Annotated in this window: 101 protein-coding genes and 1 tRNA gene (1 of these 102 cut by a window edge); 47 read left to right on the top strand and 55 right to left on the bottom strand. The window is 65.9% G+C overall.

All coding sequences use genetic code 11. The annotated features are described in order from the left end of the window. A partial coding sequence (locus QBJ92_RS05990; protein ID WP_277968778.1) for an alpha/beta fold hydrolase occupies positions 1-553 on the top strand: 553 nt, incomplete at its 5' end. Here QBJ92_RS05990 and QBJ92_RS05985 read toward each other — a convergent pair. The 3 genes from QBJ92_RS05985 to QBJ92_RS05975 all read right to left on the bottom strand — a co-directional run bounded on the left by QBJ92_RS05985 (position 550) and on the right by QBJ92_RS05975 (position 5,842). After that, positions 550-2,511 carry a glycoside hydrolase family 127 protein gene (locus QBJ92_RS05985; protein ID WP_277968777.1) on the bottom strand — a complete coding sequence of 654 codons (1,962 nt, stop codon included), beginning with the start codon at positions 2,509-2,511 and terminating at the stop codon, positions 550-552. The two genes, QBJ92_RS05990 and QBJ92_RS05985, sit on opposite strands and share 4 nt — an antisense overlap. A gap of 68 nt (positions 2,512-2,579) precedes the next feature. Further along, complete coding sequence (locus QBJ92_RS05980; RefSeq protein ID WP_277968776.1) at positions 2,580-3,371, bottom strand: IclR family transcriptional regulator; 792 nt, start codon at positions 3,369-3,371, stop codon at positions 2,580-2,582. Positions 3,372-3,403: 32 nt separating this feature from the next. Then, the gene (locus QBJ92_RS05975) at positions 3,404-5,842 is read right to left on the bottom strand and encodes a glycoside hydrolase family 95 protein (protein WP_277968775.1); all 2,439 of its coding nucleotides are present in this window, start codon (positions 5,840-5,842) and stop codon (positions 3,404-3,406) included. A gap of 170 nt (positions 5,843-6,012) precedes the next feature. Here QBJ92_RS05975 and QBJ92_RS05970 point away from each other — a divergent pair, with 170 nt between their 5' ends. Together QBJ92_RS05970 and QBJ92_RS05965 are read left to right on the top strand one after the other, a co-directional pair. Next, positions 6,013-7,023, top strand: a complete 1,011-nt coding sequence (locus QBJ92_RS05970) for a zinc-binding alcohol dehydrogenase family protein (protein WP_277968774.1) — start codon at positions 6,013-6,015, stop codon at positions 7,021-7,023. A gap of 242 nt (positions 7,024-7,265) precedes the next feature. Continuing rightward, on the top strand, positions 7,266-7,910 hold the full coding sequence (locus QBJ92_RS05965) for a PEPxxWA-CTERM sorting domain-containing protein (RefSeq protein WP_277968773.1): 645 nt from the start codon (positions 7,266-7,268) through the stop codon (positions 7,908-7,910). 318 nt (positions 7,911-8,228) lie between these two features. On the opposite strand, the gene QBJ92_RS05960 is transcribed toward QBJ92_RS05965, so the two are convergent. Further along, entirely contained in the window at positions 8,229-9,173 is a 945-nt protein-coding gene (locus tag QBJ92_RS05960; RefSeq protein ID WP_277968772.1) for a pepsin/retropepsin-like aspartic protease family protein, read from the bottom strand. Between the two features lie 359 nt (positions 9,174-9,532). On the opposite strand from QBJ92_RS05960, the gene QBJ92_RS05955 reads away from it, so the two are divergent. Next, positions 9,533-11,551 (top strand): glycoside hydrolase family 43 protein, encoded by a 2,019-nt coding sequence (locus QBJ92_RS05955; protein ID WP_277968771.1) that lies wholly within the window; start codon positions 9,533-9,535, stop codon positions 11,549-11,551. Positions 11,552-11,566: 15 nt separating this feature from the next. Here the strand turns inward: QBJ92_RS05955 and QBJ92_RS05950 are convergent, their stop codons facing one another. The 3 genes from QBJ92_RS05950 to QBJ92_RS05940 all read right to left on the bottom strand — a co-directional run bounded on the left by QBJ92_RS05950 (position 11,567) and on the right by QBJ92_RS05940 (position 17,701). Beyond that, positions 11,567-12,700: an aspartyl/asparaginyl beta-hydroxylase domain-containing protein gene (locus QBJ92_RS05950; RefSeq protein ID WP_277968770.1), complete on the bottom strand. Its 1,134-nt coding sequence runs from the start codon at positions 12,698-12,700 to the stop codon at positions 11,567-11,569. Between the two features lie 155 nt (positions 12,701-12,855). Beyond that, positions 12,856-14,418, bottom strand: coding sequence for an alpha-N-arabinofuranosidase (locus QBJ92_RS05945; RefSeq protein ID WP_277968769.1), 1,563 nt, complete (start codon positions 14,416-14,418; stop codon positions 12,856-12,858). Between the two features lie 52 nt (positions 14,419-14,470). Continuing rightward, entirely contained in the window at positions 14,471-17,701 is a 3,231-nt protein-coding gene (locus QBJ92_RS05940) for a glycoside hydrolase family 2 TIM barrel-domain containing protein (protein WP_277968768.1), read from the bottom strand. A gap of 488 nt (positions 17,702-18,189) precedes the next feature. On the opposite strand from QBJ92_RS05940, the gene QBJ92_RS05935 reads away from it, so the two are divergent. From QBJ92_RS05935 to QBJ92_RS05905, 7 genes are all read left to right on the top strand, one after another. Next, positions 18,190-18,912, top strand: coding sequence for a FadR/GntR family transcriptional regulator (locus QBJ92_RS05935; protein ID WP_277968767.1), 723 nt, complete (start codon positions 18,190-18,192; stop codon positions 18,910-18,912). Between the two features lie 55 nt (positions 18,913-18,967). Continuing rightward, positions 18,968-20,326: a glycoside hydrolase family 27 protein gene (locus QBJ92_RS05930; RefSeq protein ID WP_277968766.1), complete on the top strand. Its 1,359-nt coding sequence runs from the start codon at positions 18,968-18,970 to the stop codon at positions 20,324-20,326. 86 nt (positions 20,327-20,412) lie between these two features. Continuing rightward, positions 20,413-21,909: a helix-turn-helix transcriptional regulator gene (locus tag QBJ92_RS05925; RefSeq protein WP_277968765.1), complete on the top strand. Its 1,497-nt coding sequence runs from the start codon at positions 20,413-20,415 to the stop codon at positions 21,907-21,909. A gap of 127 nt (positions 21,910-22,036) precedes the next feature. Further along, complete coding sequence (locus tag QBJ92_RS05920; protein WP_277968764.1) at positions 22,037-22,216, top strand: CsbD family protein; 180 nt, start codon at positions 22,037-22,039, stop codon at positions 22,214-22,216. Positions 22,217-22,274: 58 nt separating this feature from the next. Then, positions 22,275-23,186: a hypothetical protein gene (locus tag QBJ92_RS05915; RefSeq protein WP_277968763.1), complete on the top strand. Its 912-nt coding sequence runs from the start codon at positions 22,275-22,277 to the stop codon at positions 23,184-23,186. A 136-nt stretch (positions 23,187-23,322) separates the two neighbouring features. Continuing rightward, the gene (locus tag QBJ92_RS05910; protein WP_277968762.1) at positions 23,323-23,589 is read left to right on the top strand and encodes a CsbD family protein; all 267 of its coding nucleotides are present in this window, start codon (positions 23,323-23,325) and stop codon (positions 23,587-23,589) included. Positions 23,590-23,632: 43 nt separating this feature from the next. Next, positions 23,633-23,776: an entericidin A/B family lipoprotein gene (locus QBJ92_RS05905; protein ID WP_277968761.1), complete on the top strand. Its 144-nt coding sequence runs from the start codon at positions 23,633-23,635 to the stop codon at positions 23,774-23,776. A 49-nt stretch (positions 23,777-23,825) separates the two neighbouring features. On the opposite strand, the gene QBJ92_RS05900 is transcribed toward QBJ92_RS05905, so the two are convergent. From QBJ92_RS05900 to QBJ92_RS05875, 6 genes are read right to left on the bottom strand one after another with little or no spacing between them, the layout of a single operon-like run. Then, positions 23,826-24,695 carry an RDD family protein gene (locus QBJ92_RS05900; RefSeq protein ID WP_277968760.1) on the bottom strand — a complete coding sequence of 290 codons (870 nt, stop codon included), beginning with the start codon at positions 24,693-24,695 and terminating at the stop codon, positions 23,826-23,828. Further along, positions 24,676-25,704 carry a stage II sporulation protein M gene (locus QBJ92_RS05895; protein ID WP_277968759.1) on the bottom strand — a complete coding sequence of 343 codons (1,029 nt, stop codon included), beginning with the start codon at positions 25,702-25,704 and terminating at the stop codon, positions 24,676-24,678. Before QBJ92_RS05895 ends, QBJ92_RS05900 begins: the two co-directional genes overlap by 20 nt. Then, positions 25,701-27,011: a DUF58 domain-containing protein gene (locus QBJ92_RS05890; protein ID WP_277968758.1), complete on the bottom strand. Its 1,311-nt coding sequence runs from the start codon at positions 27,009-27,011 to the stop codon at positions 25,701-25,703. Before QBJ92_RS05890 ends, QBJ92_RS05895 begins: the two co-directional genes overlap by 4 nt. A gap of 31 nt (positions 27,012-27,042) precedes the next feature. Continuing rightward, positions 27,043-28,014, bottom strand: a complete 972-nt coding sequence (locus tag QBJ92_RS05885; RefSeq protein WP_431358371.1) for an AAA family ATPase — start codon at positions 28,012-28,014, stop codon at positions 27,043-27,045. Beyond that, positions 27,996-29,216, bottom strand: a complete 1,221-nt coding sequence (locus tag QBJ92_RS05880) for a hypothetical protein (RefSeq protein ID WP_277968756.1) — start codon at positions 29,214-29,216, stop codon at positions 27,996-27,998. Before QBJ92_RS05880 ends, QBJ92_RS05885 begins: the two co-directional genes overlap by 19 nt. Beyond that, positions 29,213-29,917: a DUF4129 domain-containing protein gene (locus tag QBJ92_RS05875; protein WP_277968755.1), complete on the bottom strand. Its 705-nt coding sequence runs from the start codon at positions 29,915-29,917 to the stop codon at positions 29,213-29,215. Before QBJ92_RS05875 ends, QBJ92_RS05880 begins: the two co-directional genes overlap by 4 nt. Before the next feature lie 160 nt (positions 29,918-30,077). Between QBJ92_RS05875 and QBJ92_RS05870 the strand changes: the two genes are divergently transcribed. The 3 genes from QBJ92_RS05870 (at position 30,078) to QBJ92_RS05860 (ending at position 34,003) form a co-directional block, all read left to right on the top strand. Further along, positions 30,078-30,863: a hypothetical protein gene (locus tag QBJ92_RS05870; RefSeq protein WP_277968754.1), complete on the top strand. Its 786-nt coding sequence runs from the start codon at positions 30,078-30,080 to the stop codon at positions 30,861-30,863. Positions 30,864-30,925: 62 nt separating this feature from the next. After that, a complete protein-coding gene (locus QBJ92_RS05865) occupies positions 30,926-31,411 on the top strand; it encodes a DUF2141 domain-containing protein (protein ID WP_277968753.1) in 486 nt (161 codons plus the stop codon). Between the two features lie 3 nt (positions 31,412-31,414). After that, entirely contained in the window at positions 31,415-34,003 is a 2,589-nt protein-coding gene (locus tag QBJ92_RS05860) for an MMPL family transporter (protein WP_277968752.1), read from the top strand. 75 nt (positions 34,004-34,078) lie between these two features. Here QBJ92_RS05860 and QBJ92_RS05855 read toward each other — a convergent pair whose 3' ends face one another. Both QBJ92_RS05855 and QBJ92_RS05850 read right to left on the bottom strand, forming a co-directional pair. After that, on the bottom strand, positions 34,079-35,095 hold the full coding sequence (locus tag QBJ92_RS05855; protein WP_277968751.1) for an MlaA family lipoprotein: 1,017 nt from the start codon (positions 35,093-35,095) through the stop codon (positions 34,079-34,081). Positions 35,096-35,148: 53 nt separating this feature from the next. Beyond that, positions 35,149-35,754: an ABC transporter substrate-binding protein gene (locus QBJ92_RS05850; RefSeq protein ID WP_277968750.1), complete on the bottom strand. Its 606-nt coding sequence runs from the start codon at positions 35,752-35,754 to the stop codon at positions 35,149-35,151. A 295-nt stretch (positions 35,755-36,049) separates the two neighbouring features. On the opposite strand from QBJ92_RS05850, the gene ispH reads away from it, so the two are divergent. From ispH to QBJ92_RS05835, 3 genes are all read left to right on the top strand, one after another. Further along, positions 36,050-37,009 (top strand): 4-hydroxy-3-methylbut-2-enyl diphosphate reductase, encoded by a 960-nt coding sequence (gene ispH / locus QBJ92_RS05845; protein WP_277968749.1) that lies wholly within the window; start codon positions 36,050-36,052, stop codon positions 37,007-37,009. 8 nt (positions 37,010-37,017) lie between these two features. Beyond that, a complete protein-coding gene (gene hpnH, locus QBJ92_RS05840) occupies positions 37,018-38,163 on the top strand; it encodes an adenosyl-hopene transferase HpnH (protein WP_277968748.1) in 1,146 nt (381 codons plus the stop codon). Positions 38,164-38,236: 73 nt separating this feature from the next. Further along, complete coding sequence (locus tag QBJ92_RS05835; protein ID WP_277968747.1) at positions 38,237-38,554, top strand: hypothetical protein; 318 nt, start codon at positions 38,237-38,239, stop codon at positions 38,552-38,554. A 39-nt stretch (positions 38,555-38,593) separates the two neighbouring features. Here QBJ92_RS05835 and QBJ92_RS05830 read toward each other — a convergent pair whose 3' ends face one another. The 7 genes from QBJ92_RS05830 to hpnA form a co-directional block, all read right to left on the bottom strand. Next, on the bottom strand, positions 38,594-39,352 hold the full coding sequence (locus tag QBJ92_RS05830) for a phosphorylase (protein WP_277968746.1): 759 nt from the start codon (positions 39,350-39,352) through the stop codon (positions 38,594-38,596). After that, positions 39,349-41,409 (bottom strand): terpene cyclase/mutase family protein, encoded by a 2,061-nt coding sequence (locus tag QBJ92_RS05825; RefSeq protein ID WP_277968745.1) that lies wholly within the window; start codon positions 41,407-41,409, stop codon positions 39,349-39,351. The genes QBJ92_RS05830 and QBJ92_RS05825 overlap by 4 nt, the downstream gene beginning before the upstream one ends. Before the next feature lie 10 nt (positions 41,410-41,419). Next, positions 41,420-42,688, bottom strand: coding sequence for a hydroxysqualene dehydroxylase HpnE (gene hpnE, locus QBJ92_RS05820; RefSeq protein ID WP_277968744.1), 1,269 nt, complete (start codon positions 42,686-42,688; stop codon positions 41,420-41,422). Beyond that, positions 42,685-43,524: a presqualene diphosphate synthase HpnD gene (hpnD, locus tag QBJ92_RS05815; RefSeq protein WP_277968743.1), complete on the bottom strand. Its 840-nt coding sequence runs from the start codon at positions 43,522-43,524 to the stop codon at positions 42,685-42,687. Before hpnD ends, hpnE begins: the two co-directional genes overlap by 4 nt. After that, complete coding sequence (gene hpnC / locus QBJ92_RS05810; RefSeq protein ID WP_277968742.1) at positions 43,521-44,360, bottom strand: squalene synthase HpnC; 840 nt, start codon at positions 44,358-44,360, stop codon at positions 43,521-43,523. The genes hpnD and hpnC overlap by 4 nt, the downstream gene beginning before the upstream one ends. Further along, positions 44,357-45,520 (bottom strand): glycosyltransferase, encoded by a 1,164-nt coding sequence (locus QBJ92_RS05805; RefSeq protein WP_277968741.1) that lies wholly within the window; start codon positions 45,518-45,520, stop codon positions 44,357-44,359. The genes hpnC and QBJ92_RS05805 overlap by 4 nt, the downstream gene beginning before the upstream one ends. A 193-nt stretch (positions 45,521-45,713) precedes the next feature. Next, entirely contained in the window at positions 45,714-46,688 is a 975-nt protein-coding gene (gene hpnA, locus QBJ92_RS05800) for a hopanoid-associated sugar epimerase (protein WP_431358372.1), read from the bottom strand. Positions 46,689-46,870: 182 nt separating this feature from the next. Between hpnA and hpnI the strand changes: the two genes are divergently transcribed. The 5 genes from hpnI to QBJ92_RS05775 are packed head-to-tail and all read left to right on the top strand — an operon-like array spanning position 46,871 to position 51,435. Then, positions 46,871-48,049, top strand: coding sequence for a bacteriohopanetetrol glucosamine biosynthesis glycosyltransferase HpnI (gene hpnI / locus QBJ92_RS05795; RefSeq protein WP_277968739.1), 1,179 nt, complete (start codon positions 46,871-46,873; stop codon positions 48,047-48,049). Next, the gene (hpnJ, locus tag QBJ92_RS05790) at positions 48,046-49,491 is read left to right on the top strand and encodes a hopanoid biosynthesis associated radical SAM protein HpnJ (RefSeq protein ID WP_277968738.1); all 1,446 of its coding nucleotides are present in this window, start codon (positions 48,046-48,048) and stop codon (positions 49,489-49,491) included. The genes hpnI and hpnJ overlap by 4 nt, the downstream gene beginning before the upstream one ends. 13 nt (positions 49,492-49,504) lie before the next feature. Then, on the top strand, positions 49,505-49,702 hold the full coding sequence (locus QBJ92_RS05785; RefSeq protein ID WP_277968737.1) for a hypothetical protein: 198 nt from the start codon (positions 49,505-49,507) through the stop codon (positions 49,700-49,702). Then, on the top strand, positions 49,699-50,523 hold the full coding sequence (gene hpnK / locus QBJ92_RS05780; RefSeq protein WP_277968736.1) for a hopanoid biosynthesis-associated protein HpnK: 825 nt from the start codon (positions 49,699-49,701) through the stop codon (positions 50,521-50,523). Before QBJ92_RS05785 ends, hpnK begins: the two co-directional genes overlap by 4 nt. A 15-nt stretch (positions 50,524-50,538) precedes the next feature. Continuing rightward, complete coding sequence (locus tag QBJ92_RS05775; protein ID WP_277968735.1) at positions 50,539-51,435, top strand: ferritin-like domain-containing protein; 897 nt, start codon at positions 50,539-50,541, stop codon at positions 51,433-51,435. Between the two features lie 28 nt (positions 51,436-51,463). Here the strand turns inward: QBJ92_RS05775 and QBJ92_RS05770 are convergent, their stop codons facing one another. Then, positions 51,464-52,861, bottom strand: coding sequence for a methyl-accepting chemotaxis protein (locus QBJ92_RS05770; protein WP_277968734.1), 1,398 nt, complete (start codon positions 52,859-52,861; stop codon positions 51,464-51,466). 248 nt (positions 52,862-53,109) lie between these two features. On the opposite strand from QBJ92_RS05770, the gene QBJ92_RS05765 reads away from it, so the two are divergent. After that, the gene (locus QBJ92_RS05765; RefSeq protein WP_277968733.1) at positions 53,110-54,084 is read left to right on the top strand and encodes a lysylphosphatidylglycerol synthase domain-containing protein; all 975 of its coding nucleotides are present in this window, start codon (positions 53,110-53,112) and stop codon (positions 54,082-54,084) included. A gap of 182 nt (positions 54,085-54,266) precedes the next feature. Here QBJ92_RS05765 and QBJ92_RS05760 read toward each other — a convergent pair whose 3' ends face one another. Further along, complete coding sequence (locus tag QBJ92_RS05760; protein WP_277968732.1) at positions 54,267-54,650, bottom strand: winged helix-turn-helix domain-containing protein; 384 nt, start codon at positions 54,648-54,650, stop codon at positions 54,267-54,269. Beyond that, a complete protein-coding gene (locus QBJ92_RS05755) occupies positions 54,650-54,856 on the bottom strand; it encodes a TOBE domain-containing protein (RefSeq protein WP_277968731.1) in 207 nt (68 codons plus the stop codon). Before QBJ92_RS05755 ends, QBJ92_RS05760 begins: the two co-directional genes overlap by 1 nt. A 97-nt stretch (positions 54,857-54,953) precedes the next feature. On the opposite strand from QBJ92_RS05755, the gene QBJ92_RS05750 reads away from it, so the two are divergent. Continuing rightward, positions 54,954-57,011 carry an NAD(+) synthase gene (locus QBJ92_RS05750; protein WP_277968730.1) on the top strand — a complete coding sequence of 686 codons (2,058 nt, stop codon included), beginning with the start codon at positions 54,954-54,956 and terminating at the stop codon, positions 57,009-57,011. Positions 57,012-57,095: 84 nt separating this feature from the next. On the opposite strand, the gene QBJ92_RS05745 is transcribed toward QBJ92_RS05750, so the two are convergent. Next, a complete protein-coding gene (locus QBJ92_RS05745; RefSeq protein ID WP_277968729.1) occupies positions 57,096-57,428 on the bottom strand; it encodes a DUF6481 family protein in 333 nt (110 codons plus the stop codon). Between the two features lie 36 nt (positions 57,429-57,464). Continuing rightward, a tRNA-Ser gene (locus QBJ92_RS05740) sits at positions 57,465-57,554 on the bottom strand. Between the two features lie 149 nt (positions 57,555-57,703). Here QBJ92_RS05740 and hspQ point away from each other — a divergent pair. The 6 genes from hspQ to QBJ92_RS05710 all read left to right on the top strand — a co-directional run bounded on the left by hspQ (position 57,704) and on the right by QBJ92_RS05710 (position 62,152). Beyond that, positions 57,704-58,084 (top strand): heat shock protein HspQ, encoded by a 381-nt coding sequence (gene hspQ, locus QBJ92_RS05735; RefSeq protein ID WP_277968728.1) that lies wholly within the window; start codon positions 57,704-57,706, stop codon positions 58,082-58,084. Positions 58,085-58,247: 163 nt separating this feature from the next. Further along, on the top strand, positions 58,248-58,598 hold the full coding sequence (gene rplU / locus QBJ92_RS05730; RefSeq protein ID WP_010162753.1) for a 50S ribosomal protein L21: 351 nt from the start codon (positions 58,248-58,250) through the stop codon (positions 58,596-58,598). A 13-nt stretch (positions 58,599-58,611) separates the two neighbouring features. Beyond that, positions 58,612-58,881, top strand: a complete 270-nt coding sequence (rpmA, locus tag QBJ92_RS05725; RefSeq protein WP_277968727.1) for a 50S ribosomal protein L27 — start codon at positions 58,612-58,614, stop codon at positions 58,879-58,881. A gap of 165 nt (positions 58,882-59,046) precedes the next feature. Continuing rightward, a complete protein-coding gene (locus QBJ92_RS05720; protein ID WP_277968726.1) occupies positions 59,047-59,583 on the top strand; it encodes a GNAT family N-acetyltransferase in 537 nt (178 codons plus the stop codon). A 269-nt stretch (positions 59,584-59,852) separates the two neighbouring features. Further along, entirely contained in the window at positions 59,853-60,413 is a 561-nt protein-coding gene (locus QBJ92_RS05715) for a gluconate 2-dehydrogenase subunit 3 family protein (RefSeq protein WP_277968725.1), read from the top strand. 62 nt (positions 60,414-60,475) lie between these two features. After that, positions 60,476-62,152, top strand: a complete 1,677-nt coding sequence (locus tag QBJ92_RS05710) for a GMC oxidoreductase (protein WP_277968724.1) — start codon at positions 60,476-60,478, stop codon at positions 62,150-62,152. 30 nt (positions 62,153-62,182) lie between these two features. Here QBJ92_RS05710 and QBJ92_RS05705 read toward each other — a convergent pair whose 3' ends face one another. Further along, a complete protein-coding gene (locus tag QBJ92_RS05705; protein ID WP_277968723.1) occupies positions 62,183-63,043 on the bottom strand; it encodes a metal-dependent hydrolase in 861 nt (286 codons plus the stop codon). Positions 63,044-63,128: 85 nt separating this feature from the next. On the opposite strand from QBJ92_RS05705, the gene QBJ92_RS05700 reads away from it, so the two are divergent. From QBJ92_RS05700 to lptG, 10 genes are all read left to right on the top strand, one after another. Further along, positions 63,129-63,740 carry a TetR/AcrR family transcriptional regulator gene (locus tag QBJ92_RS05700; protein WP_277968722.1) on the top strand — a complete coding sequence of 204 codons (612 nt, stop codon included), beginning with the start codon at positions 63,129-63,131 and terminating at the stop codon, positions 63,738-63,740. Between the two features lie 17 nt (positions 63,741-63,757). After that, a complete protein-coding gene (obgE, locus tag QBJ92_RS05695; protein WP_277968721.1) occupies positions 63,758-64,804 on the top strand; it encodes a GTPase ObgE in 1,047 nt (348 codons plus the stop codon). 29 nt (positions 64,805-64,833) lie between these two features. Further along, positions 64,834-65,391 carry a Uma2 family endonuclease gene (locus QBJ92_RS05690; RefSeq protein ID WP_277968720.1) on the top strand — a complete coding sequence of 186 codons (558 nt, stop codon included), beginning with the start codon at positions 64,834-64,836 and terminating at the stop codon, positions 65,389-65,391. Between the two features lie 47 nt (positions 65,392-65,438). Next, positions 65,439-66,545: a glutamate 5-kinase gene (gene proB / locus QBJ92_RS05685; protein ID WP_277968719.1), complete on the top strand. Its 1,107-nt coding sequence runs from the start codon at positions 65,439-65,441 to the stop codon at positions 66,543-66,545. After that, the gene (locus tag QBJ92_RS05680) at positions 66,542-67,456 is read left to right on the top strand and encodes an NAD-dependent epimerase/dehydratase family protein (RefSeq protein ID WP_277968718.1); all 915 of its coding nucleotides are present in this window, start codon (positions 66,542-66,544) and stop codon (positions 67,454-67,456) included. Before proB ends, QBJ92_RS05680 begins: the two co-directional genes overlap by 4 nt. 59 nt (positions 67,457-67,515) lie before the next feature. Beyond that, positions 67,516-67,758 carry an acyl carrier protein gene (locus QBJ92_RS05675; protein WP_010185174.1) on the top strand — a complete coding sequence of 81 codons (243 nt, stop codon included), beginning with the start codon at positions 67,516-67,518 and terminating at the stop codon, positions 67,756-67,758. Between the two features lie 7 nt (positions 67,759-67,765). Further along, on the top strand, positions 67,766-69,025 hold the full coding sequence (gene spt, locus QBJ92_RS05670) for a serine palmitoyltransferase (protein WP_277968717.1): 1,260 nt from the start codon (positions 67,766-67,768) through the stop codon (positions 69,023-69,025). A 56-nt stretch (positions 69,026-69,081) separates the two neighbouring features. Continuing rightward, entirely contained in the window at positions 69,082-71,034 is a 1,953-nt protein-coding gene (locus QBJ92_RS05665; RefSeq protein ID WP_277968716.1) for an ATP-binding protein, read from the top strand. 149 nt (positions 71,035-71,183) lie between these two features. After that, a complete protein-coding gene (gene lptF, locus QBJ92_RS05660) occupies positions 71,184-72,377 on the top strand; it encodes an LPS export ABC transporter permease LptF (RefSeq protein ID WP_277968715.1) in 1,194 nt (397 codons plus the stop codon). Beyond that, positions 72,374-73,468, top strand: a complete 1,095-nt coding sequence (lptG, locus tag QBJ92_RS05655; RefSeq protein WP_277968714.1) for an LPS export ABC transporter permease LptG — start codon at positions 72,374-72,376, stop codon at positions 73,466-73,468. Before lptF ends, lptG begins: the two co-directional genes overlap by 4 nt. 6 nt (positions 73,469-73,474) lie before the next feature. Here lptG and QBJ92_RS05650 read toward each other — a convergent pair whose 3' ends face one another. Continuing rightward, positions 73,475-74,584: a fatty acid desaturase family protein gene (locus QBJ92_RS05650; RefSeq protein WP_277968713.1), complete on the bottom strand. Its 1,110-nt coding sequence runs from the start codon at positions 74,582-74,584 to the stop codon at positions 73,475-73,477. 134 nt (positions 74,585-74,718) lie between these two features. On the opposite strand from QBJ92_RS05650, the gene QBJ92_RS05645 reads away from it, so the two are divergent. Further along, the gene (locus QBJ92_RS05645) at positions 74,719-75,876 is read left to right on the top strand and encodes an N-acetyltransferase (RefSeq protein WP_277968712.1); all 1,158 of its coding nucleotides are present in this window, start codon (positions 74,719-74,721) and stop codon (positions 75,874-75,876) included. Positions 75,877-75,932: 56 nt separating this feature from the next. Here the strand turns inward: QBJ92_RS05645 and QBJ92_RS05640 are convergent, their stop codons facing one another. The 7 genes from QBJ92_RS05640 to QBJ92_RS05610 form a co-directional block, all read right to left on the bottom strand. Further along, on the bottom strand, positions 75,933-76,208 hold the full coding sequence (locus QBJ92_RS05640) for a hypothetical protein (RefSeq protein ID WP_277968711.1): 276 nt from the start codon (positions 76,206-76,208) through the stop codon (positions 75,933-75,935). Positions 76,209-76,386: 178 nt separating this feature from the next. After that, the gene (locus tag QBJ92_RS05635) at positions 76,387-77,202 is read right to left on the bottom strand and encodes a transporter (protein ID WP_277968710.1); all 816 of its coding nucleotides are present in this window, start codon (positions 77,200-77,202) and stop codon (positions 76,387-76,389) included. Next, positions 77,199-77,978 carry an exodeoxyribonuclease III gene (xth, locus tag QBJ92_RS05630; protein WP_277968709.1) on the bottom strand — a complete coding sequence of 260 codons (780 nt, stop codon included), beginning with the start codon at positions 77,976-77,978 and terminating at the stop codon, positions 77,199-77,201. Before xth ends, QBJ92_RS05635 begins: the two co-directional genes overlap by 4 nt. Positions 77,979-78,008: 30 nt before the next feature. Continuing rightward, entirely contained in the window at positions 78,009-78,350 is a 342-nt protein-coding gene (erpA, locus tag QBJ92_RS05625) for an iron-sulfur cluster insertion protein ErpA (RefSeq protein WP_277968708.1), read from the bottom strand. Positions 78,351-78,407: 57 nt separating this feature from the next. Then, complete coding sequence (locus QBJ92_RS05620) at positions 78,408-79,619, bottom strand: M23 family metallopeptidase (RefSeq protein ID WP_277968707.1); 1,212 nt, start codon at positions 79,617-79,619, stop codon at positions 78,408-78,410. A gap of 208 nt (positions 79,620-79,827) precedes the next feature. Continuing rightward, on the bottom strand, positions 79,828-80,298 hold the full coding sequence (locus tag QBJ92_RS05615; RefSeq protein ID WP_277968706.1) for a peroxiredoxin: 471 nt from the start codon (positions 80,296-80,298) through the stop codon (positions 79,828-79,830). Further along, complete coding sequence (locus tag QBJ92_RS05610) at positions 80,295-82,964, bottom strand: DUF294 nucleotidyltransferase-like domain-containing protein (protein WP_277968705.1); 2,670 nt, start codon at positions 82,962-82,964, stop codon at positions 80,295-80,297. Before QBJ92_RS05610 ends, QBJ92_RS05615 begins: the two co-directional genes overlap by 4 nt. Positions 82,965-83,046: 82 nt before the next feature. On the opposite strand from QBJ92_RS05610, the gene QBJ92_RS05605 reads away from it, so the two are divergent. After that, positions 83,047-83,268 (top strand): hypothetical protein, encoded by a 222-nt coding sequence (locus QBJ92_RS05605; protein WP_277968704.1) that lies wholly within the window; start codon positions 83,047-83,049, stop codon positions 83,266-83,268. Here the strand turns inward: QBJ92_RS05605 and QBJ92_RS05600 are convergent. Then, positions 83,249-83,893 (bottom strand): sigma-70 family RNA polymerase sigma factor, encoded by a 645-nt coding sequence (locus tag QBJ92_RS05600; protein WP_277968703.1) that lies wholly within the window; start codon positions 83,891-83,893, stop codon positions 83,249-83,251. The two genes, QBJ92_RS05605 and QBJ92_RS05600, sit on opposite strands and share 20 nt — an antisense overlap. A 340-nt stretch (positions 83,894-84,233) precedes the next feature. Further along, positions 84,234-85,040, bottom strand: a complete 807-nt coding sequence (locus tag QBJ92_RS05595; protein WP_277968702.1) for a response regulator — start codon at positions 85,038-85,040, stop codon at positions 84,234-84,236. A 172-nt stretch (positions 85,041-85,212) separates the two neighbouring features. Here QBJ92_RS05595 and QBJ92_RS05590 point away from each other — a divergent pair, with 172 nt between their 5' ends. From QBJ92_RS05590 to QBJ92_RS05580, 3 genes are all read left to right on the top strand, one after another. After that, on the top strand, positions 85,213-85,482 hold the full coding sequence (locus QBJ92_RS05590) for a NepR family anti-sigma factor (RefSeq protein WP_277968701.1): 270 nt from the start codon (positions 85,213-85,215) through the stop codon (positions 85,480-85,482). Between the two features lie 7 nt (positions 85,483-85,489). After that, positions 85,490-87,073 (top strand): sensor histidine kinase, encoded by a 1,584-nt coding sequence (locus QBJ92_RS05585; RefSeq protein ID WP_277968700.1) that lies wholly within the window; start codon positions 85,490-85,492, stop codon positions 87,071-87,073. A gap of 305 nt (positions 87,074-87,378) precedes the next feature. After that, positions 87,379-87,513, top strand: coding sequence for an entericidin A/B family lipoprotein (locus QBJ92_RS05580; RefSeq protein WP_277968699.1), 135 nt, complete (start codon positions 87,379-87,381; stop codon positions 87,511-87,513). Positions 87,514-87,601: 88 nt separating this feature from the next. On the opposite strand, the gene tatC is transcribed toward QBJ92_RS05580, so the two are convergent. The 8 genes from tatC to argS form a co-directional block, all read right to left on the bottom strand. Further along, positions 87,602-88,381, bottom strand: a complete 780-nt coding sequence (gene tatC, locus QBJ92_RS05575; protein ID WP_277968698.1) for a twin-arginine translocase subunit TatC — start codon at positions 88,379-88,381, stop codon at positions 87,602-87,604. Continuing rightward, a complete protein-coding gene (locus tag QBJ92_RS05570) occupies positions 88,378-88,851 on the bottom strand; it encodes a Sec-independent protein translocase subunit TatA/TatB (protein ID WP_277968697.1) in 474 nt (157 codons plus the stop codon). Before QBJ92_RS05570 ends, tatC begins: the two co-directional genes overlap by 4 nt. An 18-nt stretch (positions 88,852-88,869) precedes the next feature. Beyond that, a complete protein-coding gene (locus QBJ92_RS05565; RefSeq protein ID WP_010162721.1) occupies positions 88,870-89,106 on the bottom strand; it encodes a twin-arginine translocase TatA/TatE family subunit in 237 nt (78 codons plus the stop codon). A gap of 27 nt (positions 89,107-89,133) precedes the next feature. Further along, complete coding sequence (scpB, locus tag QBJ92_RS05560; protein ID WP_277968696.1) at positions 89,134-89,709, bottom strand: SMC-Scp complex subunit ScpB; 576 nt, start codon at positions 89,707-89,709, stop codon at positions 89,134-89,136. Further along, on the bottom strand, positions 89,706-90,446 hold the full coding sequence (locus QBJ92_RS05555) for a segregation and condensation protein A (RefSeq protein ID WP_277968695.1): 741 nt from the start codon (positions 90,444-90,446) through the stop codon (positions 89,706-89,708). Before QBJ92_RS05555 ends, scpB begins: the two co-directional genes overlap by 4 nt. 68 nt (positions 90,447-90,514) lie before the next feature. Next, positions 90,515-91,522, bottom strand: a complete 1,008-nt coding sequence (locus QBJ92_RS05550) for a glycoside hydrolase family 3 N-terminal domain-containing protein (RefSeq protein WP_277968694.1) — start codon at positions 91,520-91,522, stop codon at positions 90,515-90,517. A gap of 48 nt (positions 91,523-91,570) precedes the next feature. Next, entirely contained in the window at positions 91,571-92,248 is a 678-nt protein-coding gene (locus QBJ92_RS05545; protein ID WP_277968693.1) for an SPOR domain-containing protein, read from the bottom strand. Next, complete coding sequence (gene argS / locus QBJ92_RS05540; RefSeq protein WP_277968692.1) at positions 92,248-93,972, bottom strand: arginine--tRNA ligase; 1,725 nt, start codon at positions 93,970-93,972, stop codon at positions 92,248-92,250. Before argS ends, QBJ92_RS05545 begins: the two co-directional genes overlap by 1 nt. 169 nt (positions 93,973-94,141) lie before the next feature. On the opposite strand from argS, the gene QBJ92_RS05535 reads away from it, so the two are divergent. Beyond that, positions 94,142-96,064 carry a CocE/NonD family hydrolase gene (locus QBJ92_RS05535; protein WP_277968691.1) on the top strand — a complete coding sequence of 641 codons (1,923 nt, stop codon included), beginning with the start codon at positions 94,142-94,144 and terminating at the stop codon, positions 96,062-96,064. 207 nt (positions 96,065-96,271) lie between these two features. Here the strand turns inward: QBJ92_RS05535 and QBJ92_RS05530 are convergent, their stop codons facing one another. Both QBJ92_RS05530 and QBJ92_RS05525 read right to left on the bottom strand, forming a co-directional pair. After that, positions 96,272-97,420, bottom strand: a complete 1,149-nt coding sequence (locus QBJ92_RS05530; RefSeq protein ID WP_277968690.1) for a DUF1501 domain-containing protein — start codon at positions 97,418-97,420, stop codon at positions 96,272-96,274. Between the two features lie 5 nt (positions 97,421-97,425). Further along, positions 97,426-98,931, bottom strand: coding sequence for a DUF1800 domain-containing protein (locus QBJ92_RS05525; protein WP_277968689.1), 1,506 nt, complete (start codon positions 98,929-98,931; stop codon positions 97,426-97,428). A 205-nt stretch (positions 98,932-99,136) separates the two neighbouring features. Here QBJ92_RS05525 and QBJ92_RS05520 point away from each other — a divergent pair, with 205 nt between their 5' ends. Then, on the top strand, positions 99,137-99,433 hold the full coding sequence (locus QBJ92_RS05520; RefSeq protein WP_277968688.1) for a hypothetical protein: 297 nt from the start codon (positions 99,137-99,139) through the stop codon (positions 99,431-99,433). A gap of 54 nt (positions 99,434-99,487) precedes the next feature. Here QBJ92_RS05520 and QBJ92_RS05515 read toward each other — a convergent pair whose 3' ends face one another. From QBJ92_RS05515 to murB, 7 genes are all read right to left on the bottom strand, one after another. Then, entirely contained in the window at positions 99,488-100,660 is a 1,173-nt protein-coding gene (locus QBJ92_RS05515; protein ID WP_277968687.1) for a deoxyguanosinetriphosphate triphosphohydrolase, read from the bottom strand. Further along, complete coding sequence (locus QBJ92_RS05510) at positions 100,657-102,879, bottom strand: SPOR domain-containing protein (protein ID WP_277968686.1); 2,223 nt, start codon at positions 102,877-102,879, stop codon at positions 100,657-100,659. The genes QBJ92_RS05515 and QBJ92_RS05510 overlap by 4 nt, the downstream gene beginning before the upstream one ends. Positions 102,880-103,033: 154 nt before the next feature. Beyond that, positions 103,034-104,503 (bottom strand): cell division protein FtsZ, encoded by a 1,470-nt coding sequence (ftsZ, locus tag QBJ92_RS05505; RefSeq protein WP_277968685.1) that lies wholly within the window; start codon positions 104,501-104,503, stop codon positions 103,034-103,036. Between the two features lie 115 nt (positions 104,504-104,618). Continuing rightward, on the bottom strand, positions 104,619-105,881 hold the full coding sequence (ftsA, locus tag QBJ92_RS05500) for a cell division protein FtsA (protein WP_277968684.1): 1,263 nt from the start codon (positions 105,879-105,881) through the stop codon (positions 104,619-104,621). 39 nt (positions 105,882-105,920) lie between these two features. Then, complete coding sequence (locus QBJ92_RS05495) at positions 105,921-106,919, bottom strand: cell division protein FtsQ/DivIB (RefSeq protein ID WP_277968683.1); 999 nt, start codon at positions 106,917-106,919, stop codon at positions 105,921-105,923. Further along, the gene (locus QBJ92_RS05490; RefSeq protein ID WP_277968682.1) at positions 106,916-107,860 is read right to left on the bottom strand and encodes a D-alanine--D-alanine ligase; all 945 of its coding nucleotides are present in this window, start codon (positions 107,858-107,860) and stop codon (positions 106,916-106,918) included. Before QBJ92_RS05490 ends, QBJ92_RS05495 begins: the two co-directional genes overlap by 4 nt. Beyond that, positions 107,857-108,539, bottom strand: partial view of a UDP-N-acetylmuramate dehydrogenase gene (gene murB, locus QBJ92_RS05485; RefSeq protein ID WP_277968681.1) — the 3' portion only. Its footprint extends 229 nt past the window's final position; only the last 683 of its 912 coding nucleotides appear in the window; the start codon falls outside the window, past its right edge; its stop codon occupies positions 107,857-107,859. The genes QBJ92_RS05490 and murB overlap by 4 nt, the downstream gene beginning before the upstream one ends.

The raw sequence follows: 108,539 nt of genomic DNA, 5'->3' as shown, positions 1-108,539 counted from the left end.
GCGGTTCGCGCTGACCTATCCCGACCGGGTCGAGCGCATGGTGCTGGTCAACCCGCTCGGCCTCAACGACACGCTGGCGCAGGGCGTGCCCTATACCGATCTCGGCGCGCTCCGGCAGGAAGAAGCCAAGACCAGCGCCACGTCGATCAAGGCGTATCAATTGCGCAATTACTATCACGGCACGTGGCGCCCGGCCTACGACCGCTGGGTCGCGATGCTAGCGGGGCAATATGCGAGCGCCGACGGCGACACCGTGCGCGACGCGCAGGCGCGCCTGTCGGACATGATCGAGACGCAGCCGGTCGCCGCCGAGCTCGGCCGGATCACGGTGCCGGTCACGCTCCTCATCGGCCAGCGCGATCTCACCGCCTTCCGCGCCAACACCGCGCCCCCGGTGCTCCGCGACCGGATCCAGACCGTCCCGCAGGCCGCGGAGGACGCGGTCAAGCGCTTCCCCCACGCCCGGCTGATCCGCATCCCCGACGCGGGCCATGCCCCGCAAGTCGAGGACCCGGCCGGGTTCAACGCAACGTTGCTGGCCGAACTGCGCTAGACCGCGCCGGGCAGGACCTTCCAATAGGTCGCATAGCGATCATGCGCGACGCGGTGATACGGGACCAGCCGCACCGCGCTCTGGTTTCCGGAAGCGATCGTGAATTCGAGCGGCGCTGCGCCGGGACGAACCTTCCCGGCGATCGTGCCGGCATCGCCCGTCAGCATCGGCGGGGTAAACGGCGTGGCATTATACTCGCCATACTTGCGTTCGCTGACGATGATGTCCGCGTCCTTCGCCAGCCCCTTGGTCCCGAACACCCCGGCCAGCACGATCGGCCCATAGGTGAACGCCACCACGTCCGGCGCAGCGGGCGCATGGTCGGTCGCGACCTCCATCGCGAGCCGCAGTTCGACGGTATCCCCATCGCGCCACGTCCGCGCGAGCTTGACGTAGCTGCCCGCCGCATTCGACCGGACGGTCTCCACGCCGTTGACCAGCACGGTCGCGGTCCGGCTCCAGCGCGGATGGCGCAATTGCAGCGTCAGCTCGGTCGGCCGCCGCAGCGACCAACGCAGCGTCGTCGTCGGCGAATCCGGGAAGGTCGTCACCTGCCGCAACACCGCCCCCTTGTCGCGCCACGTCACCGAGGACGGCACGAACAGGTTCACGTACAGCGACCGATCGTCGTGGAAGTAGATCGAGTCGCGATGTTTGACGTGGTTTTCCATGCCGGTGCCGGTGCAGCACCAGAAGGAATCGACCGGCGTGTGGTACAGCTTCATGTACCCGGGCCGCGCGCCCTGAAAATAGGTCACCATCCCCGAATCCGGGTCCTGCGACGCGAGGATGCCGTTGTAGAGCGTCCGCTCGTAATAATCGGCATAGTCGGCCTGCGGGTCCTGCAGGAACAGCGCGCGGGTCAGCTTGAGCATGTTGTGCTGGCAGCACGTCTCCGACCCCTTGGCCGAAAAGACATGCTGCTCGAAGTCCGCCATCGGGAAGAAATGCTCGTTGTCGCCATGCCCGCCGGTCGCGAACGAGCGGGTCAGCGCGACCGTCTTCCAGAAGAAGGCGGCGGCATCGCGATATTGCGGGTTGCCGGTCGCCTCATAGACACGCTGGAAGCCGATGATCTTGGGCACCTGCGTGTTGGCGTGCAGCCCGTCGAGCCGGTCGCGCCCCGCCGCAAGCGGCTCGAGGATCGCCTTGTGCGAGAAGCGCTCGGCCATCTCGCGATAAGAAGCGTTGCCGGTCATCAGATACAGGTCGGCGAACGTCTCGTTCATCCCGCCATGTTCGGTATCGAGCATCGTCTCGAACTGCGCGGGCGTCAGCGGGCGCGTCGCCACCACCGCCCAGTCGGCCATCCGGATCAGGACCGCCTTCGACGCGGTGCTGTCCGCAAGCAACGTCGCATCGCGCAGGCCCGCATAGACCTTGTGCAGCGTGTACCACGGCACGCCGGTGATCTTGTCCCCGCGCAGATGCGCCGCGACCAGCGCCGCGCCATCGGGGAACGCGCAGACCAGCCCCGTCTTGGCGGCATCCTGGCACGCCGCGAGTTCGCCCGCGATATAGTCGATCCGCTGCTTGAACTGCGGCTCGCGGGTCGAGCGATAGGCCAGCGCGCACGCCGACAGATAATGGCCGAGCGTATGCCCATGGCAGTTGATCTCCGCCCACTGCGCCTCGGACTCCCACCCGCCATAGACCGGCGCCTTGGGCTTCAACCCCGCGTTGACGCGGAAGTTGTGGAGCATCCGGTCCGGGCTGAGGCTGAGCAGATACGCAACGGTCTTGCGCTGCGCGTGCAGGAACGGCCCTTCGGACAGCTCGACATCGGCAAGATCGAACGGCTGCAGCGCAGCCTTGGGGCGCGCCCCCGCCGCGACCACCGGCGCGGCGAACAGCGCGGTCGGGCTCCCCGCCGCCAGTCCCGCGAGCAGCCCGCCCGCGCCCGTGCTCGCAAGGAAGCTGCGGCGCGTGTTGCCGCCACGGCGGGTCGTGTTCGTCATGGTACCACTCCTAAAATCGCGCCGCATTCACTGCGGCGTCCTTAACCTTCATGCGCGCCGCACCGCGATCACGCCGACCGATCGCCCCGATATCCGAGCGTATCCGAAATCCGCCCGACCGCCGCATGCAGCATCGCGCGCGCGGCCTCGGCGTCGACCTTCTGCGATCCGTCGATCAATTCCAGGAACGGAATCGTCAGCGCCGCCACGACGGTGCCGTCGAACCCGAACACCGGGCAGCTGATGTCGGTCACGCCATGCGTGATCGGGCTTTGCCGCCGATCATAGCCGCGCGTCCGGATGACTTCCAGTTGCGCCGCCAGCCGCGCGCGGTCGATCGGCTCGGCACGGTCCTGCGCCGCCGCCGCGAGGATCTGGTCGGCGCGCATGTCGCTTGAAAACGCGAGCAGCACCTGCCCCGAACAGCTGTTGAGAATGTCGATCTTCGCGCCGACCCGCAGCGAAAAACCGCGGATCCCGGGTTGCTGCTCGCACGCGATGACCAGCCCCGCCCCCGCGTTCGGCACGACGAGATGGCACGATTGCCCCGCATCCTGCGCCAGCCCCTGCATCTGCGGCAACGCCGCGCGCGTCACGTCCTGCGCGGGCGTCGCGCGATAGGCGACCTCGAGCAGCTTGTAGGTGACGGTGTAGCGATCGGTCCGTGCGGACTTCTTGAGATAGCCCAGCCGCTCCATCACGATGATGATGCGGAACAGCTCCCCGACCGACCGCCCCAGCAACGTCGCCATCTCGCTGACCAGCGCGCCCTCGGGATGCTGGCCGAGCAGCTCGATGACCTCGAACGCCTTTTCGATCGCGGGTGCGGTATAGGTGCCTTGCGGGCCGCTCTGTTTCATCAGTCCCCTATCATGCTCTTGCGCGGGCCGGGTCAGGACCAGCGCCGCGAATACCGACCCGCTGCGGACAGCTTGGCCGTGAAGTCCTCTTTGCCAGCCCGCACCGTCACCGTCGATCCCGCAGGGCCGCGGATCGTCAGCGCTTGCGGCCGACCCTCGCGCCATTGCAGATCGACCCGCAAGTCGCCCCGCGCGCGAAACCCGCTGATCGCGCCGGTCGGCCACGCCCCGGGCAACGCCGGGAGCAGATGCAGCGTATCGCCCCACGACTGAACGAGCATCTCCAGGATTCCCGCGGTCCCGCCGAAATTGCCGTCGATCTGGAACGGCGGATGCGCATCGAACATGTTGGGGTAGGTGCGCTTGGGCCCGAGCAATCCGTTGAGCACGTCATGCGCGTGATCCCCTTCCCCCATGCGCGCCCACAGGCACACCCGCCACGCGGTCGCCCACCCGGTTGAGAGATCGCCGCGCCGTCGCAAGCTGACCTTGGCCGCTTCGATCAGCTCGGGCGTATCGCGCAGGTTGATCTGCCCGCTGGGATACACCGCGTAGAGATGCGAGACGTGGCGATGCTGCGGATCGGGCGCCTGCGCGTCCCAATCCTCGAGCCATTCCTGCAACTGGCCCTGCGCGCCGATCCGGTCGGGCGCGATCTTCGCGCGCGCGGCTTCCACCGTTTCGAGCCAGGCGGCATCCCGCCCCATACGCTTCCCCGCCACGACCGTATTGGCGAACAGGTCGCGGATGATCTGGCGGTCCATCGCCGGACCGACGCACAGCGACGATCCGAACGGATGCAAATTTTCCGGAGACACCGACGGCGAAGTGACGAGGCCGCGCCCCTTGGGATCCTCGATCAGCGTATCGAGGAAGAAACGCGTCGCCCCCACCATCAACGGATACAGCCGTCCCAGCACCGCAGCGCTGCGGTTGTGGTCCCAGTGGCTGAACAGCGTGTTGCACAACCACGCCCCGCCGCACGGCCACAGTCCCCACAACGGCCCGTCGATCGGCGCGGTCGCGCGCCACAGGTCGGTGTTGTGATGCGCCACCCAGCCGCCCGCGCCGTACATCGCCCGCGCGGTGCGCGCGCCCGAAACGGCGAGCTCCTCCGTCATCCGCAACAACGGCTCGACGCACAGCCCGAGTCCGGCGGGATCGGCGGGCCAGTAGTTCATCTCGGTATTGATGTTGATCGTGTATTTGCTCCCCCACGGCGGGGTGGTGCCTTCGTTCCAGATCCCCTGGAGGTTCGCCGGCTGCGTCCCCGGTCGCGACGAGGCGATCAGCAGATAGCGCGCATAGCGCACATACAGCGCGGCAAGCCCCGGATCGCGCCCGCTCTCCCCCGCCGCGATCCGCCGATCGGTCGGCAGCGCGGCGGCGGCGGCGTTGGTGCCGAGGTCGATCGTCATGCCCCCGTACAGCGCGGCATGGTCGGCGACATGCGCGCGCCGCAAGGCCGCATAGGATTTGCCCGCGGCGGCCTTGGCGGCCGACCGCACGATCGCGACCGGGTCCGCGCCCTGGTCTCCCAACCCGACGTAGCTCGTCGCCGCCGCGATCAGCAGGGTGACCTGCCGCGCGCCCCGCACCGACAGGCCGTCGGCCCCGCTCGTAATCCGCCCGTCACCCACCGCGACGACGTGCATCGCATAGCGCAACCCCGCCGGGATCCCGTTGGCGGCTTCGTTCCGCCCGGTGACGAGCATCGCGGTCGCGCCATCGGCCGCGACCGTGACGCCGGGCCGCGCAGGGCCAGCGGTCTCGTGCTGCAACCAGTCGACCGTCGTGGCCGCAGGCGGCGCCGCGCCTTCGACATACTGCTCACGCGGGATCGCCACCGCGTGCGGCGCGCGATGCGTGACATCGAAGTCGAGCGTCCCGCCCTGCGCAGTCAGCCGCACGACGATCACCTGATCGGGGGCCGAGGCGAACACCTCGCGCGTCTGCGCGACACCACCGCCGCCATAGCGCGTCGTGGCGACACCCGAGGCGAGATCGAGGTCACGTCGATAGTCCGCCGGTTGCGCGGCACCCGCGAACGTCACCAGCAGATCGCCCAGCGAACCGTACGGCATTTGCGACAGCGGCTTCGCCATCATCTTCGCCGACGCGAGATCGGTCGCTTCCTTATACCGCCCCTCCGCAAGCAACGCGCGGACGCGCGGCAACGCGGCCAAAGCGTCCGGGTTGTTCGGGTCATAAGGCGACCCCGCCCACAAGGTGTCACTGTTGAGCTGGAGTCGTTCCTGCGCGACGCGGCCGAACACCATCGCGCCGAGCCGTCCGTTGCCCACCGGCAACGCCTCGGTCCACGCCTGCGCCGGCTGACGATACCACAATTGATGGTCGGTGGCGGGCGCGGTCGTTTCCGCCGCCGACAGCGTGGGAAGCGCGCCCAGCGCAATCCCGCTGACCAGCGTTTCGCGACGCGTCAGCCCCTTCATCCCGTTGCGACGACGCATCCTCTTCTCCTCGGCTTCCGCGATACCGCCCGAGGCGACGCGCTGTTGCGCCAATCGTCTATCACAATGCCGAATGAGTCCAGCTAGATTGCATATATGATCGCTTGCTTGCATATACGGCACGAACCATTGGGCTCGCCCCTGCAGACCCTGCCCGTGAGGATCGGAAAATGAAAACCGTTGTGTGTCGCGAACCGTTCAGCCTCGCGATCGAGGATCGTCCCGCTCCGTTGCCGCGCGCCGGCGAAGTTCTCGTCCGGATTCGCCGGGTCGGACTGTGCGGGACGGATTATCATATCTACGCCGGGCGGCATCCGTTCCTCGCCTACCCGCGCGTGATGGGCCATGAACTGTCGGGCACGGTCGAACAGGCGCCCGAAGGCTCCGCGTTCCGATCGGGGCAGATCGTCGCGATCAACCCGTATCTCGCGTGCGGCACGTGCATCGCCTGCCGCAACGGCAAGCCCAACGCCTGTGTCAACATCAGCGTGCTCGGGGTTCATTCGGACGGCGGGATGGCGGAGCTGCTCGCCGTCCCCGAAAGCGCGGTCCTCGACGCGGGCGCGCTGACGCTCGAACAGGCGGCGATGATCGAATTTCTCGCGATCGGCGCGCATGCCGTCGCGCGCGCGGAGGTCCCGTCGGGCGCGCGCGTGCTGGTGGTGGGCGCCGGACCGATCGGCGTCGGCACCGGTCTGTTCGCGCGCTTCAACGGCGCGCACGTCACGCTCGCGGATACGCGCCCGACCCGGCTCGCCTTCGCGCGCGCCAACCTCGGGTTCGAAACCACGGTCGAGGCCGGCCCCGCCATGGCCGCCACGCTCGCCGAGCTGACCGGCGGCGAAATGTTCGATGCGGTGTTCGACGCGACCGGATCGCTCGCCGCGATGGCCGCCAGCCTCGCCTATGTCGCGCACGGCGGCAAGCTGATCCTGGTCGGCGTCGCCCCCGGCGATCTGGTCTTCGCCGACCCCGAATTCCACAAGCGCGAGACGACGCTGATCGCCAGCCGCAACGCGCTCTCCGCCGATTTCGAGCGCGTCAAACAGGCGATCCTCAGCGGCCGCATCCCGACCGACGCGCTCCACACCCACAGCCTCGACGCGGACGAGATCCCGACGCGGATGCCCGAGCTGATCGCAGAGGCGGACCATGTGCTGAAGGCGATCGCGCGGTTTTGAGCGGGGGTTCGCGCCGAACGATGCCGTTCAAGACAAGCGCGTGCCGAGCAATTGCGGATTGTCGCGCATTCGCGTGACACCGTCGCGCACGCGCGAGGGTGTCACGCGCAAATCTTACCCAACGGCGCGTGGAAGTGTAAGGAATGTTTACACATACCTAATTCCTGGACACAAAAGTTCAGGGAATCCCAAAATGGCACGAATCATGCGGAGATCACGAGAGCAACAACGGAGTGATCTCGATGAGGAACATTACGCGTCGACTCTCAAACTTTCTCATTCATTGCGTGGCGTTAACCGGGATTGCCACGTGCGCCAGTGCAGCGGGCGCCGCTACAATCGTTTCTTATAATTCTCTGAATTCGTTCAATGCTGCAGTGGGGGTCACCCAATTGGAGACATTCGAATCAAGTTCGGGCAGCACGACGATCACAACACCTACCTTCGCCTTGACTTCGACTGACAGTAGAGTCTTCGTCAATACGTCCAATATATTCGGGAGCGGTCGGTTTATCGGCGCGAACGGGCTTTCCCCGACAACGACGAGTGTCTCTCTATCGTTCGCGCAACCCATTTATGCTTTAGGCTTTCGATACACGTCGGGGTCTATGGGTTCGTTGGTTCTAACCGGTGCAGGCACGGTCACGGGTGTACCAATCAGTGGGTTTCCAAACCTGGGGTTCTTTGGCGTGCTCTCTGATACCCCTTTCAGCTCAGCTGTTTTTCGGGTTCAGAATGACGGCCTCGAATTCGACAACGTCATGACGCAGGCGGCTGGAGCCGTTCCGGAACCTACGACCTGGGCTTTGATGTTGACGGGCTTCGGCATCATCGGTTTCGCCGTTCGTCGTCGCCCGCGGCTCAAGGCAACTGTCACCTACGCTTAATCTCGAGACGAATGAAAAGAGCCGCGGGCCGGAAGGCCGGCGGCTCTTCGCTGGGTCCCCAGGTGAATGGTAGCCACGGTGCGAAAAGCGGGCAGACCGTTACCCACCACAGATTGCCGTTCCGGCTCTGTGCCGGCGTCCATCGCGCCCGAACGCCGATCGGCAGCTATCGGGCGGGAAAGCTGACAGTCTGCAAGCGGCCACAACGCAACAGTGGCGATGGGAAAAGCGGACGCCCGAAAGCGGTCGGTCTCAAACGCTCAAATTGGCCTTTACGGTCGGTGAAGCGATAACTGAAAGTGGACCGGCTACAAACGCTTACGGGAGGGAGGTGGCTGACCTTTTCGCCTCTCGCCGCACGATAAGCATCACCTGCCGCGCCGGACCATCGACGACACTGGTTCCTTTGAGAAAGAAGCCGGTGCCGAGTAAACCGTCGCTTGCTCCTACAGGCACATAACCGCTGGCGATCGGGGCATTCCCGGAAGCGAGGCGACCTATGTTCAGGGTACCTGGGGCCGCCCTGGATTTTAGCGCGGTGCCGTCAGCCATGATGCTATTTTGCCCGGCTCCTCTAACGCCTGACCCGCCCATGGCTTGTTTCCAAGCCGCGTCACTGAGCCGAACCGCACCAGAATATCCGAAATCGACAAGCAGCCTGACCTTATGGCCGTTGATAGCGGCTTCGATCTGGTTACCTGTCAGCAGAGGGAGTCTGACCACGTCCGGGCCGTCGAGTTTAATCGACCCGCTCGACACCAGCGATAATTGCTTCCTGTCGGGCTGTATCATCACAGCCATAACATTGGTGGCGTCGACCCCCAACACCGCATCCACCTGCCTTCCAAGTGCCTGTGACATTGGACGCAGGTCGAAAGAGACCAGCTCTCCCGTCATCGTGAACGCGTGCGGGACATCAAGGACGGTAGGACCTATCCTGAACGTCGCTATCCGGGTAGTCCCGGTCAAGGCGTCGCCCATGGGTTCACCGATGGGAATGCCAGCCTGCCGAGCGAAGGTGGTATCGACGATCGTTCGCCCCGTCCCGTTGTCCAGGAGGATTGTCGCGGGCCTTCCATTCAACCGCCCTTGGAAGAGAATGAGGCCTTTCACGATCTCCATGCTTTGCGGTGCCCAATCGCGTCCTGCGACAAGACGGATGATGGGCCGCTTGTTCTGTTCCTGCGCGGTCGGGAGATTAAGAATAGGACTAGGCGGCGTTGACTGCCATGCACGCGCCGGCCCGCTGGTGAGCAAAAGCATCAGCAGAAGCCTCCCGTAAGGGGAACTGCGGGACTTAGCCAAAAACATGCCAAGCAGTATCAATCCCTTCGTCCGCTATAGCAATAGCTTCGCTCAAAAGCGGACCGTCACTTCACCACCACATTGCGACGTTCCGCCACTATGAACGCGACCACCGTTCCCAAAAGCTGATCGGCAGCTTGCGGGCGAACACAGATGGTTTTGCAGAGGCCATGTTTACGCCGGAAACGACCTGCGGAAGGCACCCCCATGCACCGGTCACGCCCGCGCGATCGGTTGCCAAGCCCCCCAATCGCGCTATTACTCCTACTAATGACACCGCGCCGACATCGCGCGAACCACACCCAGGGGAGAGACGTATGAAATGGTGTTGGCTCGCAAGCGTCGCCCTCGCCCTTCCCTTCGCGGCCCCCCTCGACGCGGCCCCGCAACAGCCGCGCTCCGCCGCCACCTGGACCGCCGACAACGGCAACGGCACCTACACCAACCCCTTGTTCTTCGATGAATTCTCCGATCCCGACATGATCCGGGTCGGCGACGATTTCTACCTCACCGGCACCACCATGCACGCGATGCCGGGCCTGCCGATCCTCCATTCGCGCGATCTGGTGAACTGGGATTTCGTCACCTACGCGCTCGATACGCTCGATCTGGGCTCCGCCTATCGGCTCGAAAAGGGCGAGAACGTCTATGGCCGCGGGATCTGGGCGCCGAGCTTCCGCTATCACGCGGGCACCTTCTACATCTTCAGCAACGTCAACGGGCAGACGACCCAGATGCTGACCGCGCCCGCCCCGCGCGGGCCGTGGAAGCGCACGCCGATGAAGCGCAGTTTCCACGATCTGTCGGTGCTGTTCGACGACGACGGCAAGACCTACGTCATCTGGGGCTATCAGGAGATCCACCTCGCGCAGCTCGACGCGACCCTGACCGACATCGTCCCCGGCAGCGAACGGATCATCATCCCCAAGGGCAGCGGGATGGGTGAAGGCTCGCACTTCTTCAAGATGAACGGCAAATACTTCATCACCAGCGCCGAATATGCCGGGCCGTTCCGGATGCCCGCCGCGCGGTCCAGTTCGCCGCTCGGGCCGTATGAGATCAACCCGTCGATTAGTCAGTGGGAGGATTTCGGCGAGCTGCAGGGCTACCGCGTCAAGGATGCGCGCGCCGATCCGCTGGTGCTGACGCCCCCCAACCCCAAGGCGCGCGGCGGCCTGTCGCTGCACCAGGGCGGAGTCATTCAGACGCCCAAAGGCGACACCTGGGGCTGGTCGATGTTCGAGGGCAATTCGGTCGGGCGGCTGACCGCGCTGTCGCCGGTGACGTGGAAGGACGGCTGGCCGTATTTCGGGCTCCCCGGCAATCTCGGCCGGACCCCGCGCACCTGGATCAAGCCTGACTTGCCCCAGACCCCCGATCGTGCGCCCTACGTGCGGAGCGACCCGTTCGACGGCCCCGGGTTGCGGCCCGTCTGGCAATGGAACCACGTCCCCGTTCCCGCCGCCTGGTCGCTGAGCGAACGCAAGGGCGCGTTGCGGCTCCACGCGCTCCCCGCGACCGGCTTCCTGCAAGCGCGCAATACGCTCACCCAACGCGCGATCGGTCCGCAATCTTCACCGACCGTCGAACTCGACGCGAGCGGACTCAAGGTCGGCGATGTCGCCGGGCTCGGGCTGCTCAACCGACCGTATAGCTGGTTCGGGGTGCGGCGCGACGAAAGCGCGCTATTCCTGGTGCAAACCGACGAAATCGGCGGCGAAAAGGCACGGGTTCGGCTCGAAACCGGCCACATATGGCTGCGAACCGACGCCGATTTCACGACCGAAACCGCGCGCTACAGCTATTCGCTCGATGGCCGCAGCTTCACGCCGATCGGCGCTCCCGTACAGATGGCGTTTCAGTTGATCACTTTCCAGGGGGTCCGCTACGGTCTGTTTGCCTATCATCAGGGGGGCACCCCCGGCGGCCAAGCCGACTTCCTGTCCTACACCCTCGCCGAACGCCGTTCCGAGAGTCGCCCCGCAATCCCTTATAATCGCACGGTTCGTTTCATGCCGGTGGGGACCAGGGAGACGCCTGCGCTGTTGCAGGGCGGCGTCCGCGTGGTCGATCACGGGCTCGGGCGCGTCGGTCTGGAACAGGGCAACCGCGCGTTGACGGCGCTTCCGGACGGCAGCGTAGCGTGGCAACCCAAACGCGCCGACCGCGACCCGACGCAAAGTTTCCAATGGATGGAAAGCCTTAGCGGCGGCGCGCTGCTGATGGCCTTATCGACCAACCGCTACCTCCACCAGACCGACACCGGCACGCTCCGCGCCGACAGCCCCGGCGCAACCGCGGACAACGCGGACCGAAGCCGCTGGAATGTCCGGTAATTTCGGCTTCCCGGGTCATTGCCCGCCAGCGTAGAGGCCAACGGATTCGAACAGCACCGTCAACGCCGCGCGCTCGTCGGCCGAAAGCTCGGGGCGCCACACCTCGAACAGCAGAACGACCCGCGTCGTGTCCGCTCGATTCCACGCTTCATGCTCGATAGAATCGTCGAAAATCATGAGCTTGCCGCGTTCCACGGGTCTGACGTCATTGCCCACGCGCAACGTGCAGCCCGCCGGAACGATCAGCGGCAAATGGCAGATCAGCCGCGTGTTGAGCATCCCGCTATGCGGCGGAATGTGCGTATCCGGCTGTAAAACCGAGAAAAGCGCCATCGGAGACCGCGCGGCAATCACGGGCATCGGCACCCGCGCCAACGCCGCCATCGTACGCGGAAATCGCTCCTCCGCGCGTGGCACCGGATCGCCGTTCTCGAACAAATGGAACGCACTCCACCGCGGATCGTCGAGCAGCGCATGGCCGCGGCTGGCGCGCGTCGGGTCGGCACGCACATAGGGCGACAGGCCGGCCCCTTCGTCCAGGAACGCGCGAAGTTCCGCTTCAATTTCATCGGTTTCCGCCATCAGACCGGCCGCCCAATCGAATTCCACCGGCGGGAAGAACTGGCGATGCGGCAAGCCCGGAAAGAAGAAGTTCGTCGGGCTCTGGAAGTACAACTGCTTCTCCCCGAGCAAGAGCGCGACCGCCTCCTCGAAACGCGCGCTTGCCGGATGCGCCGCCATTGTGGCTCGAAGATGTGTCGCAAAGCGCTCGGCCATCCGCGCCAGCTTCGTTTGTGCTTGGCTTATCAAAGCTTTGGTCGCGGGATCCGCAACCTGTGCTCCTTGCCCCTGCGAAACGGCCAACTGATAATAAGACGTCGCCGCACGGTCATCCGCGGCGCGATCTCCCTTCAGGATCAACGCAGCAACGTTGCGCGGCTCCATTGCAAGGACATGATCAAGTGCCTGATCGACAAGGTCTTCGGCACCGGTCGCGATCCGCGCCTGCGCCAGAAGCAGCCACAAAGCGGGGGTCGCCACCCCCGCCGCCGCAACATCCTCGAACAAAGCGCGGGCGGTCGCGACATCGCCCCGCTGCCATGCGGCCCACCCCGCCTGAGCGGTCGCGCGCTGATCGTCCCGTGCCATTCCTGGCAGCGTACACCGATATTAGCCAGTGTCACTGTCGCGTTTCATGTGCAGCTACATGTATCGACTCAATGTTTTGCCAAGGCGCGTTTGAGGCGATGTCGTAACGCTTTCAAAGAAGGACCGCGACGTTCCTGGCGCGGCCCCGCTCTCGCTCACTTGATGTCGAGCATCACGATCGCCTTGGCCGGGATCGCGACCGTCAGCACCCCGCCCTGCAACGTCGCACCGGTGAAGGCGACCGGCTTGACCGTTTCCGGCGCATCGAACGTGTTGTGCGCATCGATCGCGGTTCCCGTCAGGATCCGCCCCGACACGGTCGCACCCGGCACGCCGTCGAGCTTGACGCTCACCGTCGTGGCGCGATTGGGATCGACGTTGGTCAGCCCAACGTGCACCGCGCCGTCCAACCCGCGCACCGCGCTCGCGCTGACCGCCTTCATCGTCCATTCGTTCTTGTTGTAATAATGCGACTGGACGTCGATCGGCAGGACGGTGCCGTCCTGATAGTCCTTGTACAGATCGAACACCCAATAGGTCGGGGTCTTCACCATCCGCGCGCCGTCGGTCAGCAGCATCGCTTGGAGCACGTTGACCATCTGCGCGATGTTGGCGCCGCGCACACGATCGGCATGCCGTGCGAAGATGTCGAGGTTGAGGCTCGCCACCATCGCGTCGCGCAGGCTGTTCTGCTGGTACAGGAAGCCCGGGTTGGTGCCCGGCTCGACGTCGTACCACGTACCCCATTCGTCGATCAGCAGCGCGACGCGCTTGGCCGGATCATATTTGTCCATCACCTTGGAATGGCCGACGATCAGCGCATCCATCCGCAGCGTCTTGGAAAGCGTGCGCGCCCACCCGTCTTCGTCGAACCCGGTCGCGGCGCCCTTCTTCTTCCAGTCATAGGGAATGGTGTAATAATGCGCGCCGATCCCGTCGATCTGGTCGCCCGCCTTGCGCATCATCGTCTCGGTCCAGACGTAATCGTCGACGTTCGCGCCGCTCGCGATCTTGAGCAGCTTCTGGCCCTCAGGCACCTTCAAGAAGGTCGAATAGCGCCGCGTGACGTCCGCGCCATAGTCCGGGAGCATGTTGCCGCCGCAGCCCCACAGCTCGTTGCCGATGCCGAACATCGTCAGCTTCCACGGCTCCTTGCGACCGTTCGCGCGACGCTGGTTGGCGATCGTCGATGCGGTCGGCGAAGTCATGTACTCGACCCATTCCGCCATTTCCTGCGGCGAGGCGGTACCGACGTTGCCCGAGACGTAGCTTTCCGCGCCGACCAGCTCGGCATAATTCATGAACTCGTGCGTTCCGAACGCATTGTCCTCGGTCACGCCGCCCCAGTTGGTGTTGACCTTGACCGGGCGCTTGCCGCGCGGGCCGATCCCTTCCCGCCAGTGATATTCGTCGGCGAAGCAACCGCCGGGCCAGCGGATCAACGGAACCTTGATCGCCTTCAATGCGGCGATCACGTCGCTGCGATAGCCCTGGACGTTGGGGATCTTGCTGTTGGTGCCGACCCAGATGCCCGAATAGATGCCCTTGCCGAGATGCTCGGCGAACTGGCCGAACAGGCGCTTGTCATATTTGGGACCGGGGCGGTCGCCGTGGACGGTGACGGTATCGGTGGTTTCGGGCGCCGCCTGCGCGAACGCGGGCAGGCTCGCGCCCAGCAGCAACGCCGCGATCGTCATTCCGGCAAAACGTTTGATCATCGATAAGCTCCTTGAATACCGTAGCGACCGTCGGCCGCAGGAAGAGTGCGGGTCATTCCCCGGTCGTGGCCGTGGCGGGGAGCGCCTTGTCGGGCGTCGTGCCCGCGCCGGTGAACGGCGCGAGGCGGAAGCTGACACGGGTCGGTGCGAGCGGTACGCGATACTTGGGCAGCGGCTTGCCGAGCTCGCTCCATTGCGTATCCCCGCCGACGCCCCATTGCGCGCCATCGACCAGCAACGTCACCTGCCCGTGCGGGACGACATCGGTCGACTTCCACGTGCCGGGCGTATGCCGGTCGAGATCGGCGTAAGGGAAAGCCAACGCGTTGATCATCAACGGTTTGTCGCCGCTGACGCGCAGGCCGTGCCCTGCCCCGCTCAACTCCATCCAGCGGACGTCGACCTTGTTGCCGGTTTCCTGCGGGCGGATGTAGTCGTGGTTCTGCTCGGCGATCGCGCCGCGCCACAGGCCGATCGGCGCGGACGTCTTGCGGTCGACATAGCTTTCGTGCGGCCCGCGGCCATACCACTCCGCCGTCGTGATGGCGGTCGGCATCGCGAAGGCCAGACCGACGCGGAACGGTGGCGGCAGATCCTGCTTGAGCGGGGTCAGATCGCCCTGCACCGCGACCGCGCCATCGCCGGTCATCGTGTACAGCGTGGTAAAGGTCGCCGCGCCGTCACCCAGCGCATACTCAACGCGGATCCCGGCGGCGCCGTCAGCCCCCGAGACGCGCGTCACGCTGCGGACGGTGCGCGTCTCGCTCATCGTCTTCCACACCGCGAGTTGCTTGGCGGTGCCGATGCCGATGTCGTTGTCCGTCAGCGCACGCCAGAAATGCGGTGCGCCGCCAGTCGCGAGCGTGACGTCGCCCTGCGCATAGCGCCGCACCAGCCCGGTCTTGCGATCGATCGCCAGCGTCGCGCCGCCCGCGCTGAGCGTCAGCGCGCCGTCCCGATCCGTCGTGGCGACGGACCCGCGCGCAGGCACGACCGCCTGTACGGGCGCCGGGCCGGTTGCGAACTGTTCCCAGCTCACCACATAGCCTGCGGGCACCAGCGGCACCGCGCCAGCTTCGGCGCGCGCGCGCACCGTTACGAAATATTCGGACCTCGATTTGCGCGGGATCGTGCCGATCGGGAGCGTCACCGTCTCGGTTCCGTGCGCCGCGGTCTTCATCGAGGGGAGCGCGCCCTTGGCGATCGCGACACCGTCTTCCTGCATTTCCCAGTCGAAGCCGAAGCCCGTCAGGTCGCGGAAATCATGCCGGTTGCGCACCGTCACGCGTCCGGTCGCTGGGTCGAACCCCTCGAACTGGATCGGCGCATAGACTTTCTGCAATTCGTACCAGGCCGGGTTGGGCGTGCGGTCCGACTGGAGCAGGCCATCGCCGAACTCGATGTCGCCGCCGGGGTTGGGGCCATATTCGCCGCCATCGCCCCAATAGCGACGACCGTCCTTGGTGTAGCGGTACATCGACTGGTCGACCCAGTCCCAGATGAACCCGCCCTGCAGTTTCTTCGGGTGCGCGTAGATCGTGTTCCAGTAATCGAGCAGATTGCCGCCGGAATTACCCATCATGTGCGCATATTCGCACTGGATGATCGGCTGCGCGAAGTTCCAGTTGGTCGCGTAATTCGCCATCTGGTCCGCGCTGTCGTACATCGGCGCGTAGATGTCGGCGTAGAAGTTCGGGCGATGGTCATCGATCTTGTCGAACGTCCCCCAACCGAGATAGCTGATCAACCGGTTCGGATCACGTGCCCGCGCCGCAGCGGCAGCCGCGGCGAAATTCGGGCCGATCCCGGCTTCGTTGCCGAGCGACCAGAAGATCACCGAGGGATGGTTCTTGTCGCGCTCGACCATGTTGACGACGCGGCTGACATGCGCCTCCTTCCACGCCGGATCGAAGCCGAGCTGGTATTTGGCACGCTCCTCGGCGTGGTTGTTGCCGTACTCCATGTAGGCGTGGCTCTCGATATCGGCCTCGTCCATCACGTACAGGCCGTATTCGTCCGCCAGCGCATACCAGCGCGGATCATTGGGGTAGTGCGACGTGCGCACCGCGTTGATGTTGGAGCGCTTCATCAGCTCCATGTCGCGGCGCATCGATGCTTCGGAAATGACGTGGAAGGTTTCCGGGTCATGTTCGTGGCGGTTGGCACCGCGGATGATGATCGGCTTGCCGTTGACGCTGACCTGGCCGTCTTTCATTTCGACCGTGCGGAAGCCGATGCGCTGTGGCGTCGCCTGGATCACCTTGCCGTCCGTGCCCACCAGTTCGACCAGCAGCGTATAGAGATTGGGCGTCTCGGCGGTCCACGGCTTCACGCCCGGTACGGGGGCCGCGAGCGTCACGGTCTGCGCCGCCGCACCGGCCTTCACCGCCTGCGCGCGGACCAGCACCGCACGATCCCCCTCCATCAGCGTCATGCGCGCGGTGACGGGCTTCGTCGTCGGCGACACGGTAACTTCGGTCGACAGCACGCCGTCGCGATACGCCTTGTCGAGCCCGGCATGGACGAAGATGTCGTTCACGCGGGTCTTGGGCGCCGCCATCATATACACTTCGCGCTCGATCCCCGAGACGCGCCAGAAATCCTGATCCTCGAGATAGGAGCCGTCCGACCAGCGATGGATCTGGATCGCGACCGTGTTGCGGCCTGCGGTCACGAAGGGCGTGACATCGAATTCGCTCGGGAGCTTCGAGTCCTCCGAATAGCCGACCTTATTGCCGTTGACCCACACGTCATAGGCGGAGCCCGCCGCGCCGATGTGCAGGATCACGTCCTGTCCGCTCCACGCAGCGGGCAGCGTGACGTCGCGGCGATAGCTGCCGACCGGGTTGGTGGCGTGGGGGATCAGCGGGCGGTTGGCGGGGAACGGATAGACGATGTTGTTGTAGCGCGCCTGGTCGAACCCCTGCGTCTGCCAGTCCGCGGGCACCTTGATGTCCTTCCAGGAGGCGACGTCGAAGCCGGGCTGCTCGAACCCGGTCGGGGTGGCATCCGACGAGGGCGAGAAGGCGAACTTCCACGTCCCGTCAAGGCTGAGGAAGCGCGCCGATCGTGCCTTGTCTCCGGCGAGCGCCGCGGCGCGGGTCTCGAACGGGAAGCTCGTCACATGCGCAGGCAGCTTGTTGCGCGCGAACACCGCGGGGTTCTCCCAGTCGGGGCGCGACGGATCGATTTGTACCGGCTGAACCTGCGGGGCATTCTGCGCGACGGCGGCGGTGGCGAGACCCAGCGTGCTGACGCCGATCAATAGAGTGCGAAGCTTCATGTGAGTCTCCCGGTATCGGATCGAGGGGTCGCCGCGCGCATCACGCGGCCGGGCGCGCGACAACGCCGCGCGAAATTGGATTTGTCACAGGTGCCACACCCGGATTCTCAAAAAAACGCCGACGTGGCTTTTGGCGCCACGTCGGCAGGAGGGAATCGATGAGGTGCAAGGATCGATCAGCGGCACGGCTGTCGGGGCATCAGGACGAGCATGAACCGGAGCGTTCGACAACCGCAACCGAACCCCGATCCGCCAAGGGCGATACGCACAGACGCGTATTGTGTCGGATGTTTGCGATGGCCAGACCCTCCCTTTTGCCCGTCGATGACGACAACGTATTGCCCGTTGTTCCGATCGACTGCTTGTATGAGTTATAAGCAGGGATTAATTGTAGGACAAGACTGAAATTTGCGCGATAAGGGTTACCGCAATCATTTATGATGCTTCAGCCAAACGTGGCGGACCAAAGAACAAGGTGGCGAGGAACGATGACGACGAACCATGTGGTTCCCGAACGACGCCGCGAACCGGCGCATAGCGCGGTTGCGCGGGACATTGGCATTGCAATCGTCACGGGCCGTCATCTTCCGCTGTCGATCCTGCCGGGCGAACACGAACTTGCGGAGCAGCGCGGCATCTCGCGCGGGGTCATTCGCGAAGCGTTGCGGATGCTCAGCGCGAAAGGCCTTCTCGAAAGCAAGCCCAAAACCGGGACACGAGTCCGCGAGCGTTCCGAATGGAACCTGCTCGATCCCGACCTGCTGGCGTGGATGTTCGAAGCCGAACCCCCCGCGACGTTCGTCCGCAGCCTGTTCCAGCTCCGGCTCATCATCGAACCCGCCGCCGCCGAACTCGCCGCCGCGACGCGGACTTCGCGCCAGCTGTCCGGAATGGGGCATGCGCTGGAGGAAATGTACACCCACGGCCTTGCCTCGCCGATCGGCCAGGCGGCGGACCAGCGTTTCCACCACATCATCCTGGAGGCGACGCACAACGAGTTACTGGTCAGTCTGGCCGGGACGATCGGGTCCGCGGTACGCTGGACGACGATCTACAAACACCGCCAACCGATCCAGCCGAGCGATTCGATGCCGCAGCATCAGCGCCTGTTCGATGCGATCGCCGCGAGCGAATGCGCCGCGGCCCGCGAAGCCACGGTCGCGCTGATCCAGCAAGCCGAAGACGATACCGCAAGCCTGATCGGCGCGTGACATCCACCCCAGTCCACCCTCGATTTCGACTTAGCCATACCGGAGATGACGTGACATGAGCCTGACTCGCCGAACGATTCTGCAAGGCGCCGGCCTGGGCCTTGGCAGCAGCGCGGCGCTCGCGCTGACGCCCGCACTGCCCGCAAAATCAGGTGGCTCGCCCATCCTCGCCCCGACCCCGCCGATGGGATGGAACAGCTGGAACAGCTTCGCGACGACGATCACCGAGGCGCAGGCGATCGAAACCGCGCGCATCATGGCGGACAAGCTGCTGCCGTCGGGCTACGACGTGTTCACCGTCGACATCCAATGGTACGATCCAGCGGCCAAGAGCTACACGTACAACGAAAAGCCACAGCCGACGCTCGACGCCTATGGCCGATTGCTCCCCGCCCCCAACCGGTTCCCGTCGAGCGCCGGCGGCGCGGGCTTCCGTCCGCTCGCCGATATCGTCCACAAGCTGGGGTTGCGTTTCGGCGTCCACCTGATGCGCGGCATCCCGCGGCTTGCGGTGGAGCGGGACCTGCCGATCCTCGGCACCAATCTGCGCGCCAGTGCGATCGCCGACACGTCGAGCGTGTGCAGCTGGAACCCCGACATGTACGGTGTCGACATGCGCAAACCCGGTGCGCAGGCCTATTACGACAGCGTCTTCGCGCTGTTCGCGTCATGGGGCGTCGATTTCGTCAAGATGGACGACATGAGCCGCCCCTATGATGCGCACGCCCCCGAGATCGAGGCCGCCGCGCGCGCCATTCGCGCCACCGGCCGCCCGATCGTGTTCAGCCTCTCCCCCGGCGAAACCCCGGTCGGGCGCGCCGACCACGTCTCGCGCCATGCGCAGATGTGGCGCATTTCGGACGATTTCTGGGACAATTGGGCGATGCTGGAGGCACAGTTCACCCGGCTCGAGAACTGGAACCCCTATCGCCGCGCGGGTGCGTGGCCGGATGCCGACATGCTCCCGCTCGGGCGCCTTTCGCTCGGTGAGCGCGACACGCGCTTCACGCCGGACGAACAGCGCACGGTGATGACGCTCTGGTCGATCGCCCGCTCCCCGCTGATCATGGGCGGGGACTTGCGACACCTCGACGCGCCGACGCTGGCGTTGCTCACCAACCCCGAGGTCATCGCGGTCAACCAGGCGAGCCGCGACAATCAGCCGCATTACCTGACCGATGCGGCGCGCGTCTGGACCGCCCGGCCGAAAGATGGGCCCGACCGCTATCTCGCGCTGTTCAACACCGGCAAGGAAGCGCATTCCGTGACGCTCGACCTGACCGCGATCGGCGCGCCGCGCGCGGTTCGGGTGCGCGACCTGTGGAGCCGCGCGGACGAAGGCATTGCTCGCGATCGACTGACGCGACAATTGCCGGCGCACGGCGCTGCGCTGTATCGCCTCGCGCCAGCCTGACGGCGGAAATTTGGTGCGGGCATGCTGCCGACCTCGTCCGACTGGCGTTATCGTGATCCTTGCGAAACGACCGGAACCCGAAGGCCATGCCCGCACTCCATCATACCGGCGTCGACCTGCGCCGACTCCAGCAGATCGTGTCCGGCCTGACCGAGGGGGTCATCATCGTCTCGCCCGAGCAGGACATCCTGTGGGCGAACGAGGCGGGCTTGCGGATGCACGGGGTCGAGCGGATTCCCGATCTCGGCAAGACGATCGATGAGTATCGCAGCCGGTTTCGCCTACGCTATCGCAACAACCACTGGCTCGACGCGCCCGATTATCCATTGGAGCGCGTCGTCGCAGGACAAGAATTCAGTGAGGTGATCGTCGAGGTCCTGCGCGACGGGGATGAGGAAGCGCGCTGGATTCATCAGATCCGCAGTCTGGTGCTGACCGACAGCGACGACAATCCCGACCTGCTCGTGCTGGTCATCCAGGATGTCTCGCTGCGGTTCGAGGCGGAGGAGCGGTTCGAACAGACGTTCAAGGCCAATCCCGCGCCCGCCGTCATTTGCCGCCTGTCCGATCAGCGGTTCGTCAAGGTCAACGCCGGTTTTCTCGAGATGACCGGATGGGAGCGCGAGGATGTGCTGGGCCACACCGTCTATGATCTCGACGTGCTCGCGGACGTGTCGGACCCGGGCCTCGCCAAGCAACGCCTGCGCGAGGGGCGGACGATCCCGCAGATGCAGGCGGACCTGCACTTGCCGGGGGGTGGCCGCAAGCTCGTGATCGTCGGCGGGCAACCGATCGACCTCAACGAACAATCCTGCATGCTGTTCACCTTCGCCGATCTCGAGCCGCGCCGCCGGATCGAAGGCGAATTGCGCGAAAGCGAACAGCGTGCGCACCGCACATTCGAACTCGCGCCGATCGGCATGGCGGTGGCGACGCTCGACGGGCACAGGTTCCTCCAGGCGAACGCCGCGCTGCTGGAACTGACCGGCTACACCGCCGACGACATCAAGCAGCAAACGGCCTGCTCGCTCAAACTGGTCGAAGGCGCGAGCGCACGCGCTGAGGTCGAACAGGCGATGCACGACCACGGCGGCTTCCAGGCGCGCGACGCATGCCTCCAGCGCAAGGACGGTGAGCGGATCGACGTCCTGATCTCCACCGGCATCATTCCGATGCATGGCAGCGATTGCGTTTTGTGGGTGATCCAAGACATCGCCGAACGCCGTCGCTCCGAACGCGAACTGATCGGCGCGATCGAGACGGTGATGCGCGACACCAACTGGTTCAGCCGGACTATCGTCGAGAAACTCGCGAACCTGCGCGCGCCGAGCGCGCAGCACTATGTCGCCGAAGTTGCCTCGCTCACCGGTCGCGAACGCGAGACGCTGAGCCTGATGTGCGAAGGGCTCGACGATGCGGCGGTGGCCGCGGCCATGGGCGTGTCCCGCAACACCGTGCGCAACAATGTCGCGCGGATCTACGGAAAATTGGGCGTAAACCGTCGTTCGGCCGCGATCATATGGGCGCGCGAACGCGGCTTTCCGCTGCCATCTTCACGCCGTTCTGTAGCAAAGGACGGTTAATTTTACACCCGTTTGCACTAAACGATTGGGTGCAAATCGCTCTAGGGTAGGCACGGTTCGGGACTATTTCCTTTCCTCGAAGGCGACGCGGTCACCCCGCGCCGCCCAGAGCGAAAGGATGGGCAAGATGGACGACCGCATCGAAGGCGCCGGCAAGCAGGCGACCGGATCGATCAAGGAAGCGATCGGCAAGATCACCGGCGACCGTAGCGTCGAAGCCAAGGGCGCTGCCGAAAAGGCCGCCGGCAAGGCGCAGTCCGAACGCGGCGAAGCCAAGGCCGCCGCACGCGACACCCTCAATCCTTAGGATGACCGCGGGCGGCTTCGCCCGACGGTGACGTCAATGATCCATGAGAGAAAAGAAAATGGCACACACGTACGTTGATCCGATCCACGGATCGGACTCCCATCACGCACACGACCATGTCGCGGGAAGCGCAGTCGTCCACGGCTCGCGCATGTCATGGCAGGCGGTCTTCGCCGGCGTGACGATCGCGATCGCGGTTCAGATCGTCCTGGGCCTGCTCGGCACCGGCATCGGGATGAGCCTGGTCGACCCGGTCAACGGGTCCACGCCCAGCGCGAGCGGGTTCGGGATCGGTGCAGGACTGTGGTGGGTGGTCAGCACGATCGTTGCACTCGGCGCAGGCAGCTATGCCGCATCGCGTATCGCTGGCTTGACCGAACGCTTTGACGGGTTTGTCCACGGCCTCGTCATCTGGGGCGTGACCCTCATCATCACGCTGTACCTGTTGAGCTCGGCCGTAGGGTCGATCATCGGCGGCACGTTCCGCACGATCGGCAGCGTCGCGAGCGCGGCAGGTACCAGCATCGGCGCAAGCGCACCGACCGTTGCCAAGGCAGCGGGAATCGACGTCCAGGATCAGGCCGCCGCCTACCTCGACTCCGCACCGAGCGACCCCGCGCAAATGACCTCGCAGGAAGCGCAGAAGGAAGTCGCCAAGCAGTTGCCCGCAATGGCTCGTGGCGGCGCTGAGGGTAACCAGGCAGAAGCCCGGATCGTCGACATCGTCGCCGCGCAGCGCAAGATTTCGCGCCCGGAAGCAGCGGCGCAGGTCACGCGCGCCAAGCAGCAGTTCATCGCCGCGAAGAACAACACGGTCGAGACCGCCAAGTCCGCAGCCGATACCGGCGCCAGCGCCGCTGCTGGGACATCGTTCACCGCCGTCATCGCGCTGTTGCTCGGCGCCGGTGCAGCCGGGTTTGCCGGGGCCGCCGCTACGCGCCGCCGCGGTCATGAGGTCCGCCGCGTCTAACCGACGCTGGAGGATGCGCGCCAGCCCCTAGGGCGCGCGGAGACGACGGCCACCGCCTGTAGCGTATCAACGCGGTGGTCGTCGGATCCAATGCACTATTCGCATCGCATTGAACGCAATCAAAAGGAGATATTTCATGGACACGCATCAGGTTACCGGCGGGATCAAGCAGGCTGCAGGCTCGATCGAAGAAGGCTTCGGCAAGTTGACCGGAGATCGGTCCAGCGAGGTTTCGGGCGCCGTACGCAAGGTCACCGGTCAGCTTGAAGGAACCTACGGCGATGCCGTCGACGCCGCCCGCGCGACCGTCGAGCATAGCCCGCTGCTCGCACTCGGCCTCACCGCGATCGCCGGATTTGCGCTCGGTGCGCTCGTCACTGGTCTCAGCGCGCGCCGCGCTTGATCTGCACGCGTTCAAGAAATTCTTGCATGAAGGAATTCGAAGCATGAAGACCAAGATGCTTTTCACCCTCGCCGCCGTTGCCGCTGTGTCGCTATCGGCCTGCAACACGGTCAACGGGGCGGGCAAGGACATCAAGTCCGCGGGCAGCGCGGTATCGGATGTGTCCGGCGAAAATAAGAAGCACTGATCCTGCCCTCTAGAAAGACCCCGACGTGGCAATGCTCGCGTCGGGGTTTTTAGCGTTTCGCGTCCGCAAATTTGTCGAGGCGCCGCCGGCCGACCAGCAGCCCGCGCTCAAGCCGCACGCACAGGGCCGCATAATATTCGGTCAGGAAGCCGAGGTCGTCGCCGTCGTCGGTCAGGTTTGCCTTTCGCCGGATCGTCGCCGCGACCGTTGCGATGGAATCGCGCTGTCCGGCGCGCAGGACGTCCTCGAGCGTCTGAAGTTCATATTCACCGTACAGGCTGAGCGCGGCATCGCTGAAACTGCGACGCGGTCGGGCTTCAGGCACCGCCAGTTCCGACCCAAGCGTGACGCCGACCGTGCGAACCACCCACGTCCCCGCGAGCAGGTCCCCCACCCGCAACCGGTCCCGGTTAAACAGCGGGAACAGCAGGAAAATTCCGCTCCAGCCGAGCGAAAACAGCGTGACGAACGTATCCGCCGTGCCCTCTGCCGCCTGCGTGCCGAGAAACGTGAGCGGCAGAAACAGCTCGACCTCGCGCATCGCGTTCCGGACGATCAACGCTCCCCCGCTGAGCCGGGCGCCATCGCGCGCGACCACGCGCAGCCCCATGATGCGCTTGCCCGGCGTCGCGCCGCGCCCGCCCATTTCGAACAGCGTGAACCAGCCGTTGCGCAGCACGAAGAAGCCGATCATCCAGACGATCGCAAGCGCCGGCGCGTGGACCGAAAAGAACAGCGTGAAGATCACGATCGTCGCGACCACCAGGACCGCGACCACCGCGATCGCATCGATCAGAAAGGCGGCAGCGCGCGTTCCCGCACTGCCCAGTGTCAGCCGCAGGTCGACGCCTTCGGGCGTGATGAAGCTGCGCCGCAGACCGTCCGCTTCAGGGCGCGCTTCAGGACGCGGCTGGCGCATCGGATTTCCTCGGCAGGTAGAAGTACAGCAGCCACCCGATCAGCATCGCCGTGCCGATCGCGTAGCGGGTGAAATCATCGGTCAGCACCTGCCGCCCGATCCCCTCGAGCAACCCGGCGACGAGCAGCATCACCACCGCCCCCGCCATCGCGACCGCGCCGGTCTGCCCCGCCGCGACCGCCGCATCGCCGCGCGTCCGTCGCCCGGGAAAGGCGATCGCGGTACCGATGCGGAACCCCGCCGCGCCCGACAGGATGATCGCGAACAATTCGGTCGTGCCGTGGATCATGATCCAGCCGACAAACCCGAACCCCAGCCCCTTGGGCACGAACACCGCCAGAAATGCCCCCAGCATCATCCCGTTATAGGTAATGAGCAGCGCGGTCGGGACCGCGAAGGCGAAGCCCAGCGCGAACGAGAAGATCGCGATCTGCGCATTGTGCGTGAACAGATACGCCGCGAACGTCGCCAGCATGTTCTGCTGTTGGGGCGCGTACAGCGTCTTGCGCAACGTCTCGACCGAGGCGGACGGATCGCGCCCGCCTGCCATGCTGTCCCCGACGATCGCGAAGAACCACGCTGCGTCGCCGCGCACGATCAGATAGCCGACGACAACCCCGGCAACCGTCAGCAGGAAGGACACCAGCGTCTCGCGCCACAGCGATTGCACCGCGGCCGGCCAGCCCTGCACGAAGAACCGCCTGAGCTGCGTCCAGGCCGACGTCTGGACGCCGTACAGCTGGAAATAGGCCCGCGTACACAGCTGTTCGAGATAGTCGATCAACGCCCGGTCGAGCGACGTCTCGCGCGCGACCGACAGCGACGACAACGCCGTCCGATACAACAACGGCAGCGCAAGCAGATCGTCCTGCGGCACCGCGCGGATCGACCGCCGCTCGATCCGCCGGACGATCGCGTCGAGCCGTTCCCACTCCGCGGCATGCGCTGCGCGAAAGCGGCTGGCGTTGACCAGCACCGGCTGCGCCACGGGCGATACGGACGCCGTCACAATGCGTTCCTCCGTTTGAGCGCGACATAGCCCGCGACGAGGCGTTCCCCGACACGGTCATGCTCCGCCTCGATGACATGGACGCCGACATGTTTCAGCCGCGCCAGCACCAGCTTGCGATCGCGCAGCAGCGCCGCCGCGGTCACAGCCCGCGTGACGTCGTCCGCCGTGGCGGGCGCGCGATCCACGATCGCCTCGACATCTTCGTCGCGCAGCACCACCACCAGAAGCAGATGCGTCTTCACGATCCGCATCGATGCGCGCACCAGGAAATCCGCGCTGACAAGATCGGTGAATTCGGTAAACAGCACGATCATCGACCGCCGGGTCAGCCGCGTCGCCAGCGTGGTCAGCGCGAAGGTGTAGTTGGTTTCCTCTGCGCTGTAGTCAATTTCGGCCGCCAGCCGCTGGAGATTGGCGAAGGCGGGCACCCCCGACACCAGCCCACTCGCGATCCGCGGTCGCGAATCGAACGCATGGAGCGCGACCCGGTCCCCCAGCTTGAACGCCACCCACGCGGTGAGCAGCATCGCCGACACCGCGCGATCGACACGCGACAGCCCCGCGACCGGGTCCGACATCTGCCGCCCCGCATCGATCGCGAAGACGATCTGGTTGTTGCGTTCGGTGCGATATTCCTTGGCGTGGAGCTTGCGATGCCGCGCCGACTGTTTCCAGTCGATCGCGCGTCGATCCATGCCCGAGCGGAACTCGACCAACGCATCGAAATCGGTCCCGTCCCCGCGATCGACCTGCGTCAGCAGGCCTTCCATCGCGTGACGGCGGAAAATCTCGGCCCCTTTGTCTTTCAGGACGCGGATATCCGGCCGGACCGCGATCCGTACGTCGGCGGCGATGCTCCGCTGATGCCAGACCAGCCCCAGCCGACCGCGCCAGCGCAGCCAGATCCGGTCGACCCGCCCAGTCCCGCGTCGCAGTGCCGTCAGCGCGAGCAGCGCCGCGCCCTTGCCATTGCGCAGGGCGACACGCGCGCGCGCATCATCCTCGGTCGCGAACAGCGCGTTGACCAACACCGCAACCTCGGCACTGGCCGGCGGGTCACGCCCCTCGAGCGTAACGGTGACGGTCGCGTCGATCGTTTCCCCCACGGCGACGGTATCGCGCACGTCGACACTTGCGTGCGCCTGCCGCCGACCGGACACCGCATCGACCGCCGCCAGCATCAGCACCGCAAGCGGCCACGCCAACCCGGCATACCAGCGATCCGGCAGCAGCACGCCGATCACCAGCGCAACCGGAGCTCCTGCCGCCGCCGCCAGCACCGCAAGGCGAGTCGGATAGATCACGCGCTCACCGCAGAAGACCCGACCGCCCCGCTCACCGCGGCGCTTCGATCGTTTCGATGATGTGCGCGACGACGTCTTCCACCGTCCGTCCGTCGATTTCCGCGGCAGGCGACAGGATCAGGCGGTGCCGCAACAACGCGGGCGCTAGCGCCTTGACGTCGTCGGGAATGACGAAATCGCGCCCATCGATCGCCGCCCGCGCGCGCGCCGCGCCGGCCAGCATCGCCCCCGCACGCGGCGACGCGCCGCTTTCAAGATCGGCCACCCCGCGCGTGCCACGCACCAGCGCCGCAATATAGTCGATCACCTCGTCGACCAGCCGCACGCTCGTCACCGTGTCGATCGCCGCTCCGATGGTCTCTGCATTCGCCCGGGGTTCGACGCCCCATTCCTCGGGCGCCATCGCCTGCTGCTGCGCGCTGTGCGTCGCGATGATACGGCGCTCCTCGGCAGCGGACGGATAATCGACGGTCTGCTTGAACAGGAAGCGATCGAGCTGCGCCTCCGGCAACGGATAGACGCCTTGCTGCTCGATCGGGTTCTGCGTGGCGACCACCATGAAGCGCGCGCCCAGCGGCAGGCTTTCGCCGTCCATCGTGACGGTGCGCTCCTGCATCGCCTCGAGCAGAGCGGCCTGCGTCTTGGGCGGGGTGCGGTTGATCTCGTCCGCCAGCAACAGATCGGTGAAGATCGGTCCCCGCGTCAGCGTGAAGGTGCTCGTCTGGAAATTGAACAGGTTCGCGCCGATGATGTCGCCGGGCATGAGATCGGGCGTGAACTGGATCCGCCCGAAATCGAGCCCCACCACCCGCGCGAAGGTTCGCGCGAGCAGCGTCTTGGCGGTCCCCGGCGGACCTTCCAGCAACACGTGTCCGCCCGAGAACAGCGCGACCAGCAGAATGTCGACGCTCGCCTCCTGCCCGACCACGGCCTTGCCGATTTCCTGCCGGATCGCCTGCGCGAGCCCGCGTACGTCGTCTACGGTCACCGTGTCTTCTCCCATAACCAATGATGCAGCGCCTGCGCCGCCGCGAGCATGTCGCGGGGGTGCCGCGCTACACGCGCCTGTTCCGCCAATTCCGTAAAGCGCGGACGCCCGGTCAGCGCGTCGAGATAGTGGTCGAGCGCGGTGTCGTGCAGCCGTGCCGGCACGCCGAACACCCCGACCGCGCGATCCCGCACGACATCGACGTAGCGCGCGCCGAGCGTTCCCTGCCGCCGGGCCTTGCGCACCAGCGCTGCGGCATTGTCGATCAGCGTCGCCTTGCCGAACGCGATCGCGCGAGGGCGCCGACGCGGCGCTCCAAACCGTGCGGTCGCCTGGATTCCCGCAAGCAGCACCGCCGCCGCCACCGCCAACGTCATCGCAAGGAACGGGGGATCGAACAGCAGCTTCAGCGGACTGGGCGAGCGCCCGAAGCCGTTCAGCGTCACGTCGAACACGATCGACTCCGCGCCCGTGGAGTTCAGCCAGTCGAGCAGGTCGAGCGCGGCGCGCGCCTGGGACGCATCGCGCATCCCGACGTTCGACAGCAGGTCGGGATCGGCGAGAACGTAGAACGGATGTGTCCCGATCTGCGCCAGCACGACATGCCCGGCGGCATCGGTCAACAGCGGTCGAACGTCGGGCCCGGTGATCGTCTGGACCGCCCGCGGCGCCGCGAAATGCAGGCTCAAGGGCATCCACGCCAAGCCCTTCAACGGCCGTCCGCCACTGCGGTAGCGCGTCACCACCAGCGGATATTGCGGTGCCAGCACGCCCTGCGGTTCGCCGAGCGGCAGCAGCGCGGCGACGTTGACCCATCCGCTATGCCGGGGATCCTTGGTCGCGGCCCATTTCGGGAGTACAACCAGCGTCGGTTTGACGCGCCGTTGGGCTAACACCTCGGTCATGTCGGTCGCGCCGCTTTCGGGGGTCAGGACGACCAGATCCTCGGTATCGAGCATCTTCGGGTTGCGGATGATCCGCGGGTTGCGCCCGGTCGCTTCCGCCAGCCGGACGATCCCGCCGAACCCCACCGCCGCCGTCGAAAGAGCATGTGCGCCGCCGTTGCGGCCGGATCGCAAGTCGGGCGCATATGCCCCGAGCACCACCATCGCGAGGAAAGCGACGATGCCGACCGTGATGAGGATCGCAACCGTACGGACGTCGAAGGGGCCCTCCGCGTCGCTCGACTTCCCAGGAGCCACTCCCACGTCGCTCATCCGCGCCACGCCTGCGGCAACGCGAAGTCTTCATAGGCGGCACGCGCACCGGCCCAATCGGTCGCGTCGACCGGGCGCGCGCCGAACAGGCTGCGCTCGACCAGAGCGGCGATCCCCGCGAACAGGCGCCGTGCGGCTGGCGGCACCGCTTCAGCGTCGCCCAGTTCGCGGCTGGTAAGCGCTGGCCTCACGACGTGTGGGCGACGCCGCGCGATGTCGTCGACCGACCGGATCAGCAGCACGTGCACCGCTTCGGCATAGCGTCCGTCCGCCGCCAGCCTGTCCGCCTCGCGCAGCCAGGCCTGGGCCGGCGCTGCGTCGGGATGCCAGTCGGGGTCGTCCCCGACCGGCTCGGTCTGGCGCGCCCGGCGGCGATGTGGCCAACGCCATTCGCCATGCCGGATGCGCTGATACGCCACCCACACCAGCAGCACGGCAAGGATCGCGATCACCCCCCACAAGAATATCCGTGCATAGGGTGCCGCCGGCATCTGTCGGCTGATCCAACCAAGCAAGCGCGCCAACGGCTCGAGCACATGCCCAAGCCAGCGCAGGAACGGTCCCAACCACGCGGGCGGCTCACGGGGTGCCGGAGCACGACTGAGCGTGAACTGCATCTGCGGATCGGCCCTGAGCGCCGCGTGCGCGGCGGCGAACCGGTCGCTCGCGGCGGCGGCGTGTTGCGCTGTTCCCCCGCTCACTTGGCACTCCCCGGGCCGCAATTGTCGCTACGGCGCCGAACCTAAACCAACCGCCGAACCGCGCAATCGGCAAAATGGGTTTGCCGGTGCCGCAGCACCGAAACCGGTTGCTCCGCCTGGCATCACGCGGCAGGATCATGATGTCTCTCGGGGAATTTCCATGGCCAGCCTAGCCTCAGCGTCCGACCGTCGCATGTCGATCGGCCGGGTCTTCAATCGCGCCTTCGCCGCGCTCGGTGCCAATGCCGGGACGATGTTCGGCATCGCCTTCCTGTTCAGCGCGCTGCCGATCGCTGTGCTCAACCTGTGGCAGGTCGGAATGGGGCCGACGCGCGATTTCGGAACGAATGCGGTGCTGGTCGGCGGGCTTTATCTGGCAAGCTTCGTCCTGACCCAACTCGCGCAGGGCGGGCTGGTCCGCGCCACGATAGCGCACAGCGATCATCGGACCGTTGGTTTTGGCGCGTGTGTCGCGACGGGCCTGCGCTTCGCCGTGCCGCTGCTCGCGCTCGGGGTGGTGATGGGTTTCGCGCTACTGCTCGGGTTCGCTTTCTTCATCGTGCCCGGCGTGCTGCTGTACCTCGCCTGGGCGGTTGCGGTGCCGGCGCTGGTGATCGACCGCACGGGCGTGTTCGGTGCGTTCGGACGCAGCGCCTTCCTCACGCGCGGCGCGCGCTGGAACGTGTTCGGGATCGGTCTGGTGATGCTCATACTCTATTACGTCCTGATCGCGGCCGTGGGGATCGTGACCGTTGCGGTCACGGGTTTCCCCGCCGCTGCACCGCGCGGGTTCGATGGGTTTGTGACGCTCTCGTCGGTCTTCAGCGCGCTGTCGACGACGCTGAGCACCGCCGTCGTCGCGGCGATTCAGACGTCGCTCTATGTCGAGCTGCGCGACTGGAAGGACGGCCCGCAGATCGAGCAACTGTCCGACATCTTCGCCTGACCCGCGACCCGGCGTGCCGATCCTGCCTTAATCTGGGACGCAATCCGGGCTAGAGGCGCGTAATGACTTCGCTGCCTCTCCCGCTTCGCCTCAAGGTTCTGCTGCCGATCGCCCCACTGCTCACGATCGGCGCGGCGCCCGCTGCCGGCATTCTGCACGTTCAGGTGGACAATGTCCGCGCGCAGACGGGTCGGGTCCATGTTGACCTCTGCACCCAGGCGCAGTTCCTCAAGGATTGCCCGATCATGGCAGAGGCGCCGCCGCGCATCGGGCTGACGACCGTGACGCTGCGCAACATCAAGCCCGGCCGTTATGCCGCGCAGGTTTCCTACGACCAGAACGGCAACGGCAAGGTCGATCGGGCGCTGTTCGGTATTCCGAAAGAAGGCGTCGGCTTCTCGAACGATGCCAAGATCCGCATGGCGCCCCCCAAATGGGAAGAGGCGGTGTTCGATTACGACGGTCAGGAACGGACAATTCGATTGAAGCTACGCTACTTCATCGGACCCAACGCGCCCGCCTCGTCCGCCCCCGCTGACCGGCCGTAAGCGATGATCGCCCGCTTGCTGCAACGCCTCGTCGGCTTCGGCGTCCGCGCCCCGTTCGCTGTCCTCGGCCTATGTTTGGCGATGGTCGCCGCGGCCGGACTGTACGCCGCCGGGCATTTCGCGATGACGACGGATACCGCCGCGCTGATCTCCCCGACGATCGAGTGGCGCAAACAGGAAAAGGCGGTCGAGCAGGCGTTCCCGCAGCTCAAGGACGTGTTGCTGGTCGTCGTTGACGGCAAGACCCCGGAACTCGCGGAAGCCGCGACGGCAAAACTGACGACCGCGCTCGCTGCCGATACGAGCCACTTCCGCAGCGTCCAGCGCCCCGACGGCGGTGCCTATTTCGACCGGGAAGGACTTCTTTTCGGTTCGGTCGGCGAGGTGCGCGGATCGACCAAGGCGTTGATCGAAGCGCAGCCGTTGCTCGGCCCGCTCGCCAGCGACCCGTCGCTTCGCGGGATCGCGGAAGCGTTTTCGACGATGCTCACCGGCGTTGACCGCGGGGACATCCCCTTGTCGCGGATCGCCCGGCCGATGCGGACGATGGCGGATGCGCTCGATGCGTCGGCGGCGGGGAAACCCGCTTACTTCTCCTGGCAGGACTTGTTCGCCGGGACCGGCCAGACTGCCCCGCCACGCCGCCGCCTGATCCTCGCGCAACCACGGCTCGATTACGGCGCGCTCCAGCCGGGCGAGGATGCGGTCGCCGCGATTACCGCCGAGGCTGCGAAATTAGGTCTCGACCCCGCACACGGCGTGACCGTCCGAACGACCGGAGAAGTACCGCTGGCGGACGAGGAATTCGCTACGCTCGAGGAGAATATCGGCTGGGTCGGCGCGGTGATGGCGCTGGCGATGCTGGTGACCCTGTGGTTCGCGGTGCGCTCGGCGAAGATCGTCGCGGCGATCCTGCTGACGATCGTTGCGGGACTGGTGGTGACGACCGCGCTCGGGTTGCTGGCGGTGGGTGCGCTCAACCTCATCTCGGTCGCGTTCATCCCGCTGTTCGTGGGATTGGGAGTCGATTTCGGGATTCAGATCGCGGTGCGGTTCAACGCCGAACGGCTCGAAGGGGCAACGACCGGTCCCGCGCTGGAACGCGCCGCCAGCGCACTCGGCGCGCCGCTCGCGCTGGCGGCGGGGGCGGTGTTCCTCGGGTTCGGGGCGTTCCTGCCGACCGACTATGTCGGCATCGCGGAACTGGGAATCATCGCCGGTCTCGGGATGCTGGTCGCGCTGGCCGCGAGCGTGACGGTGCTGCCGGCGCTGTTGATGCTGTTGAAACCGGGCGCCCCGCGCCGCGAGGTCGGGTTCGCCGAAGCGGCACCGGTCGATCGCTGGCTGCATACCCATCGCAAGACGGTATTAGGGGCGTTCGCGCTGTCGATGGCGGGCAGCATCGCGTTGCTGCCGTTCGTCCAGTTCGACTTCAACCCGCTTCACCTGCGCGCCAAGGACGGCCCGGCAATGCGCGCGCTCGTCGATCTGATGCGCGATCCGTTACGCACTCCGAACACGATCAATATCCTTATGCCAAATGCATCGGCAGCCAAAGCGCTCGGGACGAAGCTGTCGGTGCTTCCCGAGGTTGCCGAAGCGGTTTCGGTCGACGGCTATGTCCCACAGGACCAGGACGCGAAGCTCGCCTTGATCCAGGATGCATCCTTGTTACTGGATGCGACGATCAATCCGTTCGATCTCGCCACCGCACCGACAGACGCTGAGAACGCCGCGGCGCTGCGTAAGACCGCGACCGATCTGCGCGCCGCAGCCGCTGCGCATCCCGGCACCGCAGCAACCGATGCGACCCGGCTGGCAACCGCGTTCGAACGGCTTGCATTAGGAAAGCCCGCGCTGCGCGCCGCCGCGACTGCGCTGCTCGTCCCGCCGCTCGGTACGATGCTCGATCAGATTCGCTCTGCGCTCCAGGCCGAGGCAGTGACCCGCGAGACGCTCCCGCCGGAGATTGCTGGCAATTGGGTCGCCAAGGATGGTCGCGCACTCGTGCAGGTGTTCCCGAAAGGCGACAGCAACGACAATGCGGTGCTACGCCGCTTCACCGCAGCAGTCCACACGGTTGCGCCGACCGCGAGTGGCCTGCCGGTTGCGACGCAGGAGGCGGCCAAGACCGTGGCCTGGGCATTCGTCGAGGCAGGCGTTCTCGCGCTTGCGCTGGTCAGCCTTCTGCTGTTCATTGTCTTGCGCGACGGGCGTGAAGTTGCCTTCACGCTGGCGCCGGTCGTGCTGTCGGGGTTCCTGACGCTGGGGAGTTGCGTGCTGATCGGGCAGCCGATCAACTTTGCCAACATTATCGCCTTCCCGCTGCTGTTCGGCGTCGGGGTCGCGTTCCACATCTATTTCGTGATGGCATGGCGCGGTGGCGCGACCGACCTGCTGCAGTCGAGCCTTGCGCGTGCGGTCCTGTTCAGCGCACTCGCGACGGGAAGCGCGTTCGGCAGCCTGTGGTTGTCGCATCATCCGGGCACCGCGAGCATGGGCAAGATCCTGATGATCTCGCTCGCCTGGACCTTGGTATGCGCGCTGATCTTCGAACCCGCGCTACTGGGGCCGCCGCGCAAGAAGGCGTGAACGCGATGCAGCCGAAGGGTCACGCGCCTTCATTCTCACTAGGCCGTCCCATCGCCGCTGCGATATGGTGCGCCGTTACCGGGCTTGGGGTGCGTTAGCCTGGGGTATGGCAGGATCCTGCAACGGATCTGCCAACGGATCCGCAGGTTTCGGCGCGGCCAACCCGGCGACGGGCGATCCCGCGGCAGGCGCAGGTACCCGCGGCCCGGCCGCAGGATCGGCGAGCGGATCCGCCAGCAAATCAGGCGAAGCCGCCCCTGTAACGGGAGCCGTCGCCCCATTCGCGGGATCTGCCAACGGATCCGCAAGCGGATCAGCCAGCGGATCGCTCGTTGTGCCTGACGCACGCGCATCATGCGTCGCCGCAATGCGTCCCGCGCGGTCCTGCAGATAGGACGAGCGCAACGTCGCATAGGGGTCGATCGCACTCGCCGTCAGCGCCTTGAGCGGCGCATCCGATTCGACCCGCAGGTCGAGCCCGGTCAGCACCGCTTGCGGAATGCGGAACTCGGCCCGGTCGAACGGCGACCCGATCACGACCGGCAACGCCTGCGCCTCCGCAGCGCCTGCCGGCAAATCCCGAAACGTACTTGGCCCGAGGAATGGAAGGAACAGGTATGGCCCAGGCCCTACCCCGTAATGCCCGAGCGTATCCCCCAGGCTGTTGTCCCGGTGCGGCAAGCGGAAGTCGCGCGTCTTCGCGACGTCGAGCAACCCGCCGACCCCGATCGTCGAATTGACCACGAACCGCCCGAGGGTCTTCACCGCGCGCTTCGGTTTCAGCTGGAGCACGTCGTTGGCGAACACCAGCGGCTCGCCGATGTTCGAGAAGAAATGCCGGATGCCCTTACGCGCGAAGTTGGGGACAATCGTCTTGTAAACCATCGCGACCGGCCGGAAGAAGATCCGGTCGAACACCTGGTTGATCGAAAACATCTTGCGATTGAACCCCTCGAGCGGGTCTCCCTTCGCATGATGCGGACGCACTACGGCGGCCGACGCCTGCGCGCGCGCCGCGGCGCGCGTGATCGTGCCGACCGGCGCCGGTGCCACGACGGTTTCCTGCGCCGCCGCCGTCATCGGCGTTGCCATCATCACGATCGCGACCGCCAGTGTGCTGCTTCCCCCCCGAACGCGCACTCTGTTCAGCGATCGCTCTTGGCGGCCAGCGCGTCGAGATGCGAAATCAGCGCCTTCGCCCCGCCCTTTGCGAACACGCCCGCAAAATCCGCGCGACGGGTCGCGAGCTGGCTGATCGCGTTGCGGTAATAAACGTCGATCACGCGCCACTTGCCGCCGCTCTGGCGCAGACGATAAGCGATCGGCACCGCATCGTCCTTTGGCGCGGACAACGTCGTACGGACCAGCTTATCCGCACCGCGCGTTTCAACCTTCGGGTCGATGGTAAAGCTCTGCCCCGACCAGCTGCTGAAATTGCTGGCATATTGCGCCACCGTCATCCGCCGCATCGCCGCCACCAGCGCGGTCTGATCCGCCGGTGCGACCTTGACCCAGTCGGGGCCGACCGACAGCCGCGTGATCAGCGGAATGTCGAACGTTTGATCGACCACCGGACCGATCTTCGCGATCCGCCCTTGCTGGCCCATGCCGCTCCCGCCCTTCATGATCGCGAGCAGCCCTTCATCGAGCATCTGCACGGGCGCCCGCGCAGGATCAGCAGCCTGCGCCAGAGCGGGCGCGGAAACGGTCAGCAGCACGCCGGTCACGACGGAGCGGATAGGGAAAGTCATGCAGAAACTCCTTGGCGAAAGGGACGACGCCCCTCCCTCCGGGTGAGGCCGGTATCATCCCGTGGGCGGTAGCACAAACCGCTGTAGCCGGGATGAACGGCCAAAGCTGGACGCGGATCCCCTGACGACCCTGCACGCCATCTCGACATTGCGATCAAGGATAAAGATTTCCTCCTTTCGCATATGTTGCGGCGCGGCTAGAATATCTACTTGGGGGCGTGCGTGACGAACCAGCCCGGGCGGTCTATGGCCCGAACCCCGGTTTCGACACGAAAGCGGACGGAAAGGTTTTAGCTTGCAAGTGATTCTCGCCAACCCGCGCGGGTTCTGCGCCGGCGTTGTTCGCGCGATCGAGATCGTCGAACGCGCGCTCGATCGTTATGGTGCCCCGGTCTATGTCCGGCACGAGATCGTCCACAACCGCCACGTCGTCGATACGCTGCGGAACAAGGGTGCTGTGTTCGTCGAGGATCTGGACGAGGTTCCCGAAGGCGCAATGACGGTGTTCAGCGCGCACGGCGTCGCGCGCACGGTCGAGGAAGAGGCAAAGCGCCGCAACCTGCCCGTGTTCGACGCAACTTGCCCGCTCGTCACCAAGGTGCATCTGCAGGGGCGTCGCTATGCCAAGGCCGGGCGGACGCTTGTGATGATCGGCCACGAAGGCCATGCCGAAGTGATTGGCACGCGCGGACAAGTGGACGTCCACGTCCACCTCGTCTCGACCGAGGAGGACGTCGCCGCGCTTGACCTGCCGCTGGATACGCCGATGGCCTACATCACGCAGACGACGCTGAGCGTCGACGACACGCGCGGCGTGATCGCGGCGCTCGGCAACCGCTTCACCGACCTGATCGGCCCCGACGTTTCCGAAATCTGCTACGCGACGCAGAACCGCCAGAGCGCGGTGCGCGACCTGTGCAAGGTCGCCGACCTGATCCTCGTCGTCGGGTCGGAAAACAGCTCGAACTCAAGCCGCCTGCGTGATCTCGGTGCGGACGAAGGGCTGCCAAGCTATCTCGTCGCCGATGGCAGCGCGATCGATCCGGCGTGGTTCGACGGCATCGAACGCGTCGGCCTAACCGCGGGCGCATCCGCGCCCGACGAGCTGGTCGACAGTGTGATCGCCGCGCTGCGCAAGCTCGGCCCGGTCGAGGTCAGCCAGCTCGCAGGTGTCGACGAATCGATCCAGTTCGGCCTTCCGCGCGAGTTGCGCGATGTGCCTACCCCTACCCAAGCTGCTGTAATCAGCGCATAGGAGCCGACATGAGCCTCCCCATCGCCCCGCTGGCGCGCATCGGCGCCTATACCCTCAAGAACCACATCAAGGGCGGCAAATACCCGCTTGTGTTGATGCTCGAGCCGCTGCTCCGCTGCAATCTGGCATGCCCCGGCTGCGGCAAGATCGATTATCCCGATGCGATTCTCAACCAGCGCCTGTCGTTCGACCAGTGCATGGACGCGATCGACGAATGCGGCGCGCCCGCGGTCTCGATCGCAGGTGGCGAGCCTCTGCTCCACCGCGACATGCCCAAGATCGTCGAGGGCTATATCGCCAAGAAGAAGTTCGTCATCCTCTGCACCAACGCACTGCTGATGAAGAAGAAGATCGACGACTATAAGCCGTCGCCCTACTTCACCTGGTCGATCCATCTCGATGGCGACAAGGGCATGCACGACCATGCGGTCGATCAGGCCGGCACCTATGAAGTTGCGATCGAAGCGATCGAAATGGCCAAGGCCAAGGGCTTCCGCGTCCAGGTCAATTGCACCGTGTTCGACGGGGCGGATTCGACCCGGCTCGCGGGCTTCTTCGACGAAATGCAGAAGCGCGGCGTCGAGATCACCATCTCGCCGGGCTATTCGTACGAGCGCGCCGCCGACCAGGAGCATTTCCTGACGCGCGAGCGGACCAAGAACTTCTTTCGTGACGTGTTCCGCAAGGGCGATGGCGGCAAGGCGTGGACCTTCACCAACTCGCCGCTGTTCCTCGATTTCCTCGCGGGCAACCAGACGTATGAGTGCACGCCCTGGTCGATGCCGCTGCGCACCGTCTTCGGCTGGCAGAAGCCGTGCTACCTCGTCGGCGAAGGCTATGTCGACACGTTCGCACAGCTGATGGAAGGCACCGACTGGGACCAGTATGGCGTCGGCAAATACGAGAAGTGCTCGAACTGCATGGTCCATTGCGGGTTCGAAGGCACTGCGGCTAGCGACTCGATCCGTCACCCGCTCAAGATGTTCACCATCGGGCGCAAGGGCGTGAAGACCGAGGGGCCGATGGCGCCCGACATCGATTTGAGCCACGCGCGCAAGTCGACCGACGTCCATTCGCTTCACGTCGAGCAGGAACTCGCCAAGATCAAGGCGGCGGATCCTGAAGGCTACAAGCGCACCCAACGCGCGGCCTGATGGACCGTCTGCGGCCGTCGCCCGAGCGGGCGGCGGCCGGGGAGCCATCTTCCCATCAAGGCGTTTGATCGCAATGCCCCACGCCAGCAATATCGTCCTTTGCGACGGACCCGATAGCCCGCACGCATTCGACGTGGTCCCGCTGCAGCATCGCAACGGCATGCTCGATGCGCGGTGCCCGATTTGTCACGGCTTTGGCCAGTGGAACAGCGAGATCGATCTGGTCAGCTTCCGTTGCAAACGCGTGATCTGCGATCATTGCCACGGCGCGGGCTGGGTCGAGACCGGGAACGATCCGGTCGCTCTACCCGACATCGTGCTCGCTCCCGAAGGCTATCCCAAGTGGATCGTGCGGCTTGTCCCGCGCGCAGATACCGGTCCGCTACGGTAGGCAGTGGCAGTCCCTCTCCCCGTTCGTTTCGGGAAGGGATTATGGGGCCACTTGCGAGACGAACTGCGCAAACCCCTGCGCCTCCATCAGATCAAACGCACGCCCCAGCGCCTTGAACGCCGCCCCCGCATCGCGTCCGATGCGAATGAGTGCGGGCAGCTGCGCCGGGTTGCGCGCAAGCGACGCGAGAATCGCCCCGAGCGCCACGCCGCCATCGGGTTTCATCCCCACCAGCGCCGCGGGGGGCAGCGCGTGGTCGGCACTGTCGGAGATGGTGCGGACAATCGCGAACGGCAGGTCGTGTCGCGCGGCGACGCGGGCGGCGATGTGCGATTCCATATCGACCGCGATCGCGCCGGTGACGGCATGGAGCGCGGTTTTCTCGGCGACGGAGCCAATGATGCTGTCCGCGCCCACGACAGTGCCGCGATGCGCGTTGGGCAAGGTCTGAAGGAGCCGCTCAACAAACGCGCTTCCCCGGCTAAGGCCGGGGCCGAGGAGCGAGGGTGGCTGCAAGGAAACGCCACGCGATAGGCTCTTCTGTTCCTCGACCGGGCCCCGGCCTTCGCCGAGGAAGGACGTAGGGGCAAGCGTCCCCACCACCACATCCCCCGCGCGCAACGCCGGGTCCAGCGCCCCTGCCACCCCGCACGACAACACCAGCGAAGCTCCCGCAACCGCCGCCTCGAGCTCCCGCTCCAGCCGCGCGGAATCCCCGCCGCCCGCCACCACCACGAACCCCGGCCGCGCAAGGATCGCCGCCTCGCGCACCAGCCCGCAGGCGACGAGCACGCTCACATCCCGAACGCCGGCCGCGCGCTGTTCGAGCGTTTGAGGTTGCGATAGCGCGCCACCGCCCACAGCGGGAAGTACGCCGGATAGCCATGATACCGCAGGTAGAACACGCGCGGGAATCCGCCGCCCGTGTACAACTCCTGCCCCCACAGCCCCTCGCTGTCCTGCGTCGCGATCAGGTGGCGCACGCCGCGTTCGACCGCCGGATGATCGACCTTCCCCGCCGCCATCAGCGCGAGCAGCGCCCAGCCGGTCTGCGACGCGGTCGACGGCGCGGGCGTGTAGCCCTTGTAATCGAGCGCATAACTGTCGCAGTCCTCGCCCCAGCCACCGTCGAGGTTCTGGATGTGAAGCAGCCAGTCCGCCGCCTTGCGCACCATCGGATGCCGCCCGTCGAGCCCGGCAGCATTGAGCGTGCACAACACCGACCAGGTGCCGTAGATGTAATTCACCCCCCAGCGCCCGAACCAGCTGCCATCGGGCATCTGCTCCTTTTCGAGGAAGCCCATCGCCGCCGCCATGCGGGGACTGTCGATCGGCTCACCGAGTTGCGCGAGCATCGACACGACGCGCGCGGTCACGTCGCTGGTGGGCGGATCGAGCAATGCGCCGTGATCGGCAAAGGGAATGTTGTTGAGATAGTGATAGCTGTTGTCCGCATCGAACGCGCCCCAGCCGCCGTCCTTGCTTTGCAAGCCGACGGTCCATTCGACCCCGCGTGCGATGGCGTGGTCGTAGTTCTCGCCCCTCCCCTTCAGGGGAGGGGTTGGGGGTGGGGCCGTATCACCTTGCCCTGACGTCTGGTGCGCTGCACGGCCCCACCCCAACCCCTCCCCTGAAGGGGAGGGGCTAAAAGGAACCGCCCGGTCCATCGCCATCACCACCACGGCAGTGTCATCAAGATCCGGATAATGCGCGTTATTATACTGGAACGCCCACCCCCCAGGCCGGACATCGGGCTTCTCGTCGGCCCAGTCGCCCTTCACGTCGAGCACCTGCAACGGCTTCAGCCAAGCAAGCCCAGCCGCCGCCCGCGCCTCGGCATCCTCGCCGCCCGCCTCAAGCATCGCATGTGCTGCGAGCGCAGTATCCCACACCGGCGAGACGCACGGCTGGCAATAAGCCTCGTCGTCCTTGACCACGAGCAGCTTCTCGACCGACCGCCGCGCCACCGCCCGCGCGGGATAGTCCTCGGGATAGCCCAGACAATCGAACATCATCACGCTGTTCGCCATCGCCGGATAGATCGCACCGAGCCCGTCCTCGCCGTTCAACCGCTCGGTCACGAAGGTCACGCAAGCGTCGATCGCGCGAGCGCGTGTCCCCTTGGGCCACAATCGCTCGACGCGCTTGAGCACGACATCGAGCCCGTTGAAGAAGCGCGTCCAGCCCGCCTTGGTCCCCGCCGCCTTGCTCGTCAGCTTCGCGCGTTTTGCGGTGTACAGCTCATCGACTCGCACGCCCGAGGCATTGCGCGCGACCGGCTTCTTCGCCGCGAGCACCAGCAACGGCACGATCACGGTGCGCGCCCAATAGGACATCTTGGAGAGATGCACCGGGAACCAGCGCGGCAGCAGGATCAGCTCGACCGGCAGCGTCGGTACCGAACTCCACGGCGCGCAATCGAACAGCGCCAGCTGGATCCGCGTGAACACGTTGACCGCTGCTGCACCGCCCGCCTTATGGATCGCCGCCCGCGCACGCGCCATGTGCGGCGCGTCCACATCGTCGCCGATCATCTTGAGCGCGAAATACGCCTTCACGCTTGCGCTGACGTCGAACGCACCGCCGTGGAACAACCCCCAGCCATAGTGCGTGGCCGACTGGATCCGGCGCAGGTACACGCCGATCTTGCGCTCGATCTCGGCATCGCGCGGCTCGCCGAGGTAATGCCGCAGCAGCACATATTCCGCCGGAATCGTCGCATCAGCTTCGAGCTCGAACACCCAATGCCCGTCATCTTTCTGGCGCCCCGCCAGCGCAGCAGCCGCGCGCGACGCGGTCGCGTCGGCAGCGGCGACGAGATCGTCACGGTCAAGATTCAGCGTCTGTAGTCCCATGTGCGTGGCCTTAGCCGAGCATCGCTGTCCGCGCCAAGCGGGCAGCGGCTTCGCCCGACCGAATGGCCCCCTCGATCGTCGCGGGCAGGCCAGTCTGCGTCCAGTCGCCAGCAAGGAACAGGTTGCGCCACTGCGTCCGCGTCTCCGGGCGGCGGGCGTCCTGTTCAGGCGTGGCGGCGAACGTCGCGCGCTTTTCCTTGACGATCTGCCACGCGGGCATCTCCGCCGGGCCGCCGTGCACCGCAACGATATCCGCCCAGAAGGCGCGCGCAAGCTCGGCCCGGTCACGATCGACCAGATGGTCCGCCGCGCTGACCGTGATCGAAATGCGATCGGGAAAGGCGAAGATCCACTCCGCCGTACCGCCGAGCACACCGACCATCGTTTGCACGCCGGTCGGCGGCTGGATCGCAAAATGCGCGTTGACGATCGCGCGGAAGTCGTTGGGGACGATCAAATCGGGCAGCAGGTCCGCCGCGACCCACGGCGGCACCGCGAGAATGATCGTCTCGTCCGGCGCGACCGTTTCCAGGCCACGTCCGAAATCGAGCGCGACGACCCGGTCGCCGTCGGTCTGAAGCGCGCGCAACCGCGTGCCAAGCGAGACCGTCGTGCCCTTACCCGCAAGCCAGGCAAGCGCGGGATCGACGAATGCCGCCGCCAGCGTCGGCTCGGCAATCTGCGGCCGCATGGCGCGCCCGCCGCGACCGAGCGTCTCGCGAATGACGCGCGAAGTCAGTCGCGCCGAGCCGGTCGCGGACGCCGTATTGAGCGCCGCCAGCAACACCGGATCGATCAGTTTGTCCCACACCGGCCCGTGCGGATCGACGCGATCGGCGACGACCTGATCGACCCTCCCCCCGCTCAGCCCCGCCAGCCGCAGATAGTCGCGCACCGTCGTCCCGGGAACGCGTCGCCCGTCGCGGCAAATCCACCACGGCACCGGGCCGTCGTTGATCCGCACCGACCAGCGCGCACCCGTCGTGATATGGGCAAAGGCGAAGTCGGCGTGCTTCGGCCCGCTCAGCCGATCGCTCGCGCCGATCGTGTCGAGATAGCGATGCACCGCCTTGTTCCCCGAAAGGACGAGATGATTGCCATTGTCGATCGTCCGTCCGAGCTGCGGATCGTGATAGCTGCGACAGCGTCCGCCCGCTTGCGCCGCGCCGTCCACGACCGTCGCCAACACGCCCGCCCGTGCCAGCTCGACCGCGGCGGACAGGCCCGCCATCCCCGCGCCGACGATGCGGACGCGCGGCGGGTTCGGACTGGGCCTCACCGGAACAGACTGAGCCGCAGGACGGTGAACAGCAGCGCAGGCTTGTTGACGCGGATGCGCTTGCGCGGCGTATTCCAGCCGGCGCTTTCCATCCGTTTCAGGATCGGTTCGTACACCGCCGCCATCAACCGCGGCGCCAGCAGATGCCCGCGCGGCCGCGTCGCCAGGATCGCCTTCGCCGCGGCGAAATGCGCGTGCGCCTTGGCCGCCAGCATCCGGCACGCGCCGTCGATCCGCGGGTCGGCGACGAGAATAAGCGGATCGCTGAACACGGCCCCCGCCGCGGCGAGCGGTTCGTACGGCAGGTACACCCGACCGATCGTCGCATCCTCGTCGATATCGCGCAGAATGTTGGTGAACTGCAGCGCTCGGCCGAGATGATAAGCGAGGTCCACGCCGGGACGCTCGTCCATCCCGAAAATCCGGACCGACAACCGTCCGACCGCCGATGCGACTCGGTCACAATAGAGGTCGAGCGTGTCGAACACCGGCCAGCGGATGTCCTGCTCGACATCCATCGCCATGCCGTCGATGACCGCGATAAAGTCTTCCTTCGCCAGATCGAAGCGCGCGACCGCATCCGCGATCAGCACCGCCTGCCCTGGTGCCCCGCCGGCGTAGAGCGACTCGATATCCGCACGCCACGCCGCCAGCGCCGCCGCGCGATCCTCGCGCTTGCCACCTTCGTCGTCGGCGATGTCGTCGACCTGTCGACAGAACGCGTAGACCGCGTACATCGCGTCGCGCTCGGCCTTGGGCAGCACGCGCATCCCGGCGTAGAAGGAACTGCCCGAGACTTGCGCTTGCAGTTGTGCAGGAGTCGCCTTCGGGTTCATGCCCGCCCTTTAACCATTTGCGTGACCGCCGCCAACGCCGCGAGGCCGAATGCCTCGGGCGCACGGTGGTGAACACGTTGCGACAACGGGTCACGCCGTTTGAGGCGTGCGTTGAGGCTCACCGCGAGCCGGTGGATGATCGCGACCTCCGCCGCAAGCCGACGGTCGTGAATCTGCCGGGCGAACCCGGCGGACTGCGCGAGCAACGCATCGGTCCGAGTCGCGAGATCTGCGATCACCGCGCGCAGTGCCGGAGTTGCCGCCGTCCCCGCCAAATCCTCGACGCGGGCACCATGCTGCGCGAGGATCTCGCGCGGCAGATAGACCCGCCGGATCGCACGGTAATCCTTCCCGCAATCCTGCACATGGTTGATCACCTGCAGCGCCGCGCACAGCGCATCCGACGCCGCCCAGGTCGCGTGATCCTCGCCGTGCACGTCGAGGACGTAGCGCCCGACCGGCATCGCCGAATAGCGGCAATACTCCATCAGCGCCGGCCAGTCGTCATAATGGTCGACCGTGCAATCCCGCGCGAACGCGACGAGCAGGTCGGTCGCATGCTGCGACGACAGGCTGTGCGTCGCCATCGTCTCCCGCAGCGCCAGCGCAGTCGCCTCGTCGTCGCTGTGGCCGAGGATGGTCGCGCGCATCGTGCCGAGCAGCGCGAGCTTCTCGTTCGCCGAGGCGGCGGGATTGTCCGCCACGTCGTCGGCCGCGCGCGCAAAATGATAGAAGGCCATCACCGGCGCGCGATGCGCCTTCTTGAGCAGCACCGAAGCGACCGGAAAATTCTCGTCCTTATGCCCCTTGCCCGAGGCGAGCGTCGCAGCGGTCATGACGGCAAGCCTTCCTCGTGGCGTGCCGCCTGGACACGCCCCTTCCACATTCCGCCACGCCCGCGGACATGCTGCCATGCCGACAGCAGCGTGCATCCGGCATAAAAAGTCGCGATCAACGGCAAAGCCGGTCCCCACAGTGGCGAGCGTCGGTAGAAGCGCAACATCGGCTGAAACGCCAGCGCCATCAATGCCCAGGCCGCGATCGCGGTCATCCGCACCGCGCCCTGCCCGAAGATCGTCAGCAGCGGCGGGGCGAGATAGGTGATGGCGAGGCCAATCGTGGTGCCCGCCAATAGCACCGGCGAATAGTTGAGCTGCGCATACGCCGAGCGCGAGATCATCTGCGCGACCGAATCCCAGCTGTCGTAGCGCCGGATGCTGATCGCGCGATCGGTCAGGCCGAGCCAGACCGGCCCTTGCGTCTTCATCAACGCGCCGAACGCGCAATCATCGATCAGCGCGGACCGCACTGCCGCTATCCCGCCTGCCGCCTGCAACGCCTGACGCTCGACCAGCATCACGCCCCCCGCCGCCGCGCCCCGCCCGCTGCCGCGCCGATTCACCGCCGCAAACGGGTACAGCATCTGGAAAAACCATACGAACGCAGGGATCAGCGCGCGTTCCGCGAGACTCTCGCAGCGCAACCGCGCCATCAGCGATACGAGCACGCGCTCCTCCGCAACGGCGCGTGCGACGAGGGTGCGCAGCGTATCGGGAGCGTGCGCGATGTCGGCGTCGGTCAGCAGGAGATAATCGGGCACGTCGCCCGCCGCGGTAATTCCTTGCGAAACCGCCCACAGCTTGCCGGTCCAACCGTTTGCCAGCGGCGCGCCCGTCTCCACCTGCACACGCTCGCCGCCCGCGCCGCGCGCGATCGCGGCGGTGCCGTCGCTGCTCGAATCGTCGACGAGAATGATCCGGAAGTCACCCGGATAGTCTTGCGCCGCCAAGCTCCCGATCGACCGCGCGATCACATCGGCCTCATCGCGCGCCGGCACGATCGCGACGACCGAAGGCCACGTCGCGTGTTCTTCCCATGCTGGAAGGAGAGCAAGCGGAGACGTATCGCGCTCGCCGGTCTGCCAGAAGCCATCGCGCGCAAAGACCAGCACCAGCCAGATCGCAAGCGACAGCAGCGCAATCCCCAGCGCGATCACTGTCCACGCCCCAACGACCACGAAGAGCCGCGCCCGTCTCCTCCCCTCCCTGAAAGGGAGGGGTCGGGGGTGGGTCGGCCTGAGGAAAGGACAGACGCCGAAACGGGCCAACCCACCCACGGCTCCGCCCTTACAGGGAAGGGGGAAAGCACTGTATGTCCCTCACCACTCTGCCAACTACCGGAAAACGCAATCACGCCAGCATCCCCGCCTGCCGGAACCACGCCACCGCATCCTCCAGCGCCACGCGGTACGGTCGCGCGCGATACCCCAGCTCCGCCTCGGCGCGCGCGCTCGAATAATACATGTCGTGCGCGGCCATCCGCAGCGCATCCAGCGTCAGGAACGGTTCCTTGCCCGTCACCCGCGCAATCCGCTCGTTGACCCACGCCAGCGGAAACAGCGGCGCACGCGGGATCTGCACCGTCGGCGGCTTGCGCCCGACGATCGCCGCGACACTCGCGAGCATCTCGCGCAACGATACATCCTGCCCGCCAAGCACATAGCGCTCGCCAATCACCCCGTGCGCCATCGCCGCGATATGCCCGTCCGCCACGTCATCGACATGCACCAGGTTCAATCCACTCTCGACGAACGCAGGCATCCGTCCCGACGCCGCCTCGACGATGATCCGCCCGGTCGGCGTAGGGCGTGCATCGCGTGGCCCGATCGGGGTCGACGGATTGACGATCACCGCGGGCAACCCCTGCTCGCGTACCATCGCCTCGACCAGCCGTTCGGCGACGACCTTGCTCCGCTTGTACGCGCCGACCGCTTGCTCCGGCGTCGCCGGACGGGTCTCGTCGGAGGCCTTGCCATGATCCGGGCGCAACGTGGCGACGCTGCTGGTATAGACGATCCGCGCGACGCCTGCGTCGAGTGCCGCCTGCATCACGGTCTGCGTGCTCACCCGGTTGTTGCGGACGATCTCTTCGGTATCCGGTGCCCAGATCCGATAGTCCGCCGCGACGTGATACAGATCGCTTACCCCCGCCATCGCGCGCGCCATCGCGGCGGGGTCGCGCGCGTCGCCCTCGACGATTTCTCCCGGAAAATCGGTTAGGTTGGTCCGCGCGCTGCTCGCGCGCGCCAGCCCGCGCACACGTGTGCCCGCTGCGGCCAGCCGTCGCGCGACCGCCGAACCGACGAAGCCGGATACCCCGGTCACCAGCGTAATAGGTTGATTGCTCAAACAGCCTCCATGCGGCGATGCTGTAGAACGCCGCGCCGCAAGCGCAAACAATCTCGCGCAATCTTCCAGCAACAAAGTCCGCACCAGCCCGGACATGACAGCTTTTTCACCCCGGCGTGCCTATCCCCGTCATTCGGGCGAGGCTACGGGGTGGCACCGTGATCCACATCCTGCATCTTCTTGGAGCCGCACTGGGCTGGCTGGCAATCGTGGTGGCGACGCTCGGCATCATCTATTGCACTGCCGCCGCTTTCATCTTCCGACACTATTTCGCTGCCGCCACGCCGGCGCCTGTCCGGCATGATGCCGTTACGCTGCTCAAACCGCTCTACGGCGACGAACCGCGGCTGTACGACAATCTCGCCAGCTTCCTCGCGCAGGATCATGCCGGGCCGATCCAGTTGCTTTGCGGAATCCAGCGCGCCGATGATCCAGCGATCGCAGTGGTCAAGGCTTTGAAGCTGGCGCATCCGGACGCCGACATCCAGCTCGTCGTCGACGGCACGGTCCACGGCGCAAGCGGCAAGATTTCCAACCTCGTCAACATGGAGCCGTTCATCCGGCACGGCATCGTCGTGCTCAGCGACAGCGATATCGCGGTAGCGCCGGATTATCTCGGACAACTGCTTCGCGCACTCGATCGCCCGAACGTCGGAATCGTCACCTGCATCTACGCCGGGCGCGGTGACGCGGGGTTCTGGTCGCGACTCGGTGCGGCGGGCGTGAGTTACCAGTTCATGCTCGGGCTGGTGTTCGGCGTCGCTAACAAACTTGCCACGCCGTGCATGGGATCGACCATCGCGATGACGCGCGAAACCTTGCAGCGGATCGGCGGCTTCGGCAGTTTCGCGGACAAGCTGGCGGACGATTATGCGATCGGCGAAGCGGTCCGCGCCCTCGGGCTCTCGATCGTCTTGCCGCCGATGCTGGTCGACCACGCCTTCGACGAGACCAGCCTGTCCGCGCTGTGGCATCACGAACTCCGCTGGGGCGCGACGGTGCGCGATGTCGCCTTCTGGCCGTACGTCGGCAGTATCATCGGGCTCCCCTTGCCGGTCGCCGTGCTCGCGATGCTGTACTGGCCCGCGGCGGGGCTGGTGCTGTTCGCCCTTGCAGCGATCGTACGGTTGGTGGTTGTGCGAAGCGTCGATGCGACTGTAGGGAGGCGCATCGCTTCGTTGGGGTTGGCGCTCGCACATGATGGCATGAGTTTTGCCATCTATATCGCGAGCTTCTTCGTCCGATCGGTTGATTGGCGCGGCGCGACCCTTACAATGAAGACTGAAGGCCGCATTGTTGCGGCGCACAAGATTGAGAATGCGGAGCAACGGGCATGATGCGGGCGCTTTTCCTCCAGGCGCCGTCTTTTGACGGTTACGACGGTGGCGCGGGTGCGCGCTACCAGATGAAGCGGGAGGTCAAATCCTTCTGGTATCCGACCTGGCTCGCGCAGCCGGCGGCAATGGTCGAGGGCTCCAAGCTGATCGACGCGCCCGCGCACGACCAGTCGTGGGACGATATCGCGCATGAGTTCGACGATCGCGACCTCGTGATCCTCCACACCTCGACGCCGTCGTTCAACCAGGACATCCGCACCGCCGCGCTGATCAAGCAGCGCAACCCGCGGATCCTGATCGGCTTCGTCGGCGCGAAGGTCGCGGTCGAGCCCGACAAGAGCCTCGCCGCCACGCCCGACGTCGATTTCGTCGCACGCGAGGAATATGACTTCACGATCCTCGAGATCGCGCAGGGCAAGCCTTTGCGTGAAGTCGACGGCATCACCTGGCGCGATTCGGACGGCGCGTTCATCCGCAACCGCGACCGCGCGATGATCGAGGACATGGACTCGCTGCCGATGGTCTCGCCGGTCTACAAGCGCGACCTGCAGATCGACAAATATTTCGGCGGCTACCTGCTGCATCCGTATGTCAGCTTCTACACCGGGCGGGGCTGCAAGAGCCGTTGCACCTTCTGCCTGTGGCCACAGACGATCGGCGGGCACACCTACCGCTTCCGCTCGGTCGCCAAGGTGATCGAGGAAGTGGAGTACATCATCCGCGAGATCCCCGAGACCAAGGAGATCTTCTTCGACGACGACACGCTGACCGACAACCACGCGCGCGTCGAGGAACTCGCGATCGCGCTCGGCAAGCTCGGCTTCGGCAAGCCCGGCTTCAAGATGTCGTGGAGCTGCAACGCAAAGGCCAACGTCCCACGCAAGACGCTCGAAGTGCTGAAGGCGAACGGCCTGCGCCTGCTGCTCGTCGGCTATGAGAGTGGCAACCAGCAGATTCTCCACAACATCAAGAAGGGCCTGCGCACCGACGTCGCACGGCAGTTCACCAAGGATTGCCACGAGCTTGGCGTCGTGATCCACGGCACCTTCATCCTGGGTCTCCCGGGCGAGACGCTCGAGACGATCGAGGAGACGATCAACTACGCCAAGGAAATCGATCCGCACACGATCCAGGTGTCGCTCGCGGCACCGTATCCCGGCACCTTCTTGTACAAGCAGGCGACCGAGAACGGCTGGTTCGACAATTCGCACGAATTGCTCACCGACGGCGGCAACCAGATCGCGCAGCTCAGCTACCCGCATCTGTCCTCGACGGTGATTTTCGACAAGGTCGAGGAGTTCTACAAGCGCTTCTACTTCCGCCCGTCGAAGATCTGGGAAATCGTCCGCGAGATGCTGACCGATTGGGACATGATGAAGCGCCGCCTGCGCGAAGGCGTCGAGTTCTTCGACTTCCTGCGGCGTCGCAAAGAGGCAGTGTAAAGGGTTCGGTTCGATGACGACGATGGCCCGTATGACGGTCAACGAGCGGCTCGAAGCGACCGGGCGGCTCGACGCATGGAACGCCGCGGTCGAGGCGCGCGACATGGATGCGATGGTCCTGTTGCTGCGCCTCGTCGCCGCGCCCGATCCGCGCCGGGTCGCGCAAGGCGTGCTCGCAGACCCCGAATTCTACGGGTTTGCGCGGGCGTGAAGATCGCGATCGTCACCGCGGATGATTTTGGCGTCTCGGTCGAGGTCAACGCTGCGGTCGAGCAGGCACACCGTGAGGGGATTCTTACGGTAACCAGCTTGATGGTGACGGGTGCCGCCGCGATGGATGCGGTCGCGCGGGCGCAGCGCACCCCGACGCTCGGAGTCGGCCTCCACGTCGCGCTCGCGGAAACCCCGCCGGCGCTGCCGCCGGAACAGATTCCCGATCTGGTCGACGATGCCGGGCAATTCCGCATCGAAACGCTTCCGGTCGCACTCGCCCTCGTCGGCAAGGCATCGGTTCGTCGTCAGCTCGAAGCGGAGATCGACGCGCAGTTCGCGCTGTTCGAAGCGACCGGGCTCCCGCTCGATCACGTCAATTCGCACAAGCACATGCACCTCCACCCGGTCATCGCCGCGACGCTGCTCAAGGTCGGCAAACGCCACGGGATGACCAAGGTCCGCGCGCCGGTCGAACCGCGCGTTGTGCTGGCGCAGTTCGAGAAAGCGACCGGGCTCCATATCGCCAAGCCCTTCGCCCAGCGCGTCCAGCGGCAGATGCGCCGTGGCGGGATGAAAGTCCCCGACCATACGTTCGGCCTTGCCTGGTCTGGCGCGATGTACACCGAACGGTTGCGCGGCGTGCTGCGGCATCTTCCGGAGGGCGTCAGCGAGATCTATCTACACCCCGCGACCGCGCATTATCCCCTGTCCGCCCCGACCTACCAGTACGAGGCGGAACTTGCGGCGCTGCTAGATCCGGTTGCGCGCGACATCGTTTCCGACAATCATATCACCCTGGCGCGTTTCGCCGATTTTTGAACCGGGAGAGCCCCGATGAATTTCCATGCCAAATCGATCGCCCCGGCAGGCCCCGCCCCCGGCGTCCGCGTCAAGCTCGGCAGCCCCGAACACAAGACGCTGTTCTGCCGGACGATGCTGGACACGCACGATCCCTATCGCCCGGCGCTGATCGACTGGCCGGTCCTCGACGACGTCACGCGCAACCGGATCGTCTCGCTGCCGATCTGGGACATCGCGGTTGCGACCGAGGGGCGCGCAGGGATGAACGTCAAGACGTACGGCGAGCAAATCAGCGACCCGCTGCTGCGTGATGCGATCGACATGAACGCCTATGAGGAAAGCCGCCACAAGATCGTGCTGGCGGACATGGTCACCTTCTACGGGATCGAGCTCAAGCCGGAAGATCCCTACCTGCGCCCGCGCGATCCGGAGTTCGCGTTCATGCGCACCGGCTTCTCGGAATGCATCGACAGCTTCTTCGGCTTCGGGCTGTTCAAGGTCGCCAAGGACACCGGCTTTTTCCCGGAAGAACTGATCGACACGTTCGAGCCGGTGATGCGCGAGGAAGGCCGCCACATCCTGTTCTTCGTCAACTGGGTCGCGTGGCATCGGCGCAATATGCCGCTGTGGCGCCGCCCGTGGTTCGAGCTCAAGGTCTGGGCGGTGTGGATCGCGCTGATCTGGGAACGGATCGACATGGCCAAGGGCATGGGCGACGACAATACCAAGGCGCAGGAGAATAACTTTACGCTCAACGGCTCGAAGGAGCTCGGCGTCGAGATCGAATTCCCCGAACTGGCGGCGATCTGCCTCGCAGAAAACGATCGGCGGCTCGCGGTCTATGACCCGCGCCTGATCCGCCCGAAGTTCGTGCCGGGGATGATCCGGCTGGTGCTGCGCTTCATGGGCAAGAAACCCGCACGGGAATGACGCGCGGTGGTCGACGTCGGCGGCGCGGTCAGTCCTGGCTCTCATAGGCGAGTTGCAGGACGCCCCAGTGCCGTCCCCCGACCCAGATCGCCGCGATGACCTGTTTGAGCAAAACGACGCTCCCGTTCGACAGCGGCCGGCGATACGCCTTCAGACAGAACGGGGCCTCGATCCGGACCTGGATTTGGGTCTCTGGATAGGAATAGATCAATCCCGCACGGGCATTTTCCTGGTTCCATACACGATCGTTGGACCGCTGCGGAAGCGACCGTTCGGGCATCGCCACCGCACCGAAGCAGTTCCGATCGGTCAGGGTCATGCCAAAGAAGCCCGGAAGCTGCCGCGCCCGTTCCTGGTGCGGTCGGGCCAGCCGCGTGAACAACGCCTGTGCCGCGTGCGTGAAGATTGGCGGATCGCTCCCGGGCACTGGCCGGTAATCGTCGCTCAAGATCGTCTCGAGCGAGATTTCATGCGTGCCGACCGCGTGGGCAAGACCCTCCCCAATCAATCGCGCCGCCTCGAGACCGAACGTGATATGGGGCGAGTCAAGGATCTCCGCGCCGCTTTCCGCCAATATCTGCAACAAGGCGTTGGTGTCGTCGCTGACCCCGGTCACGCGTGTGGAAAGCTGCTGTAGCCCGGTGGCATTCTCGGTCGATGCACTCGACAGCGCAAGCAGCCCCGCACGCACCATATCGACCGCCTGGACCATCGATTCGACGCGCTTTGCGACGCTGTCGCTATTCTGTTCCATCCCCTGCATGATCGCACCGAGTTGCTCGACCAGCGTTTCGATCCCCTTGGCGCTCCCGTGCGCCGATTGCGCCTTTGCCACCCCCTGCCCGATCCGATCGAGCATGACGCCTGCTTCGAACGTGAGCGATGCGATCGACTGCTCGATCCGGTTGGTTGCCGCGGCGGTTTCGTTCGCCAGCTTCTTCACCTCGCTGGCGACCACCGCGAACCCGCGTCCGGCATCGCCGGCCCGTGCTGCCTCGATCGTCGCGTTGAGGGCGAGGAGGTTGGTCTGGCGCGCGATCACGTTGATCCCGGCGGTCACCGCGCTGACGTCGCTGAGCGCGGTGTTGAACGCACCGAGACCGTTGTGAATGTGGCTGACCTGTTCGATCAGCTCGACGACATCCGATGTCGCGGTGCCAAGCTGTGCGGTCGAATCCTCGATGACGATCTTGGCCGCCGCCGTGTCGTTTCGCGCATCGCGGGCGGCGATCGCGACATTGTCGACGTCGCCCGACAGGATATTGGCTTCGGACCCGATCGCTTCGATGGTGGTGGCTTGTGCCGTCACGCGTTCTGCCAAAGCGGCGATATCGGCCTGCAGATCCAGCGTCCGGATTCCCAGCTCGCCGGACAGGCGCGCTGCCTGTCGAATGGTGTGATCGAGCGTAAGGGCCTGTGTGGTCATGACAATCATGATGAACGATCAGCCCTTAAAAGGGACTTAACTATGCCAATCCGCGCTCTGCCCACGAAGTCGGGCAAAGCTTCCATCCGCGACTTCCAGCGGTAATTCACACGCCGTCCGCGTCATTTGGCCCTGAAATCCGTCGCCTGTCGTGCATGCTGCCTTGATTGCCTGTGCCAAAGCCACAATGACGCCGGGATGATGCGCGATTCGTTTCCCCCCGCTCCCGGTTATCGGCAGTTTGCGCGATGAACCGCTCCGCACGCATCGGTTTGTTGCTCGCCACGATCGTCGGCCTGGCGGTCGCGGTCGGCGCGGTCGGCACGGTCGGGCTGCAGCCGGTGCTGAGCGCGATGGCATCGATCGGCTGGGTCGGAATGGCCACGTTTACGCTGTGGTCGATCGGCGTGCTCGTCTTGCTGGGCATGGCATGGCAGGCGGTCGCGCCCGGACAGACGGCCGATCGGCTTGGCTGGTTCATCTGGGCACGCACCACGCGGGAGGCGGCCACCGACATCCTGCCCTTTTCGCAGCTTGGCGGGCTCGTCGTCGGCGCGCGGACGCTGGCAGCGTTCGGCGTGCCACAACCGGTGATCTATGCGTCAATGATCGTAGACATGACGACCGAGATGGCGGCGCAACTGATCTTTACGCTCGGCGGGGTCGGCATGCTGTTGCTGGTGCTGTCGGACGCGCCCGTTCAGCAGGGCATCGTGCCGCTCGCGCTCGGCGGGCTTGGCGCGATGGTCGCATTGATGCTGCTGTTCGTCTTTGCACAGAAACCGATGCTCAAACTGGCGGGTTCGCTCGGCGCGCGGATGCTGCCGGGCTCCGTCGCGGCGATGGCGGCGGTGCGCGAGCAACTCGACACGATCTATCGGACACCACGCCGCGTGATCGCGGCGTTCCTGTTCAACCTCGCTGCCTGGCTCGCGAGCGCCACCGGCGCGTGGATCGCGCTGCGCTTCATGGGCTCGACGATGCCGCTGTGGGCCGTGCTGACGATCGAGGCGCTGATCTTCACGCTGCGCAGCGTCGCCTTCGCGATTCCCGGCGCCGTCGGCGTGCAGGAAGCCGCCTATGTGCTGATCGGCCCGCTGTTCGGCCTGCCCCCCGCGCATGCGCTCGCACTGTCGCTGCTCAAGCGCGCGCGCGATGTGATTATCGCAGTGCCCGCGTTGCTCGCATGGCAGGTCGGCGAAGCACGGCGCGTGGTGACCTGAGAGAGAGGCGGCATCTCCCGCGAATGAACCTCGGTTCGGGCTGAGCGAAGTCGAAGCTGCCCGGCGCAACGCCAGCCCTTCGACTGCGCTCGGGGCGAACGGGGATGGGATAGGCGCACCTTACAGCGATCAAGATCACCGAGGGCACCGGCCCGCAATCGCATCTAGTCGGTTTGCCCCGCCTAAGCGTCCTCGCGCACGGGTGGCAACGGCGCATCCCGCACCATCGCCTCCAGCGCCGTCAGCGACTCCTGCTGCGATGCCGCCGCAAGCCCCGCCTCCAGCTCGCGATACGCTGCCAGCACGGCGCGCCCGGTCTCCGTCAGCGACGCCCCGCGCCCCTGCCCGCCACCGGCCACCGTCTCGACCAACTTGTCCCGCCAGCAACGGTTCATGCTGTCGACCAGCAGCCAACTGCGGCGATAGCTCATCCCCATCGCGCGGCCCGCGCCCGAGATCGACCCCTCGCGTGCGATCGCCTCAAGCAGATCGGCCTTGCCCGGACCCATCGCCAGCTCGTCGCCGCAATAGAGCTGGACTTTGATCTTGAGCGCACCGACGCGCATTATTTCCCGATCAGAACGTCGCTCGCCTTGACGATGACGGTCACGGTATCGCCGACTTCCAGCGCAAGATCGCTGATCGCGTCGTTGGTGATGTTCGACGTGACGATCGTGCCGTTGCCGATGTCGACATGGACCGACCCGTTGACCGCGCCGGGGTGAACCGCGGTAACGGTGCCCGAAATCTGGTTGCGCGCGCTGATCTTCATCGAAAGCGTCTCCTTCGCCGCCGCTCTATCACCGCACGGGCACGGGGGCCAATGCGCACCGGTGGCATCGCACCCCAAACCCCGCTAAGCGGCGGACATGGCGAAAACGAAGGCGCATCCGTTCCGTTCGATCCACACGCACGGCCTGATCCGGGTCGGGGCCTGCACCCCGCGCGCCAGCGTCGGTGATGCCGCCGCCAATGCCACCGAGACGATCGCGCTCGCGCAGCAAGGCGATGCCGCACACGCCGACCTGCTGGTCTTCCCCGAGCTCAACGTCACCTCCTATGCGATCGACGACCTGCATCTGCAGACCGCGCAGCAAAGGGCGACGGATGCCGCGATCGCCAGCGTCGTGGCGGCAAGCGCGAAACTGCGCCCGGTGCTCGTCGTCGGCGCGGCGTTGCCGCGCAACGGGCGGCTCTACAATTGTGCGGTGGTGATCGCGCGCGGGCAGATCCTCGGCGTCGTGCCGAAGACCTTCCTCCCCAATTACCGCGAATATTACGAGAAGCGCTGGTTCGCGAGCGGCGCCGGACTGACCGGGCTCGACATCACGCTGGCGGGCGAGACCGTGCCGTTCGGCACCGACCTGCTGTTCGCCGCAAGCGATCTCGCCCCGTTCATCTTCCATACCGAAATCTGCGAGGACTATTGGGCCCCCACCCCGCCCTCGACGATGGGCGCGCTGGCAGGCGCGCTGATCTGCTGCAACCTCTCCGCCTCGAACATCGTCGTCGGCAAGGCACGCGAACGCGCGTTGCTGTGCGCGTCGCAAAGCGCGCGGGCGGTGTGCGGCTATGTCTTTGCCGCCTCGGGACCGGGCGAGAGCACCACCGACCTCGCGTGGGACGGTCAGGCGATGATCCACGAGATGGGCGAGCTGCTCGCCGAATCGACTCGCTTCGGGCGCGAGCGCGAGCTGGTCCTCGCCGATGTCGACACCGGGCGAATTGCGCAGGAGCGGATGCGGGTCGGCACGTTCAACGATTCGGCGCGGCTGGCGGGCGACCCCGAACTGCGTTTCCGCCGCATCGCGTTCGAGCACAAACCGGACTTTGCCGACGCCGGGCTGCTGCGCGAGATCCGGCGTTTCCCGTTCGTCCCCAACACCCCTGAACGGCTCGACGACGATTGCTACGAAGCCTTCAACATCCAGGTCGAGGGGCTGCTCAAGCGGTTCGTCGCATCCCGCTCCGAACGGCTCGTCATCGGCGTGTCAGGCGGTCTCGATTCGACCCACGCGCTGATCGTCGCAGCGAAGGTGATGGACCGCCTCGGCCTGCCGCGCGACCGAATCCTCGGTTTCACCATGCCAGGCTTTGCAACCAGCGACGGCACCAAGAGCAACGCCTGGGCACTGATGCGCGCGCTGGGAATCGAGGGCGCCGAGATCGACATCCGCCCCGCCGCGCGCCAGATGCTCGCCGACATGGGCCATCCGTTCGCGGATGGCGAACCCGCCTATGATGTGACGTTCGAGAACGTCCAGGCGGGGCTACGCACCGATTACCTGTTCCGCCTCGCCAACCAGCGCGCCGGGATCGTGGTCGGGACGGGCGACCTGTCCGAACTGGCGCTGGGCTGGTGCACCTACGGCGTCGGCGACCAGATGAGTCATTACGGCGTCAATGCAGGCGTTCCGAAGACGCTGATCCAGTTCCTGATCCGGTGGTGCATCCGGACCAACCAATATGATGGCGAGACCGATTCGATCCTCGAATCGATCCTGGCGACCGAGATTTCCCCCGAACTGGTCCCGGCGGGCGCCGATGGCGCGATACAGAGCACAGAGGCGCGAATCGGGCCGTATGCGCTCAACGATTTCTTCCTGCATTATGTCGTGCGCCACGGAATGGCGCCGTCGAAGATCGCGTTTTTCGCGCTTCATGCCTGGGCGGACGCGAGCGCAGGCCGCTGGCCGCGCGATTTTCCCGTGGCCGGGCGCGTGGCGTACGACCTGCCGGTGATTCGCGAGTGGCTCGAAAAGTTTCTGGTGCGTTTCTTCGTGACCAGCCAGTTCAAGCGGTCGGCACTGCCCAACGGGGCGAAGGTCTCGAGCGGAGGCGCGCTCTCGCCGCGGGGCGACTGGCGCGCGCCGTCGGATGGGACGGCGCAGGTGTGGCTGGAGGAATTGGCGCGCGGACTGCCGTGATCGCATTCCACGCCCGTTCGTCTCGAACGCAGTCGAGCAACGAACGGTGCGGAAGATCGAGCAAAACCGCGCTCGGTGAAAGCCTTACTTGCGGCTCTTGCGCGCCGCGTAGCGCGCGTCGCGCGCCGCCTTCTTGTCGATCTCGGCCTGGATCGCGGCCTGCTTGGCCTCTTCGATCGCGCGCTCGGCGGCTTCGGCCTTGGCGATCTTCTCGAGCCGGGCGGCTTCGATCGCAGCCTTTTTCTCTTCGCGCTTCTTGGCTTCCGCAGCTTCCTTCGCTTCGCGCGCTGCCGCTCGGGCCGCCACGACCGCGGGGTCTACCGGCGGCTTGGACTTGAGCTTCTCGAGTGCGCGCTGCTTCGCGTCGGCGGACAGGGCCGCGCGGTCCTTGAAGGAAGGTTCTTTGTAGGATGCCATGTGGCGGGCTTTAACCTCATCGAGGAAAGAAGGAAATGGCGGAGAGGGTGGGATTCGAACCCACGGTACCCGCGAGGGCACGCCGCATTTCGAGTGCGGTACATTCGACCACTCTGCCACCTCTCCGCGAGGTCTTATGATGCTGTCGCAATGGCCAGCACCGGTCGGTGAGCGGGGGCCTCTAACGTAGTGATCTGCAGGACGCAAGCGCCGCGATGCAGGTTTGTCGCACAGCAATCGCTTGTCTGCCGCAAAGGAGCGCTTAGATTATCGAAATGCACCGTACCCCGATTACATCCCCGCCGTTCGACAGCTCCATCACCCTCCCCTCCGTCAGCCACGCGCGATTCGGGATCGGGGACGTGGTGCGCCATCGCCTGTTCGATTTCCGCGGGGTCGTGTTCGATATCGATCCGATCTTCGCGAACAGCGCGGAATGGTACGATGCGATCCCCGAGAACATTCGCCCGCGCAAGGACCAGCCCTTCTACCACCTCCTCGCGGAGAACATGGAGTCGAGCTACGTCGCCTATGTCAGCCAGCAGAACCTGATCCCCGACGACACCGACGAACCGGTCGACCACCCGGCGATTCCGGGGCTGTTCGAGGATTATGAGGACGGCAAGTATCCGTTGCGTCGCGAACACCGCCACTGATCCTCCATATGGGCGGGACTGCTGCCGCCTCGAACGACGTTTTTACCGGGGCGCGCGGCACCTCCCCGGTTGACACCGCAAGCTCCTTGGCATAGCTGGCGCTTCTTTCCCGCACTCGGCTCGCCGGGTCGTGGGGCACAGGCATTTTTGAAAGTGATTAGGCATGTTCGCAATCGTGCGCACAGGCGGCAAGCAATACCGTGTTGCCGCCGGAGACAAGATCGTCGTTGAGAAGCTCGACGGCGAAGCCGGCGCGTCGATCACGCTCGGCGACATTCTGCTGGCGGGCGAAGGCTCGGAGCTGCATTCGGTCGAGGGCCTGACGGTCTCGGCAGAAATCATCGCGCAGGCGAAGGCGGACAAGGTCATCGTCTTCAAGAAGCGTCGTCGTCACAACTACCGCCGCAAGAACGGTCATCGCCAGCGTCACACGATCCTGCGCATCACCGCGATCGGCAACAATGACAAGCAGGCAGCACCGGCCAAGGCCGATGCCCCGGCCGCTCAGGCGTAAGGAGTAGTTCGAGATGGCACATAAGAAAGCAGGCGGCTCTTCGCGCAACGGTCGCGATTCGGCAGGCCGTCGCCTTGGCGTAAAGAAGTTCGGTGGCGAGATCGCCATTCCGGGCAACATTCTCGTGCGTCAGCGCGGCACGAAGTTCTACCCGGGCACCAACGTCGGCATCGGCAAGGATCACACCTTGTTCGCGCTCGTCGAAGGCCGCGTGACCTTCCACCAGGGCAAGCTCGGCCGCAAATTCTGTTCGGTCGAGATGCTGGCGCAAGCCGCAGAATAACGGGCAACCGGACGGGTTGCCCACCAGGGCGACCCGCGTATCCGCAAGGATACCGAAACAAGGGAGACGGGTCGCCCCGGCTCCCTTTTTTCATGGCTCCCTCCCTGACTGTCGTGTCCGTGTCATCCCGGCATGCGAACGACAGCAATCGAGGAGAGTTGTATCATGTTCGCTCGGACTCCGAGATTGACGTTGCGCCCCGGCTGGCCCGAGGACGCCCCCGCGCTGGCCGCCGCAATCGCGCACGAGGCCGTCGTGACCATGCTGGCGCGCGCACCCTGGCCATATACCGAGCTGGACGCCGCCGCGTTCCTCGCCCTGCCCCCCGACCATCGCAACATCCATTTGCTGATCCACGCGCATGAAGGCCCCCGCACGCGACTCGTCGGGGGGATCGGACTTGTGCAGGATCCGTCCGGACACGAGTTCGGTTACTGGCTGACCCCCGATGCCTGGGGTCGCGGCTATGCCACCGAGGCGGGTCGTGCGGTGCTCGACATTGCGCGCCACGCGCTTGGCCTCCGGCATCTCCACGCCGGCCACTTTCAGGACAATCCCGGGTCGGGTCGCGTCCTGCGCAAGCTCGGCTTTCGCGAGACCGGGGCCGAGGTGCGTGCTTGCCGAGCGAGGGGCGGCGACGTGCCCGCCATCGGCTATGCGCTCGACCTCGCCCCGCCGCAGGCGATCCCGCTGGCGGCGTGAACAAACGAACGGCGCCGCACAATGTCTTCGACAAAGCACACCCGGTCGGTGCGGGTGAGGCCAGACACGCTTTGGTCTCGGCGTCATCCGCATTGACTATCTGGCGAACGCATGGATAAGCCCGACCACACAAAATAAAAAGTGGTTAGGAGAGGCAGAATGGCCGTTGGTCATCAGCTCGAAATACAGCCGCGAAGCGGTATGGTAACGTTAACGGGACGCGCGGCGGCATCGGCCGTCGCGGCCCTCGCGATCATCCCGGGTGCCGCATGGTGATCGACCGCAGGGCCGCGCTCGTCGGGATGGTGGGCATCTTCGGGGCAAACCTGTTCGCTCCCCTCGCCCGCGCCGTAGGCTATCAGCCCAACCCGGCGATCAACACCGGAACGCCCGCCGTCATCTTCACGCCCGCTCAGCGCGCGCTGGTCGGCGCGCTCAGCGAGCGCGTGCTGCCGACCACCGACACGCCGGGCGCGATCGCTGCCGGGGTGCCCGAGTATATCGAGCACATGCTCGGCGACTGGGCGGTCAACGACGACCGCGCGACGATCCTCGACGGTCTCACCGCGATCGACGCGCGGAGCATGGCCGATTACAAAAAGCCGGCGCTCAAGGCATCGGCCGCGCAGCAGGATGCGTTGCTGACACTGGCGATGAACGGTGGCCTTCCCAGTGCGATCCCGTTCTTCCAGGCGTTCCGGCAGCTCGTCATCACCGGCTATTACACGTCCGAGATCGGGATTACGCAGGAGCGGCATTACCTGCCCGTCCCCGGCGATTACGACGGCGCGTATCTCTATTCGAAGGTCAAGCGCATCTTCTCGGCCTGACCCGGCGCGGGCGTCCGGCCTGCGCATCCCCCTTCCATCTTACGATCCGGCGGACAATCATCATGGCAGCTACAGATCGCTACGACGCAATCGTCATCGGCTCCGGCATCAGCGGCGGCTGGGCCGCGAAGGAACTGACCGAAAAAGGGCTGCGCGTCCTGATGGTCGATCGCGGCCGCATGGTCGAACATGGCGAAGACTATCCATACGACGGCAAGTCCGCCTACGATATTCCCGCCCGCGACCGGATGCCCGCCGCGCTCGCGAAAAGCGACTATTTCGCGCTCAACGGCTGGGTCCAGCCGAGCACGCAGCCGTTCTTCATCAACGACCGGCTCAACCCGTACGATTACGATGCCCCCAACAAGTTCAATTGGGTCCGCCCGTCGGTGGTCGGCGGCAAGTCGCTGACTTGGGGGCGGTGGAGCTTCCGCTGGGGGCCGAACGACTTCGAGGCGAACAAGCGCGAAGGCGTCGGCACCGACTGGCCGATCCGCTACGAGGACGTCGCCCCGTGGTACAGCTATGTCGAGAAGTACATCGGCGTCTCGGGCGGGCGGGAAAACCTGTCCTATCTGCCCGACAGCGAATTCATGCCGCCGATGCCGATGAACATCGCCGAGAAATGGCTGAAGACTCGGCTGGAAGGGGAATTCCCCGGCCGCAAGCTGATCAACGCGCGCCTTAGCAACATCACCGAGGACAAGCCCGAGCAAAACCGCTCGCGTTGCCAAAAGCGCGCGCAATGCCATCGCGGATGCAGTTTCGGCGCCTATTTCTCGACCCAGGCGGTGACGCTCCCCGCCGCCCGCGCGACGGGGAAGCTGACCCTTCGCTCGGACAGCTGGGTGACCAATCTCGAATATGATCCCGCGCGCAAGCGAGTCACGGGCGTGCGACTGGTCGACGGCAACACCGGCGTGGCGGAAGTGATTCCGGCGCGGATCGTGTTCCTGTGCGCCTCGGCGATGAGCTCGCTCCACATCCTGCTCAACTCACGACCCGCGGGCAGCCAGCGTAGCTATTTCCATTCCAACGGCGCGCTGGGCAGCGCGGTGATGGACCACATCTTCCGCGTCAACGTATCGGGCGAGATCCCCGGCATGACCGACTATGTGGAATACGGTCGGCGCCCGGGCGCGGTCTATGTCCCGCGCTTCCGCAACCTCGTCGACGAAGATCTGCCGTTCAAGCGCGGCTACGGGTATCAAGGCGAAGCAAACCGGCGTCCCGCCGCGCCCGATGGCTTCGGCGCGGCGATGAAGCACGGCATGCGCGAATATGGCCCGTGGCGCTTCCAGATGGGCGCGTTCGGCGAATGCCTGCCGTATGACGACAATCGCGTCACGCTCAACCACGATAAGGTCGACCGCTTCGGCACGCCGCTGCTGCGCTTCGACGTCCGGTTCCGCGACAACGAAATCAAGATGATGGACGATGCGCAGGAGCAGGGAATGGTAATGCTCCGCAAGGCGGGACTGACCAACGTCACCAGCTATCGCGGCAAGCACGTCCCAGGCGAGGCGATCCACGAGATGGGCGGCGCACGGATGGGTCACGATCCCGCGACGTCGGTGCTCAACAAGTGGAACCAGGCGCATGACGCGCCCAACCTGTTCGTGACCGATGGGTCGCAGATGGCCTCGGTATCCTGCGTCAACCCGTCGCTGACCTTCATGGCGATCACCGCGCGCGCCGCGGATCAGGCGTTCAAACAGATGCAGGCGGGGGTGATCTAGGGCGCGCGCACGACTGCCGAGTCCCGCGGCTCAGGCCGCAACCGCCGCACGCGGCAAGACCGCGGCGGCGTAGTCGCTTTCGGCGAGCGCAATCAGCGCGCGATCGTCATGCTTCCACGGGTGGAATCCGGGCAGGAAGAAGGCGATCCACGCGCCGAGGATCTTGCGCGCCATCCCCGGGCGGCCGAGCGCGTACCACAGGATCCCGCGATGCGCGCGCCAGCCGGTGATCCCGTCCTGCCGCAGCAGTTCGAGCATCCCCTTGTACCGCCCGGCGAAGAACTTCTTGGTCGACGCCAGCATGACGAGAGACTTCACCGTCCAGCGCCGCCGCCGCGGCCAGTCGCGGGTGGCATGGAGCCAGGTGTCATACGCGACCCCCTTATGCTCGATCTCCTCGGCGGCATGCCAGCGCCACAGCGCCGCCGCCTGTTCGTCGCCGCCGGCCAGATGCCGCGGGTTGGCGATCAGTTCATGCGCCAGCATCGCGGTGAAATGCTCGAGCGCCATCGTCGCGGCCAGCGCGGCGATCGGCGGCTTGCCCTTGGTGAGCGCCAGTGCCTCGTCGATATGCCGTTCCAGCAATCGCGTTTCATAGCCCTGGTCGGTGACATGCCGGTTGAACGCGACATGCTCACGCGTGTGAATGACTTCCTGCTTGATGAACGCCTGGATTTCACTCCGCAGCCGGGGCGGCGTCCCCTCGCGGAACGCGCGAACGCTGTCGACGAAAAACCCCTCCCCCTTCGGAAAGGTGACTGACAGCGCGTTATAAAAGGCGGTCGCGAACGGGTCGTCGTTGAGCCACCAACGGCGCATCGTCGTGCCGCGCCCGAAGCGCAGGTCGCGCGGCGTGATCGTCAGGTCGGTGGGAGTGGTTGCTTTCGCCACGAAAACCTCCAAACGTTAATGGATTGCAGCGCGCCGTAGCGGCATATACTGCTGACAAGACTGTTAATAGGCTTTGCTTACACCCGTGTCAATAATCCGAAAACGTTTGAGCCCCGAAGAATCGCGTGAGGCGGCGATCGATGCTGCGCGCGCGCTGCTGATCGAACAGGGGCCGCAAGCGGTCACGCTCAAGGCGGTGGCAGCGCGAATCGGGCGGACGCATGCCAATCTGTTGCACCATTTCGGCTCCGCGGCGGATTTGCAGCGCGCGCTGATCACGCATCTGGCCGACACGATCACCGCGCAGATCGGCGCCGCCGCCAAGCGCGCTCGCGCTGGCGAGGCGGACCCGCGCGAAATCGTCGATCTCACCTTCGACGCCTTTGCGCGCGGCGCTGGCGCGATGGCATCGTGGATGATTCTGTCGGGCAACCAGGACGCGCTCGACCCCGTGCTCACCGCGATTCACCGGCTGGTCGACGAACTGGCCGAGGGCGAGGCGCCGGGTAACGCGATCCACGAGGAAACGCTGCAACTGGTGCTGATGGCGATGGGCGATGCGCTGCTGGGTCGCGCGATGGCGAACGCGCTCGGACTGCCGCCAGAGGCCGCCCGGACGATCGCGACTCGCGCGCTGATTGCAGGGCGGACTGGCGAATCGGTTCGCGATTCGGCTAGTCTGGCTAAAATCGCATAATCCGCTAAGGAGCGGCCATGCATTTTCTTGACCAAGCAAAGATCTTCGTCCGCTCGGGCGCGGGCGGCCCCGGCGCCGTCAGTTTCCGGCGTGAAAAGTTCATCGAATATGGCGGCCCCGACGGCGGCAACGGCGGCAAGGGTGGCGACATCATTTTCGAGGCCATCCCCGGCCTCAATACGCTGATCGACTTCCGCTACACCCAGCATTTCCGCGCGCCGCGCGGTGCCGGCGGATCGGGTTCGAATCGGACGGGCGGAGGCGGCGACGACCTCATCATCCGTGTCCCGATCGGCACGCAGGTCCTGTCCGAGGATCAGGAAGAAGTGCTCGCCGACTTCACCGTCCCGGGCGAGCGAGTCGTGTTCCTGCGCGGCGGTGACGGCGGACGTGGCAACGCAACCTACAAGACCTCGACCAACCGCGCGCCGCGCCAGCACGGCACGGGCTGGCCGTCGCAGGAAATGTATGTCTGGCTGCGGTTGAAGCTACTCGCCGATGCCGGACTCGTCGGCCTTCCCAATGCGGGCAAGTCTACCTTCATCAATGCCGTTACCAACGCGCAGGCCAAGGTCGGCGCCTATCCGTTCACGACCGTCCGCCCGCAATTGGGCGTGGTCAGCCGCTACAACCGCGAATTCGTCGTCGCAGACATCCCCGGCCTGATTGAAGGCGCAGCCGAGGGTGCCGGTATCGGCGACCGCTTCCTCGGGCATATCGAGCGCTGCAAAGTGCTGCTCCATCTGGTCGATGCGACCGAGGATAACCCTGTGGATAACTACAGGATCGTCCGTGGAGAACTCGAGGCGTACGGCGCCGGGCTTGTGGATAAGCCGCAGGTGATCGGACTCAACAAGGTCGACGCGCTCGACCCGGCGGACGTCAAGAAGCTGATCACCAAGCTCAAGCGCGCAAGCAAGGCCGAGGTGCTCCCGCTGTCGGGCGCAAGCGGCGACGGGATCGATGCGGTGCTCGACCGGCTGATCGAGGCGATCGGCCCGGCGGAGACGGTGGCGAAGCGCGAGGACGGCAGCGACGAACCGGCGGAGTGGTCGCCGGTTTGAGGGGGGCAATCCGTCTGGTATAAGGGCGCATGGCAACGCACCTCGTTTACCCACTGCTGACCGCCGAAGCGTTTCTTCAAATCGATTTCGGGGATCAGAAAGCCGAACTCGACAATGGCGTCATTCGCATGATGGCGGGCGGCACGGCACGGCATGCGCGGGTCCAGGGAAACATCTTTCTTGCGCTCGCGCTGCGGCTGCGGGGATCGGGATGCACGCCGTACAATTCGGATATGGCGGTTCGGACGCGGCCCGATTCGATCCGTTATCCCGATGTCTCGGTCTTTTGCGGACACGATGGCAAAAGCGACGATGACGCCATAGCGTTCGACGATCCCCGCGCGGTGTTCGAAGTCCTTTCCGACGGCACCGCGCGGACCGACCTGCGCGTTAAGCTCGACGAGTATCGAGCGCTGCCGAGCGTCGATACGATCATATTCATCGATATCGCGAACGAACGCGTGCGGATCGTGCAGCGCACCGGTCCGGGTGGCTGGGTCGACAACAGCTATGACGATCCGACCGAGGTCGCGATCCCCACCCTCGACATCACCATCCCGCACGCCGAGATCTTCGCGCGCGACTGATCCGGGCATTGGCGTGGCGAGCGAGCCACGCTAACGCACATCCATCTATGCCGGTTTTCCCGCCCTCCTCCTGCCCGCGCCTGATCGTCAAGGTCGGCTCCGCGCTGCTCGTCGCAGCCAATGGGACCGTGCGGCGCGACTGGCTCGCCGGGCTGATCGCGGACATTGCCGACCGGACGCGCGCGGGTCAGCAAGTCGCGGTCGTCTCCTCGGGCGCCATCGCGCTCGGCGCCCGTCGACTCGGCCTCGCCAAGGGCGGCCGCGCGAGCCTTGAGGATGCACAGGCCGCCGCCGCGACCGGGCAGATCGCATTGAGCCAGGTCTGGGCCGAAATGCTCGGCGCGCAGAGCCTGACCGCCGCGCAGATGCTGGTCACGCTCGACGATCTCGAGGACCGGCGACGCTATCTCAACGCCGCGGCCACGCTCGGTCGGCTGCTGTCGCTTGGCGTCGTTCCGGTCATCAACGAGAATGACAGCGTCGCGACCGAGGAAATCCGGTTCGGCGACAACGATCGGCTCGCGGCGCGGGTCGCGCAGGCGGCGGGCGCGCAGGGCGTCGTGCTGCTGAGCGACATCGACGGCTTGTACGACCGCAATCCGGCTCTTCCCGGTGCCAACCACATCGCGCGGATCGAGCGGATCGACAGCACCATCGAGGCGATGGCCGATCGCGGGTCAGCGTCGGGCATGGGCAGCGGCGGGATGGTGTCCAAGATCGCCGCCGCCCGGATCGCCAACGCTGCGGGCGCGACCCTCGCGATCGTCAGCGGCAAGATCGACCATCCGCTCTCCACCCCTGCGCGCCACAGCGTGTTCCTCCCCGAAAAGAGCGCGACAGCGCGCAAGGCGTGGCTCGCGGGTGGCCTCACCGCGATGGGCGAAATCACGATCGACGCCGGCGCGATCGCCGCGTTGCGAAACGGCAAGAGCCTGCTCGCAGCCGGCGCGACCCGCATCACGGGCAGCTTCGCGCGCGGCGATCTGGTCACCGTCATCGATCCCGATGGGCGCACGCTGGCACGCGGCCTGAGCGAATATCACGCCGCCGAAGCCGCCGCGATCCTTGGCCTGCGCAGCGATGCGCAAGCCGCGATCCTCGGCTATGCACCGCGCGCAGCGCTGATCCACCGCAATCATATGGCGCTGCTATGACCTCCAAGATTCTGGCCATCACTGGCGGCACCGGCTTCGTCGGGAGCCGCCTGATCGACCTCGCGCTGGCGGCGGGGCACAGCGTCCGCGCGCTTACGCGCCGTCCGCAACCCGACCGCGCGGGCGTCACCTGGGTCCCGGGCGCGCTCGATACGCCCGACGCGCTCGACACCTTGATCGCGGGCTCGGACGCGGTGATCCACGTCGCGGGCGTGGTCAACGCGCCCGACCGTGCGGGGTTCGTCGCGGGGAACATCACCGGCACGCAAGCCGTGGTTGACGCGGCGATGCGCGCGGGGGTCGGTCGGTTCGTCCATGTCTCCTCACTCGCCGCGCGCGAGCCGGACCTGTCGACCTACGGCTGGTCCAAGCGCGAAGCCGAAACCGTCGTCATGGCGTCGACGCTCGACTGGACGATGGTGCGCCCGCCCGCGATCTACGGCCCCGGCGACATGGAGATGCGCGACCTGTTCCGCATGGCGAGCAAAGGCGTCGCCTTGCTGCCCCCCGGCGGTCGCCTGTCGGTGATCGCAGTCGACGACATTGCGACGCTGCTGCTCGCGGTCGCCGAGACCAACCCCGGCAAGCTGATCCTCGAACCCGACGATGGCCGACCCGATGGGTGGAGCCACGCCGAACTGCTCTCCGCGATGGGCGTCGCCGCGGGCCGGACGCGCGTCGTGCCGATCGCCCTCCCCCGCGGCGTGCTCGACCTGATCGCGCGGGGCGACACGCTGCTGCGCGGCAAGGCGGCCAAGCTGACGCACGACCGGGTCGGCTACATGTGCCATCCCGACTGGACGATCGACCCGACCAAGCGCCCCTCTTCCGAACTATGGACGCCGCGCGTACCGACCGACCAGGGCCTCGCCGCCACCGTGGCATGGTATCGCGCGAACGGCTTGCTATAGGCGGTGCATAAAGCCGCCGCATTTTGGCGCCACAGCGTACCAAGTTTCAAGGATAGAGCATGAGCGACCGTCAAGCCATTTACGACACCGTCACCGCGCAGATCGAGCCGTTCAACAAGAAGGGCGTGACGCTGAGCGACGCGACGACCTTCCAGGGCGACCTCGAATGGGACAGCCTGACGGTGATGGATTTCGTCGCCGCGATCGAGGACGAATTCGACATCATCATCACGATGAACATGCAGGCCGAAATCGAAACCGTCGGCCAGCTCGTCGACGCCGTCGCCAAGCTCAAGGGCTGAATTCACGATGACCGAAGCCGCTGCCACCGCCCACGCGCTCGCCGAGCCCGAGACTGTCGCCCCGGAGCGCGATCTGATGAGCAAGTTCGACGGCCTGATCGCCGAACGCCAGGCGCTGCAGGATACGGGCGTGCGCGATCCGTTCTCGATCGTGATGGACGAGGTCAAGTCGCCGACCGAAGCGGTCATCAAGGGTCGCGATACTATCCTGCTGGGCACGTACAATTACATGGGGATGACCTTCGACCCCGACGTGCTCGCGGCGGGCAAGGAAGCGCTCGACAAGTTCGGGTCGGGCACCAACGGCAGCCGCATGCTCAACGGCACCTTCCACGACCATATGGAAGTCGAGCAGGCGCTCCGCGATTTCTACGGTGTCAGCGGCGCGATCGTCTTCTCGACCGGCTATATGGCGAACCTGGGGATGATCTCGACGCTCGTCGGCAAGGGCGAGTACATCATCCTCGACGCGGACAGCCACGCGTCGATCTACGACGGCTGCAAGCAGGGCAATGCGGAAATCGTCCGCTTCCGCCACAATGACGTGACGGACCTCGACAAGCGCCTTGGCCGCCTGCCGAAGGAAGCGGGCAAGCTCGTTATCCTCGAGGGCGTCTATTCGATGCTCGGCGATATCGCCCCGCTCAAGGAAATGGTCGCAATCGCCAAGAAGCACGGCGCGATGGTCCTGTCGGACGAAGCGCATTCGATGGGCTTCTTCGGGCCGAACGGTCGCGGCGTGTACGAGGACCAGGGCTGCGAGGCGGACGTCGATTTCATCATCGGCACCTTCTCCAAGTCGGTCGGTACGGTCGGCGGCTTCTGTGTCTCGAATCACCCGAAGTTCGAGGCGATCCGCATGGCGTGCCGCCCGTACATCTTCACTGCGTCGCTCCCCCCCTCGGTGGTAGCAACCGCAGCAACCTCGATCCGCAAGCTGATGCACGCGCACGACAAGCGCCGCCAGCTCTGGGAAAATGCGCGCGCGCTGCATGGCGGGCTCAAGGCGCTCGGGTTCCACCTCGGTACCGAGACGCCGCAGTCGGCGATCCTCGCGATCATCCTGGAAGACCAGACCCAGGCCGTCGCGATGTGGCAATCGCTGCTTGAGGGCGGACTGTACGTCAACATGGCGCGCCCCCCAGCGACTCCCGCGGGCACGTATCTGCTGCGGTGCTCGCTTTGTGCCGAGCACACCCCGGCGCAGATCGCCAAGGTCCTCGAAATGTTCGAGGCGGCTGGACGGGCAACCGGCGCAATCGCCTGATCGTTACGGGTACGCTCCCCCTATCACCCGGTCATTCCATCCGCTAAGCAGAGGGAATGATCGGGGACTTCGGCGAGACCGCGGAGGGTGCGACGTCAGGCACGACCTGGCGCTCCTTTACGCTGGTCATGATGGCCGTCCTTGGCGTGCTCGTCGTGGTCGCGCTGGGCCTCACGCTCAAGGAAGCGGATCGCCAACGGGATCGCGCACTCCTGCTGCAGAAGCACAGCTACGAAGTGATGATCCTGTCGGCAAACCTCGCCGGCACGCTGGCGCAGGCTGAGGCCTCGCTCGGCCGCTATCTCATCAGCCTCGATGATCGCCTGGGGCAGGCCTATTCCGCCGACTGGCAACTGGCGTCGCAACAGATCAGCCGCCTGAAGCGAATCACCCATGACAATCCCGAGCAACAGGCGGCGATCGTCGCGTTGCGCGGCGCCTTCCGGACTCGCACCGCCGAACTTGACGGCGTCGCGCTGAACACGTTCTACAAGCGCAAAGACCAGGCCCTCGGGTCATATTACAAAACGCTCCAGACCCCTTCGCGCGCCGAAATCGCACGATTGCTTGCCAAGATTGGTGACCAGGAACGGGGGGTATTGGAACATCGCGCCGGTGCGGCACTGGCGTCGGTCGCACGATCGAGCACGATTGCGAGTGCGCTCGGGGTAATCGGGATTTTCATCCTGCTCGGCGCGCTGGCGATGGGGTGGCTGACGGTCGTCGCGCTCGGCCAGCGCGCCGCCGCCCGCGCAGAGGCCGAGTCCGAGCGCGATCGTGCACTCGATCTTGAGGCGGCGGTCGCCAAGGCGTCGGCCGAATTGCTCGCGCAGGAAGCGAAGCTCCGTCAGGTCCAGAAGCTCGAAGCGGTCGGCCAGTTGACCGGGGGCATCGCGCATGATTTCAACAATATGCTCGCGGTCGTCATCGGTGGGCTCGAACTGGCCAAGCGCCACGTCGAGGACGACCCCTCGGCGGCGCGTCGCCATATCCTGAACGCGGCCGAGGGCGCGGACCGCGCCGCGGCGCTCACCCGGCGCCTGCTGGCGTTCTCGCGTGAGGAAACGCTGCGCTACGAAACGCTGTACCCGACGCAGCTGATACGCGGGATGTCGGATCTGCTCGACCGGACCTTGGGCGACGGGATCGTGATATCGGTGCGGGGCGGCACCGACACCGGCTGGATGGTCCGATCGGATCGCATCCAGCTCGAAAACGCGGTGCTCAACCTCGCGGTCAACGCGCGGGATGCGATGGACGGTCGCGGGCGGCTGAGCATTGCGGTTTCGCACGTCTCGCTTTCCGAGGGCGATGTGGGGACGTGCCGTACCGGTGATTATATTGCGCTCGCGGTGTCGGACTCGGGCTGCGGCATGTCCCCGGACCTGGTCGAACGCGCGTTCGAGCCGTTCTTCACCACCAAGCCGTCGGGCAAGGGTACGGGACTCGGGCTAAGCCAGGTGTTTGCCTTCGTGCGCCAGGCCGACGGCGAGATTCATCTGGAGTCTGCCCCCGGCAAGGGAACGACGGTCACCCTGTATCTGCCGCGGCACGTCACTGTGGAGGACGCCGAACAAGCGCCGATCCGGGTGGCAGTCGAGGAGCCGGAACGCACCGGGCTCGACATCTTCGTCGTGGAGGACGACCCGCGCGTCCTCAACGCAACGATGGGTGCGCTCGAGGAACTGGGACATCGGGCGGTCGCCTGCGACGACCCGATCGTGGCGCCCGGAATGCTGGACGGGCTGGGCAACGTCGACCTCATCATCTCGGACGTCCTGATGCCAGGCCGGACCGGTCCCGAATTGATTGACACCGTCACGCCGCGCCGTCCCGACATGGCGGTCCTGTTCGTGACGGGGTACGCCGGAGAAGCGGGCGGCGAAGCGGAATTCGGGGGGCGCCACGTCTTGCGCAAGCCGTTCACGCTGGCGGGGCTCGCGCAGGCGATTGACGCTGCGGTTCAGGATCAGTCGTCCGACCCGCCCCACAGCATCGCTGCAGAGTGAACGCGTAGCGCAGCAACCATGGTTTCCCGGCGAAACGACCCGAGTCGACGGCTGGGTACGAAGGATTGGGTAGCTCCGCCGCAAGTGCCGCGATATAGCCGGGATCACGCCCGGCATCCGCCTGGGCCAGAGGCGCCTTTCCTGCCATCATGAAGTCCATCGACCGCTACATGGCCCGGCTTATCGCGGTGCCGCTGTTCTCGACGCTGATCATCTCCGCGATGCTGCTGGTGCTCGACCGGATGCTGCGACTGTTCGACTTCGTCGCCACCGAGGGCGGGCCGGTCAGCGTGGTGTGGCGGATGCTTGCCAATTTGCTCCCCGAATATCTCGGGCTCGGCATCCCGATCGGCCTGATGCTCGGCATCCTGCTCGCGTTCCGCAAGCTCGCGACCTCATCCGAATTGGACGTCATGCGCGCGGTCGGGATGAGCTATCCGCGCTTGCTGCGGGTGCCGTACATGTATGCGATCGCGCTCGGCGCGATCAACTTGGCGATCGTCGGCTTCGTCCAGCCCGACGCGCGCTACGCGTACGAAAAGCTTCGCTACGAGTTGCGCACGGGCGCGCTCGGGGCGTCGATCAAGGTCGGCGAATTCACCCACTTCGGCACCGACATGACGCTCCGGATCGAACAGAGCCACGAATCGGGCCGTCGCCTGTCGGGCATCTTCCTGCGCCGCGACGACAAGAAGGGCGGATCGATCGCGATCACCGCCGCCGGTGGGCAGTTCTTTGCGACCGACAATCCCGACGAAATCATCTTCCGGCTCGACCAGGGCACGCTGGTCCGCACCGAAGCCAAGGTGCCGACCCCGCGCGTGCTGCGCTTCACCGTGTTCGATCTCCCGATCCCGCTCCCAAAGACCGAGAATTTCCGCGTCCGCGGCGCCGAGAACCTCGAGCGCACGCTCCCCGAGCTCGCTCGCATCGGGCAGGATCGCGACGCGCCCAGCCAGCTCCGCAACACCAGCCGCGCGGCGTTTCACTTCAGGACGGCGGAAGTGCTGACGATCCTGCTGCTGCCACTGCTTGCGATATCGCTCGGCGTGCCGCCCAAACGCTCGACCTCGGCGCTGGGGGTGTTCCTCTCGATCATCATGATCGTCGCCTATCACAAGGTCAACGAATATGCGCAGGCGGTCGGCGGGCTCGGCAAGATCGATCCGCTCGTGGCGATCTGGGTCCCGTTCGTGGTCTTCGCCAGCCTGACGCTGTGGATGTTCTATACGGTCGCGTTCGTCCCCGGGGGACAACCGATCGGCGCGCTCGAACGCGTCTTCGCCAAGCTCGGCAAGGCGATCCTCAAGCTCCTTCCCGGCCGCCGGGAGAAAGCCGCATGAACCTCGATCTTTTCCCGTCGCGCACCATCGCGATCTACATGGGGCGGATGTTCCTCGTCCGCACCTTCGCGGTGCTGGCGATGCTCGTGCTGATTCTCCAGGCGCTCGATCTGTTGACCGAATCGGGCCATATCCTGGCGCAGCCGGGCAACGGCCAGCCGCAGATCTGGCATTATCTCACGCTGCGCATTCCCGAGATCGTCGCGCAGTTCCTGCCGTTCTCGGTGCTGCTGGGGACGATCATCACGCTGTCGACGCTCAACCAGAACAGCGAAGTCATCGCGCTCAAGGCGACCGGCCTGTCGGCGCATCAGGTGCTCGCCCCGCTGCTCATCACCAGCCTCGGCGTCGCGATCATCTCGTTCACCTTCAACGACCGAGTCGTCAGCCGCGCGACCGCGACGCTCGATGCGTGGCAGAAAGTCTCGTACGGACCGATGCCGATCGACCGTGGCGACCGGACCAACGTCTGGGTGCGCGACGGCGACGACCTGATCCAGGTCGAGCGCGTCAGCGGCACCGGCGACAAGGCGCGGCTGAGCAACGTCACCCTGTTCGACCGTACCAACGGGTCGCTCATCGCGGTCGTGACGGGCCAGAGTGCGGTCCACGAAGGTAATGGGTGGCGGATGACGCCGGCAACCCGGTTCGATGTGGTGACGGGCAAGAAGGTGGCGCTTGCGTCGATCGTGGTCGGCAAGGGCGTCCGGCCCGATCAGTTTACACTGTCGACGATCGATGCGGGCGGCCTGTCGTTCGGCGCGCTGCGCTCTGCGATCGCGGATCTGAGCGCGGGTGGCCGGCCGACCAAGGCGCTGGAAGGCGCGATGTGGCACAAATTGTCCGCGCCGCTGTCCTCGATCCTGATGCCGCTGCTCGGTGCGGTCGCCGCCTTCGGGCTGGCGCGCTCGGGCAAGCTGTTCATCCGCGCGGTCGTCGGGATGATGCTCGGCTTTCTGTATTTCGTCGCGGACAATTTCGCGCTGGCGATGGGCAATATCGGCGCCTACCCGCCATTCCTCGCGGCGTGGGCGCCGTTCCTGCTGTTCTTCATGATCGGCGAGGCCGTCCTGATCCGAACCGAGGAATAGCGTCGCTCAGCGGCGGAGCATCGTGCTCCGCACCAGCCGCGCGACCAGACCCGGCAGCCCCGGATAATTCGACGTGTGATACGGCGAATCGGGCGCGAGCGTCGCGATCAGCCGGTGATGCGCTTCGTTCAGCGCGTGATACGGAACGCTCGGCAGCAAATGATGCAGCGCATGATAGCGCAGGCCGACCGGCGCCCACAGCACCGGCAACAGCGCCGGCGGCGGGACGTTGACCGTGTCGAGATATTGCGCGGTGACGGTCATCGTCTCCCCGTCATTATCCCACAGATGCGCCACCAGGGTCCGAACCTGGTTCAGGACATAGACGCCCGATGCTACCCCGAGCGCGATCGCGAACATATGGAGCGGGAACACGCCCGAAACGACCAGAGCGACCAGCGTGATCGACCACAGGCTGCACGCCAGCTCGAGCCAGCGCCACCGCACCGCGGCTTCATCCTCGGGCTGCCGGCGACGGAACTGCGGGTTGATCGCCAGCGACGAATAGCGTTCGATCAACGTCGCCCGCATCCGCGGGAAAAGCAGTGACACGGGCGTCAGGACGGCATAGCGGAACAGCAACGCGACCGGTGCCAGGATCGACGACACCAGAAACAACGGAAGCGTCCACGGCTTCATATGCGCAAGCGGAAGATATTCCGGGTCTTCGACAGTCCCGTAGCGAGTCTTGTTATGATGCAGGTTGTGGACGCCCTCATACATGAACGACGGCACCAGCAACGGCACCCCGACGACTAGGTTGAAGCCCAGACGGAAACCCGGCAGCGCGCTGTGCTTGATGTGCGACACTTCGTGGATGAACATCCCCGCGCGGTAGAGCCCCAGGATCGCCACGAGCGCCGCGAACAGCGCCCAGCCAACCGACCCCACCGTCATCGCAACCGCAAGCCCGGCGTAACCGACTGCGGCGGACAGCAAGAGATCGCTCCAGTAGATCCGCGGGTTCGGCGTGTTGAGGTCGCGCGTCAGTTCGACCACCGCGCGCAGCATCGCCTTGTCGTCGGTAATCTCCGACAGTTTTACCCGAACCGGCGGCAGGGCATGGTCCGGCGTACGATCGTGCGCGCGAAGGTCGAGGGAGAGAGATGGCGTCATGGTCGTGGGCATTGGCCCAAGATAGTGGCTATAACTAGGCAAAAACAGGGGCTGCGGATCTGCCGCAGGTGCAACGACTTGACTTGACGGTGCGCGCGCGGGAGGGCGCATTAACTCTGACAAGGCGACCGCCCATGGCCCACTCTCCAATTGCCATCCGCCCGATCTCGAGCAAGGCCGACCGCAAGCGGTTCGTCGACTTGCCGTTCCGCTTGTACAAGGACGATCCGAACTGGGTCCCGCCGCTGAAGGGCGAAGCGCTGGGGTTGATCACGCCCGAGAAAAACGGCTGGTTCAGCCATGCCAAGGCGCAACTGTTCCTCGCGGAACGCGACGGGGTCGTGGTCGGGCGGATCTCCGCGCACATCGATACGCTCGCGCTGACGATGAGCCCGCTGCAAGGCTTCGGTCCAGGCTGCGGGCAATTCGGTCTGTTCGACGCCGAGGATATGGAAATCGGCCATGCCTTGATCGCCACGGCGGAGGAATGGCTGCGCCGGCAGGGCATGACTCGCGTGCTCGGCCCGATCAGCATGTCGGTGTGGGAAGAGCCAGGGTTGCTGGTCGAAGGCTATGACCATCCGCCGACGATCATGATGGGGCACGCCAAGCCAGAATATCGCACGTGGATCGAATCCGCCGGGTATCACCGCGTCAAGGAATTGCTGACCTACGAACTCGACATCACCGTCCCATTCCCGCCGCTCCTCCAACGGATCATCTCGTCGGGCGAGAAGAATCCGCGGATCCGGATACGAGAGGTCGACAAGACGAAGTTCGACGAGGAAGCCGCGATCATTCTCGCGATCCTCAACGATGCATGGTCGGACAATTGGGGCTTCGTCCCGCTCACCCCGCCCGAAATCAAGGACGTCGGGGTCAAGCTCAAGCCGATCGTGTTCAACGACCTGATCCGAATCGCTGAAGTCGATGGCCGACCGGTCGCGTTCATGATCACCCTGCCCGACCTCAACGAGGCGATCGCGCCGTTGAAGGGCAGTCTGCTTCCGTTCGGCTGGGCGAAGCTGCTGCTGTTCCTGCGCAAGCCGAAAGTGAAGACGATGCGCGTGCCGCTGATGGGCGTGCTGAAGGAACTCCAGTCATCCCGCATGGCGAGCCAGCTCGCCTTCATGATGATCGAATATATCAAGCGCGCCTCGGTTGCCAATTACGGCGCGACGCGGGGTGAGATCGGCTGGATTCTGGACGACAATCAGGGGATGAACTCGATTGCGGACGCGATCGGCTGCACCGTCAACAAGCGCTATTGGGTGTACGAAAAGGCGCTGTGACCGCGGCCGGACGGCTGGGCTCGCGCCGACGAGCGCAGCCTCCGGCCTGCTGCCGGTCATCGTTTGGCAGTCGGATCGAACCCTTCGTCCTGCATCCAGTCCGAACGCGTCTTGCAGATCGTTTGCTGAATGTGAGTGCCGGTCGGTACGTCGCGAATACAATAGCGCTGACGGTCGGAGACGGAAGCTTCGGCGGGGACCGAGGCGGGCAGCGCAACGGACGTGGTGGCCGCCGCCAGCGCGACCGTGTCCATCTTCGGCCGCTCGCGGGCGAACGCCGGGCCAGTAGAGACGAAACCGACGGTGACGAGCATTGCTACGACTTTGAACATGATATCCTCCGTGTATCGAAGCCGGAAGCGACATCGATATACGGGGTAGTGCACTATCCGTGCCATACACCTGATTGACGTAAATTCAATATGTTAGCCGAAACGCACCGTCCCGAACTTCGGAACATCCGCCAAGGATCGGAGAAATGCGCCAATTTTTGGCGAGCGTCCCTCTCCCTCAGAACCGGCGCGATATGCCCCAATAGAGTTCGATCCGCGACGCCGCCGAATTGAGCCCGGCGATCGCCCCCAGATCGAGCTGCAGATGATTGCTCACCCGCCACGCAAGCGCAGACGACGCGTAGACTTGGGTCGTCTTTCCGCTCGGGTCGTCATCCCGCCGCACGGCGCCCTCGACGATGGCGTTGAGCGCCTGCGTCACCGCGACCTGGACGCCGACCACTTCCAGCGCGGCGAAATGCCGACCCGACCCGCTGTCGTTGACCGCGGCGTCGACTTCGCTCGTCACCTCCAGCTTGACCGTGTCACTCAGGCCATAGTTGACCGGCACGCCGAACCCCGCCCCCCAATTCCCCGCCCCGACGTCGTGCCGCCCGGTCGGCAGCGTGACGAACGGCTCGACCGCGATCGACAGACCGTCGCCATCGGGATTCATCAAATTGGCCTTTACCCCCAATTGCACGTCGCCGACGCCCGAGACGACCGCGATGTCGCCGGTCGCCGTGTCGCGTTTCCGCGACCGTCCGAATGGGGTAAAGCCGACTTGCGCTTCGATTCCATTGCTCACGCCGATCCGCACGATCGTTTCGCCCGCCTCGATCACGTCGCTCCGCTCCTCCGGGGATGTGTCGAGCGTCCAGTCGGTCAGCGCGGTTTCCACCGAAATCCGTCCCGGCGCGATCGTACACGCTGGCGTCCCCAGACCGGGGCGCTGCGGGCAATATTCGCGGTCTTCGGCCTGCGCCGGAGTCGCCAGCAACGATGCCGCACCACTCGCCAGGACCGCCAGAAGCGCGCCCCGTGCGGTGGTCACGAAGCGGCCCTGAGCGTCACCCAGGTCGGCGCATGGTCGCTTGCTTTCTCCCGCCCGCGATAGGCCTTGTCGACCCCGGCGTCGATCAGCCGGTCCGCCGCGATCGGGCTCAGCAGCAGATGGTCGATCCGGAACCCAGCGTCGCGCTGCCACGCGCCTGCCTGATAGTCCCAGAAGGTCCATGTTCCCCCGCCCGGATGCCGGGTCCGCAGCGCATCGGTCCACCCTTGCGCGACCAGCGCGCGGAAACCGCCGCGGCTCTCAGGCTGCATCAGCGCGTCTTCCTGCATCGCGCGCACCGAATAGGTATCGTCGTCATTGGGGATGACGTTGTAATCCCCCGCCAGCACGACCGCGCGCTCCTCCCCCAGCAGCACGCGCGCCCGCGCGGCAAGCCGTTCGATCCAGCGGAGTTTGTAATCGAACTTCGGGCCAGGCCGCGGGTTGCCGTTGGGCAAATAGATCGACGCGACGATCAGGTCCCCGATCTCGACCTCGAGATAGCGGCTGTGCTCGTCCTCGGGTTCTCCGTCCAGCCCGCGTTGCCGCTCCACCGGGTCGCTGCCGCGCGCGAGGACCGCGACGCCGTTCCAGCTCTTCTGCCCATGCCACACGACTCCGTAACCCACCGCGCGGATATCCGCCTCGGGGAAGGTTTCATCGCTGGTCTTGAGTTCCTGCAGGCACACCACGTCGGGCTGCTCTTCGGCAAGATATTCGAGCAAGCGCGGAAGCCGCGCCTTGATCCCGTTGATATTGTAGGTGACGATCTTCACGCTGCAGGCCCCTGTTGGTCGGGGCGGACGTTACACCGAGAAGCTGGAACCGCAACCGCAACCGGAGGCCGCATTCGGGTTGGTCACGCGAAACGCCGCGCCGCCGAGATCCTCGACATAATCGACCGCTGCCCCCCGAACCAGATCGAGGCTGACCGAGTCGACCACGAGCCGGACGCCATCCAGTTCCGCAACCGTGTCATCGCTCTCGACCGAATCCGCAAAGCCGAAACGATATTGGAAACCCGAACATCCGCCGCCATCGACGGCGAGGCGCAGGATCGCGGGCTTGCCCTGTTTCGCCGCGATGGTGGCGACGCGCGCCGCAGCTGACGGGGTGAGCGCGATATCGGGAGCGAGGATGGTGGACATTACTGGAAGATAAGCGCTTGCGACCGCAACGGCAACCGCTCCCCCATCAGCGCAGGCTCAGTCTGCCGCGTCTGCCGCTGCCGGGCCACCGACCGAAACCGGGATGGCGTGGATCGACTTGTCCTGCGCCGCCACCAGATAATCGGCGGTCTGCAGGAACGGCACAGGATTGACCGCATGACCGTCGATCCGCACTTCATAATGCAGATGCGGCCCGGTCGAGCGACCGGTCGACCCCAGCAGCGCGATCAACTGGCCACGGTGAACGCGCGTGCCCGCTTCGACGAGGATCTTCGACAGATGGCCGTAGCGCGTCTGGATGCCCTTGCCATGATCGAGCTCTACGAGATTGCCGTAACCGCCCGCACGCTCGGCACGATCGACCACGCCATCGGCGGTGGCATAGACCGGGGTGCCCATCGGACCGGGGATGTCGACACCCGCATGCATCGCCGCGGTGCCGCGGAATGGATCGGACCGGATCCCGTAATTGCTGGTGTAAGCGAGATGCTCGACCGGCTGGGCCGACGGGATCGCGATCGTCCCCTGCTGCAGCGTATCGAGCTTCTTCCACGTCATGAACAGCGACCGGAACTGCGTGTCGGCGCGCAGGTCGGCCTCGGCGGCCGAGCTGCTTGCGGCCTCGAACGGACCACCCGTTGCCACGACCTGGCGCTTGACCAGCCGCTCGGGCGCGATGCCCAGCGTGCGAAGATGCGCGACGGTGCGCGACAGCCGCTGGTTCGCCACGCGGCGGACGTCGCCGGCGGCGGCAAGCTGCTGCGCTTCGATCTTCTTGAGCGGGGCAACGACATCCGCGGCGATCGCATCCGCCTTCGCGTCGACGATCGGCGTGGGCTGCGACAACAGAGCGACGTCGGCCTTGCCGCCGACGGCAGCGACCAGCAGCGCCTGCCGCTGATCGACGCGGACGGCGTGCGCTTCGGCGGCGGCACGGATCGTCGCGATGTCGCGCTGGAGCCGAGCGACGCTCAGGCGCATCTGCGCGACCTTGATTTCGGGAGCTTCGGGGGTGGCGACGATCCCGGTCATCGTCGCGGCGCCGACGGCGGCCTGCGCAACGCCATAGGCCGAGAAACACATGCTGACACCGACGACCGACGCGGCCATCGCCTGGGCACGCACGCCGACGCGGAAGCGCTTCTGGTTGCGGCCATCATGGAGGATGAAATCGCGGGTCTTGAAATAGGCACCGACACGCGAGGCAAGGCGCGATGCGGCGGCGATCGAGAAGATGTGCGTTTTCATTGAACCCCGACGACCATGTGCGCTTGCCGGAGAGCCCGGCACTCGCGCTTATTCGACCTGTTCTAGCCCCCTAAAACTGGCTGATGCTGGTTTGACGGAACTTTCCTTAATACGGCAAGTCGCGCAGCCCCTTCTCGCGCCCAACCGGCTGTCCGTTACGGCGAGCCGTTGAAACGTGCGCAAACCGCAGCGTTAACCAAACGAATCGTCAGGAAAGCGCGCGTGCGGCGGTGATGACCGCGTCGACATGACCCGGCACGCGAACCTTCCGCCAGACCCGAACGAGCGTCCCGCCCGCATCGAACAGGAAGGTCGATCGGTCGATGCCCATATAGGTTTTGCCGTACAGTTTTTTCTCGACCCAGACGCCAAACGCTTCCAGCGCCGCGTCCGTGTCGGCGGACGCCAGCGGGACGGTAAGGTCGTATTTCGCCGCGAACTTGCGGTGTTTCTCGGGTGTATCGCGCGAAACGCCGAGCAATTCGACGCCAAGCGCCTGCAATTCGGCGTAAACCGCGCTGAAATCCTGCGCTTCGCGGGTGCAGCCGGCGGTGTCGTCCTTGGGGTAGAAATACACCACCAACGGACGGCCGCGGTACGTTTGCAGATCGATCCGGCCGCCGTCAGGCCCCGCCAGACCGATCGCCGGGAGCGCTGCGCCTTCGACCAAATCCGTCATCCGTCACTTCCTTCGACCGTCGCCAACCACGCCGCGACGTTCTGCCGCGTCGTCTCGAGCGATGCAACGACATGGTCCCAATCGTCCATCCGCAGCGCCTGCGCGATCAGCGCCTGCGTCGCGGGCCCGGGATGCTCCGCCGTCGGCGCCACCAGCCGCAAGGTGACGAGCAGCCGCGCCAGCACCGGATACGCCTGCGCAATCGTCTCGGGTGCGGCACCCGCCGCGATCAGCCCCGCGATCGCCAGCTTGAGGTTGGGTTCGAGCCCGATCCGCTGCGTCAGTTGGACCATATGGACCGCGAACTCGAGATCGACGAGCCCCCCCGGCAGCAGCTTGGCATCGAGCGGACCGAGCGGCGGCTTGTGCCGCGCCATCTCGCGCCGCATCTCCCGCGCATCCGCCAGGATGTCGCGCTCCGGACGATCGCCGCGCAAAACGCCTTGAATGATCGCCTGGACCGCCCCGCGCGCCGCGCTCGACCCGTACACCGGGCGCGCGCGAGTCAGCGCCATATGCTCCCAGGTCCACGCCTGTTCACGCTGATATTGCGCAAAACCATCGAGCGATACGGTCAGCGGCCCCTGCGTCCCCGACGGCCGCAACCGGGTGTCGATCTCGTACAATGGCCCCGAAGCGGTCGGCACCGACAAGGCCGCGGTGAGCCGCTGCGCCAGCCGGTTGTAATACAACACCGCACCAAGCGGCTTTCGACCGTTCGACTCGGCAAGATAGTCCCCGGTAAACAGATAGATGAGGTCCAGATCAGACGCATGAGTCAGCGCCCCACCGCCAAGCCGCCCAAGCGCGAGGATGACGAGCTCGCTCCCCGGGACCTCGCCGTGCGCCAGCATGAATTCGGCGAACGTCGCGTGCGCCAACACGCCGATCGCGGCCTCCGCAACCCGCGCATAACCGGCGGAAACGTCGAGCGGATCCGATACGCCCGCGACGATCTGCGTTCCCAGCGCAAAGCGCTTCTCGCCGACCACGCGGCGGACGTGATCCAGCACCGCCTGATAATCCGGCCCGCCCTGCATTTCGCGCATCAGCGCCGCGACATCGCCAACCGGATCCAGCGCGCTCGAATCGATCAGCCCGTCGAACAGCTCGGGGCGTCCCGCCAGATCTTCCGCCAGCGTGACCGCATGACTGAGGATCAGCCCAAGCAACCGCGCCAAGGCCGGACGCGCCTCGAGCAAGCGGAAGAAATTGACCGCGCTGGTCAACCGCCCCAGCATCCGGTCGAGCCGAATGATCGCGCCATGCGGATCCGGAGACCGCCCCAGTGCCGTGATCAGCGCGGGCAACACCGCTTCCAGCGCGGCGCGCGCGGCGGGGCTGCGCAGCGCCGGATAGCTGCCGCTGCGCCATTGCTCGATCCGCTGCACCGCGGTGGTCGTGTCGCCGAACCCGGCTTCCGCGAGTTGCGCCGCCATCGCGGTGCCATCGAACGACAAGGCCCCGTCGGTATCGGGATCGAGCCCATCATAGGCATGCGCGGTGGCGGCGACGTGCGGTTGCAGCACCGTCAGCAGCGCTGCCCCGTCCGCCATGCCGTGCAGCCGTGCCAACCCGTCCAATGCCGGACCGCTCGGCAATTGATGCGTCTGGCGATCTTCGATCATCTGGACGCGATGCTCGATCGTGCGGAACAGCGTGTAGGCGGCGCTCAACGCTTCCGCCTCGGCGGGGTCGACCCACCCCGCCGCCGCCAGCGCGGCAAGCGCATCCCGCGTCGCGGGAACGCGCAGCGCGGGGTCGCGTCCGCCGTGAATCAACTGATGAATCTGCGCAAAGAATTCGACTTCGCGGATTCCCCCCCGCCCGCGCTTGAGGTCGAACCCCGGCCCGAACGCCTGGCCCTGGCTGTAATGATCGCGAATCCGGCGCGAGATCCCGCGAATTTCTCCGATCGCACCGAAATCGAGCGCGCGCCGCCAAATGAACGGCGCAATCGCCGCGAGAAAACGATCGCCGAGCACGCGATCCCCCGCGGCCGCGCGCGCCCGGATGAACGCCGCACGCTCCCACGGCAGGGCCAGCGACTCGTAATAGGAAATCGCCGCATCGACCGAAAGCGCGATCGGCGTCACCTCCGGAGACGGCCGAAGCCGCAAATCGACGCGCAGGACATAGCCGTCGCCGTCACGAGTCTGGAGCAGTTCGACCACACGCCGCGCGATCCGCACCGCCGCGGTTTCGGGCGCCTCGCCGCGCCGACATGGGAGGGTTTCCGGATCGAAGATCAGGATCGGATCGATGTCCGACGAATAGTTGAGCTCCCGACTGCCCTGTTTCCCCAGCGCGATCGCGGCAAATCCCATTGGCGCGGCATCGGGCGTCCGCTCGACGATCGCGGTCCTGATCGCCGTATCGAGCGCATGATCCGCGAAATCCGAGAGCGCATGCGTCACCGTGGAGAGATCGTCGATCCCGGCAAGATCACCGATCGCTACGCGAAGGGCAAGCCGACGGCGCGCCAACCGCAGGCTGCGGGCAACGCTGTCGTCGGGGGCATCGGTGGTGAGGCCGTCCATCGGCGGCAGCGTTCCGGACGCAAACGCCTGCGCAAGATCGGGCTCCCGGTCCAGCAACAGCGCCAGGAACAGAGATTCCCGCCGCGCACGGTCCGCTGCAAGAGCAACTGACGGATAAGTTGTCATAAAAAGCGGCGATCCCGAAACGCTGTCCGAATTTGCCGTGCAACGTCGAGCAACGATACACAGCTTCGGTCGTTATAGCGCCATGGCACAGCAATTGACCACGAACATGGAACGAGGTGCGGAAACCGCATTCCTGGTTGCTGCGCCAAGGCCTTGCGATGTCTTGGCAAAGGCTTTGTCGCGCGCTTACCCTTGTCGCGTGGAACCGACCGGCATGTTTACCAATCTTTTGATGGCGCTGGACACGATCGAGCCGGTGTCTTTCGGCGCTCCCCAAAAGGGGATCAGCGACGATCCCGACTGAGATCGTCGACTTCTCCCATGATCGTGTCGAGCGCACTCATACCAGGTTCGTTGCGGTGCGTGCGCCGCGATGGAAGGCTGTTGTCGCCCATCACGGCCTCAAGCGCGACACGGCCACGCGCGACACGGCTCTTGATCGTCCCAACGGCAACACCGCAAATCTCTGCCGCTTCCTCATAGGCAAAGCCGCCCGCGCCGACCAGGATCAGCGCTTCGCGTTGCGGCTGCGGGAGATGCAACAACGCGCGCTGCATGTCCCCGAGTTCGACGTGCTTGTCCTGGCTGGCCGGTGCAGCGAGGATCCGATCGGCAACGAGATCATCCCACTCGCCCTTGAAGCGGGCCCGCCGCATTTGCGAAAGATACAGGTTGCGCAGAATGATAAACGTCCATGCCCGCATGTTCGTGCCGGCCTGGAAGCGCTGACGCGCCGCCCAGGCCTTCATCAGCGTTTCCTGGACCAGATCATCCGCAAGATCGCGGTTGCCCGATAGCGAACGGCCGAAGGCGCGCAGGTGCGGAATAACCTGCGCCAACTCCTTCTTGAACTCTGGATCCGAAAGCGCGACGTGCTCCACTACGGGAACGTCGTCCTGAATATCGTCCTGATCGATCGCGTCGGTCATGAAATCCTGTCTCGTGGCGTCATGCACCACACATGGGTATGGCCCCCCGCAAAGTCCATCACCGGACCTGCGGAACGTCATGGTAGCAACTAAACGTTAGCGATTGAAAACCAGCAGTATCACGGCGAATAAAATAATCACGAGCGCAAGCGATATGCCGAGGACGTAACGGGTCACATGCGGGGTTGAGCCCGCTCGCGCGTTGTCCCGGTCGACGTGGATTTCTTCCCTGTCCGCCATGCGAGCCCCGTTTCGTTGTGAATCCGTATCGTATGGAACCCAACAACCGGACCCTGCGATGGGTTCCCACCGCTAGGCAGGAACCCATAGCGGCGGGGGTTCAGATCGCGGGAACCGTCGTCTGGTCGAAGAACAACGCCTGGGCGATCGCAGCCTTGACCGTGGACCGCTGGAACGGCTTGGTGATGAGGAAGGTCGGCTCGGGGCGTTCGCCCGTCAGCAGACGCTCCGGGAAGGCCGTGATAAAGATCACGGGCACTTCGAACTCGGCCAGGATGTCCTTGACCGCGTCGATCCCCGAACTGTCGTCGGCGAGCTGAATGTCCGCAAGGACCAGACCCGGACGATCTTCCATCGCGAGCGCGACCGCTTCGTCGCGCGTGACCGCGACACCGGTCACGTCATGCCCCAGATCACGCACGATGGTTTCGATATCCATCGCGATGATCGGCTCGTCCTCGATGATTAGGACGCGCGCACGGGTCTGCTTCTCGATCTCGGTCAGCGCTTCGGCGACGAGCGTGTCGACTTCCTCCGGCTCGACTTCGATGAGATACGCCGCGTCCTCGGGCGTGAAACCCTCCATCGCGGTCAGCAACAGCGCCTGACGCGACAGCGGCGTCATCCGGGCAAGCCGCGCACGCGCGATCGCTTCCTGCCCGTCACCATCGCTCGCGCTCATGTTTTCGGGCGTTTCGTCATAATTGGTCGACGTCCAGATCGCATGGAACATGCGGTACAGACCGAGCCGGGGATCGACGTCCCGCGGAAACTCCTCGGGTGCGGCGACGATCGCCTCCAGGGTAGCGCGAACATAACGGTCGCCATGCGTCTGGCTCCCCGTCAGGGCGCGGCCGTAGCGACGAAGGAAGGGAAGATGTGGGGCGAGCTGCTGTCCAAGCGACATGGCTGTCGGGGTCTCCGTGATGGGTCAGGTCGGGTGGTCTTGTGATAGCGCCCCCCGGCAGATGCAACGCGTTTTCCTTGCCCCGAACTTTCGGAGCGGAAATTCGCATCTAAGGTGGAACTATCGAACCGCTATTTGGTTTCATGTCCCAATCGGTCCCCTTGCATTCTTTATGCAGCGGGGCTTCGTGCCGGATTGTTACGGCAGCATTTTGACTCTATCCGGTCATCCGGATCTCAGGGGGACGGCTTTGCGTTCGGGCGACGAATCATCGAAAAAACCGGAAGCGGCCGTGGCGCGGAAGACCGGAGGCTCGACTGCGGGCGCACGGGTTCAAAGCAAGGATCGCGACATGGGCGCGGCGCTGCGCTCGGTGTACCAGCAGACCGTCGAGGAGAACATCCCGTCGGAAATGCTCGACCTCCTTGGCAAATTAGACTGAGCCTGCGGTGAGCGATACCGCGGGCGATGCCATCCCCGCGCGGACTGGCCGACAATTAGACCGCGTCCCGACGGGCGCGAAAGTCTTTCTCATCCTGAGCGCGGCGTTGTTACCGCTCGCAATCATCGCTTTCTTCGCGACCCTGCGCACGGCGGAGCTCGCTGATGAGGCGACCCGCGCGCAGATGCGGCTGACGACGACCGAAAGCGCGCGTAAACTCGCGATCGAACTGATCGGCGACATGACGGCACTGCGGGTTTCGCTGAACGCGCTGGAGGCCGACCCTGCGGACGCACCTAGCTGCGCGCGGGCACAAGGCGTGTTCGCCCCGCAGCTCGCGGTCGGTACGCGGTTCGCCATCACAGATGCTCGCGGTCAGATCATCTGCGGCGCCCCACTCCCGATCAAGGTTCAGTCCGCACCGCCAAGCATGGACGGTCCCGTCACAGCGCGTATCCACGAGGGCCAGGGGCTGACCCTGTCGACGACGAGCGCTTCGGGGCGAACACGGGCGACGGCGTACTTCCCGGCGGCCGTGCTCGAAGCCGTGGCCACGCCGACTGGATATGCGCAGGCCTATGAAGCGGAGCTGGTGCTCGATCGCCGGACGCTGACGTTGCAACGGCTCCCGCGTGAAAATCCGCTGGAGCGACGGACGGCGCTGTCGATGCCGGTCGGGGTCGACGACATCGCGTTGGTCACCCGCACGCCGACCGCGCCGATCACGTCTCCCGTTCTGATCGCGCTGATCCTGCCGATCGTGATGTGGGCGGCTGCCGCCGGGATCGGCTGGTTCGTGGTCGATCGCCTGTTGATTCGATCGCTTCGCCAGTTGCGCACCCGCGTCGCCTCGTTCGTCCCCGGGGAGGAAATCGATCCCGGGATAATGCGCGCCCTGCCCGCGCAGGAGATCCGCGAGCTGGGAGAAACGTTCCAGGCGATCAGCCGCACCGTCGCGGAACATGAGGCCGGACTTGCGGAGGGACTGGTCCGCCAGACCCGGCTGACGCGCGAAGTCCACCACCGCGTGAAGAACAACCTGCAGGTCATCTCAAGCCTCATCAACTTCCACGCCCGCGCCGCGCGCAGTCGCGAGGCCGCGCATGCCTATGCGTCGATCCAGCGCCGCGTCGACGCGCTCGCCGTCGTCCACCGCAACCACTTCGCGGAGATCGAGGAAAACCGCGGCCTCCAACTGCGATCGGTGATCGGCGAACTGGCCGCCAACATCCGGGCGACCGCGCCCGAGGGTGCGCAGCTGAGCATCGCGCTCGATATCGCGCCGTTCCTCGCCAACCAGGATATCTCGATCGCGATCGCGTTCCTGATCACCGAAATCGTCGAACTCGCGATCACCGTCGCGCCCACGACGCAGGTGCGGATCTCGATATCGCCCGACCCTTCGGAGCAGCGCGCGCTCCTCCGGATCAACTCTCCCTCGCTGGCGGATGGCGATACGATGCGCACGCTGGTGACCGAACGCTATGGCCGCGTGATCGAGGGCCTGTCGCGCCAGTTGCGGTCCAAGCTGCACTATGATCCCCTGGTCGGCGCCTACGAAATCTCGGTCGCCATCACGGGTCGCGACTGATCGAACCGCGGCAAACGGAATTTTCCGGTTCGCGACATTTTCCCGGGAACCAGATCGCCAAATACCCGTTCTGATATTCGGATAGCGAATTTATGCCCCCCCGCTCTCGCTATCCACAACATGGGCCCGGTCGCACCTACCCCCTCCCCCCCCGGTGGTGCGTCCGGGCCCAATTCCCCCAAAACCATCATCACTGACCCGTCCCGACCGAATATGTTCGACAGGTGGAACGAAGGTCTTTGTCGATCATTCCGCATGCAGGCATCTCGCTCAGGCGAGATGCTCGTCATTCGAAGGAGATTCCCATGCGTAAGGTTCTTAGTCTCGCCCTCATCGCCAGCGCCGTGCTGGTCAGCGCCTGCAACACCGTCGAAGGTGTCGGCAAGGACGTGAAGTCGGCAGGCAGCACGGTCGAGAAGACGGCTGACAAGTCGAAGTAAGACCCGCCACGCTGGAACGGAAAAGGCCGCCCCTGCACTGCAGAGGCGGCCTTTTTCATGCCTGCCGTTCGGGGTTTGGCGCTAGGCCTCAGCTCTCGACCAGATCGGTCCCTGCGGCCTTGGTCCGACCGCGTTCGGAAAACCAGATCGCAATCAGCGCCAGTTCGTACAATAGCACCAACGGCACCGCGAGCATGATCATCGACCCCGCATCTGGCGGCGCGAGCACGAGCGCCAACGCAAAGCATCCGACGATCGCATACCGTCGCGCACCGATCAGCTGCTTGCGCGTCACCAGTCCGGCCCGCTCAACGATCATCAGCACCACCGGCATCAGGAACGCGATCCCGAACCCGAACAGGAATTGCATGATGAAGTCGAGGTAACTTGCGACCGACGTCAGCGCCTCCTGCTCGACCCCGCCAAGATTGCCCTGAAAGCTCAGCAGGAAGTGCAACGCGGCGGGAACGGCAAGGAAATACGCCATCGACGCGCCCATCGCGAACAGCACCGGCGTCGCGATCAGGAACGGGAGCAACGCCTTCTTTTCCTTGCGGTACAATCCCGGCGCGACGAAACCCCACAATTGGTTCGCAATCACCGGGAACGAAATCATTACCGCCGCGAACAGCGCGATTTTCAGCTGAACGAAGAACCCGTCGAACACCCCGATCGTAACGATCCGCGTCTGCCCCGCCTTGAGCAGCGGCTGCACCAGGATCGTGAAAATGTCGCGCGAGAACACATATGTCACGATCACCGCGACGAACACGGTGGCGAGGCAGTAAAACAGCCGTCGCCGAAGCTCGATCAAATGATCCAGCAGCGGCGCACGGCTCGCTTCGAGGTCGTCGGTTGGCGCGTTCATGATTGCACCGTCCGGGGCGACGTCTCGTCGCCGTGCTTCGCTACCGCTGCGGGTTCCCCGGCAGGATGCGGGTTCACTGGGACCGGTGGCTCACCGGTCGTAGTTTCGGGCTGTACCGGCCCGGCAAGCTCGTGCGCTGGCTGCACCACCGGCTGAGCCACCATATGCGGCTCCGCCTCGCCCTCCTCCCCGTTCGGGACCGAATCGGCGGACGGCAGCATCTGGACCGGGGTTGGCGGGTGCTCGCGCATGATGCGCTCATTCTCCGCCGCCCACTTCTTTTCCATCTCGTGCAGCTCCGCCTCGCGGACCATCGAATCGAAGCCCGACCGGAACTGCGTCGCAATCCCGCGCACCCGCCCTACCCAATAGCCGGCGGAACGCATGGCCTTGGGCAGGTCCTTGGGCGGGATGACCAGCAAGGCCACGACCCCGAGAATGATCACCTCGGACGAGGAGACGTCGAACATGCGACTACCGGCCCGAGATCAGGCTTCGCGGTCGCGCACGCGGTTGCCGTCACGGTCGAAAACGGGGTCAGCCGCCGCCTTCGCTTCGATCCGGCTCGGCTCGCGACCGGGCTCGTCCTCTTCGGCCATGCCCTTCTTGAACTGTTTGATGCCCTTGGCGACATCGCCCATCATGCTGGAAAAGCGACCGCCGCCCAGCACGAGGATGGCGATAACGCCGAAAATGAGCCAATGCACAAGGCTGAAACCACCCATGGTCAATCTCCTAGGAATTCATTCTATCTAGTCTTCATCGTACGGCTTTGCCACCTCCATAGTTTCAAACGCGAGATCGACCGGATCAAGCAGCCCGGCGGCGCGCAGATCTTCCAACCCCGGAAGATCGCGCCGACTGGCCAGGCCGAAGTGCGCGAGAAACGCTGGTGTGGTGGCATAAAGGAGCGGACGACCCGGAACTTCGCGCCGACCCGCGGGGCGAATCCACCCGGCTTCCATCAGCACGTCGATCGTCCCCTTCGAAATCTGCACGCCCCGGATCGCCTCGATCTCGGCGCGCGTCGCCGGTTCGTGATACGCGATGATCGCGAGCGTCTCGATCCCGGCGCGGCTCAGTTTGCGCGGTTCCTCATGCGTGCGCCGCAGCAGGTGCGCCATGTCGGCGGCGGTCTGGAAATGCCAGCGCTCGCCACGCCGCACCAGCTCGATCCCGCGCCCCGCATAATCCGCCTGCAACGCCACCAGCGCCGTGCGCACCTCGATCCCGCCGAGATGCACCCGGATCGCATCGGCGGTCATCGGTTCGGTCGCCGCGAACAGCACCGCCTCGACCGCGCGAATCGTGGCGTCGGGCGGGGTCATGCCGCCGCCACGCTGATTGCGCGGATGTACAAGGGTGCGAACGGCGACTGCTGCCGCAATTCGACCTTCCCCTGCTTGGCGAGTTCGAGCGCGGCGAGGAACGAGGAGGCAAGCGCCGACTTGCGGAACAGGCCGCTGGCGTCGGCGGGCAGGAAGCTCTCGATCAGCCGCCAGTCGATCTCCACGCCGACCAGCCGCGACACGCGCGCCAGCGCCGCCTCCAGCGTCATCACCGGGCGGTGCGCGACGATGTGCATCGCTGGGCGCGTCCGCGCGGTGATGACGCCGTACGCCGCGATCAGATCATAGATTTCCGCCTGCCACAGCGCCTTGCGCATCGTGCGAAGCCCCTCGGGCGCACCGCGCGTAAAGACATCCCGCCCGACCCGGTCACGCGCCACCAGTCGCGCGCCTGCCTCGCGCATCGCGTTCAGCCGCTCGAGCCGCAATTGCAGCCGTAGCGCGAGCTCCTCGGGCGAAGGCTCGACCTCGGGATCGCGCGGCAGCAGCAGCGCGGACTTCAGATACGCGAGCCACGCCGCCATCACGAGATAATCCGCCGCGAGTTCGAGCGCCGCCTGCGCTTCCTCGATGAAGCGCAGATACTGGTCGACCAGCGCGAGGATCGAGATCTGCTTGAGATCGACCTTCTGGCTCCGCGCGAGCGCGAGCAGCAGGTCCATCGGACCTTCCCACCCGTCGATATCGAGCGTCAGCGTTTCGGGCGTATCGGTCATGCGTGGCGGCACGCTACCAAATTCACAGGGGCGTGGGGAGCGGCTTGTCGGCCGCTCCAGGCCCAGCGTTACACCAGCGCCAGCAACGCATCCCGCTTGGCGATCAGCGCAGCCATGTCGCCCTCGGCCTCCACCCCGGCGACCGTCGCCATCGCGCGATCCATCCGCGCACGCGACACGTCGGACATCTCGCCCAGCCGCCCCGCGATGTCGACCATCTCGTCCATCCGCGCCCAGCAATCGAGCACCAGGTCACACCCCGCCGCGATCGCCCCGGCGGCCTTGTCCCCGGCGGTGCCGCTCAGCGCCTTCATGTCGATGTCGTCGGTCATCAACAGCCCGTCGAACCCGATCCGGCGACGAATGATCTCCTCGATGATCACGGGCGAGAGCGTCGCCGGCCGCTCGCGGTCCCACGCCTCGAACACGATGTGCGACGTCATCCCCATCGGCGCGCCCTTGAGCGCGACGAACGGCTGCAGATCGATCGCCAGTTCGGCGTCGGATGCGGTGACGGTCGGCAAATGGTAATGCGTATCCACCTTGGCGCGGCCATGACCCGGCATGTGCTTGACCACGCCGACCACGCCCGCCGCGCGTAACCCGTCGAGAATCGCGCGCCCCATCGCCGCGACGCGGAGCGGTTCGGACCCGAGCGCGCGCGTGGTGATCGCCTCGGTCGTGTCGGCCTGCGCCACGTCGAGCAACGGCAGGCAATCGACCGTGATTCCCACCTCGGCAAGCATCAGGCCGATCGCCTGTGCATTCGCCTTGGCGGCTTCGATCGCCGAGATGGGCGCGATCTCGTACAGCGCATCGAACGCAGGCCCTGCCGGAAATTCGGGCCATTCGGGCGCGCGCATCCGCGCGACGCGGCCCCCTTCCTGGTCGATCAGGATCGGCAGGTCCGCGCGCCCGGAAAGATCGCGCAAGCTGTCGGTCAGCGCCCGCACCTGCGCGCGATCGACGATGTTGCGCTTGAACAGGATGTACCCCGCCGGGTCTACCGCGGCAAAGAAGGTGCGTTCGTCGGGGGTGAGGACGGGGCCGGACAGGCCGAAGATGACGGGCTTCATCCCGCCGTCCTATCGTCCGCCGACCGCCGCGTCACCCCGCGCGGGGCATCAACTGCGCGGAACGAAGCACGCCTGACCTTCGGCGGCCAGTTTCGTGCAGAGGCTTTTCGCCTGCCCCGTGCTCCCCGCGTTGACCCGAAGGCGATATACGGTGCGGCCATTGACCTGCGCCATCTGGACCGATTTCCCCAGCGGCGCGAGATAGCTGTGCCGCTTGGCGATCCGCTTCCAGATATCGTTGGCGTCGGCCTCGGTATCGAACGACCCGAGCTGGATCAGCGCGCCGCCGGATATCGCCCCGTCCGCCGACGGAATCGCGGAGATCGCCTTGCGCGCGCCCGAATCGATCCGCGGCGGGGCGACCTTCTTGCCCTCGATCGGAACCTCGGGCGCGGCGGTCATGTCGATCGACGCATTGCCCATGGTGTCGCCGTTGCTCGTCGCGATCGCGGTATCGCCCTCGCCCTGCACGACCATCCCGCCGGGCTCGGTCGGGCGGATCTTATACGCCCCCTCGGGCGCCGCGATCAGCGCGCCGTTGCCGCTGATCCCGCGATGCGTATCCCAATAGCGATAGCCGAGGATCGCAACCGCGACCACGAGCAGCAGGCTGACGACCATCATGACGATCCGGACGACCGGAACGTCGGCAGTCCGCTCCGGCTCGACCGTTTCCAGCCAGGGAAGCCGATCGCTGTCGCGCATGTCCCGATCGCCGAACGCCATCAATTCATCTCCTGCACCGCCTGGACGCCCATGATCCCCAGACCGTTGCGAATGATCTGCCCGATCCCCTCCGCCAGGAAAAGCCGCGCACACGTCACGCCGGGGTTGTCCGCCAGCAGGAAGCGCCGGTCAGGCCGATCGTTGCCGACGTTCCATAACGCGTGGAGCGATGCTGCCAAGTCATAGAGATAGAACGCAATCCGGTGCGGCTCACGCGCCGCCGCGGCCGTGTCGACGATCCGCGGGAACTGCGCCGCGAACTTCACCAGCGCAAGGTCCTCGGTGTCGAGCAGCGACAGGTCGACGGTATCGCACGCGATCCCCGCCTCGGTCGCGCGGCGATGGAGCGAGGCGATCCGCGCGTGCGCATAATTGACGTAGAACACCGGATTGTCCTTCGACGCCTCCACCACCTTGGCGAAGTCGAAGTCCATCTGCGCATCGGCCTTGCGCGTCAGCATGGTGAAGCGAACGACGTCCTTGCCGACTTCGTTCACCACATCCGCCAGCGTGACGAAATTGCCCGCGCGCTTCGACATCTTGATCGGCTCGCCATTGCGCATCAGCCGCACCATCTGGACGAGCTTGACGTCGAACCGCGTCTTGCCGCCGGTCAGCGCCTGCACCGCGGCGACGATCCGCTTGACCGTCCCGGCATGGTCGGCACCCCAGATGTCGATCAGCGCGTCGGCGGTCTGCGCCTTCTGGTAGTGATAGGCGAGATCCGCGCCGAAATAGGTCCATTGCCCGTTCGACTTCTTGATCGGGCGATCCTGGTCGTCGCCGAACTGGGTCGAGCGGAACAGCGGCAACACGACCGGCTCCCAATCCTCGAGCTCCTGCCCCTTGGGCGCTTCGAGCACGCCATCATAGATGAGGCCCCGCGCGCGCAGGTCATGCTCGGCCGCCTCGGGCTTGCCCGCCGCCTGAAGCTCGGCTTCCGACGAGAACAGGTCGTGATGGATGCCAAGCTGCGCGAGATCCGCCTTGATCAGCACGAGCATCGCAGCAACCGCGCGGGTGCGGAACAGCACGAGCCATTCGCCCTCGGGCTTGCCGACATACGTATCGCCAAACTCGGTCGCGAGCATCTGCCCGACGGGGACGAGATAGTCACCCGGATACAGACCCTCGGGGATCTCGACCGTCTCACCGAGCGCTTCGCGGTAGCGCAGGTGCACCGAGCGCGCGAGGACGTCGACCTGCCCGCCCGCGTCGTTGACATAATATTCGCGGATCACCTTATGCCCGGCGAACTCGAGCAATGCGGCAAGCGCATCACCGACGACCGCGCCACGGCAATGCCCCATGTGCATCGGACCCGTAGGGTTGGCCGAAACATATTCGATGTTGACCGTCGTCCCCGCACCGCGGGTCGACCGGCCGTAGTCGCCACCCGCATCGTGGATCGCGGACAGCTCGGTCCGCCACGTGTCGTCGGTGAGCGTCATGTTGATGAACCCCGGCCCCGCGACCGACACGCTCGAAACCTCGTCCAGCGTTTCCAGATGCGCGGCGATCTTCTCGGCGAGCGCGCGCGGGTTGGTCTTGGCGGGTTTTGCCAGCACCATCGCGGCATTGGTCGCGAGATCGCCATGCGTGATGTCGCGCGGCGGCTCGACCGTGACGTTGGCGCGCGACAGGTCTGCGGGAAGGTCCCCGGCAGCGACGAGCGTATCGAGCGCCGCATCGATGTGCGCGGCGAAACGGGTGTACAGGGTCATGTTCGGTCCGGTCTTGTCAGCGAGCGCGGCGCATAGCCGAGATGCGGCTGCGGGGCAAAACCTCCGTAGCACACCGAGAAAATGTGTAACATTGTACCATCAATGGTTGCGTCCGCCACGACACCTTGCGTACCACCCGCAGCATACACATTGTGTCGAAAGGTTGCCCATGCATTCCAAGTCGTTCCTGCTCGCCGCCACCGCGGCGCTGATCGCGCTCACCCCAGCGCTCGCACAGCAGCAGACGACGGCGCCCGCCGGCCAGACCAGTGGCGGCGACATCCCCAAGAGCTTCACCCCGCCCGAAGCGGCGCGCGACTATGTGAAGCGCGAGGCGATGATCCCGATGCGCGACGGGACCAAGCTCTACACCGTGATCGTCTACGCCAAGGGCCTGACCAACGCGCCGATCGTGCTGACGCGCACGCCGTACAACGCCAAGGGCCGCGCCAACCGGATGGATTCCTCGAGCGAACTGTCGACGCTCCCGCTCGCCGACGAGATGTTCGTGCGAGGCGGCTACATCCGCGTCTATCAGGACATCCGCGGCAAATACGGCTCGGAGGGCGATTATGTCGTCACGCGCCCGGTGATCGGCCCGCTCAACCAGACCAAGGTCGATCACACCACCGACGCCTACGACACGATCGACTGGCTGGTGAACAAGGCGAACCTTCCGGAGTCGAACGGCCGCGTCGGGATGATCGGTTCGTCCTACGAGGGCTTCACCGTCGCGATGGCGCTGCTCCATCCGCATCCGGCGCTCAAGGTCGCCGCCCCGCAGAGCCCGATGGTCGATGGCTGGATGGGCGACGACTGGTTCCATTACGGCGCGTTCCGCCTGCCCAACATCGGCTGGCTCGCCTCGCAGACCGGCTATAAGGGCGCGGGCCAATCGCCGCCATCGGGCGGCTATGACGATTACGACAATTTCCGCACCATCTCCGCAGGCGATTGGGCGAAGAAGTCGGGCTACGACCAGCTCCCGTACTGGAACCGCATGGTGCAGCATCCGGCGTATGACGGCTTCTGGTCGGGCCAGGCGCTCGACACGTTGCTCGCCGCAAGCCCGTCCAACGTCCCGACGCTGTGGGAACAGGGCTTGTGGGATCATGAGGACATGTGGGGCGGGATCCACGCCTATGAGGCGCTGGTCAAGGCGGGCCACCAGGCGAACAACTATCTGGTGATGGGCCCGTGGCGGCACAGCCAGATCAACCGCGAAGGCCGCTCGCTCGGGCCGCTGCAATGGAACGGCGACACGTCGCAGCAATATCGCGAGGACATGGTCCTGCCGTTCTTCAACCAGTATCTGAAGGACGGCCCCGCGGTCACTCTGCCCGCCGCGGCGATCTACAACACCGGCGCGAACCATTGGGATAACTTCCCCAAATGGCCGCTGTCCTGCGACAAGGGCTGCGCCACGCCGCTGACGCCGCTGTATCTCCAGGCCGACAAGGGCCTGGGCTTCCAGCGCGCGGCGAATGGTGGCGACAGCTACGTCTCCGATCCCGCCAACCCCGTCCCGTACCTGCCACGTCCGATCAACTTCGAGGATGGCCGCTGGGGCGAATGGCTGGTGTCCGACCAGCGCTCGGTCGATGGCCGGACCGACGTGATGAGCTATTCCACCCCGGTGCTCACCAAGACGGTCAAGGTCTCGGGCGTGCCATGGGCGGACATCTTCGCCAAGACGACCGGGACCGATGGCGACGTCGTGGTCAAGCTGATCGACGTCTATCCCGACGAGGTCGCGAGCAACCCCAAGATGGGCGGCTATCAGTTGGCGATCAGCCTCGACATCTTCCGCGGGCGGTACCGCGACAGCTTCGCCAAGCCGACCGCGATCCCGGCGAACAAGACGCAGGAATATCGCTTCCGCCTGCCCGCGGTGAACCATGAATTCCTGCCCGGCCACAAGATCATGGTGCAGGTCCAGTCGTCGCTGTTCCCGGTCTATGACCGCAACCCGCAGACCTTCGTCCCCAACATCTTCCTGGCGAAGCCGCAGGATTACAAGAAGGCGACGGTCACGATCCAGCACGGCAGCGTCGGCGCGAGCGCGGTGCTGCTGCCGGTGGTGGCGCAGTAAGCGAACGCAGTCCCGTGACCCCGGCGCAAGCCGGGGTCACCCCGCCGCGCCCGTATCGCTGTTCACCAGCCCCACCACCCGGCGTCACCCTGAACGCGTTTCAGGGTCCACCGCGCTACAACGGCTGACTGCCTAAGCGGCGAGGTGGATGCTGAAACAAGTTCAGCATGACGGCGCTTTGTACGAAACAGGAGCGGGTGTCAGGCGCTACACCAGCCCCGCCACCACCGCCGTCCCCTTCGACGATGGAAACAGCGCCGCCATCGCCTTCGCCGGTTCCACCCCGAAATGCCCCGCGACCGCGCCGCCGATGAACGCATCGAGCTGCAGCGTCGGCCGCAAATCCCGCCCCTCGAACAACGCCGTCGGCGCCAGCCCCGGCCAGTCCGCCAGCACCCGCCCACCGCGCACCGCGCCGCCGAGCAGCATCGCCGAACTCGCGGTGCCATGATCGGTCCCGCCGGTCCCGTTGACCGCGACCGTCCGCCCGAATTCAGTCGCGACCAGCACCATCGTATCGGCCCACAATGGCCCAAGCCCGGATTGAAGCGCGCCGATCATCGCATCCAACCCTTTCAACTGCGTGCTCAGCCGCCCGCGTTGCCCCGTGTGCGTGTCCCAGCCCCCGGTTTCGATCATCGCGATCCGCGCGCCGTTCGCGGGCGCCATCAGTCGCGCGGCGAGCGCACCGGTCGCGGCGGCATTGGCCCCGCCCCCCGCCGCCAGGTCGCCCGTCAGCGCGCGCGTGCCCATCGCCTCGCTCCACAAGGCGTGAAGCTGGCTGTCGCCCGCATACAGCATCGAGACGCGTTGCAGCAGATCGTCCGACGCTTGCGGAAGGTTCGACGGCGCGTAGGAGGACACGTCGCGGGCCCCGCGCAGCGCCAGCGGGACGGTCGCCGACACCGCGATCGCCTTGGCCTCGGTCGGCGGCAGCACGCCGAGCAGCCGGTTCATCCAGCCATCCTTGAGCTGATACGCCCCGGTCCCGCCGCTCTCGAGCACGTTCTGCCCGTCGAAATGCGACCGATCGCGATACGGCGACGCGACCGCATGCGCGAACAGCGCCTGTTTGGCACCGTATAGCGCCTGCACCCGCGCCATCGCCGGATGCAGCGCGAACAGCGCATCCAGCTTGGGCGCGCTCGCAAAGTCGAGCGCCAGATCGCCGCGCGCACCGGCAAACGCCGGGTCCCCGACCGGCGCGACGATCCCGAGACCGTCCGCCGCCCCGCGCTGGATGATGAACACGAAGCGCTTGTCGGTCTCGGCCTTGGCAAACGCCAGGCGCGGGCCGAGCGCCGCGAAGACGGCACCGGCAACCCCGGCCCCAAGAAACGCACGACGATCGTACATGGCGATTACCTCCGCAGGAATTCGGGTGCGACGAGCAGCAGCGCGAGCGCCTGCGCCGGGCTCTCGCAATTGGCGAGCGCGGTCTGGGTCGCTGGGCTGACCGACCCCGGCAGCACCTTGGGTGCGAGCGCACGTGCATCGATCGTGGCGGCGCGCGACGCGAACCGCTCCGCCGCCTCGACTCGCCGCAGCACCGCGTCGGGCCCGGCCCAGCTCGCTGCGATGTCGTCATAGCCGATCGGCTGGCCCGGCTTCCACGTCGGTTGCCCGAGCTGGTTGAGCAGCCCGACCATCGCCTGCCCGTCCGCCGTCTTCAGGTTGAGCGCGCGCATCGACGAGATCGTCCACTCCCACGGCGTCTTGAACTTGAGCGGGCGCTCGACCCACACTTCGGGCGAAGCGATCAGCGCGCGATACACGGTCGGCAGATCCCCGCCCGACTCGAGGAACGCCTTCTGCAACCGCGCGACCAGCGCAGGCGGCGGCGTGTCCCCGGCGAAATGCCGCGCGAGCTTGGTCATCACGTGCGTCGCGGTGGCGGGCGCGATCGACACGTCCTGCAACACTGCGCGCGCCTGTTCCACGCCACCTGCCGGATACAGCTTCCCCATGATCGTCCGGTCGCCGGGTTCGTGCAGCGCGGCGGCAAACACGAAATCGCCCGGCATTCCGTCGGTCCCCGCGGCGCGCGCGCCCGGCCCCTGCCCGATCCCGGCGACCGTCCAGCCGGTCATCGCGCGCGCGAATTCGGTGACGTCCGCCTGAGTATAGCCGGTCCGCACCCCGAGCGTGTGGAGCTCGAGGATTTCGCGCGCAAGATTCTCGTTGAGCCCGACCTTGCGGTTCCCCCGCGCCGCGATGCGCTGCCCGAGCGGCGACCCCGGACCGACCGACACCGCCTGGTCGAGATACAGCAACATCGCCGGATGCTGTTCCACCGCGAGCAGCATGTCGCGAAAGGTGCCCAGCACATGCGGGCGAATCGCCTCGAACTCGAGCGTCCCGGCAAGACCGATCACGGTCAGCTTGTCCGCCGAGACCGCAAAGTGGTTCGCCCAGAAATACACCAGCCGTTCGACGAACGGGGTGTCGGTGACCAGCGCGTTGGTCGCGCGCGCGGCAACCGCGCCGGCATAGTCCGCGCGGTTGGTGCGCTGGGCGAACTGGCGCGCCTGCTTCATCGCGTCGTCGCGCGCGGGCTTTTCTGGCTTGGCCGCAGCGATACCGGGCGTCCCCGGCGGCTGTAAGGGAACCGTCATCGCCGCCATCGGTGCCGCCGCTGGCGTGGGCGCGCGACGGGCGAGTTCCATCCGCATCGCCCGCTGCTGCCGGAAATAGTCCGCCAACCCCGCGGCAACGGTCGCGCTGGTCGGCGCATTGGCGATGGAGTCGGGCCGTGGATCGAACGCAGTCAACTGTTGAATCAACCAGTTAACCGGGTCGGGCGGTGGCGGCTGATCGCCCCGCGCGCCAAGTCCGAAGCGGTTGAGTGCAATAGCGGCCTTGATCACGCAAGTTGTCCCGAAACCCGAACCATGCAGGCGCTCTGAACCACCTTTGTCGCAAGACTATGCCGGGATACGAGATCGCGTTCGCTTTGTGCAACTGCTTCCGCGCGATTTGCGCTTGGGGAGAATGCTGCACTGCAATATGATGATTTTGTCATTAACCCACGGAGGGGATGCTGATCTGGCCTTCATTCGAAAGGAACCGATCATGCTCAAGTTCATCGCCGCCGTCGCAACGGTCGTCGTCGCCACCGCCGCCCCTGCCTTCGCCGACGTCGCCACCGACGCCCGCACCTTCACGCGGGACGGCCAGACGTTCACCTACACAAAAGTCGCCAAGGACGATCACGTCGATATCGACGGTCGCAACCTGACCTCGGGCGCGACCTTCCATCTGGTCGTCCGCGGGAAGCGCGTCGCTGGCATCTCCAACGGGGTTCCCGTGTCGTTCACGGTGCCGCCCAAGTCGACCACGGCCGACGCCAACGGCGGCACCGCCAACTGATCGCATCATCCCCCGGCGGCGTGCCGCCGGGGGATCGATCGGTGCGAAGCTGGCTTAGAACCCGTCCGGAAGGTCGATCGGACCGACCACCTCGCGGAAGCGCGACACCGCATAGCGGTCGGTCATCCCCGCGATGAAATCGGCGATGTGGCGGCTCCGGGCGGGTTCGCCCTCGGGCAGTCGCTCCGCCCACGCCGCCGGCATCGACCGCGGGTCCGCACGATACGCCGCGAACAGCCCCGAGACGATTCCCTCCGCCGCCCGCGCCGCCTCTAACTGCCGCGGATGATGGTAGAGGTTGGCGTACATGAACCGCTTCAGCGTTCGCTCGTCATCCCGCATTCCCTCCGAAAACCCGACGAGACAACGCCCCGCCGACCGGACGTCCGCGATATCGCCGATCCCCTCCAGCCGCCGCTGCGTCTCGCCGATCAGATCGTTGACCATCGTGCCGATCTGCGTGCGGATCAGTTCGCCGATCAGGCGATCGTTCGAAATACCGGGAAACCGCGTCCGAACGCCGTCCCATTCACGCGCGATGACCGGCACCGCAAGCAACTGGTCGAGCGTCAGCAGACCCGCGCGCAACCCGTCGTCGATGTCGTGATTGTCATAGGCGATGTCGTCCGCGATCGCCGCGACTTGCGCTTCCAGGCTCGGCCAGCGCGTCAGCTCGAACGGAAACGCCGCGTCGCATTCCGCCAGCGCCCAGCCCGGCCGCGCGATCGGGCCGTTGTGCTTCGCCAGCCCCTCGAGCGTTTCCCAGGTGAGGTTGAGCCCCTCCCAGCGCGGATAGGGGCTGTCGATCAGCATCAGCGCGCGCAGCGTATTGCCGTTGTGATCGAACCCGCCCTGCCCCGCCAGCGCACGCTCGAGCGCATCCTCGCCGGCATGCCCGAACGGCGGGTGGCCGATGTCATGCGCGAGTGCCAGCGCTTCGGTCAGATCCTCGTTGAGCCCGAGCGCGCGCGCGATCGTCCGTGCGATCTGCGCGACCTCCAGACTGTGCGTCAGGCGGACGCGGAAATGGTCCCCGTCCGGCGCCATGAACACCTGCGTCTTGTGCCGCAACCGGCGGAAGCTGATCGAATGGACGATGCGGTCGCGGTCGCGCTGGAACGCATCGCGCGGCCCCCGCACCGACACCCCACCGCTCCCGGCGCTTTCGTCATGCAGGCGCCCCCGGCTCAGCTCCGGGCGGCTTGCCCAGCGCGCGACGCTTCTCATTTACCCGGCAATTTCGTGACTTTCTGTCCAGCCTCACTGGTGAAGACGAACCCCGACAGTCCCTGCTTGGCGAGCGTGTTAACGAACGCCTGCGCTTCGTCGTCGGTCTTGAACGGCCCGGTCAGCACGCGATTGGTCGCCCGCTGCGGCGTCACCCACCCCGTCCGCCCGGCAAGCGCCTTGGCGTTCTTGCTTTTGAGCTTGTCCCACTGCTTGGACAGGTCACCGGCATTGGCGCCGCCCGCCACCTGCACCCAATAGCGCTGCGGTTCGAGCAGCTTGGGATCGTTCTTGCGCTTCTCCTCCGCCTTCTTGGCGTCCGCGAGCTTCTTGGCGTCGGCGAGCTTCTTGGCGGCCTTGTCGGCGAGTGCCTTCTTGTCGGCAGCGGTCTTGCGCGCCGCACCGACCCGTTCGTCGGCAGCATCCGCGTCGACCACCGGCTTCCCGGAATTGCGGTCGACCATCCGCGTTTCGGTGGGAGTCCGCGCAACCGAAGCGCGCGCGGGCGCCGCTTTCGGCAAGGCGGCGGTCGTGCCTTCGGTTTCCAGCGGACGGCTCGGGATCGCGCGCTGGATCGGCGGCGGCGCGGTGACCGCCATCCGCTCAGGCGCGACGCCCAGTTCGGTGCCCGGAATGTTGATCCCCGCGATGATCGCCGCCAGGATCGAATCCTCGCTGCGGACTGGAGCAGGCGTAGCGACCGCAGCCGCAACCGGCGCGACCACGCTGGGCGCAACCGCCGCAGCACCGCTCGGTTCGGACGCCACCGGAGGGACACTCCGCGCGACATAGGCTGGCGGCGTCGAAGTCGCGCCCGGCTGGACCGCTGCGGACGCGGCGTTGGCGCGCTGTGTCGCGGTCAAGGGCACAGCCGCCGCCTTCGCCCGCTGCGCCGTCGGCACATAGGCCGACCGATTCGGCGCAGGAGTCGCCGCCGGATAGGATGGTGCATAACCAGACGAAGCGGCACGGCTCGCGCCCACCACGGTCGACGATCCGAGCGCCACGTTCGAAGGCAATGCGGCAGAACTGCCACCGCCAGCGGACGACGGCCCCTCCGCGAACGCAGACGCCGTCTCCGGCGTGCGCAACGCGGTGGCGGCGGCGAGGTTCGCGGCGCGGGTCGCGCTCGACGCGGTGCTGGTCCGCCCGCCATAGCGCGGCCCCTGATACGGCGTTGCGGACGCCATCGTCGTCGGGCGCGGCACATAGGCCGGGGGCGCCGGCAGCGGCACGACCGGCGGTGTCGTCGCCGCCACGATCGTCACGCTCTCGCGTTCGCGCTCCTTGCGCGACCGGCGATCCTTGCGGCTCGGCGCTGCGGCGACCGTCACGGCGGGGGGCCGCGGCGTCGCAACGCTGTCGACCGGCGCGGTCGGATCGGGGCGCAACGCAGCGAGCGGCGGAATCATCCGCGCGTCGGCAAGCCGCGTGGGCGAAGCGCGCACTTCACCAAAATGTACAGCGAACGCGCGATCCGCCGGGCGCAGCGACGGCAGGATCTCGAAGAACGGCTGCAACCCCTGCGCCATCCCCGCCGGCATCATCGTCGTCGCGATCCGCTCCGCGCCCGCCTTGTCGCCGCCCATCGCCAGGATGAACGCGCGCGACCGCCACGCGCCACGGTCGCTCTTGCGCAACAGCGGTTCGATTTCCTTCAGCGCCAGCTCGCGCTTCCCCGATATGCCGAGCGACAGCGCATAGCGCCGACGCGTCTCGTCATCTTCGGCGGCGCGCAAGGCGACGCGATATTCGCGCTGTGCGCGGTCCTGTTCGCCGATCAGATCATAGGCAAGGCCACGGTCGGCGGCGAAACTGCGGACGTCCCCGCCCAGCGACTCCGCCTCGCCGAAATGCCGCAGCGCTTCGCCCGGCCGCTCGGCGGTGACGAGCAGACTGCCCTCGCCCGCCTTGATCCGCGGATTGCGCGGATCGATCCGCGCCGCGCGCGCGAAGAACGTCGCCGCCGCGGTCGGGTCTTCCAGCTTGAGCGCGAGTTCACCCGCGCGGACCAGTGCCTGAACGTTGTTGGGGTCCGCCGCAAGCAAGCGGATCTCGCTCGCCAGCGCGTCGGCATCGCCGACCGGCTGGACCATCATGGGGGAGGTCTGCGGATATGGCGTCGGATAGACCGGTGCGCGCGCAGATTGCGATTGGGCCACTCCAGCATCGCTCGCGGCCAGGGCGAGGACGGAAGCGGCGAGGCGGACGATGCGCATGGACGATCCTAAAGCCCGTCGCCGCTGAACCGGCAATGACGGCGGGAGCCGCTTGCGCCGAGACGAAACGGAACTCCGGCGGACGACAAACTCTGTTTCCGGCATCGCCGGAAACCGGACCACCACGCCCGATCGGACGTGGTGGTCATGGTTCTTACTGGTTGTTCTGCCGATGCAGGAAGCGCGGGATGTCGAGCGGATCCTTCTCGGGTGCAGCCTCTTCCTCGCGCGCGGCGCCGCGCGACACGCTCGACATCCGCTCGAACAGCGTACCGCCAAGCTTCACGCGGGGTGCGGGGGCAGCGGGCTCGGCCGGTGCCGCGACGGGTGCGTCTTCCGAAACGGCGGCACCCGGCGACAGCCAGCGGCGCCGCGTCGGCGCTTCGGCGGGGGTGTCGTCGCTGGCCGGTGCCGGAACATCGACATCGCCATAGACGCGCGGCGGGGCGGGCACGACGGCGTCGCTGCCGAGCACCAGTTCGTCCGCCTGCGACGGCGCTGGCGGCGCCACCGGTGCGGGCGCAGGCGCGGCGGCTACCGGAGCCGGCGCGGGGGCAGGCGTCGGTGCAGGCGCGGGCGCGGCTGCGGGCTCGTCACTCTTCTTGTTCGAGAAGCTGAACGCGCGTGATGCCGGAGCCGCTGCCTCGGGGGGGCGCGCCTCTGCCTCTATACCGGTGGCGACCACCGAAACACGGATCTTGCCTTCGAGGTCGGGGTTGAACGCCGAACCCCAGATGATGTTCGCATCGTCGTCGACCAGCTCGCGAATATGGTTCGCGGCCTCGTCGACTTCGAGCAGGCGCATGTCGTCGCCGCCGGTGATCGACACGATGACGCCTTTGGCGCCCTTCATGCTGACGCCGTCGAGCAGCGGGTTGGCGATCGCCTTGGACGCCGCCTCAATCGCGCGATTGTCGCCATCGGCTTCGCCCGTGCCCATCATCGCCTTGCCCATCTCCTGCATCACCGAACGGACGTCGGCGAAATCGAGGTTGATGAGGCCGGGCATGACCATCAGGTCGGTGATCCCGCGGACGCCCTGCTGGAGGACTTCGTCCGCCATCTGGAACGCTTCCTTGAAGGTCGTGTTCGCGTTGGCGACGAGGAACAGGTTCTGGTTCGGAATGACGATCAGCGTGTCGACGTACTTCTGCAGTTCCTCGATGCCCGCTTCGGCGCTCTTGGCGCGGCGCGTGCCCTCGAAGGCGAACGGCTTGGTCACGACGCCGACCGTCAGGATCCCCATGTCGCGCGCCGCCTTGGCGATGACGGGGGCCGCACCGGTCCCGGTGCCACCGCCCATGCCCGCGGCGATGAAGCACATGTGCGAGCCTTCGAGCATCTTGGTGACCTGGTCGATCGTCTCCTCGGCCGCCGCACGCCCGATCTCGGGGCGCGAACCAGCACCCAGCCCTTGCGTGATCTTCACGCCGAGCTGGATCTTGTGGCTCGCCGCAGACTGCTTCAGCGCCTGCGAATCGGTGTTGGCTACAAGGAATTCAACGCCTTGCACGTCCGCGCGCATCATGTTCGCGATGGCGTTGCCGCCTGCACCGCCGACGCCGATCACCGCGATCCGCGGGGTCAGTTCGTCGACTTCGGGCGGCAGAAATTCGATGCTCATGTCCCAGTCTCCAACGGGCGCCACAGGCCCGACGCACTCAATTTACTTCAAAGGCGGTTCTGCACTATCACCGCCAGTCGTTCCAGCGCGAACCGCCCGATCGGGTCGTAATTGTTTAATAATTCGCACGAGCCGCCGCCATCAGGCGACGAATTACCGCAAATCCCTTCGGACGGTGCACGAGTTGCTGTTTGCTCGACAGCGCGCGCAGGTCGATCGGGTCGGCCGCGGCGTAAAAAGCGAGCCCGGCGAGGGTCGTGAATGCGGGAGTCGCATGCGCTTCGGGCAAGCCGGTCAACCCGCGCGGACGCCCGATCCGCACCGAACGCCCCAGCGCCGCTTGCGCATAATCCGCGATGCCCTTCAGCTCGGCGCCACCGCCGGTCAGCACGACTTGCCGTCCGACCGGACCTTCGAACTTCAAGTCCTTGAGCGCCTTGGACACTTCGCCGATCAAATGGTCCAGCCGCTGGCGGATGACCGAGATCAGCTGCGCCTTGGTGATCCGCGTCCCGTCGCTCGCATCTTCCTCGGCGGAGATTGGCGCGACGTCGATCATCTCGTGGTTGTCGCGCGGGGAAGCGTTGGCCGAGCCGTGGACGCATTTCATCCGCTCCGCCTGCGCGCGGCGCGTGCCGAAGGCGGACGCGATGTCGTCGGTAATGTCCTGCGCGCCGATCGGGATCGACATCAGCCCGACGAGCATCCCGCCCGCGAACAGCGAGACGTTGGTGATCCCCGCCCCCAGCTCGACCAATGCGACACCAAGCTCGCGCTCCTCGTCGCTGAGGCACGCCATTCCCGTGGCGACCGGCGACGCGATGATCGACTTCACTTCGAGATGCGCGTTGGCGACGCACAGCCCGAGGTTGCGGACCGGCGATCCATCCGCCGCGACGACATGAATGTGAACGCCAAGCCGATCGGCATGCAGCCCGAGCGGGCGCTTCACGCCGGTGAGCCCATCGAGCGTATAGAGCGCGGGCTGCGCGTGCAGCACCATCCGGCCCGCGGGATCGATCGACTCCCGTCCGGCCTGGAGCAATGCATCGATGTCGGTCTGTTCGACCCGGTGGCCGCCCAGCTCGAATTCGATCGACGCGACGTCGGACACCAGCCCGCCCGCCGAGAAGCTGACCCACACGTTCTCGATGTTGAGGCCCGCGATCCGCTCGGCCTGTTCGACCGCCTCGCGCACCGCGACTTCGGTCGCCGCGGCATCGGCGATATAACCGCGCTTGACGCCCTTGCTCTCGCGCTGGCCGGTGCCGAGCACGATCAGCTCGCCGCCATCGCCTTTCTGCGCGATCATCGCCGACACCTTCGACGATCCGATGTCGAGTGCGGTGATCAACCCTTCCGGTGCGGTTTTCGCCATGCCCTTACCCCTGTTCCCACCAACGCTTACCGCAATCGCTTAAGCCTGTGAATCCGTGCTCGTTCTTTTTACTGCGGTCAGCCGTGGCGCGCTGCTTTGCGACGCGGCCGGGGTCGGCGTCGCGGACGGCGCGACGGTCGGCAGCTGTGTCGGGGCGGTGCCCGGATCGGTAATCGCCTTGTTGGTCGTCACCCCCGGCTTGCGCGCGACGAGCCGCGTCGGATCACGCATGTCGAACCCGAGCCACCCCTTGCCGAGCAACGGCCGAACCCCGTCAAGCTGCGCGAACTTGACCAACGCCTTCGCCGCGGCGGTATCGCCTTCGGGCAAGGCGAGCGTCTCGCCGGTCTCGAACGTCAGCGTCCAACGGCGGTTGCCGACCCAGGTCGCCGCCTTGACCTGCCCTTTCAGCGCGGGTGCTGCATCGAGCAGCGTGCGGTAGGGCACTTCCTGCTCGTTCGCATGCGGGCCGATCACCACTGGCAGATCGGGCATCGCCTGCGGGTCGACCGGCTCCAGCCACGTCCCGTTCGCGGCGATCAGCGCGAGCTGCCCCTTGTTCTGCCAGATCGCGCTGGGCTCGCGTTCGATCACGTTGACCAACAGCGTATCGGGCAACCGCCGCGAGACGTGCACGTCCTCGATCCACCCGCTGTGCGAAACGAGATCCTGCCGGATCTTCTCCAGGCTGACGAGCGGCATCGCCATCGACGGCTGGTTCGCCGCGATCTTGTAGATGACGTTATGGTCCATCCGGTTGAGCCCGGTGATCTGGATGTTGGTGACCTTGAAGCCAGCGTCGCCGATCCCCTCGCCGATCGCGGTACCGATCGCCGCGGGAATGCCGAACCACGACGCGAGCGCGATCACCCCCACCCCGACCGCGCCGGTGATCGTCCAGGTCGCCATCTTGTGGAGCGTCGCCTCGCTCACCGGCAAGGCGGAAAGCGCGCGATCGATGACCGAAGGCTTGGCGGCCTGTTTCCGCTTGGGCTGGACCGGACGGCGGACGGTGCCGCGCTTGATCGTCCCGCTCATGGCGACCCCGCCTTCGCTGCTTTGTCCTTGAGAGCCTCATCGACGATGATCTGGACCAGCTGCGGATACTCGATCCCGCAATGCCTCGCCTGTTCGGGAACAAGGCTCAGCGCGGTCATCCCCGGCTGGGTGTTGACCTCGAGCAAAAACAGCCCGTCGACCCCCTGTTCGTCATCCCAGCGGAAGTCCGAGCGCGATGTCCCCTTGCACCCGAGCAACCGGTGTGAATCGAGCGCAATTCGGCGGCAAGCTGCAGCAATTTCGTCAGGAATGGCGGCTGGGAAGACGTGTTCCGTCAATCCGTCGGTGTATTTGGCGTCAAAATCGTACCAACCGTTCTTCGGCTTGAGCTCGGTAACACCCAGCGCCCGATCGCCCAGCACCGCGGTCGTCAGCTCGCGTCCCCGGATATAGGGTTCGGCAAGCAGTTCTTCAAATTCCGCCCACGGCCCCGCCACCCCGCGCGCGATCGGGTTGCCGTAATTCCCCTCGGCGGTGACGATCGCCACTCCGACCGACGACCCCTCGTTGACGGGCTTGAGCACATACGGCCGCGGCAACGGATCACCGTCGTACAGCGATTCCGACTTCACGATCCGCCCCCCCGGCATGGGGATGCCACCGGGGACAAGAAGCAGCTTTGTCAGTTGCTTATCGATCGCGATGACCGAGGTGGCGAGCCCGCTATGGGTATAGGTCAACCCCATCAGGTCGAGCATTCCCTGGACGGTTCCATCCTCGCCCGGGGTCCCGTGAAGCGCGTTGAACACGACGTCCGGCGCGGCCTCGGTCAGCCGCGCGGCGACGTCCTTGCCCATATCGATCCGCGTCACCCGGTGGCCGAGCGACTCCAGCGCATCGGCCACGCCGTTGCCCGACATCAGCGAGACGTCGCGCTCGGCGGAAGGACCGCCCATCAGGACGGCGACGTGGAGCGTCATGCCTTCACCCCAACCCGCTGAATTTCCCACAGTAATTCCACTCCCGATTGCGCCTTCACGCGGTCGCGCACGTCTTCCCCGAGCGCCTCGATCTCGGCACTCGTCGCAGCGCCGAGGTTGAGCAGGAAATTGCAATGCTTTTCACTGACTTGCGCATCGCCGCGCGTCAGCCCGCGACATCCCGCCTGGTCGATCAGCGCCCAGGCCTTGTGGCCGTCCGGATTCTTGAACGTCGACCCGCCCGTCCGCGACCGCAACGGTTGCGAAGCCTCGCGCTCAGCCGCGATACGGTCCATTTCCGCTTGAATTACAGACGGTTCTTCAGGCCGGCCGCGGAACGTTGCGCTCACCACGATGCAACCTTCGGGCAAATTGGAATGGCGATAGCTGTACCCGACGGCTTCGACCGGCAGCACACGCCGTTCGCCCGACCGCAGAACGATCTCGCATTCGACCAGTACGTCCTTGGTTTCACGCCCATAAGCGCCGCCATTCATCCGCACGAACCCGCCGACCGTACCGGGGATCGAGCGCAGAAACTCGACACCCCCGATGCCCGCATCGCGCGCCGAGGACGACACCAGGATCCCGCTCGCCCCGCCGCCGCAGACCAGCGTCGTCGCATCGATCGCGGTGACCTTGGCGAACGGCTTGCCCAGCCGGATCACGACGCCCGGCA

The sequence above is a fragment of the Sphingomonas echinoides genome (assembly GCF_029623395.1).
In the GTDB taxonomy this organism is placed as follows: domain Bacteria; phylum Pseudomonadota; class Alphaproteobacteria; order Sphingomonadales; family Sphingomonadaceae; genus Sphingomonas; species Sphingomonas echinoides_A.
This window is presented reverse-complemented; position numbering and strand designations above follow the sequence as displayed.

What these genes read in the sequence shown, in the direction of transcription:
- QBJ92_RS05920 (WP_277968764.1), top strand. Translation starts at nt 22,037, where the DNA reads ATGGACGACCGCATCGAAGGCGCCGGCAAGCAGGCGACCGGATCGATC.
- QBJ92_RS05950 (WP_277968770.1), bottom strand. Translation starts at nt 12,700, where the DNA reads ATGGCACGGGACGATCAGCGCGCGACCGCTCAGGCGGGGTGGGCCGCA.
- QBJ92_RS05675 (WP_010185174.1), top strand. Translation starts at nt 67,516, where the DNA reads ATGAGCGACCGTCAAGCCATTTACGACACCGTCACCGCGCAGATCGAG.
- QBJ92_RS05855 (WP_277968751.1), bottom strand. Translation starts at nt 35,095, where the DNA reads ATGGCAACGCCGATGACGGCGGCGGCGCAGGAAACCGTCGTGGCACCG.
- QBJ92_RS05520 (WP_277968688.1), top strand. Translation starts at nt 99,137, where the DNA reads ATGCTCAAGTTCATCGCCGCCGTCGCAACGGTCGTCGTCGCCACCGCC.
- QBJ92_RS05930 (WP_277968766.1), top strand. Translation starts at nt 18,968, where the DNA reads ATGAGCCTGACTCGCCGAACGATTCTGCAAGGCGCCGGCCTGGGCCTT.
- QBJ92_RS05710 (WP_277968724.1), top strand. Translation starts at nt 60,476, where the DNA reads ATGGCAGCTACAGATCGCTACGACGCAATCGTCATCGGCTCCGGCATC.
- obgE (WP_277968721.1), top strand. Translation starts at nt 63,758, where the DNA reads ATGCATTTTCTTGACCAAGCAAAGATCTTCGTCCGCTCGGGCGCGGGC.
- QBJ92_RS05755 (WP_277968731.1), bottom strand. Translation starts at nt 54,856, where the DNA reads ATGAAGATCAGCGCGCGCAACCAGATTTCGGGCACCGTTACCGCGGTT.
- lptG (WP_277968714.1), top strand. Translation starts at nt 72,374, where the DNA reads ATGAACCTCGATCTTTTCCCGTCGCGCACCATCGCGATCTACATGGGG.
- tatC (WP_277968698.1), bottom strand. Translation starts at nt 88,381, where the DNA reads ATGAACGCGCCAACCGACGACCTCGAAGCGAGCCGTGCGCCGCTGCTG.
- QBJ92_RS05535 (WP_277968691.1), top strand. Translation starts at nt 94,142, where the DNA reads ATGCATTCCAAGTCGTTCCTGCTCGCCGCCACCGCGGCGCTGATCGCG.
- QBJ92_RS05785 (WP_277968737.1), top strand. Translation starts at nt 49,505, where the DNA reads ATGACGACGATGGCCCGTATGACGGTCAACGAGCGGCTCGAAGCGACC.
- QBJ92_RS05745 (WP_277968729.1), bottom strand. Translation starts at nt 57,428, where the DNA reads ATGGCATCCTACAAAGAACCTTCCTTCAAGGACCGCGCGGCCCTGTCC.
- QBJ92_RS05925 (WP_277968765.1), top strand. Translation starts at nt 20,413, where the DNA reads ATGCCCGCACTCCATCATACCGGCGTCGACCTGCGCCGACTCCAGCAG.
- spt (WP_277968717.1), top strand. Translation starts at nt 67,766, where the DNA reads ATGACCGAAGCCGCTGCCACCGCCCACGCGCTCGCCGAGCCCGAGACT.
- QBJ92_RS05645 (WP_277968712.1), top strand. Translation starts at nt 74,719, where the DNA reads ATGGCCCACTCTCCAATTGCCATCCGCCCGATCTCGAGCAAGGCCGAC.
- QBJ92_RS05510 (WP_277968686.1), bottom strand. Translation starts at nt 102,879, where the DNA reads ATGCGCATCGTCCGCCTCGCCGCTTCCGTCCTCGCCCTGGCCGCGAGC.
- QBJ92_RS05565 (WP_010162721.1), bottom strand. Translation starts at nt 89,106, where the DNA reads ATGGGTGGTTTCAGCCTTGTGCATTGGCTCATTTTCGGCGTTATCGCC.
- QBJ92_RS05900 (WP_277968760.1), bottom strand. Translation starts at nt 24,695, where the DNA reads ATGCGCCAGCCGCGTCCTGAAGCGCGCCCTGAAGCGGACGGTCTGCGG.
- QBJ92_RS05555 (WP_277968695.1), bottom strand. Translation starts at nt 90,446, where the DNA reads ATGACCGATACGCCCGAAACGCTGACGCTCGATATCGACGGGTGGGAA.
- QBJ92_RS05720 (WP_277968726.1), top strand. Translation starts at nt 59,047, where the DNA reads ATGTTCGCTCGGACTCCGAGATTGACGTTGCGCCCCGGCTGGCCCGAG.
- QBJ92_RS05980 (WP_277968776.1), bottom strand. Translation starts at nt 3,371, where the DNA reads ATGAAACAGAGCGGCCCGCAAGGCACCTATACCGCACCCGCGATCGAA.
- hpnH (WP_277968748.1), top strand. Translation starts at nt 37,018, where the DNA reads ATGAGCCTCCCCATCGCCCCGCTGGCGCGCATCGGCGCCTATACCCTC.
- ftsZ (WP_277968685.1), bottom strand. Translation starts at nt 104,503, where the DNA reads ATGAGCATCGAATTTCTGCCGCCCGAAGTCGACGAACTGACCCCGCGG.
- QBJ92_RS05665 (WP_277968716.1), top strand. Translation starts at nt 69,082, where the DNA reads ATGATCGGGGACTTCGGCGAGACCGCGGAGGGTGCGACGTCAGGCACG.
- QBJ92_RS05620 (WP_277968707.1), bottom strand. Translation starts at nt 79,619, where the DNA reads ATGAAAACGCACATCTTCTCGATCGCCGCCGCATCGCGCCTTGCCTCG.
- QBJ92_RS05880 (WP_277968756.1), bottom strand. Translation starts at nt 29,216, where the DNA reads ATGAGCGACGTGGGAGTGGCTCCTGGGAAGTCGAGCGACGCGGAGGGC.
- QBJ92_RS05680 (WP_277968718.1), top strand. Translation starts at nt 66,542, where the DNA reads ATGACCTCCAAGATTCTGGCCATCACTGGCGGCACCGGCTTCGTCGGG.
- QBJ92_RS05860 (WP_277968752.1), top strand. Translation starts at nt 31,415, where the DNA reads ATGATCGCCCGCTTGCTGCAACGCCTCGTCGGCTTCGGCGTCCGCGCC.
- QBJ92_RS05580 (WP_277968699.1), top strand. Translation starts at nt 87,379, where the DNA reads ATGCGTAAGGTTCTTAGTCTCGCCCTCATCGCCAGCGCCGTGCTGGTC.
- hpnC (WP_277968742.1), bottom strand. Translation starts at nt 44,360, where the DNA reads ATGACCGCTGCGACGCTCGCCTCGGGCAAGGGGCATAAGGACGAGAAT.
- QBJ92_RS05605 (WP_277968704.1), top strand. Translation starts at nt 83,047, where the DNA reads ATGGCACAGCAATTGACCACGAACATGGAACGAGGTGCGGAAACCGCA.
- QBJ92_RS05775 (WP_277968735.1), top strand. Translation starts at nt 50,539, where the DNA reads ATGAATTTCCATGCCAAATCGATCGCCCCGGCAGGCCCCGCCCCCGGC.
- QBJ92_RS05550 (WP_277968694.1), bottom strand. Translation starts at nt 91,522, where the DNA reads ATGAAGCCCGTCATCTTCGGCCTGTCCGGCCCCGTCCTCACCCCCGAC.
- QBJ92_RS05570 (WP_277968697.1), bottom strand. Translation starts at nt 88,851, where the DNA reads ATGTTCGACGTCTCCTCGTCCGAGGTGATCATTCTCGGGGTCGTGGCC.
- QBJ92_RS05870 (WP_277968754.1), top strand. Translation starts at nt 30,078, where the DNA reads ATGGCCAGCCTAGCCTCAGCGTCCGACCGTCGCATGTCGATCGGCCGG.
- QBJ92_RS05985 (WP_277968777.1), bottom strand. Translation starts at nt 2,511, where the DNA reads ATGACGAACACGACCCGCCGTGGCGGCAACACGCGCCGCAGCTTCCTT.
- QBJ92_RS05590 (WP_277968701.1), top strand. Translation starts at nt 85,213, where the DNA reads ATGCAGCGGGGCTTCGTGCCGGATTGTTACGGCAGCATTTTGACTCTA.
- QBJ92_RS05545 (WP_277968693.1), bottom strand. Translation starts at nt 92,248, where the DNA reads ATGGCGTTCGGCGATCGGGACATGCGCGACAGCGATCGGCTTCCCTGG.
- QBJ92_RS05835 (WP_277968747.1), top strand. Translation starts at nt 38,237, where the DNA reads ATGCCCCACGCCAGCAATATCGTCCTTTGCGACGGACCCGATAGCCCG.
- QBJ92_RS05770 (WP_277968734.1), bottom strand. Translation starts at nt 52,861, where the DNA reads ATGACCACACAGGCCCTTACGCTCGATCACACCATTCGACAGGCAGCG.
- erpA (WP_277968708.1), bottom strand. Translation starts at nt 78,350, where the DNA reads ATGTCCACCATCCTCGCTCCCGATATCGCGCTCACCCCGTCAGCTGCG.
- QBJ92_RS05650 (WP_277968713.1), bottom strand. Translation starts at nt 74,584, where the DNA reads ATGACGCCATCTCTCTCCCTCGACCTTCGCGCGCACGATCGTACGCCG.
- QBJ92_RS05515 (WP_277968687.1), bottom strand. Translation starts at nt 100,660, where the DNA reads ATGAGAAGCGTCGCGCGCTGGGCAAGCCGCCCGGAGCTGAGCCGGGGG.
- QBJ92_RS05595 (WP_277968702.1), bottom strand. Translation starts at nt 85,040, where the DNA reads ATGTCGCTTGGACAGCAGCTCGCCCCACATCTTCCCTTCCTTCGTCGC.
- QBJ92_RS05495 (WP_277968683.1), bottom strand. Translation starts at nt 106,919, where the DNA reads ATGAGCGGGACGATCAAGCGCGGCACCGTCCGCCGTCCGGTCCAGCCC.
- ftsA (WP_277968684.1), bottom strand. Translation starts at nt 105,881, where the DNA reads ATGGCGAAAACCGCACCGGAAGGGTTGATCACCGCACTCGACATCGGA.
- QBJ92_RS05910 (WP_277968762.1), top strand. Translation starts at nt 23,323, where the DNA reads ATGGACACGCATCAGGTTACCGGCGGGATCAAGCAGGCTGCAGGCTCG.
- QBJ92_RS05965 (WP_277968773.1), top strand. Translation starts at nt 7,266, where the DNA reads ATGAGGAACATTACGCGTCGACTCTCAAACTTTCTCATTCATTGCGTG.
- QBJ92_RS05765 (WP_277968733.1), top strand. Translation starts at nt 53,110, where the DNA reads ATGAACCGCTCCGCACGCATCGGTTTGTTGCTCGCCACGATCGTCGGC.
- QBJ92_RS05760 (WP_277968732.1), bottom strand. Translation starts at nt 54,650, where the DNA reads ATGCGCGTCGGTGCGCTCAAGATCAAAGTCCAGCTCTATTGCGGCGAC.
- QBJ92_RS05600 (WP_277968703.1), bottom strand. Translation starts at nt 83,893, where the DNA reads ATGACCGACGCGATCGATCAGGACGATATTCAGGACGACGTTCCCGTA.
- QBJ92_RS05960 (WP_277968772.1), bottom strand. Translation starts at nt 9,173, where the DNA reads ATGCTTTTGCTCACCAGCGGGCCGGCGCGTGCATGGCAGTCAACGCCG.
- QBJ92_RS05640 (WP_277968711.1), bottom strand. Translation starts at nt 76,208, where the DNA reads ATGTTCAAAGTCGTAGCAATGCTCGTCACCGTCGGTTTCGTCTCTACT.
- QBJ92_RS05945 (WP_277968769.1), bottom strand. Translation starts at nt 14,418, where the DNA reads ATGATCAAACGTTTTGCCGGAATGACGATCGCGGCGTTGCTGCTGGGC.
- proB (WP_277968719.1), top strand. Translation starts at nt 65,439, where the DNA reads ATGCCGGTTTTCCCGCCCTCCTCCTGCCCGCGCCTGATCGTCAAGGTC.
- QBJ92_RS05530 (WP_277968690.1), bottom strand. Translation starts at nt 97,420, where the DNA reads ATGTACGATCGTCGTGCGTTTCTTGGGGCCGGGGTTGCCGGTGCCGTC.
- scpB (WP_277968696.1), bottom strand. Translation starts at nt 89,709, where the DNA reads ATGACCCCGCCCGACGCCACGATTCGCGCGGTCGAGGCGGTGCTGTTC.
- QBJ92_RS05610 (WP_277968705.1), bottom strand. Translation starts at nt 82,964, where the DNA reads ATGACAACTTATCCGTCAGTTGCTCTTGCAGCGGACCGTGCGCGGCGG.
- lptF (WP_277968715.1), top strand. Translation starts at nt 71,184, where the DNA reads ATGAAGTCCATCGACCGCTACATGGCCCGGCTTATCGCGGTGCCGCTG.
- QBJ92_RS05885 (WP_431358371.1), bottom strand. Translation starts at nt 28,014, where the DNA reads ATGGGAGAAGACACGGTGACCGTAGACGACGTACGCGGGCTCGCGCAG.
- hpnJ (WP_277968738.1), top strand. Translation starts at nt 48,046, where the DNA reads ATGATGCGGGCGCTTTTCCTCCAGGCGCCGTCTTTTGACGGTTACGAC.
- argS (WP_277968692.1), bottom strand. Translation starts at nt 93,972, where the DNA reads ATGACCCTGTACACCCGTTTCGCCGCGCACATCGATGCGGCGCTCGAT.
- QBJ92_RS05970 (WP_277968774.1), top strand. Translation starts at nt 6,013, where the DNA reads ATGAAAACCGTTGTGTGTCGCGAACCGTTCAGCCTCGCGATCGAGGAT.
- hspQ (WP_277968728.1), top strand. Translation starts at nt 57,704, where the DNA reads ATGCACCGTACCCCGATTACATCCCCGCCGTTCGACAGCTCCATCACC.
- QBJ92_RS05865 (WP_277968753.1), top strand. Translation starts at nt 30,926, where the DNA reads ATGACTTCGCTGCCTCTCCCGCTTCGCCTCAAGGTTCTGCTGCCGATC.
- QBJ92_RS05715 (WP_277968725.1), top strand. Translation starts at nt 59,853, where the DNA reads ATGGTGATCGACCGCAGGGCCGCGCTCGTCGGGATGGTGGGCATCTTC.
- QBJ92_RS05615 (WP_277968706.1), bottom strand. Translation starts at nt 80,298, where the DNA reads ATGACGGATTTGGTCGAAGGCGCAGCGCTCCCGGCGATCGGTCTGGCG.
- QBJ92_RS05955 (WP_277968771.1), top strand. Translation starts at nt 9,533, where the DNA reads ATGAAATGGTGTTGGCTCGCAAGCGTCGCCCTCGCCCTTCCCTTCGCG.
- QBJ92_RS05490 (WP_277968682.1), bottom strand. Translation starts at nt 107,860, where the DNA reads ATGACGCTCCACGTCGCCGTCCTGATGGGCGGTCCTTCCGCCGAGCGC.
- QBJ92_RS05690 (WP_277968720.1), top strand. Translation starts at nt 64,834, where the DNA reads ATGGCAACGCACCTCGTTTACCCACTGCTGACCGCCGAAGCGTTTCTT.
- hpnD (WP_277968743.1), bottom strand. Translation starts at nt 43,524, where the DNA reads ATGAACCCGAAGGCGACTCCTGCACAACTGCAAGCGCAAGTCTCGGGC.
- QBJ92_RS05825 (WP_277968745.1), bottom strand. Translation starts at nt 41,409, where the DNA reads ATGGGACTACAGACGCTGAATCTTGACCGTGACGATCTCGTCGCCGCT.
- QBJ92_RS05940 (WP_277968768.1), bottom strand. Translation starts at nt 17,701, where the DNA reads ATGAAGCTTCGCACTCTATTGATCGGCGTCAGCACGCTGGGTCTCGCC.
- QBJ92_RS05905 (WP_277968761.1), top strand. Translation starts at nt 23,633, where the DNA reads ATGAAGACCAAGATGCTTTTCACCCTCGCCGCCGTTGCCGCTGTGTCG.
- rplU (WP_010162753.1), top strand. Translation starts at nt 58,248, where the DNA reads ATGTTCGCAATCGTGCGCACAGGCGGCAAGCAATACCGTGTTGCCGCC.
- rpmA (WP_277968727.1), top strand. Translation starts at nt 58,612, where the DNA reads ATGGCACATAAGAAAGCAGGCGGCTCTTCGCGCAACGGTCGCGATTCG.
- QBJ92_RS05915 (WP_277968763.1), top strand. Translation starts at nt 22,275, where the DNA reads ATGGCACACACGTACGTTGATCCGATCCACGGATCGGACTCCCATCAC.
- QBJ92_RS05975 (WP_277968775.1), bottom strand. Translation starts at nt 5,842, where the DNA reads ATGCGTCGTCGCAACGGGATGAAGGGGCTGACGCGTCGCGAAACGCTG.
- QBJ92_RS05850 (WP_277968750.1), bottom strand. Translation starts at nt 35,754, where the DNA reads ATGACTTTCCCTATCCGCTCCGTCGTGACCGGCGTGCTGCTGACCGTT.
- QBJ92_RS05935 (WP_277968767.1), top strand. Translation starts at nt 18,190, where the DNA reads ATGACGACGAACCATGTGGTTCCCGAACGACGCCGCGAACCGGCGCAT.
- QBJ92_RS05750 (WP_277968730.1), top strand. Translation starts at nt 54,954, where the DNA reads ATGGCGAAAACGAAGGCGCATCCGTTCCGTTCGATCCACACGCACGGC.